The 96,572-nt window shown below is 59.9% G+C and carries 87 protein-coding genes, 2 tRNA genes and 1 riboswitch (1 of these 90 cut by a window edge); of the genes, 32 read left to right on the top strand and 57 right to left on the bottom strand.

What is annotated here, in order from left to right:
* Nucleotides 1-244: 244 nt before the first annotated feature.
* Both hmpA and DBR44_RS04415 read left to right on the top strand, forming a co-directional pair.
* A complete protein-coding gene (gene hmpA / locus DBR44_RS04420; protein ID WP_124642421.1) occupies nucleotides 245-1,468 on the top strand; it encodes an NO-inducible flavohemoprotein in 1,224 nt (407 codons plus the stop codon).
* An 89-nt stretch (nucleotides 1,469-1,557) separates the two neighbouring features.
* On the top strand, nucleotides 1,558-2,028 hold the full coding sequence (locus tag DBR44_RS04415; RefSeq protein WP_124642419.1) for an Rrf2 family transcriptional regulator: 471 nt from the start codon (nucleotides 1,558-1,560) through the stop codon (nucleotides 2,026-2,028).
* Between the two features lie 121 nt (nucleotides 2,029-2,149).
* On the opposite strand, the gene hemN is transcribed toward DBR44_RS04415, so the two are convergent.
* Nucleotides 2,150-3,556, bottom strand: a complete 1,407-nt coding sequence (gene hemN / locus DBR44_RS04410) for an oxygen-independent coproporphyrinogen III oxidase (RefSeq protein WP_124642417.1) — start codon at nucleotides 3,554-3,556, stop codon at nucleotides 2,150-2,152.
* A 112-nt stretch (nucleotides 3,557-3,668) separates the two neighbouring features.
* On the opposite strand from hemN, the gene fnr reads away from it, so the two are divergent.
* Nucleotides 3,669-4,415: a fumarate/nitrate reduction transcriptional regulator Fnr gene (gene fnr / locus DBR44_RS04405; RefSeq protein WP_059285224.1), complete on the top strand. Its 747-nt coding sequence runs from the start codon at nucleotides 3,669-3,671 to the stop codon at nucleotides 4,413-4,415.
* Nucleotides 4,416-4,548: 133 nt separating this feature from the next.
* On the opposite strand, the gene DBR44_RS04400 is transcribed toward fnr, so the two are convergent.
* Genes DBR44_RS04400 through DBR44_RS04390 form a run of 3 tightly spaced genes read right to left on the bottom strand, consistent with a single transcriptional unit; the run spans nucleotide 4,549 to nucleotide 6,681 of the window.
* Nucleotides 4,549-5,007, bottom strand: coding sequence for a flavodoxin family protein (locus tag DBR44_RS04400; RefSeq protein WP_124642415.1), 459 nt, complete (start codon nucleotides 5,005-5,007; stop codon nucleotides 4,549-4,551).
* Nucleotides 5,004-5,939, bottom strand: coding sequence for a DUF1853 family protein (locus DBR44_RS04395; RefSeq protein WP_124642413.1), 936 nt, complete (start codon nucleotides 5,937-5,939; stop codon nucleotides 5,004-5,006). Before DBR44_RS04395 ends, DBR44_RS04400 begins: the two co-directional genes overlap by 4 nt.
* Complete coding sequence (locus tag DBR44_RS04390) at nucleotides 5,917-6,681, bottom strand: RNA methyltransferase (RefSeq protein ID WP_124642411.1); 765 nt, start codon at nucleotides 6,679-6,681, stop codon at nucleotides 5,917-5,919. Before DBR44_RS04390 ends, DBR44_RS04395 begins: the two co-directional genes overlap by 23 nt.
* A gap of 141 nt (nucleotides 6,682-6,822) precedes the next feature.
* Between DBR44_RS04390 and DBR44_RS04385 the strand changes: the two genes are divergently transcribed.
* Entirely contained in the window at nucleotides 6,823-7,614 is a 792-nt protein-coding gene (locus DBR44_RS04385; RefSeq protein ID WP_124642410.1) for an inositol monophosphatase family protein, read from the top strand.
* Nucleotides 7,615-7,683: 69 nt separating this feature from the next.
* Here DBR44_RS04385 and DBR44_RS04380 read toward each other — a convergent pair whose 3' ends face one another.
* The gene (locus tag DBR44_RS04380) at nucleotides 7,684-9,198 is read right to left on the bottom strand and encodes a DHA2 family efflux MFS transporter permease subunit (protein WP_199730969.1); all 1,515 of its coding nucleotides are present in this window, start codon (nucleotides 9,196-9,198) and stop codon (nucleotides 7,684-7,686) included.
* Nucleotides 9,195-9,641, bottom strand: a complete 447-nt coding sequence (locus DBR44_RS04375; protein ID WP_124642408.1) for a MarR family winged helix-turn-helix transcriptional regulator — start codon at nucleotides 9,639-9,641, stop codon at nucleotides 9,195-9,197. Before DBR44_RS04375 ends, DBR44_RS04380 begins: the two co-directional genes overlap by 4 nt.
* Before the next feature lie 174 nt (nucleotides 9,642-9,815).
* Here DBR44_RS04375 and DBR44_RS04370 point away from each other — a divergent pair, with 174 nt between their 5' ends.
* Nucleotides 9,816-10,601: an ABC transporter substrate-binding protein gene (locus tag DBR44_RS04370; protein WP_199730968.1), complete on the top strand. Its 786-nt coding sequence runs from the start codon at nucleotides 9,816-9,818 to the stop codon at nucleotides 10,599-10,601.
* Between the two features lie 14 nt (nucleotides 10,602-10,615).
* Here the strand turns inward: DBR44_RS04370 and ugpQ are convergent, their stop codons facing one another.
* From ugpQ to DBR44_RS04350, 4 genes are all read right to left on the bottom strand, one after another.
* A complete protein-coding gene (gene ugpQ / locus DBR44_RS04365; protein ID WP_199730967.1) occupies nucleotides 10,616-11,371 on the bottom strand; it encodes a glycerophosphodiester phosphodiesterase in 756 nt (251 codons plus the stop codon).
* Between the two features lie 233 nt (nucleotides 11,372-11,604).
* Nucleotides 11,605-12,615, bottom strand: a complete 1,011-nt coding sequence (locus DBR44_RS04360) for a cytochrome d ubiquinol oxidase subunit II (protein ID WP_124642406.1) — start codon at nucleotides 12,613-12,615, stop codon at nucleotides 11,605-11,607.
* A complete protein-coding gene (locus tag DBR44_RS04355; RefSeq protein WP_124642404.1) occupies nucleotides 12,612-13,952 on the bottom strand; it encodes a cytochrome ubiquinol oxidase subunit I in 1,341 nt (446 codons plus the stop codon). Before DBR44_RS04355 ends, DBR44_RS04360 begins: the two co-directional genes overlap by 4 nt.
* A gap of 2 nt (nucleotides 13,953-13,954) precedes the next feature.
* Entirely contained in the window at nucleotides 13,955-14,521 is a 567-nt protein-coding gene (locus DBR44_RS04350; RefSeq protein WP_124642402.1) for a GbsR/MarR family transcriptional regulator, read from the bottom strand.
* Between the two features lie 265 nt (nucleotides 14,522-14,786).
* On the opposite strand from DBR44_RS04350, the gene mutS reads away from it, so the two are divergent.
* The 3 genes from mutS to DBR44_RS04335 all read left to right on the top strand — a co-directional run bounded on the left by mutS (nucleotide 14,787) and on the right by DBR44_RS04335 (nucleotide 18,454).
* Entirely contained in the window at nucleotides 14,787-17,336 is a 2,550-nt protein-coding gene (mutS, locus tag DBR44_RS04345) for a DNA mismatch repair protein MutS (protein ID WP_233578354.1), read from the top strand.
* Between the two features lie 68 nt (nucleotides 17,337-17,404).
* Nucleotides 17,405-17,842, top strand: coding sequence for a hypothetical protein (locus DBR44_RS04340; RefSeq protein ID WP_124642398.1), 438 nt, complete (start codon nucleotides 17,405-17,407; stop codon nucleotides 17,840-17,842).
* Between the two features lie 189 nt (nucleotides 17,843-18,031).
* Nucleotides 18,032-18,454: a hypothetical protein gene (locus DBR44_RS04335; RefSeq protein ID WP_124642396.1), complete on the top strand. Its 423-nt coding sequence runs from the start codon at nucleotides 18,032-18,034 to the stop codon at nucleotides 18,452-18,454.
* A gap of 44 nt (nucleotides 18,455-18,498) precedes the next feature.
* Here the strand turns inward: DBR44_RS04335 and aceK are convergent, their stop codons facing one another.
* Together aceK and DBR44_RS04325 are read right to left on the bottom strand one after the other, a co-directional pair.
* Nucleotides 18,499-20,289 (bottom strand): bifunctional isocitrate dehydrogenase kinase/phosphatase, encoded by a 1,791-nt coding sequence (gene aceK, locus DBR44_RS04330; RefSeq protein ID WP_124642394.1) that lies wholly within the window; start codon nucleotides 20,287-20,289, stop codon nucleotides 18,499-18,501.
* A 50-nt stretch (nucleotides 20,290-20,339) separates the two neighbouring features.
* A complete protein-coding gene (locus DBR44_RS04325; RefSeq protein ID WP_124642392.1) occupies nucleotides 20,340-21,017 on the bottom strand; it encodes a pseudouridine synthase in 678 nt (225 codons plus the stop codon).
* Between the two features lie 432 nt (nucleotides 21,018-21,449).
* Between DBR44_RS04325 and DBR44_RS04320 the strand changes: the two genes are divergently transcribed.
* Both DBR44_RS04320 and icd read left to right on the top strand, forming a co-directional pair.
* Nucleotides 21,450-23,687, top strand: a complete 2,238-nt coding sequence (locus DBR44_RS04320) for an NADP-dependent isocitrate dehydrogenase (protein WP_124642390.1) — start codon at nucleotides 21,450-21,452, stop codon at nucleotides 23,685-23,687.
* A gap of 211 nt (nucleotides 23,688-23,898) precedes the next feature.
* Entirely contained in the window at nucleotides 23,899-25,143 is a 1,245-nt protein-coding gene (icd, locus tag DBR44_RS04315; protein WP_124642388.1) for an NADP-dependent isocitrate dehydrogenase, read from the top strand.
* A 55-nt stretch (nucleotides 25,144-25,198) separates the two neighbouring features.
* On the opposite strand, the gene DBR44_RS04310 is transcribed toward icd, so the two are convergent.
* Nucleotides 25,199-26,083 (bottom strand): LysR family transcriptional regulator, encoded by an 885-nt coding sequence (locus DBR44_RS04310; protein WP_124642387.1) that lies wholly within the window; start codon nucleotides 26,081-26,083, stop codon nucleotides 25,199-25,201.
* 88 nt (nucleotides 26,084-26,171) lie between these two features.
* On the opposite strand from DBR44_RS04310, the gene mdtH reads away from it, so the two are divergent.
* Nucleotides 26,172-27,380 carry a multidrug efflux MFS transporter MdtH gene (mdtH, locus tag DBR44_RS04305; protein ID WP_124642385.1) on the top strand — a complete coding sequence of 403 codons (1,209 nt, stop codon included), beginning with the start codon at nucleotides 26,172-26,174 and terminating at the stop codon, nucleotides 27,378-27,380.
* A 104-nt stretch (nucleotides 27,381-27,484) separates the two neighbouring features.
* On the opposite strand, the gene DBR44_RS04300 is transcribed toward mdtH, so the two are convergent.
* Nucleotides 27,485-27,688, bottom strand: a complete 204-nt coding sequence (locus tag DBR44_RS04300) for a cold-shock protein (protein ID WP_045846595.1) — start codon at nucleotides 27,686-27,688, stop codon at nucleotides 27,485-27,487.
* Between the two features lie 224 nt (nucleotides 27,689-27,912).
* Here DBR44_RS04300 and clpS point away from each other — a divergent pair, with 224 nt between their 5' ends.
* On the top strand, nucleotides 27,913-28,221 hold the full coding sequence (gene clpS, locus DBR44_RS04295; RefSeq protein ID WP_059284672.1) for an ATP-dependent Clp protease adapter ClpS: 309 nt from the start codon (nucleotides 27,913-27,915) through the stop codon (nucleotides 28,219-28,221).
* Entirely contained in the window at nucleotides 28,221-30,500 is a 2,280-nt protein-coding gene (clpA, locus tag DBR44_RS04290; RefSeq protein ID WP_124642383.1) for an ATP-dependent Clp protease ATP-binding subunit ClpA, read from the top strand. The genes clpS and clpA overlap by 1 nt, the downstream gene beginning before the upstream one ends.
* A gap of 67 nt (nucleotides 30,501-30,567) precedes the next feature.
* Here clpA and xerD read toward each other — a convergent pair whose 3' ends face one another.
* From xerD to DBR44_RS04260, 6 genes are all read right to left on the bottom strand, one after another.
* Nucleotides 30,568-31,449, bottom strand: a complete 882-nt coding sequence (xerD, locus tag DBR44_RS04285) for a site-specific tyrosine recombinase XerD (RefSeq protein ID WP_124642381.1) — start codon at nucleotides 31,447-31,449, stop codon at nucleotides 30,568-30,570.
* Nucleotides 31,450-31,536: 87 nt separating this feature from the next.
* On the bottom strand, nucleotides 31,537-31,905 hold the full coding sequence (rplS, locus tag DBR44_RS04280) for a 50S ribosomal protein L19 (RefSeq protein ID WP_059284675.1): 369 nt from the start codon (nucleotides 31,903-31,905) through the stop codon (nucleotides 31,537-31,539).
* A gap of 3 nt (nucleotides 31,906-31,908) precedes the next feature.
* On the bottom strand, nucleotides 31,909-32,676 hold the full coding sequence (trmD, locus tag DBR44_RS04275) for a tRNA (guanosine(37)-N1)-methyltransferase TrmD (RefSeq protein WP_124642379.1): 768 nt from the start codon (nucleotides 32,674-32,676) through the stop codon (nucleotides 31,909-31,911).
* The gene (gene rimM / locus DBR44_RS04270; protein WP_233578364.1) at nucleotides 32,676-33,158 is read right to left on the bottom strand and encodes a ribosome maturation factor RimM; all 483 of its coding nucleotides are present in this window, start codon (nucleotides 33,156-33,158) and stop codon (nucleotides 32,676-32,678) included. The genes trmD and rimM overlap by 1 nt, the downstream gene beginning before the upstream one ends.
* Before the next feature lie 57 nt (nucleotides 33,159-33,215).
* A complete protein-coding gene (gene rpsP, locus DBR44_RS04265; protein WP_045846601.1) occupies nucleotides 33,216-33,464 on the bottom strand; it encodes a 30S ribosomal protein S16 in 249 nt (82 codons plus the stop codon).
* A 192-nt stretch (nucleotides 33,465-33,656) separates the two neighbouring features.
* Nucleotides 33,657-36,332 carry a bifunctional acetate--CoA ligase family protein/GNAT family N-acetyltransferase gene (locus DBR44_RS04260; protein WP_124642375.1) on the bottom strand — a complete coding sequence of 892 codons (2,676 nt, stop codon included), beginning with the start codon at nucleotides 36,330-36,332 and terminating at the stop codon, nucleotides 33,657-33,659.
* Nucleotides 36,333-36,815: 483 nt separating this feature from the next.
* Between DBR44_RS04260 and nadA the strand changes: the two genes are divergently transcribed.
* The 6 genes from nadA to DBR44_RS19920 all read left to right on the top strand — a co-directional run bounded on the left by nadA (nucleotide 36,816) and on the right by DBR44_RS19920 (nucleotide 41,392).
* Nucleotides 36,816-37,733 carry a quinolinate synthase NadA gene (nadA, locus tag DBR44_RS04255; RefSeq protein WP_124642373.1) on the top strand — a complete coding sequence of 306 codons (918 nt, stop codon included), beginning with the start codon at nucleotides 36,816-36,818 and terminating at the stop codon, nucleotides 37,731-37,733.
* Between the two features lie 106 nt (nucleotides 37,734-37,839).
* Nucleotides 37,840-38,583, top strand: a complete 744-nt coding sequence (gene surE, locus DBR44_RS04250; RefSeq protein WP_124642371.1) for a 5'/3'-nucleotidase SurE — start codon at nucleotides 37,840-37,842, stop codon at nucleotides 38,581-38,583.
* The gene (locus DBR44_RS04245) at nucleotides 38,568-39,236 is read left to right on the top strand and encodes a protein-L-isoaspartate(D-aspartate) O-methyltransferase (protein ID WP_124642369.1); all 669 of its coding nucleotides are present in this window, start codon (nucleotides 38,568-38,570) and stop codon (nucleotides 39,234-39,236) included. Before surE ends, DBR44_RS04245 begins: the two co-directional genes overlap by 16 nt.
* 76 nt (nucleotides 39,237-39,312) lie before the next feature.
* Nucleotides 39,313-40,398, top strand: a complete 1,086-nt coding sequence (locus tag DBR44_RS04240) for a peptidoglycan DD-metalloendopeptidase family protein (protein ID WP_233578353.1) — start codon at nucleotides 39,313-39,315, stop codon at nucleotides 40,396-40,398.
* A gap of 43 nt (nucleotides 40,399-40,441) precedes the next feature.
* Complete coding sequence (locus DBR44_RS04235; protein WP_255424573.1) at nucleotides 40,442-41,200, top strand: sigma-70 family RNA polymerase sigma factor; 759 nt, start codon at nucleotides 40,442-40,444, stop codon at nucleotides 41,198-41,200.
* Entirely contained in the window at nucleotides 41,201-41,392 is a 192-nt protein-coding gene (locus tag DBR44_RS19920) for a sigma factor-like helix-turn-helix DNA-binding protein (RefSeq protein ID WP_255424572.1), read from the top strand.
* Nucleotides 41,393-41,446: 54 nt separating this feature from the next.
* On the opposite strand, the gene DBR44_RS04230 is transcribed toward DBR44_RS19920, so the two are convergent.
* From DBR44_RS04230 to DBR44_RS04220, 3 genes are read right to left on the bottom strand one after another with little or no spacing between them, the layout of a single operon-like run.
* Complete coding sequence (locus DBR44_RS04230; protein ID WP_124642367.1) at nucleotides 41,447-43,387, bottom strand: DUF3488 and transglutaminase-like domain-containing protein; 1,941 nt, start codon at nucleotides 43,385-43,387, stop codon at nucleotides 41,447-41,449.
* Nucleotides 43,384-44,334: a DUF58 domain-containing protein gene (locus DBR44_RS04225; protein WP_124642365.1), complete on the bottom strand. Its 951-nt coding sequence runs from the start codon at nucleotides 44,332-44,334 to the stop codon at nucleotides 43,384-43,386. Before DBR44_RS04225 ends, DBR44_RS04230 begins: the two co-directional genes overlap by 4 nt.
* Nucleotides 44,318-45,217: a MoxR family ATPase gene (locus DBR44_RS04220; RefSeq protein ID WP_124642363.1), complete on the bottom strand. Its 900-nt coding sequence runs from the start codon at nucleotides 45,215-45,217 to the stop codon at nucleotides 44,318-44,320. Before DBR44_RS04220 ends, DBR44_RS04225 begins: the two co-directional genes overlap by 17 nt.
* A gap of 95 nt (nucleotides 45,218-45,312) precedes the next feature.
* On the opposite strand from DBR44_RS04220, the gene DBR44_RS04215 reads away from it, so the two are divergent.
* Entirely contained in the window at nucleotides 45,313-46,272 is a 960-nt protein-coding gene (locus tag DBR44_RS04215) for a histone deacetylase family protein (protein ID WP_124642361.1), read from the top strand.
* A 66-nt stretch (nucleotides 46,273-46,338) separates the two neighbouring features.
* Here DBR44_RS04215 and plsY read toward each other — a convergent pair whose 3' ends face one another.
* Nucleotides 46,339-46,974, bottom strand: a complete 636-nt coding sequence (gene plsY / locus DBR44_RS04210) for a glycerol-3-phosphate 1-O-acyltransferase PlsY (RefSeq protein WP_124642359.1) — start codon at nucleotides 46,972-46,974, stop codon at nucleotides 46,339-46,341.
* A 72-nt stretch (nucleotides 46,975-47,046) separates the two neighbouring features.
* Between plsY and DBR44_RS04205 the strand changes: the two genes are divergently transcribed.
* Nucleotides 47,047-47,406 (top strand): dihydroneopterin aldolase, encoded by a 360-nt coding sequence (locus tag DBR44_RS04205; protein WP_089085860.1) that lies wholly within the window; start codon nucleotides 47,047-47,049, stop codon nucleotides 47,404-47,406.
* Between the two features lie 91 nt (nucleotides 47,407-47,497).
* On the top strand, nucleotides 47,498-47,926 hold the full coding sequence (locus tag DBR44_RS04200; RefSeq protein ID WP_124642357.1) for a PaaI family thioesterase: 429 nt from the start codon (nucleotides 47,498-47,500) through the stop codon (nucleotides 47,924-47,926).
* Between the two features lie 64 nt (nucleotides 47,927-47,990).
* Here DBR44_RS04200 and DBR44_RS04195 read toward each other — a convergent pair whose 3' ends face one another.
* The 16 genes from DBR44_RS04195 to mutY all read right to left on the bottom strand — a co-directional run bounded on the left by DBR44_RS04195 (nucleotide 47,991) and on the right by mutY (nucleotide 65,245).
* The gene (locus DBR44_RS04195) at nucleotides 47,991-48,377 is read right to left on the bottom strand and encodes a group II truncated hemoglobin (RefSeq protein ID WP_124642355.1); all 387 of its coding nucleotides are present in this window, start codon (nucleotides 48,375-48,377) and stop codon (nucleotides 47,991-47,993) included.
* 2 nt (nucleotides 48,378-48,379) lie between these two features.
* Nucleotides 48,380-49,579: a formate-dependent phosphoribosylglycinamide formyltransferase gene (gene purT, locus DBR44_RS04190; protein ID WP_124642353.1), complete on the bottom strand. Its 1,200-nt coding sequence runs from the start codon at nucleotides 49,577-49,579 to the stop codon at nucleotides 48,380-48,382.
* 70 nt (nucleotides 49,580-49,649) lie between these two features.
* Nucleotides 49,650-50,906: a D-amino acid dehydrogenase gene (locus tag DBR44_RS04185; protein ID WP_124642351.1), complete on the bottom strand. Its 1,257-nt coding sequence runs from the start codon at nucleotides 50,904-50,906 to the stop codon at nucleotides 49,650-49,652.
* A 110-nt stretch (nucleotides 50,907-51,016) separates the two neighbouring features.
* A complete protein-coding gene (locus tag DBR44_RS04180) occupies nucleotides 51,017-51,880 on the bottom strand; it encodes a CheR family methyltransferase (protein WP_124642349.1) in 864 nt (287 codons plus the stop codon).
* Between the two features lie 77 nt (nucleotides 51,881-51,957).
* Nucleotides 51,958-52,308: an iron-sulfur cluster insertion protein ErpA gene (erpA, locus tag DBR44_RS04175; RefSeq protein WP_103525493.1), complete on the bottom strand. Its 351-nt coding sequence runs from the start codon at nucleotides 52,306-52,308 to the stop codon at nucleotides 51,958-51,960.
* Nucleotides 52,309-52,404: 96 nt separating this feature from the next.
* Complete coding sequence (argC, locus tag DBR44_RS04170; RefSeq protein ID WP_124642348.1) at nucleotides 52,405-53,448, bottom strand: N-acetyl-gamma-glutamyl-phosphate reductase; 1,044 nt, start codon at nucleotides 53,446-53,448, stop codon at nucleotides 52,405-52,407.
* A gap of 101 nt (nucleotides 53,449-53,549) precedes the next feature.
* Nucleotides 53,550-55,430: a methyl-accepting chemotaxis protein gene (locus DBR44_RS04165; RefSeq protein WP_199730966.1), complete on the bottom strand. Its 1,881-nt coding sequence runs from the start codon at nucleotides 55,428-55,430 to the stop codon at nucleotides 53,550-53,552.
* A gap of 351 nt (nucleotides 55,431-55,781) precedes the next feature.
* Nucleotides 55,782-56,174 (bottom strand): 30S ribosomal protein S9, encoded by a 393-nt coding sequence (rpsI, locus tag DBR44_RS04160; protein ID WP_103526466.1) that lies wholly within the window; start codon nucleotides 56,172-56,174, stop codon nucleotides 55,782-55,784.
* A 10-nt stretch (nucleotides 56,175-56,184) separates the two neighbouring features.
* On the bottom strand, nucleotides 56,185-56,619 hold the full coding sequence (gene rplM, locus DBR44_RS04155; RefSeq protein ID WP_059284599.1) for a 50S ribosomal protein L13: 435 nt from the start codon (nucleotides 56,617-56,619) through the stop codon (nucleotides 56,185-56,187).
* Nucleotides 56,620-57,164: 545 nt separating this feature from the next.
* Nucleotides 57,165-57,875, bottom strand: a complete 711-nt coding sequence (deoD, locus tag DBR44_RS04150; protein WP_124642346.1) for a purine-nucleoside phosphorylase — start codon at nucleotides 57,873-57,875, stop codon at nucleotides 57,165-57,167.
* 24 nt (nucleotides 57,876-57,899) lie between these two features.
* Nucleotides 57,900-59,114, bottom strand: coding sequence for a phosphopentomutase (locus DBR44_RS04145; RefSeq protein ID WP_124642344.1), 1,215 nt, complete (start codon nucleotides 59,112-59,114; stop codon nucleotides 57,900-57,902).
* 17 nt (nucleotides 59,115-59,131) lie between these two features.
* Nucleotides 59,132-60,457, bottom strand: coding sequence for a thymidine phosphorylase (gene deoA / locus DBR44_RS04140; RefSeq protein ID WP_124642342.1), 1,326 nt, complete (start codon nucleotides 60,455-60,457; stop codon nucleotides 59,132-59,134).
* Nucleotides 60,458-60,574: 117 nt separating this feature from the next.
* Nucleotides 60,575-61,342 (bottom strand): deoxyribose-phosphate aldolase, encoded by a 768-nt coding sequence (gene deoC / locus DBR44_RS04135; protein WP_124642340.1) that lies wholly within the window; start codon nucleotides 61,340-61,342, stop codon nucleotides 60,575-60,577.
* Nucleotides 61,343-61,516: 174 nt separating this feature from the next.
* On the bottom strand, nucleotides 61,517-61,939 hold the full coding sequence (locus DBR44_RS04130; protein WP_124642338.1) for an NUDIX hydrolase: 423 nt from the start codon (nucleotides 61,937-61,939) through the stop codon (nucleotides 61,517-61,519).
* A gap of 9 nt (nucleotides 61,940-61,948) precedes the next feature.
* Complete coding sequence (locus DBR44_RS04125; protein ID WP_124642336.1) at nucleotides 61,949-64,153, bottom strand: bifunctional (p)ppGpp synthetase/guanosine-3',5'-bis(diphosphate) 3'-pyrophosphohydrolase; 2,205 nt, start codon at nucleotides 64,151-64,153, stop codon at nucleotides 61,949-61,951.
* A gap of 54 nt (nucleotides 64,154-64,207) precedes the next feature.
* A complete protein-coding gene (gene mutY, locus DBR44_RS04120) occupies nucleotides 64,208-65,245 on the bottom strand; it encodes an A/G-specific adenine glycosylase (RefSeq protein ID WP_124642556.1) in 1,038 nt (345 codons plus the stop codon).
* 119 nt (nucleotides 65,246-65,364) lie between these two features.
* Between mutY and DBR44_RS20065 the strand changes: the two genes are divergently transcribed.
* Entirely contained in the window at nucleotides 65,365-68,316 is a 2,952-nt protein-coding gene (locus DBR44_RS20065; protein ID WP_370449623.1) for a THUMP domain-containing protein, read from the top strand.
* Between the two features lie 93 nt (nucleotides 68,317-68,409).
* On the opposite strand, the gene DBR44_RS04110 is transcribed toward DBR44_RS20065, so the two are convergent.
* Nucleotides 68,410-69,366, bottom strand: a complete 957-nt coding sequence (locus tag DBR44_RS04110; RefSeq protein WP_124642334.1) for a DMT family transporter — start codon at nucleotides 69,364-69,366, stop codon at nucleotides 68,410-68,412.
* A 203-nt stretch (nucleotides 69,367-69,569) separates the two neighbouring features.
* Between DBR44_RS04110 and DBR44_RS04105 the strand changes: the two genes are divergently transcribed.
* Nucleotides 69,570-70,175 (top strand): MarC family protein, encoded by a 606-nt coding sequence (locus DBR44_RS04105; protein WP_103526307.1) that lies wholly within the window; start codon nucleotides 69,570-69,572, stop codon nucleotides 70,173-70,175.
* A 10-nt stretch (nucleotides 70,176-70,185) separates the two neighbouring features.
* Here the strand turns inward: DBR44_RS04105 and DBR44_RS04100 are convergent, their stop codons facing one another.
* Nucleotides 70,186-71,181: a DNA-binding protein gene (locus tag DBR44_RS04100; protein ID WP_124642332.1), complete on the bottom strand. Its 996-nt coding sequence runs from the start codon at nucleotides 71,179-71,181 to the stop codon at nucleotides 70,186-70,188.
* A 491-nt stretch (nucleotides 71,182-71,672) separates the two neighbouring features.
* Here DBR44_RS04100 and DBR44_RS04095 point away from each other — a divergent pair, with 491 nt between their 5' ends.
* Nucleotides 71,673-72,971: a dicarboxylate/amino acid:cation symporter gene (locus tag DBR44_RS04095; protein ID WP_124642330.1), complete on the top strand. Its 1,299-nt coding sequence runs from the start codon at nucleotides 71,673-71,675 to the stop codon at nucleotides 72,969-72,971.
* 33 nt (nucleotides 72,972-73,004) lie between these two features.
* On the opposite strand, the gene DBR44_RS04090 is transcribed toward DBR44_RS04095, so the two are convergent.
* Nucleotides 73,005-73,922, bottom strand: coding sequence for a LysR family transcriptional regulator (locus DBR44_RS04090; protein WP_124642328.1), 918 nt, complete (start codon nucleotides 73,920-73,922; stop codon nucleotides 73,005-73,007).
* Nucleotides 73,923-74,053: 131 nt separating this feature from the next.
* Here DBR44_RS04090 and DBR44_RS04085 point away from each other — a divergent pair, with 131 nt between their 5' ends.
* From DBR44_RS04085 to ptsG, 3 genes are all read left to right on the top strand, one after another.
* The gene (locus tag DBR44_RS04085; protein WP_124642326.1) at nucleotides 74,054-74,446 is read left to right on the top strand and encodes a DoxX family protein; all 393 of its coding nucleotides are present in this window, start codon (nucleotides 74,054-74,056) and stop codon (nucleotides 74,444-74,446) included.
* Nucleotides 74,447-74,886: 440 nt separating this feature from the next.
* Complete coding sequence (gene ptsP / locus DBR44_RS04080) at nucleotides 74,887-77,400, top strand: phosphoenolpyruvate--protein phosphotransferase (RefSeq protein ID WP_124642324.1); 2,514 nt, start codon at nucleotides 74,887-74,889, stop codon at nucleotides 77,398-77,400.
* Between the two features lie 87 nt (nucleotides 77,401-77,487).
* Nucleotides 77,488-79,269, top strand: coding sequence for a PTS glucose transporter subunit IIBC (gene ptsG, locus DBR44_RS04075; protein ID WP_124642323.1), 1,782 nt, complete (start codon nucleotides 77,488-77,490; stop codon nucleotides 79,267-79,269).
* Nucleotides 79,270-79,347: 78 nt separating this feature from the next.
* Here ptsG and DBR44_RS04070 read toward each other — a convergent pair whose 3' ends face one another.
* From DBR44_RS04070 to hppD, 7 genes are all read right to left on the bottom strand, one after another.
* Nucleotides 79,348-80,175, bottom strand: a complete 828-nt coding sequence (locus DBR44_RS04070) for a Cof-type HAD-IIB family hydrolase (protein WP_199730965.1) — start codon at nucleotides 80,173-80,175, stop codon at nucleotides 79,348-79,350.
* 93 nt (nucleotides 80,176-80,268) lie between these two features.
* A tRNA-Phe gene (locus DBR44_RS04065) sits at nucleotides 80,269-80,344 on the bottom strand.
* A 21-nt stretch (nucleotides 80,345-80,365) separates the two neighbouring features.
* Nucleotides 80,366-80,441 (bottom strand) — tRNA-Phe (locus DBR44_RS04060).
* Nucleotides 80,442-80,598: 157 nt separating this feature from the next.
* Nucleotides 80,599-81,243 (bottom strand): maleylacetoacetate isomerase, encoded by a 645-nt coding sequence (gene maiA, locus DBR44_RS04055; RefSeq protein ID WP_124642319.1) that lies wholly within the window; start codon nucleotides 81,241-81,243, stop codon nucleotides 80,599-80,601.
* Entirely contained in the window at nucleotides 81,236-82,219 is a 984-nt protein-coding gene (locus DBR44_RS04050) for a fumarylacetoacetate hydrolase family protein (RefSeq protein ID WP_124642317.1), read from the bottom strand. Before DBR44_RS04050 ends, maiA begins: the two co-directional genes overlap by 8 nt.
* A gap of 66 nt (nucleotides 82,220-82,285) precedes the next feature.
* Entirely contained in the window at nucleotides 82,286-83,416 is a 1,131-nt protein-coding gene (locus tag DBR44_RS04045) for a homogentisate 1,2-dioxygenase (RefSeq protein WP_124642315.1), read from the bottom strand.
* A 100-nt stretch (nucleotides 83,417-83,516) separates the two neighbouring features.
* The gene (gene hppD / locus DBR44_RS04040; RefSeq protein ID WP_124642552.1) at nucleotides 83,517-84,599 is read right to left on the bottom strand and encodes a 4-hydroxyphenylpyruvate dioxygenase; all 1,083 of its coding nucleotides are present in this window, start codon (nucleotides 84,597-84,599) and stop codon (nucleotides 83,517-83,519) included.
* 485 nt (nucleotides 84,600-85,084) lie between these two features.
* Here hppD and DBR44_RS04035 point away from each other — a divergent pair, with 485 nt between their 5' ends.
* The 3 genes from DBR44_RS04035 (at nucleotide 85,085) to DBR44_RS04025 (ending at nucleotide 88,763) form a co-directional block, all read left to right on the top strand.
* The gene (locus DBR44_RS04035; protein ID WP_089085887.1) at nucleotides 85,085-85,570 is read left to right on the top strand and encodes an Lrp/AsnC family transcriptional regulator; all 486 of its coding nucleotides are present in this window, start codon (nucleotides 85,085-85,087) and stop codon (nucleotides 85,568-85,570) included.
* A 67-nt stretch (nucleotides 85,571-85,637) separates the two neighbouring features.
* The gene (locus tag DBR44_RS04030; RefSeq protein WP_124642313.1) at nucleotides 85,638-86,732 is read left to right on the top strand and encodes an ABC transporter substrate-binding protein; all 1,095 of its coding nucleotides are present in this window, start codon (nucleotides 85,638-85,640) and stop codon (nucleotides 86,730-86,732) included.
* A 189-nt stretch (nucleotides 86,733-86,921) separates the two neighbouring features.
* The gene (locus DBR44_RS04025; protein ID WP_124642311.1) at nucleotides 86,922-88,763 is read left to right on the top strand and encodes a GGDEF domain-containing protein; all 1,842 of its coding nucleotides are present in this window, start codon (nucleotides 86,922-86,924) and stop codon (nucleotides 88,761-88,763) included.
* 87 nt (nucleotides 88,764-88,850) lie between these two features.
* On the opposite strand, the gene metF is transcribed toward DBR44_RS04025, so the two are convergent.
* Together metF and ahcY are read right to left on the bottom strand one after the other, a co-directional pair.
* Nucleotides 88,851-89,687, bottom strand: coding sequence for a methylenetetrahydrofolate reductase [NAD(P)H] (metF, locus tag DBR44_RS04020; protein WP_124642309.1), 837 nt, complete (start codon nucleotides 89,685-89,687; stop codon nucleotides 88,851-88,853).
* A gap of 130 nt (nucleotides 89,688-89,817) precedes the next feature.
* Nucleotides 89,818-91,233 carry an adenosylhomocysteinase gene (gene ahcY, locus DBR44_RS04015; RefSeq protein ID WP_124642307.1) on the bottom strand — a complete coding sequence of 472 codons (1,416 nt, stop codon included), beginning with the start codon at nucleotides 91,231-91,233 and terminating at the stop codon, nucleotides 89,818-89,820.
* 70 nt (nucleotides 91,234-91,303) lie between these two features.
* A riboswitch (S-adenosyl-L-homocysteine riboswitch) is annotated at nucleotides 91,304-91,368 on the bottom strand.
* 104 nt (nucleotides 91,369-91,472) lie between these two features.
* Here ahcY and DBR44_RS04010 point away from each other — a divergent pair.
* On the top strand, nucleotides 91,473-93,122 hold the full coding sequence (locus tag DBR44_RS04010) for a histidine kinase N-terminal 7TM domain-containing protein (RefSeq protein ID WP_124642305.1): 1,650 nt from the start codon (nucleotides 91,473-91,475) through the stop codon (nucleotides 93,120-93,122).
* 51 nt (nucleotides 93,123-93,173) lie between these two features.
* On the opposite strand, the gene DBR44_RS04005 is transcribed toward DBR44_RS04010, so the two are convergent.
* From DBR44_RS04005 to petA, 5 genes are all read right to left on the bottom strand, one after another.
* Nucleotides 93,174-93,611 carry a ClpXP protease specificity-enhancing factor gene (locus tag DBR44_RS04005; RefSeq protein WP_124642303.1) on the bottom strand — a complete coding sequence of 146 codons (438 nt, stop codon included), beginning with the start codon at nucleotides 93,609-93,611 and terminating at the stop codon, nucleotides 93,174-93,176.
* A 9-nt stretch (nucleotides 93,612-93,620) separates the two neighbouring features.
* Nucleotides 93,621-94,223: a glutathione S-transferase N-terminal domain-containing protein gene (locus tag DBR44_RS04000; protein ID WP_082693274.1), complete on the bottom strand. Its 603-nt coding sequence runs from the start codon at nucleotides 94,221-94,223 to the stop codon at nucleotides 93,621-93,623.
* A gap of 156 nt (nucleotides 94,224-94,379) precedes the next feature.
* Nucleotides 94,380-95,141 (bottom strand): cytochrome c1, encoded by a 762-nt coding sequence (locus tag DBR44_RS03995; protein WP_124642301.1) that lies wholly within the window; start codon nucleotides 95,139-95,141, stop codon nucleotides 94,380-94,382.
* 17 nt (nucleotides 95,142-95,158) lie between these two features.
* On the bottom strand, nucleotides 95,159-96,496 hold the full coding sequence (locus DBR44_RS03990; RefSeq protein ID WP_124642299.1) for a cytochrome bc complex cytochrome b subunit: 1,338 nt from the start codon (nucleotides 96,494-96,496) through the stop codon (nucleotides 95,159-95,161).
* 14 nt (nucleotides 96,497-96,510) lie between these two features.
* A protein-coding gene (petA, locus tag DBR44_RS03985; protein WP_124642297.1) for a ubiquinol-cytochrome c reductase iron-sulfur subunit crosses the window boundary here: on the bottom strand, nucleotides 96,511-96,572 show its end. 523 nt of this gene lie beyond the right edge of the window; 62 of the gene's 585 nt are visible here — the last part of the coding sequence; its start codon lies off the right edge, out of view — the gene reads right to left on this strand; it ends in the stop codon at nucleotides 96,511-96,513.

The raw sequence follows: 96,572 nt of genomic DNA, 5'->3' as shown, positions 1-96,572 counted from the left end.
GCGGCGCGCGGTTTTTCGCGCATTGCATCCCCTCAACATCCGCCGCCGTGAAAAAAATAGCGTTAACAGGCCCTAGCCCATGGTTTCGCCGAGATTCTTCACAGAGTGATGCTCTTGATGTCGATGATGACAATCCTTGATTAAAGATGTATTATTTTTACATCTTTAATGAGTTGCAATATTTGCCCGGCAAATCACTGTGCGCCAATAAAGATGTATTTTAAAAACATCATAAGGAACTGCCATGCTCGACGCATCCACCCGCCAGCAAGTCAAAGCCACTGCCCCCATCCTGAAACAACACGGCGTGCTGCTGACCAGCCACTTTTACCAACGCATGTTCCAGCACAACCCGGAACTGAAGAACATCTTCAACCAGGGCCATCAACATGCTGGCCAGCAGCAACAGGCCCTCGCCATGGCCGTGGCGGCCTATGCCGAGCACATCGATGCCCCCGAAGTACTGCTACCGGTACTGGAGCGCGTGGCACACAAGCACACCAGCCTGGGGATACGCGCCGAGCACTACCCGATTGTCGGCAAGCATCTGCTGGCGTCCATCCGCGAGGTACTGGGCGAGGAGGCCGCCCCGGACAGCCTGCTGGACGCCTGGGGAGCGGCCTACCAGCAACTGGCCGAGCTGTTGATCAATCTGGAAAACAGCCTGTACCAGCGTGCCGCCACCCAAGCCGGTGGCTGGAGCGGCTGGCGGCCATTCCGGGTGGTGAACAAGCAGGTGGAAAGTGCGGAAATCACCTCTTTCTATCTGCAGCCCGCCGATGGCGGTGCCTTGCCGGACTTCCAGCCCGGTCAGTATGTATCGGTCCAGCGCTATATCCCGGAATGGGGGCTGTGCCAGCCACGCCAGTACAGCCTGTCGGATGCCCCGGGCAAAGACTGGCTGCGCATTTCGGTCAAGCGTGAAGAAGCACAGGGTGATGCACCTGCAGGCAAGGTGTCCGGCCAGTTGCATGCAGAGCTGGCGGAAGGAGACATCCTGCAGGTTTCACCGCCGTTCGGTGACTTCGTGCTGCATCAGGATCGCGCAACGCCGGTGGTGCTGATCAGTGCCGGTGTCGGCCAGACCCCGCTGCTGTCCATGCTCAGGCATCTGCTGGAAAGCGGCAGCCAGCGCCCCATTCGCTACCTGCACGCCGCACGGCACGGCCAGGTCCATGCCATGAAACAGGAAGTGGGCCAACTGGCGGCTCAACATCCGGTGCTGGCCAGCACGGTGTTTTATGAATGCCCGCAAGACACAGACCGGCTGGGCCAGGACTACCAGCGCGCCGGCCGCATCGATGCCGAGGCCATCCGTGAGCATGCCCTGCTGGCGGATGCCGACTACTACTTGTGCGGCCCGCAGGCCTTCATGCAACAGCAGCGCTCACAGCTGCGCGCCAGCGGTGTGGCAGCAACCCGCATCCACATGGAAGTATTCGGCTCCAACGCCATGGCCAGCGACTGATTGCCTGCTGCACGTGGTTTGCCGCAGCGCATTGTGAGGGTGGGCCGTGCGGAGTATCCTGCGCGGCACCGCCTTTACCCTTCCAGCCCATGCAACTGAACCGTTTTACCGATCTGGCATTGCGCGTGTTGATGTACCTGACACATCGCGATCGCGAACAGGCCGTTACCATCAGCGAAATCGCCGAGCGCTTTGCCATATCGCGCAACCATCTGGTCAAGGTGGTGCATTTCATGGGACAGCAAGGCTGGCTGCTGACCAGTCGTGGCAAGGGTGGTGGCCTGGCACTGGCCCAGCCACCGGAGCATTACCAGCTGGGTAGCATCATCCGCATTCTGGAGGGCAATACCGCCCTGATCGACTGTGCCACGCCCCCTTGCGCATTGCGCCAGGATTGCCGTCTCAAGTCGGCGCTGGATGTCGGCCTGCAAGCCTTTTTCTCCGTGCTGGATGGTTATACCCTGCGCGATATCGTCGCCAGCCCCACCGGCGAGGCGATTATCCGGCTGCATCGGCAGCAAAAACCCTCCCCCTTGCCGGACGACGCCACGGAAGGCTGATCCAAGCACGGCAAACTGTTGTAAAAAACCATCACTTTTCAAACAAAAAGCCCGCAGCAAGCGGGCTTTTTTTCGCGGTTTTTTTCAGGGTTTTCCCTTGGAAAAAACAGCATTGCGGGTGTCAAATCGTCTTGGAATAACGCGCCTTGGTTTCACGCTCGCGCAAGTGGCGGTCGAACAGCATGGCGATATTGCGGATCAGGAAGCGGCCTTTCGGCTCCACCATCAGGAAATCACCGTCAAAAGTCAGCAAGCCCAGCTTGTGATATTCGCGGATGGCCGGCAGTTCCTCTGCAAAATATTCAGCGAAATTGATGCCATGCACCTGCTCGATGGCCTCCACCGACAGCGAGAAGCGGCACATCAGCGCCTGGATAATGCCACGGCGCAGGATGTCGTCCTGATCCAGCACCATGCCGCGCATCACCGGCAAACGGCCCTCATCCAGCGCGGCGTAATAGCTGTCCAGGTCCTTCTCATTCTGGCTGTAACAGGGGCCGACCTTGCCGATGGACGAGACACCAAGACCGATCATGTCGCAGTCGGCATGGGTGGAATAGCCCTGGAAATTGCGCTGCAGGCGGGCCTGGCGCAAGGCGATGGCCAGGTCGTCTTCCGGCTTGGCAAAGTGGTCCATACCGATAAATACATAGCCGGCATCCGCCAGGCTTTTTACCGCATCCTGCAGGATATCCAGCTTGGTGCTGGCCGTCGGCAGATCCGCTTCGTTGATGCGCCGCTGCGGCATGAACACCGTGGGCAAATGAGCATAGTTGTACAGCGCCAGCCGGTCTGGACTGATGGCAATCACCTTGTCCAGCGTGGCTTTCAGCGATGCGCGCGTCTGCAGCGGCAGGCCGTAGATCAGGTCCACACTGACCGACTTGAAACCCGCCTCGCGGGCGGCATCGATCACTTCCAGCGTCTCGGCTTCGCTCTGCACGCGATTGACCGCCTGCTGCACCTGCGGGTCGAAATCCTGGATGCCCACGCTCATGCGGTTAAAGCCCAGACGTGCCAGATGGTGCACGGTCTCGCGGCCCACCTTGCGCGGATCGATCTCGATGGAATATTCTCCCTCCGGCAAAAATTCGAAGTGAGTGCGCAGCATGCCCATCAGCCGGTCCAGCTGTTCATCGGACAGGAAGGTGGGTGTACCACCACCAAAATGCAGCTGGATCAGCTTTTCGCGACAGCCCAGTGAGGCGGCCACCAGCTTGATCTCTTTTTCCAGATAGTCGAGGTAGCGATCAGCGCGGCTTTTGTCTTTGGTGATGATCTTGTTGCAGCCGCAGTAGTAACATACCGTGTTGCAGAACGGTATATGAACGTACAATGATATTGCGTTCTGATGCATGCCAAGGTGGCGTTGCTTCAGCCAGTGTTTATAGTCCTTCTCGCCAAACGCCGGCGTAAAGCGGTCGGCCGTCGGGTAAGAAGTGTATCTTGGGCCAGAGCCATCAAGACGTTCGATCAACGCTCGGTCGAACTCACAGTGGGTGGGCGAAAACGGATGGGTGGTGTGCATGTCGTCGGGTATTGATAGTCAAACGTCAGGTGGACTGGTAAATTTGCGGAAAACGTGTGAATTCCGCTTTGACAAGGGTCAAGCTTCTTTACAGGGTTGTACAAAACACTCGATGTCTGACCAAAACCAACACACTATTCACGCACTGAAGGTGTCCTGCTCCAACTGCAGCCTGCGCGAACTCTGCCTGCCCATCGGGTTGAACCGCGACGAAATGACGCAGCTGGACGCCGTGATCCGTCAGAGCCGCCGCCTCAAGCGCGGCGAGTACCTGTTCCGCAGCGGCGAGGGCTTCAAGTCCCTGTTCGCAGTGCGTACTGGTTTCTTCAAAACCAGCGTCGCCAGCCAGGACGGTCGCGAACAGGTCACCGGCTTTTTGATGTCCGGCGAACTGATGGGCCTCGATGGCATTTCTTCCAATGTGCATGGCTGCGACGCCATCGCCCTGGAAGACAGCGAAGTCTGCGAGCTGCCCTTCAATCGCATGGAAAGCCTGGGGCGCGATATTCCCAGCCTGCAGCACCACTTTTTCCGGCTGATGAGCCGCGAAATCGTGCGCGATCAGAACGTCATGCTGCTCCTGGGCAATATGAAAGCGGAAGAACGCCTGGCGGCCTTCCTGCTCAACCTGTCGCAGCGTCTGTCCACACGCGGCTTTGCTGCCAATGACTTCATCCTACGCATGAGCCGTGAGGAAATCGGCAGCTTCCTCGGCCTGAAACTGGAAACGGTCAGCCGTACGCTGTCCAAGTTCCAGCAGCAGGGCTGGCTGAGTGTCGATCACAAGCACATCCAGCTGATCAAGGCCGACGCACTGAAAGACCTGATTGCCGGCTGCACCCACGCCAACGGCGTCTGAAGCAGCAGCCAACCAGAAACACCGCAGCCCTGCTTGCCGGCAGCCTGCGGTGTTTTTGCATCTTGCGCATTACTGGCACGGCCGACCATTCGTCTGAAGACCTAGTCCGGTCGGCTAAGCCGCCCGCCCTGCCCTACCAGCGCCCCACCAGCATGCCTGCGGCCAGCATCTCGCCCCGCTCCATGGCCTGCTCCCGATGCTGCGGCAATATCTCGCCCTGCGCCAGCAAGGGCGGCAAGACTTCCTTCCAGCCATAACCGCAGGCAATGCGGCGCATGGCCTGGATCGCTCCCAGACCATCCGTACCTGCCGACACCAGCATCAGATAGGGCAGACCCTCGGTCTTCCCCTGTGCCGGGTAATAGGTGCGATCAAAAAAATCCTTCACTTTACCCGCCATATAGCCAAAGTTCTCCGGCGTTGCCAGCACGATGGCATCAGCAGCCAGCAAATCATCCAGTCCTGCCTCCGCGGCTGGCAGGCGGCTGATGTGGAGTTCTGCGCACAGCGGCAACAGCGGCTGACAGAAGGCATCGATCAATTGCAAGGTGTGGCCAGTCTGGCTGGCGTAGATAATCAACAACCGTTTCATGGAGCGGGCCTGCCATCAATAGTGGCCAGCAAGGCCTGTAATCGGTCCTGCTGCGGCCAGCCCGGCGGCACCACAAAGCCGCGAGCCACTTCCTCCCAGTAACCATCCCCCACCGGCAGCAATTCGGCCACCAGCTGTGGTACCGCCGCCTGCAACAGCTCTTGGCGCAGGCTATCCTGCTCACGCACCATGCCCTGCTCTACCCGCGCCGGGGCCAGCCAGCCCAGCCGCGATAGCCATATCCAGCGCCCTCCGCTGGAAAAGCTTGGCCAGGGCTGCTGCAAAGGACTGATCCAGCCTTGCAGTTGCTCCGGCGCCAATGGCGCAGCCGGGACAGCTGGCGTACCGGCATAGAAGAACCAGCCGGCCAGCCGCGCGGCACTGGCACAGCCGGCAAAACCGGGCGGCAAGACACGGGCCGCCGCAGGATGACGGGCCAGTTGCAGTTGTTCCTGTAATTTGGCGGCCTTGAGCGGCCAGGCGTCGCGCAGGCTGGGACCGACCAGAGTGTCCGCGCCATGTCCCAGCTGCAGATAGAATTTGCTGGCGGTTTCCACGTGCAGTGGCACACCATCCAGCCGGATCAGGAAATCGAATTCGCCGATGGTGCGGCCACCGGCCTCACGCACCGGCACATTGGCCGCCACCAGTTCGATATGCGGAGCCAGCTGGAACCAGAAAGCCAGCAGGCGTTCGGCATAGTGGCCAAGCCGCTGGCAAGGCTGTTGCGCCAGCCAGTGTGAGAGCGGTGCCGGATTTTCCTCCAGCTCCGCCAGCAAGGCATGGCCCTGTGGGCCCAGCAACTGCGCGGGCGACAGATTGCGGCCACTATCCCAGGGCGCAGGAGAGGTCAGCAGAAAAGCCAGATCACGCAGCGCCGGCTGCGTGTAAGGGAGATGAAAGCCGCGCTCAGGCCTCGCCGTCGTGCTCATGGCCATCTGCCACGCGCTGGATCTGTTTCATCAGGCCACGCAGGATATCGACCTCGTCACGCAACATGCCGGAGCGATTGAATAGCGCACGCATGCGGCGCATCAGGCGTTCGCTGTTGCGGCGACGGTAATAGCCGATGGCACCCATGGTCTGGTCCAGATGCTGGCAGAAGCCTTCCACCTCGCCGAGGCTGGCGGTTTCGCTCTCCGGCCGCAGGTACTCCACATCGACCTCGGTATGGCTGAACAGCTCGTAGGTCATCACCTGCACTGCCATCGCCAGATTGAGCGAGAAGTAATCCGGATTACCCGGAATGGTCACCAGGCGGTTGCACTGTTCAACTTCCTCGATAGACAGACCGAAGGTTTCATTACCGAACACCAGCGCCACCTGTTCGCCGTCACGCGCCCGTGCCACCAGCTCCGGCGTGGTTTCACGCGGGGTGGACAGCGGGGTGGTCAGCTCGCGGCGGCGGCTGGTCAGTGCACAGGCCACGGTGACATCGCTCAGGGCCTCGGCCAGGCTGGACACCACGGTTGCACTCTCCAGCACATCCACCGCACCGGAAGCCAGGGCATTGGCTTCATCACTGGGAAACACCTTGGGCTCCACCAGATACAGCCGGGTCAGGCCCATGGTTTTCATGGCCCGGGCAGCCGAGCCGATATTGCCCGGATGGTTGGGCCGGGCCAACACCACACGAATGTTTTTCAGAAAATCAGGTACTTGGGGTTTATTCATCAGCGGTTTCACATTAAAATAGCGGGCATATCAAAAAGCCCGCGCACTCGCGTCGGCTTTTTTTGTTCCTTAACCCAGATTGTTACCGTCAGATGTCGAGCCGTGTTGGCTGACATCTGCTATCCGTTCTAGAGGCCGTCAATGCATCCGATGCTCAATATCGCGGTTAAAGCCGCTCGCCGTGCTGGCAGTGTTGTCCAGCGCGCGTCGCTTAACCTCGATACCATTCGCGTAGAAAAGAAAAAGCACAATGACTTTGTGACCGATGTGGACCGCGCTGCCGAGCAGGCCATCGTCGACATGATTCTTGAGGCGTACCCCAAGCACGCCATTCTAGCAGAAGAGTCCGGCGCGAAAGGCGTGGGCTCCTCCGAATTCGAGTGGATCATCGACCCCATCGACGGCACCACCAACTTCCTGCACGGCCATCAGCAATACGCCATTTCCATCGCCCTGGCACACAAGGGTCAGATACAGCAGGCCGTGGTGTACGACCCCAGCCGTAACGACCTGTTCACCGCCAGCCGTGGCGTGGGTGCCTTCCTGAATGACCGCCGTATCCGTGTGTCCAAGCGCTTCATGATGAATGAATGCGTGATCGCCACCGGCTTCCCGGTTTCCGACCAAAGCTATATCGACCAGTACCTGGGCATGCTCAAGGATGTGCTGGGCAAGACTGCCGGCGTCCGTCGCGAAGGCGCAGCCTCGCTCGACCTGTGTAATGTAGCCTGCGGCCGTGTTGATGGTTTCTGGGAACTGAACCTGAAGCCGTGGGACATCGCTGCCGGCAGCCTGATCGTGCAAGAGGCAGGTGGCATTGTGACCGACCTGACCGGCGAACAGGAATGGCTGGAATCCGGCGACATCGTGGCCGCCAACCCCAAGGTGCTGGCCCAGTTGCTGGCCACCATTGCGCCGCACCTGAACAAGTAATCAGGCAGTTGCACAGCATGACAACGGCAGCCCGCGGGCTGCCGTTTTTTATTGTCCGCTCGCCGGTCGCTATTCGTGCATCACCACCTCGACGGCTGGAGCAGCGGCAGCAGCCTGGCGCGGCTTGAGCAGCAGCAACAAGGGCAGCATGGCCAGAAAGCTGTAAGTAATCAGCCAGTACACATCGACAATCGACACCATCAGCGCCTGACGCTGCAACTCGGCCGCCAACTGCACGGCGGCAGTGCTGTCCAAGCTGGTTTTGCCCATGCGCGCCAGATAGTCGCTCAGCCACGGGTTATACAGATTGAACTGCCCCACCATGGCATTCCAGGCCGACTGCTCACCGCGCGAATAGGCCGTGCTGACAATGGCAATGCCCACCGAGGAACCCATGGTGCGCAACAGGCTGAACAGCCCCGCAGCCTCGGCCGACAAGCGTGCCGGCAAGGTGGACATGGCCATGGCCGATAGCGGCACATAGATCATGCCCAGGCCAAAGCCTTGCAGCAGCACCGGCCAGGCAAACCAGAATGGGCTGGTATCCAGATTGTAGTGAGTACAGACCCAGGTGCCGCAGGCACCGATCAGCAAACCGCTGCCAATCAGATAGCGTGAATCCACCCTGCCGATCAGCCGGCCCACGATCATCATGCTGACCAGACTGGCGATGCCGCGCGGCGCCATGATCAGGCCGGTATCCATGGTGGGATAGTGAAACAGCCCTTCCAGCATGATGGGCTGGATCACCATGGCCCCGTACATGGACAGGCCCAGCGCGGCGATGACGATGCTGGCCGCGACAAAGTTGCGGTCCTTGAACATGTGCAGGTCGAATAGCGGGTGCGCCTCGCTGGACAGCCCACGCCAGATGAAGCCCACCGCGCCCACTATCGCCAGCAAGGCTGCGGTGACAATACCGCCACTGGAGAACCAGTCATCGCCGTTACCCCGGTCCAGCACATACTGGATGCCGCCAATGGCCAGCGAAATCATCATCAGGCCCAGCCAGTCTATGCCACGCTCACGCCGTGGCGTATCCGGCACCTGCCGCGCCAGCAACAAGGACAGCAGCCCCACCGGCAGATTGATGAAGAAGGTCCAGCGCCAGTCGAACATATCGGTCAGCCAGCCGCCCAGCGTTGGCCCGGCAATCGGCCCCACCATCACCCCCATACCCCAGATCGCCATGGCCTTGCCGCGCTGTTCGCGCGGGTAATTGTCTACCATGATCGCTTGCGACAAGGGCACCAGTGCTGCACCAAACACCCCTTGCAGCAGGCGAAAGGCCACCAGTTGCCCCAGGTTCAGCGCCACGCCACACAGCATGGAGGCCAGCACAAAACCGCTGATCGACAATAGCAAATAGCGCCGCCGGCCCAGCCGGTCGGTCAGAAAGCCGGTAAGCGGCATGCAGATGGCGGAAGCCACCAGATAGCTGGTCAGCACCCAGCTGATCTGGTCCGATGTCGCCCCCAGCTCGCCCTGCATCTGCGGCAGGGCGACGTTGACGATGGTGGTATCCAGCACCTGCATCACCGTGGCGGCCATCACCGCCACCGTCACCAAGAGCCGCTTGCTCACGCAGCCGTTTCCTGTGCCTGTTCGGCAGCATGGCGGATTTGTGCCAGCACCTTGATGCAGGTTTGCAATTCCTGCGGGTCCAGCCCATCCAGCAATTCGGCCTTGAGCGCATCAGCCACCTGCAGCAGCTCACCGGACAGCTGCTGCGCCTTGGGCGTCAGGCAAATCCGCTTGGCGCGACGGTCCTGCTCATCCTGCTGGCGGACAATCCAGCCATCGGCCTGCAACACGTCAAGCAATCGCACCAGCGAGGCCGGTTCGATGCCAACACGGGCCGCCAGCTCGTTCTGCAGCAAGGGCTCGCCCGCCCGCCCCAGCTTGAGCAGTACCTGCCAGGTGGCCTGGGAAAAACCATAAGGCCGCAGCCGCTGGTCCAGCAGCGCCCGCCAGGCCTTGGGTACCGCACCCAGCAACTCGGCCACTTCCTGATGCGACTGACTCATGCTCTGCTCCATCAAATAATTAGTCAGCTAATTATATTGACGCAAATAATAAGCAGCAATCGACTTTCCCAGGCCAACCCGCAGGCGGACAAAGCGGCATGCGGCCTTGGCAAGATGACAGGCATCATTGTCCATCTGCTATCCTGACAGTTGAATCAGCTCGCGGAGCCCTGCATGTCCTCTCATTTCCTGCGCATGGCCCTTGGCCTCCTGCTCTGCCTGCCGCCACTGGTGCAGGCCGCAGGCCCGGATTGCAGCCGCAGTTACACCCTGGCACTGCACGAGCACGGCTTGCTGTATAACGCCAGCAGCCGCAGCGGCATCGACAAGGACGTGGCCGACGAACTGATACGCCGCAGCGGCTGCCACGTGGAGATCAGCCTGCTGCCACGCTCACGCATCTGGAAACTGCTGGAAACCGGCAACCTGGACTTCAGCCTGTCCGGCATCACCAACGATGAACGAGAAAAGTTTGCAGCTTTTGCCTGGTATTTCGCCGACAAATACAGCCTGATCGTGCGCAAGGATGCCGCCGTGCAGAATCTGGCCGATTTTCAAACCCGCAACGACCTCAAACTGGGGGGGATTCTCAGCTTTCGCTACAGTGACACCATCAACCAGCTGGTAGACTCGCTCGATCATGAGGGGCGGCTGATCGGCAGCTACGACTACGATGCCCTGTACCAGAACCTGCGGCAGGGACGCACGCAGGCCATCATCATCGAGCCGTTTGATTATTCTGATCTGGACAAATACCAGGTGAGCAAGCTGGTGCGCATCATGGAAACCAACGACCAGCCCACCCCGCACGGGCTGATCATGTCGCGCAAGACCATTTCGCCGGAACAACAGGAACGCTGGCGCGAAATCATCAACAGCATGCGCCGCGATGGCAGCATGCTGAAGATATTCCGCAAGTATTTCAGCCGCGACGAAGCGCAGCAGATGATGAATTTCTGATCAGCCAGCGGGCTTCACTTGGTGGCCGCCAGCAGGTCCAGCCGGTCGGTACAGACGCTGTCCACGCCCCAGGCCATGATTTCACGCGCACGGGCCACCTCGTTCACCGTGTAGCACAGCAACTGGTAACCGGCAGCCTTGATGGCGATGGCCTGCTCCCGTGTCAGGGTGCTGTGATCGCAATGCAGGGCGATGCAGTCCATCTCCTGCAACATGGCCTGCCAGTTGGCCGGCACCTCCTCCACCAGCCAGGCGCGTGGCAGAGCCGGTACCGCATGCTGCGCAGCGCGCAAGGCATCAGCGCTGAACGATGACAATAGCGGCGGCACCGCTGCACCAGCCCACAAGCGTGCGGCCTCCTGCGCAACCAGCCGGCCGGTTTCTTCCTCGCGCCCGGGGCAGGGTTTGATTTCCACGTTCAGCAACATGCCCTGCGCCTGACAATACGCTGCCACATTGGCGAACGTGGGCAGTGCCTCTCCGGCAAAAGCCGCACCTTTCCATGCACCGGCATCAAGCTGCGCCAGGCTGGCCATGTCCAGCTCGGCAGCCAGGCCATGACCATTGCTGGTGCGGTCGACCGTATCGTCATGCAACAGGAAGCAGACATTGTCCGCCGACAGCTTCACATCGCATTCGGCAGCACGGTAGCCATAGGCAATGCCAGCACGAAAACCGGCCAGGGTATTTTCCGGGGCCATGGCCCCACCTCCCCGGTGTGCCACCACGGCAGGATAAGGCCAGGGGCTTGGCAGCTGCAGCTGGGACATCGATTCTCTCCATCAAGACGCTTGTAATAGTTGGACAGGCAGCGTTGGCCCGCGCCGATATGGCCTGACATAAACACGGCAGGCAGCAGATCACACCACCGCAGCATGCGCCATCTTGCATTAAAGCGGCAAAAAGCGCGCATTATCCGTCGCCGATGTGACGCATGCATGACAAAATCCGACCTGCACGGCAAGTCGGGTCTTAACACATGAGTCGGTGCCCGTACAGGCGCTTACTGGTAGCTCAGGCTATCAGCCTTGCCCCAGAACACCCGGTAGGCAAAGGCGGTATAAGCGATGATGCAAGGCAGCACCAGCAAGGCACCCCACAGGATGATCCACAAGGCCTCCGGATCGCTGGCGGCCTGCCAGATATCCATGCGCCCGATCACCACCTGCGGAAACACACTATAGGCCAGCCCCCAGAACGCCAGCAGCACAATGCCCACCGTGGCCGCAAAGGGCAGCCAGCAGTAGCGATCATTGCCAACAGCCTGGCGGCGCGCCAGCCGTGGCAGGATGATCAGCTGCAGGGCAAACAAGGCGACGGTTCCCAGCGGCAAGGGCAGCAGCAGGAATAACTGCGGCAGGGCAAACCATTTGGCGGCAATCGCCGGATTCACCAGCGGCGTCACCCCCGACACCAGCAACACCGCCAGGGCAGCGCCCGCCACACTATGGCGCGCCCAGCCTATGGCCTGAGCCTGCAAGCGGCCATCGGTTTTCATGATCAGCCAGCATGCCCCCAGCAAGGCGTAGGCCGCGGTCAGCCCGGCACCCACCAGCAAGGCAAACAGCCAGGGCAGCACGCCCTCGGCAAAACCGGTCAGGTAACGCCCCAGCATTACCCCCTGCGCCAGCGCCGCCAGCAGCGAGCCCAAGGCAAAGATGGCATTCCACCATGGGCGGTGCGGGTCACGCGCCTTGACGCGAAAGTCGAAAGCCACCCCACGCAGGATCAAGCCCACCAGCATCAGCAGTACCGGCACATACAGCGCACCAAACACCACGCCATGCGCCATGGGGAAGGCCACCAGCAACAGGCCCGCTCCCAGCACCAGCCAGGTTTCGTTGGCATCCCAGAACGGTCCGATGCTAGCCACCATACGGTCCTTGCCGGCATCGTCCGCCAGCGGCAGCAGCAGCCCCACGCCCAGGTCAAAGCCATCCAGCACCACATAAACCAGCATGGCCAAGCCCATCAGTCCGGCGAAGATCACCGGCAGCCAGTACGCAGCGTTCATGCCTGCACCTCCTTCAGCGTCACCGCCACATGGCCGGCCGCTTTCTTTGCCAGATGGAACAGCACCGAGACATAAGCCAGCAGCAGGCCGGCATACAGTGCGAGATAAGTCAGCAGCGAGCCGGCCACCATGCCGGTAGTGGCCTGCCCCGCCGCCTGCGCCGTGGTCAGCACACCGGTCACCAACCAGGGCTGGCGGCCAATCTCGGTGACATACCAGCCTGCCAGCGTGGCCACCCAGCCGGCAAAGGTCATGCCCACCAGCCAGCATAGCAGGCGCCGGTCCAGCTGCGCCGTGGCCTTGTTCCGCCGCAGCTGCCAGGCGCTAAACCAGGCAGTCAGCAGCATCAGCCCACCCACGCCCACCATCACGCGAAAACTCCAGAACACCTTGGCCACCGGCGGGTGCTGGGCAAATTCGTTCAGCCCGCGGATTTCGCCGTCCGGATCATGCTTGATGATCAGGCTGGCCAAACGCGGAATACCCAGCGCGTAGTCATTGCTCTGCGTTGCGGCATTGGGCAGGGCAAACAGCAGCAAGGGCGCGCCGCGCTCGGTATGCCACACCCCTTCGATGGCAGCCAGCTTGGCCGGCTGGTGCTCCATGGTATTCAGGCCGTGCGCGTCCCCCGCCAGGATTTGCAGCGGAATCAATAGCGCCGCCAGCCAGACACCGGTCTTCAGTGCCACAGCATTACCCGCGCTGCGGTCGGCCTTCAGTTGGCGATACGCCGACAGCCCGGCCACCAGAAAGGCCACGGTCAGGCCGGAGGCCAGCAGCATGTGGCTCAGCCGGTAAGGCATGGACGGATTGAAGATCACCTGCAGCCAGTCGGTCACATGAGCGCGGCCATCCTTCATCACGAAACCGGCCGGGGTTTGCATCCAGGAATTGAGCGCGATGATCCAGAAGGCCGACAGGCTGTTACCAAACGCCACCAGCAGCGTGGCAAAGGTATGCACCCGTTCCGACACCCGTGGCCGGCCAAACAGCATGATGCCGAGAAAGCCCGCCTCCAGGAAAAACGCGGTCAGGATTTCATAAGCCAGCAGCGGGCCGGCGATATTGCCCACCGTCTGCATATAGCCCGGCCAGTTGGTGCCGAACTGAAAGCTCATGGTGACGCCGCTGACCACGCCCAGCGCGAAGGACAGCGCGAAGATCTTCACCCAGAAGCCGTAGGCATCCATCCACGCCTGACGCCCCGTGCGCAGATAGCGCAGCTTGAAGAACAACAACACCCAGGCCAGCGCGATATTGATGCTGGGAAACAGAATGTGAAAGCTGATATTGGCGGCAAACTGGCTACGCGCCAGCGCCAGGGCATCCAGTTCCATGATTACTCCCGCTCCGTGTCGCGGCTGGTCAGCTTGCTCAGCGACTGGGTAAACTGCAGCACTTTCTGTACCTGCGAGCCCAGTTTCATCAGCCGCTGCAGGGTTTCCACATCCATGTGCTGGATGTCGGAAAACCAGGTGGTGACCAGCTCGATCAACTGGTACATCTCGCCCATGCGCGCCTGGGCATGGCGGTCGGCCTCGCTGCCGGCAGTCTCCATCATTGCCCCGCGCAACATGGTGAGGGTGGGTTCCACTTCGCGCTTCTTGCGCTCCTCGGCCAGGGTTTTGAAGATGGCCCACACATCATCCGGCGTGGAGAAGTATTCGCGCCGGTCACCCGGATAGTGCTGCAGCTTCACCAGCCGCCACGACTCCAACTCTTTCAGACCCATGCTGACATTGGAACGGGAAAAACTCAGGCGCTCGGCGATCTCGTCGGCATTGAGCGGCTTTTCGGAAACAAACAACAGGGCATAAATCTGACCGACGGTGCGATTGATGCCCCAGCGGCTGCCCATCTCGCCGAAATGCGAGACAAAGGACTGGACTAAAGGGGTGGCATTCATGGCTTCCTTAATTTTCAGTAATTTCTGAAACTTTGATAAAGATCATACTTTCGCCACTTGATACGCGTCAATGCACAGTTTGCTTGATTAAAAGACTTGCCAATCAGCACAGACCAAAGCAGCAACAGCACACTACCAGCACCACTGCCGACGACTGCCGCCTGACACCCGGCCCCTGCTACGGTAAAATCGCCCTTTCATGTCAGCGCCCCGCCATCGCGGGGCGTTGTCATCTGCACCCGATACCGACAAGAGCACCACGCCCATGAGCACGCCCCAGCACACTCCGATGATGGTCCAGTATTTTTCCCTGAAAAGTCAGCATGCCGACAAGCTGCTGTTCTACCGCATGGGCGATTTTTACGAGCTGTTCTACGAGGATGCAGAAAAGGCGGCGCGCCTGCTGGACATCACGCTGACCACACGCGGGGCCAGCGGCGGCAACCCGATCAAGATGGCCGGAGTGCCTTACCATGCGGCCGAAGGCTACCTGGCGCGGCTGGTGAAAATGGGCGAGTCGGTGGCCATTGCCGAGCAGATCGGCGACCCGGCGCTGGCCAAGGGTCCGGTGGAACGCAAGGTGGTACGCATCGTCACCCCCGGCACCCTCACCGACGCTGCCCTGCTGGACGACAAGCGCGACAATCTGGTGCTGGCGGTAAACATGTACAAGGGCACGCTGGGCCTGGCCTGGCTGTCGATGGCCAGTGGTGAATTCAAGATCATGCAAACCAGCGTGGAAGAATTCGCCAGCGAACTGGAACGGTTGAAACCAGCCGAGCTGGTGCTGCCGGACGACAGCGGCCTCAATATCTTCGAGCAGGTCAATTGCCCACGCAAAAAGCTGCCGCCCTGGCAGTTCGACACCGAATCCGCCCAACTGGCGCTGACCCGCCACTTTGGCACGCACGATCTGGCCGGTTTCGGCGCGGACACCCTGCCAGTGGCGGTGGGTGCAGCCGGTGCGCTGCTGGAATACGTCAAATCCACCCAGAGCGTGAATCCGGCACATATTTCCCAGTTGGCGGTGGAAGATGCCGGCGAGCTGATCCGCATGGATGCCGCCACCCGCCGCAATCTGGAACTCACCGAAACCATACGCGGCGAACCCTCGCCCACGCTGGCCTCCTTGCTCGACACCTGCGCCACCAGCATGGGTAGCCGTCTGCTGCGTCACTGGCTGCACCACCCCATCCGCCAGCATGCCAAGCTGCAACGGCGGTTGGAATCGGTGCGCGCCCTGCTGCCGCTGCATCAGGATGTGCACGGCCAGCTGCGCGAAGTAGCCGACATCGAACGCATCACCGCCCGCATCGCCCTGCGCAGCGCCCGCCCGCGCGATCTGGCGGCGCTGCGCGATTCGCTCAAGGCCCTGGTGGGTGCCAAGCAGCTGGCTAGCAGCCTGGATGCCCCGCTACTGGGCGAACTGGCGCGGCTGCTGCCGGATAATTCGCCGGTGGAAAGCCTGCTGGCAACCAGCATCCTGCCAGAACCGGCCACCTTTCTGCGCGATGGCGGGGTCATCAATCATGGCCTGAATGCGGATCTGGACGAACTGCGTGCCATCCAGACCGACTGCGGCGATTTCCTGCTGGCACTGGAAGCCCGCGAAAAGGAACGCACCGGCATCACCACCCTCAAGGTGGAATTCAACCGCGTGCACGGCTTCTATATCGAAGTCTCGCGAGCACAAGGCGACAAGGTGCCGGACGACTACCGCCGCCGCCAGACCCTGAAAAATGCCGAACGCTACATCACGCCGGAACTGAAAGAATTCGAAGACAAGGCCCTGTCGGCACAGGACCGCTCGCTGGCACTGGAAAAACAGCTGTACGAACAATTGCTGGACCAGCTGGCACCGCATATTCCCGACCTCAAGCTGATCGCCCAGGCCGTTGCCGGGCTGGACGTGCTGGCCGCCTTTGCCGAGCGCGCCAGCAGCAATAACTATGTCGAGCCGCAATTTGTCAGCGACACCCGACTGGAAATCATCGCGGGACGTCACCCTGTGGTGGAAGCCGAAGTGGAACGCTTCATCGCCAACGACACCCGCCTCAGCGACGAGCGCAAGCTGTTGCTGATCACCGGCCCGAACATGGGTGGTAAATCCACCTATATGCGCCAGAACGCGCTGATCACCCTGCTGGCCCACATCGGCAGCTTCGTGCCGGCAGAGCGCGCCATCATCGGCCAGATCGACCGCATCTTCACCCGCATCGGCGCCTCGGATGACCTGGCTGGCGGCCGCTCCACCTTCATGGTGGAGATGACCGAAACGGCGAATATCTTAAACAATGCCAGCGCGCAGTCGCTGGTGCTGATGGATGAAGTCGGCCGGGGTACTTCCACCTTCGACGGCCTGGCCCTGGCCTGGGCCATCGCCAAGGCACTGATCGAGAAAAGCCGCGCCTACACCCTGTTCGCCACCCACTATTTCGAGCTCACCACCCTGGCTGATCAATACCCGGCCGTCGCCAATGTGCACCTGTCTGCCGTCGAGCACAAAGACCGCATCGTCTTCATGCATCATGTGGACGAAGGCCCGGCCAGCCAGAGTTACGGCCTGGCGGTGGCCCAGTTGGCCGGGGTGCCGCCCAAGGTCATCCGCGAGGCCAGACGCTATCTGGTCGAGCTGGAAAACCAGTCGGCAGCCCGGGTCCAGCCCGACCTGTTCAGCGCACCACCGGCCCTGGCAGACACCGTGGAAAGCGAGCCGAATCCGGCGCTGGACATGCTGCAAGACATCAACCCGGACGAGCTGACCCCGCGCCAGGCACTCGACTTTCTCTATCAAGTGAAAAAAGTGCTGAATTGATACAGCAAAATGACAAGCATCATCTATGATGAAAAAATCATGACACGCAGAGAACAGGAGTAAGCACTATGTCGTCGCAGAGCACTGCCAGCAACCCGGGGTTTGTTCGCCTGTTTGGACACACTGGAGATGATGGCAGCATCACCCTTCAAGCCATCCGCGAGCGCGCCAGCAAGCAACTGGCCAGATTTGCCAGCCTGGCGGAAGAACAACTGGTGGAACGTCAGATCAGCATGCCACCAGCCATCAGTCTGGTAAGTTGCCCGGCGTGCAGCCTTACCCTGGAAAACAACCATCCCCAATCCGATGAAATCCTTAGCTGGCTGACTGACAACGCCAAGCTGTCCAGTCAGTTCAAAGAAGTAGAAGTGCTGTTCGAACTTGTACGTGCCGCTGAAGCCGCAGGTGAAATCTTCCCCGAGACATCCTGCTTTCATATTGGCCTGACCAGTGCCGGTCCCATTGCGTACTTCGAGGACCATTCGTGCAGTCCTTACCAGCAATAGTTTTGGCTTTCCGCCTTAGCCGTTCAGGGGAGACATCCGTCTCCCCTGGCTGCTTTTCAGCTCCACACCGGCCCTAGCCGGCCACAGAATTTACAGCGCATCAAAGAGAAAATTCGCTAGTAATCATCAGACTCTCCATCCGGCCTGCCCTTCTACCATCAAGGTATCTCACACCTTTGGAGCAAGAACATGCCGCTGACCGAATCCCCCCTCCAGCCTGCACAGGCCCTGCCGGCCCCCACCCTGAGCGACAATTTGCGCCTGCAAGCCAAAACCCTGCTGGGCAGCCTGGGACGGCAAGCCCGCCTCGAACTACTCACCCGCGGCATACACATCCCGCCCGCCATCTGCCTGGGCAGTGACTCGCACGGACAAGTGCAGCTACTCAGCCCACATCCGCAGGCTCGACAAATTCGCCTGTGGCTGAAAAACAGCCATTACCTGGGCGAACTGTTCCTGGAGCTAAGCAGCCTGTTCGAACTGTTGCAGGCCTGTAGCACAGAGCGTCCTGCCGCCGCACAGCGCCGCTTCTGCCTCGGTCTGACTTCGGCCGGCCCGCTGGCCTACTTCGAGGACTACCCTCAGCCGGCCACCGCCTCACACCCTCATTGAGCCCGGCCACACACATGCACAAGGGAAGCATCGGCTTCCCTTGTTCAGTTTTGCCCGGCAGCCCGCCGGGGAGGTCGCGCCTGCCGCCGCGCCAGCGCGTGGACAAAGCGCATTTCTTCCGGGTAGGGATAGAAATCCTCCATATGGCCATCCCGGATGCGCTGCTGGCGCTGCTGCCAGAATGCCGGCGTCAGCAAGTCGCGGTGATAATGCAGAAAGGTCTTGCGCACCAGCGGGTCGCCCAGCAGAAAGGTGGCGAACTCCTCGGGGAACACATCGTTGCACGCTACCGGATACCAGACCTCGCCGGACATCTCCATTTCCGGGTTGGGCGCTTCCGGTATCTGGCGAAAATGGCAATCGGTCAGGTATTCGATTTCATCGTAGTCATAGAAGATTACCCGGCCGTAACGGGTGACGCCGAAGTTCTTGAACAACATGTCTCCGGGGAAGATATTGGCAGCGGCCAACTCCTTGATGGCCAGGCCGTAATCACGGATCACCCGCTCTTTTTCCTGCTCATCACAGTTCATCAGATAGATGTTCAGCGGCTTCATGCGCCGCTCGATATACAGGTGACGGATGACAATGCTGTCTTCGCCCTCTTCCATCATCGACGGCGCCAGGCTGCGCAGCTCCTCGAGCAGTTCGGCGGTAAAGCGCTGGCGTGGAAAGGCGACATTGGAGAACTCCAGCGTGTCCGACATGCGCCCCACCCGGTCGTGCCGCTTCACCAGCCGGTATTTCTGCTTCACCGTGTCGCGGTCTATTTCCTTGGGGCCGCCAAACACATCCTTGATCAGCTTGAACACATAGGGGTAAGACGGCAGCGTGAACACCAGCATCACCAGCCCGCGAATGCCGGGGGCAATGATGAACTGGTCATTGGAATGCTGCAGATGCTGCATGAAATCGCGGTAGAAGGTGTTCTTGCCCTGCTTCTGCAAACCCAGCATGGTGTAAAGCTCAGCCTTGGTCTTGCCCGGCAGCATGCCGCGCAGAAACTGCACATAGCCGGAGGGGACTTCCATATCCACCAGAAAGTAGGCGCGGCTGAAGGAAAACAGCACGCCGATACGCCATGGCTCCAGCAATACGGTATCCAGATACAGGCCGCCGCCCGCGTCGTGCAATATCGGGATAGCAAAGGGATAGCTCAGCCCGCCATTGATCACCTTGCCAAAAATATAGGCGGTCTTGTTGCGATAAAAGGGTGAGGACAACACCTGTATCTGCAGATTGGCCTCGGCATGCGGCCAGGCTCCGGCAAAGAAGTCATTGGCATACTGCAAGACCAGCGCCAGATCGCGGCGCAAGCGAACAAAGGGGCGGTTCCAGCCCATGTCGGCAATGATCTGCCGCATCACCCGGCGCAAGCTGCTGCTGGCCGGATAGTAACTGCGATAGGACGGCGGGTCGGACTCGATATATTCAGTGGAAATGGCCGGGCGGATGAAGATGAAATCGTTGTTGAAATAATCCCGGTGCAGCATGCGGGTGAACACCGAGTTGAAAAAGGTCTCCGCCAGTTCCGGCTGCTTGTGATTGGTCAGCAGGCCGATGAAATACAGCTTGGCCTGCTGCCATATTTCATCGTCCAGCAGATCGGCATGAAACTCCCCGTGCAGGCGCGCGACTGTTTCCACCACCCGCTCATCGTAAAACTGGATGCGATCACGAATAGCCTGCTGCACACCCTGCCAGTCGCCGCGCTCGAACAAGGCCTTGGCCTGGCGGTTGCAGTCGCGAAACAGGCGGTAGTGCTTGTCAAAACCATCGATCAGAGCCTGAGCGATATCACGCGCTACCGGATTGTAATACTCGGGAATCTGCATGCTCTGGCCTCGGTGTTGCCACGCCACCCATCACGGCAAACGACAGGCAGTCATGGCTTGTTTCTGCGGGCAAAGCGGAATGAGGGCTGCGGCCCCGCCTTGCTGCCTGCGGCTGTGCTCTTGCGGGCGGGGGCGTCGCTGCCCCGCCCCAGACGCTCAGCATGCGACAGCGCCGGCAAATCTTCAAGATTCACACTGATGCTGCGCAGCTCCCCCGGTTGCAGCCCATCCAGCTGCCAGGGGCCAATCGCCGCCCGCACCAGGCGCAACGTGGGCAGCCCCACCTTGGCCGTCATGCGGCGCACCTGGCGATTCTTGCCTTCACTGATGATGATTTCCAGCCAGCAGTCCGGCACCGTCTTGCGAAAACGTACCGGCGGCTTGCGTTCCCACAGCGCCGGCGGCTCGATCTGCCGCGCCTGTGCCGGTCGGGTGACAAAATCGCCCAGATCAACCCCCGCGCGCAATGCCTCCAGCTGCGCCTCGCTCACCTGTCCCTCCACCTGCACCCAGTAGGTCTTGGGCAGTTTCCAGCGCGGGTCGCTGATACGGTGCTGCAAGGCACCTTCGCCGGTCAGCAGCAGCAAACCTTCGCTATCGGTATCCAGCCGGCCAGCCGGGTAGACACCAGGAAGCGCGATATGGTCTTTCAGCGTGGGATGCCGCTCATGCTGGGAAAACTGGCAGATAACACCATAAGGCTTGTTGAACAGGATGAGCTGGGACATTTTCTGGCAAACCGTAGAACGAGTGATGCGCCGGATGATAGCAAGGACTGTGTACTGCGGTCATGCCAGAACAAGTCGGGCAGGCCACTGCAACAAACTATTCGCATCGCTGTCTGTTGCAGTGGCTATGCTGTGGAGTGCAGCTCACAGCACCGGTGCGGAAAATTCACATTCGAACAGTTGTTTATCTTGTCGAAATGACAAAGTTCGGATACTTACAAACAGTGCGCAGATTTGAGGGGTATAATTCACTTCCGAAAAGTCACCCGCAAGTCCAGGGGCCACGCTGCCACGCACAGGCTGCCTGGCGCAGTCCGGCAAAACGCCCGCCTGATGCAGTGCCTTTCCACGCGCCTAGCGGAACATCCCCCAGTATGCGAAAGCCGCCTTGCGTAGTTGTTCTGACGTCAAAATAATCATTGGAGATAGAGTATGCCCACAAAGCAGCCGACCATCATCTACACCCTGACCGACGAAGCACCGGCGCTGGCCACCAGCGCCTTCCTGCCGGTCGTTCGTACCTTTACCGGCGCTGCCGGCATCAACATCGAAACGGCAGATATCTCGGTTGCTGCCCGCGTACTGGCCGAATTCCCCGAATACCTGACTGAAGAACAAAAAGTACCGGATACGCTGAGTACCCTGGGCAAGCTGACCCAGGACCCGGACACCAACATTATCAAGTTGCCGAACATCAGTGCTTCGGTTTCGCAGCTGATCTCCTGCATCAAGGAACTGCAATCCAAGGGCTATGCCCTGCCCGACTACCCGGAACTGCCCAGCAGCGATGCCGACCATGCCCTCAAGACCCGCTACGCCAAGTGTCTGGGCTCGGCCGTCAACCCGGTACTGCGCGAAGGCAACTCCGACCGCCGCGCCCCGCTGGCCGTGAAAAACTACGCCAAGAAACACCCGCACTCCATGGGCGAATGGAAGCAATGGTCGCAAACCCATGTTTCCCACATGCACCATGGCGACTTCTACCATGGCGAAAAGTCCATGACGCTGGACAAGGCGCGTGACGTGAAGATGGAGCTGACCACCAACAGTGGCAAGACCATCGCCCTCAAGCCCAAGCTGGCCCTGCAAGCTGGCGAAATCATCGACTCCATGTTCATGAGCAAGAAGGCGCTGTGCGACTTCTACGAACAGGAAATGGAAGACTGCCGCGAATCCGGCATCCTGTTCTCGCTGCACGTGAAAGCCACCATGATGAAGGTGTCCCACCCCATCGTGTTTGGCCACTGCGTCAAGATCTACTACAAGGATGCTTTCGAAAAACACGGCAAGCTGTTCGAAGAGCTGGGCGTCAACGTCAATAACGGCATGGCCAACCTCTACGAAAAGATCGAGACCCTGCCGGCCACCAAGCGCGAAGAAATCATCCGCGACCTGCACGCCTGCCAGGAACACCGTCCGCGTCTGGCCATGGTGGACTCCGCCAAGGGCATTACCAACTTCCACTCGCCCAACGACGTGATTGTCGATGCTTCCATGCCGGCCATGATCCGTGGCGGTGGCAAGATGTGGGGTGCCGATGGCAAGCCGGCAGACTGCAAGGCCGTGATGCCGGAATCCACCTTTGCCCGTATCTATCAGGAGATGATCAACTTCTGCAAATGGCACGGCAACTTCGACCCGCGCACCATGGGCACCGTGCCTAACGTTGGCCTGATGGCGCAGAAGGCCGAAGAGTACGGCTCGCACGACAAGACCTTCGAAATCGCCGAAGATGGCGTGGCCAACATCGTTGACCTGGCGACCGGCGAAATCCTGCTGAGCCAGAACGTGGAAGCTGGCGACATCTGGCGCATGTGCCAGGTGAAGGATGCCCCGATCCGCGACTGGGTGAAGCTGGCCGTTACCCGCGCCCGCAACTCCGGCATGCCGGCAGTGTTCTGGCTCGACCCGTACCGCCCGCACGAAAACGAGCTGATCAAGAAAGTGGAAACCTATCTGCAGGACTACGACACCAGCGGCCTGGAAATCCACATCATGTCCCAGGTCCGCGCCATGCGCTTCACCCTGGAACGTGTCGCCCGCGGCCTGGACACCATCTCGGTGACCGGCAACATCCTGCGCGACTACCTGACCGACCTGTTCCCCATCATGGAACTGGGCACCTCGGCCAAGATGCTGTCCATCGTGCCGCTGATGGCCGGTGGCGGCATGTACGAAACCGGTGCCGGCGGTTCGGCACCGAAGCATGTACAACAGCTGCTGGAAGAAAACCACCTGCGCTGGGACTCGCTGGGCGAATTCCTGGCGCTGGCGGTATCGCTGGAAGAACTGGGCATCAAGACCGGCAACAACAAGGCCAAGATCCTGGCCAAGACCCTGGACGCCGCCACTGGCAAGCTGCTGGACAACGACAAGTCGCCGTCGCGCCGCACCGGTGAGCTGGACAACCGTGGCAGCCAGTTCTACTTGGCCAGCTACTGGGCCGAAGCACTGGCCGAGCAAACCGAAGATGCCGAACTGCAAGCCCAGTTCGCCCCGCTGGCCAAGCAGCTGGCAGGCAGCGAGCAGCAAATCATCGACGAGCTGAAAGCCGTACAGGGCCAGCCGGCCGACATCGGCGGCTACTACCTGCCGGATACTGCCAAGTGCCAGGCCGTGATGTGCCCGAGCGCCACTTTCAATAGCGCACTGCAAGCCGTACAGGCCTAAGCCTTGCCCGGCCCATGCCGGCCGGCAGCAAACCACCAAGCGCCAGGATCCGCCCTGGCGCTTTTTTTATCCGCCCTTCCCCCGCCAACGATTTTCCAAAAAATTTGTCTGAATAATCCTCTGCAACAGCCCCGCCACAGTCTAGGCTGAGTGAGTGGAGAAACACTGCTTCAGTCGCAGCCCGTTACCCAGTTACCAGGAGAGAACAACAATGAGTGAATCCCATATCAAGGTTCCCGCAGCAGGACAGAAAATCATCCCGGGGCAAGCCATCCCCGACCACCCCATCATTCCCTTCATCGAAGGCGATGGTATCGGCATCGACATCACCCCGGTCATGATCAAGGTGATCGATGCTGCGGTGGCAAAAGCCTATGGCGGAGCCAAGAAAATCCACTGGATGGAAGTGTATGCCGGCGAGAAATCGACTCGCCTGTATGGGCCGGATGAATGGCTGCCCAAAGAAACCTTCGACGCGCTGAAAGAATACGCGGTGTCGATCAAGGGCCCGATGACCACCCCGGTAGGTGGTGGCATCCGCTCGCTCAATGTAGCCCTGCGCCAGGAGCTTGACCTCTACCAGTGCGTACGCCCGGTGCAGTACTTCCAGGGCGTGCCCTCACCGCTCAAGCAACCCGAGCTGGTCAATATGGTGATCTTCCGCGAGAACACCGAAGACATCTATGCCGGCATCGAATGGCAAGCCGGCTCCGATGCCGTCAAGAAAGTGATCGCCTTCCTGCAAAACGAAATGGGCGTGAAGAAAATCCGCTTCCCGGACAGCTCCGGCATCGGCATCAAGCCGATCTCGGTCGAGGGAACGGAGCGCCTGGTGCGCGCGGCCCTCAAATACACCATAGACAATGACCGCAGCAGCCTGACCATCGTCCACAAGGGCAATATCATGAAGTTCACCGAAGGCAACTTCCGTGATACCGCCTATGCGCTGGCTCGCCGCGAATTCGGAGCCGAACTGATCGCCGGCGGCCCGTGGTGCAAGTTCAACAATCCCCAGACCGGCCGCGAGATCATCGTCAAGGACGCCATTGCCGATGCCTTCCTGCAGCAAATCCTGCTGCGCCCGGCAGAATACGACGTAATCGCCACTACCAATCTCAACGGCGACTACATCTCCGATGCACTGGCCGCGCAGGTCGGCGGCATCGGCATCGCACCGGGCGCCAATATCTCGGACAAGTACGCCTGCTTCGAGGCCACCCACGGCACGGCGCCCAAATACGCCGGTCTGGACAAGGTCAACCCTGGCTCGCTCATCCTGTCGGCCGAAATGATGCTGCGCCACCTAGGCTGGACCGCCGCCGCCGACTTGGTGATCAAATCCATGGAAGCCGCCATTGCCGACAAACAGGTTACTTACGACTTCGCCCGGCTAATGGAAGGTGCCACCGAGGTCTCCTGCTCCGGCTTTGGCGACGCCATGATCGCCCGCATGTAAGCCATCGACAGGTTTAGCCCGCCACCAGGCCCGCTCATCGCGGGCCTTGCGTGTTTCAGCCATCCACCAGGGCGCGCGCCGCGTCCAGAACCAGCGTTTTTGCCGCATCCACCCGCTTGCCTGCACGCCAGGCCATCATCACCTCCCAATGCCACGCGGGCAGCTCCGGCAGACACAGCCTGACCAGGGTGCCGTCCTGCAGATCAGCCTTGATCGACAGTTCCGGCATGAAAGAGACAAAACGATGGCGCAATACCAGCTCACGCGCCGCCGATGCCGGCTGTACCGCATGAATCGGGCTGGGCAGCTGCCGCACCATGCGGATTTGCTGGATCAGGCTCTCGCACTCATCCCCCCAGAACTGCGGGGCAATGCGATGGCGGGCAATATCAGCCAGCGCCAAGGGCGTGCGGCAGTCCGCCAGCGGGTGATGGGCAGCCACAACCGCGACAATCGGCGAACGCCACAGCAGCTCCATCTGAATGCCGGCCATCGCCGGACATTTCAGTACAAAGCCCACCTCCACCTGCCCGGTCAGCAGGTCTTGCATGATCTGCTGCGAGTGGTCGGTACCGCAGCGTATCTCCATCGGCGCATCCGCCAGCTTCATCAGCAAAGGTCCGAAAACCGGTGAGGTCAGCGATGGCAGGCAGGATAGCCGGATACGCGGCACGCTCGGTGTGCCCTGCATGGTTTCCAGCCCTTGCCGGTAGGCCGCAACCGACTGGCGTGCAGCAACAAGGAAAGCCTGGCAGGCATTGGTGGCCACCGCACCACGCCGATGCCGGGTAAACAGGCGGACATCCCACTGCTGCTCCAGCAGGCTGATACGCTGGCTGACCTGTGGCTGCGACCAGCCACGCTTGGCTGCTGCCTGGCTGAAACTGCCCAGCTCAGCCACATCCAGCAATAACTCCAGATCAGACAAAGCGACAGACATAAAAAGATTGCATATGAAATATTAGTAGAAGTCGACTTACATAATAGCAGGCCGCCTCCCTAAAATGCTGTACGGATGAGGAGAACACATGGCTTCGGCACAACGGGCACGCAAACTGGGCAAGGCATTTATCCTGCTGGACAACCTGCTGGTGATATTCGGTTTCTTCATGGTTTTCCCGCTGATCAGCCTGCATTTTGTTGACCAGTTAGGCTGGAGCGCCACGATCGTCGGCCTGGCACTGGCACTGCGCCAGTTCATGCAGCAGGGGCTGGGCCTGTTTGGTGGCTCGCTGGCCGACCGCTACGGTGCCAAGCCCTTGATTGTCTGCGGCATGCTGATGCGCGCCGCCGGCTTTGCCTGCATGGCACTGGCGCATGCTCCGTGGCTGCTGTTTGTCTCCTGCCTGCTCTCCGGGCTGGGTGGGACCCTGTTCGATCCACCGCGCACGGCGCTGGTGGCCAAACTGGTACGTCCCAGAGAGCGGCCACATTTTTATGCCATCCTGATGATGCAGGACAGCGCTGGTGCGGTGGCTGCGGCCCTGCTGGGCTCCTGGCTGCTGCAATTCGACTTCCGCTGGGTTGGCCTGGCAGGAACCGGCATGTTCGTGCTGGCCGCCGTGGTCAACGCCCTGCTGCTGCCGCCGTACCGGGTCGCTACGGGCAAGACGTCCCCCTGGCACTCCATGCGTATCGTCTTGCACGATCGCAGCTATATGCGCTTTGTACTGACCTTGAGCGGCTATTACATGCTCGCGGTACAAGTCATGCTGCTGGTCCCGGTGACCATCAAACAGCTGACCGGCAATTATCAGGCCGTAGGCTGGATGTATATGCTGGAAACCTGCTTGTCACTCAGCCTGCTTTATCCGCTGGCACGCTGGGGAGAACGCTATCTGCGCCGCGAACAGCGCATGCTGATCGGCCTGGGACTGATGAGCCTTAGTCTGGCCATCATGAGCAGCGTGCAACATCCGCTGGCAGCCTTTGTCATTCTGGCCGTGTTTTTTCTGGGGTCCATCATCATGGAGCCGGCACGGGAAACCTATATCGCCGGGCTGGCCAAGGCACAGGCTCGAGCCAGCTATCTGGGCTGCAGCCGACTCGGGCTGGCTTTGGGTGGGGCAGTGGGCTATGTTGGAGGAGGGTGGCTGCTGGACATGTCTCGCCAATGGCAGCTGCCGGCGCTGCCTTGGCTGTGCCTGGCGATGATTGGTGCCATCACCTTGCTGGCACTATGGGGGCAGTTGCTGCGCACCCCTGCCAGCACGCGCTATGCCAGCAATACCATTTGATCAAAAAACAAAACCCGCCGGTTGGCGGGGTTTTGTTTGAAGCTGTCGGGACGTTGACCGGTTAGATCAGCGTACCTGGCAATCCTGGCGCATCCTCTGCCTGATCAGGCAGCCTGGATGTTCGACGCTTGCTTGCCTTTCGGGCCGCTAACGATGTCAAAGCTTACACGTTGACCCTCTTTCAGAGTCTTGAAGCCTTGCATATTGATGGCGGAGAAATGGGCAAACAGGTCTTCACCACCCTCATCCGGGGTAATAAAGCCAAAGCCTTTAGCGTCGTTGAACCACTTAACGGTACCAATTGACATGTTACTTCCTTGATTGACTATGGCTGGTGAGGCCGACCAACTTAAAGCCTGCTGCCCATTCCGGCTTATCCGGGAATGCCAAACAGCTAAGCCAAGCACCTGAACAGCATTTCTACGCAACCATCGTGATAGCGTCAAGTCCAAAAGGAATTCGCACTCGCCCCTTGAAAAAAAGTCAGGGGGAACCAAAATTGAAGTAAACCGCGGTTTAACTGAAAGTCGACATGTCCACGCAGTTCAGCAACGACGCCGTCAAAGAGGTGTCACGGGTGAGGACCACCCCTCCCCCAATGTATAAGGTATTGTTATTGAACGATGATTTCACCCCAATGGAATTTGTGGTGGAAGTGTTGCAGCAGTTGTTCCACATGAACAGGGAAAAGGCTACCCAGGTCATGTTGCAAGTCCATACGCAAGGTCACGGCGTGTGTGGCGTTTATACCAAAGACGTGGCTGCCACCAAGGTTGAACAGGTGTCGCAATTTGCCAAAGCACACCAGCATCCGCTTCAGTGCGTAATGGAGGAAAACTGATGATTGCCCAGGAGCTTGAAGTAAGCCTGCATATGGCGTTCATGGACGCCAGGCGCAAGCGCCACGAGTTCATCAGCGTGGAGCATTTGCTGCTTGCCATGATCGACAATCCCTCCGCCGCCGATGTTTTGCGCGCCTGCGGGGCCAATCTCGACCAGCTGAAAAAACAGCTGGGCGACTTCATCGACGAACACACCCCCACCGTTCCCGGGGAAACCGAGGTCGAAACCCAACCCACGCTGGGCTTCCAGCGGGTGATTCAACGCGCCATCCTGCATGTGCAATCTTCCGGCAAGAAGGAAGTGACTGGCGCCAACATTCTGGTGGCCATCTTCGGCGAAAAAGACTCGCATGCCGTTTATTACCTGCATCAGCAGGGAATTTCGCGCCTAGATGTGGTCAATTTCATCTCGCACGGCATTACCAAACAGCGCTCGCCGCAACACCCGCCCGAGCCACGTGAGCAGCACAACGAATCCGAGGGCGAAGAGCAATCTACCGGCCCGGGCGGCGCGCTGGAAAACTACACGCTCAACCTTAACCAGCAGGCACGCGATGGCAAGATCGATCCACTGATCGGCCGTGAGCTGGAACTGGAACGTACCGTGCAAATCCTCTGCCGCCGCCGCAAGAACAACCCCTTGCTGGTGGGTGAAGCTGGCGTGGGCAAGACGGCGATTGCCGAAGGGCTGGCACGGCGCATCGTCAACAACGAAGTGCCGGATGTACTGTCCAAGGCCACCGTGTATGCGCTGGACATGGGTGCGCTGCTGGCTGGCACCAAATACCGTGGCGATTTCGAGCAACGCCTCAAGGCCGTCATCAAGCAGCTGACCGAAGACGAACACGCCATTCTGTTCATCGACGAGATTCACACCCTGATCGGTGCCGGCGCAGCTTCCGGCGGGACTCTGGATGCCTCCAACCTGCTGAAGCCGGCGCTATCCAATGGCAGCCTGCGCTGCATTGGTGCCACGACCTATAACGAATACCGTGGCATTTTCGAAAAGGACAACGCCCTGTCGCGACGCTTCCAGAAGATTGACGTGGCTGAACCGACAGTGGAACAGACCGTGGAAATCCTCAAGGGGCTGAAATCGCGCTTCGAGGCCCATCATGGCGTGAAGTACACCCAGGCAGCGCTGTCCACCGCGGCCGAACTGTCCGCGCGCTATATCAACGACCGTCACCTGCCGGACAAGGCCATTGACGTGATCGACGAAGCAGGTGCTGCACAAAAAATCCTGCCCAAGTCGCGGCAGAAAAAGGTGATCAACAAGTCCGAGATCGAAGAGATCGTGGCCAAGATCGCCCGTATTCCGCCCAAGACCGTCTCTAGCGATGACCGGAATGTGCTGAAAAACCTGGAGCGCGATTTGCGCAACGTGGTGTTCGGCCAGGACAAGGCCATTGAAAGCCTGGCTACCGCCATCAAGATGACCCGCTCTGGCCTGGGTAATCCGCAAAAGCCCATCGGTTCCTTCCTGTTCTCCGGCCCGACCGGGGTGGGCAAGACCGAGGTCGCCAAGCAGCTGGCCTATGTGCTGGGCGTAGAGCTGATCCGCTTCGACATGTCCGAGTATATGGAGCGACATGCGGTCAGCCGCCTGATTGGCGCACCTCCCGGCTATGTCGGCTTCGAACAGGGCGGTCAGTTGACCGAAGCCATCAGCAAACACCCGTATGCCGTACTGCTGCTGGATGAGATCGAAAAAGCGCATCCCGACATCTACAACGTGCTGTTGCAGGTGATGGACCATGGCACCCTGACCGATAACAACGGTCGCAAGGCAGACTTCCGCAATGTGGTGATCATCATGACCACCAATGCCGGTGCCGAAGCCATGTCCAAGCCGACACTGGGCTTTACCCAGTCCAAGGAAGCCGGTGATGAAATGGCCGACATCAAGCGCCTGTTCAGCCCGGAATTCCGCAACCGGCTGGACGCCACGATCTCCTTCAAGACGCTGGATGAGCAGATCATCATGCAGGTGGTGGACAAGTTCCTGATGCAGCTGGAGCACCAGCTCAGCGACAAGAAGGTGGAAATCCACTTTACCGACGCGCTGCGCGCCTTCCTGGCCAAACGTGGCTTTGACCCGCTGATGGGCGCTCGCCCGATGGCACGGCTGATTCAGGACACCATCCGCAAGGCACTGGCCGACGAGCTGCTGTTTGGCCGCCTGGCCAATGGCGGAGAAGTGACAGTGACGGTCAATGAGCAGGATGTGGTTGAGCTGCAATTCGACCCAGAAACACTGGCCGCCGAACCAGCCTGAGCCATCCCGCCATCACCACAACGCCCGCATCGTCTGCGGGCGTTTTTTTTGCTGACGACCTCCCGGCTCAGCCACGCGGATGGTGCTGGGCATGCAGCTGCTTTAGCCGTTCGCGCGCCACATGGGTATAAATCTGCGTGGTGGAAATATCAGAATGACCCAGCAGCAGCTGCACCACACGCAGATCGGCACCATGATTGACCAGATGGGTGGCGAAGGCATGCCGCAACATATGCGGACCGATGGGTGGCAAGCCCTGCTGTCGGGCATAGCCGGCAATCAGATGCCAGGCCATCTGCCGCGTCATGCCGGCCTTGCGCTGGGTGACAAACACCGCATCGCACTGCGCGCCCGCCAGTAACAATGGCCGCGCCTCGCGAAAATAACGCTCCAGCCACTCCAGCGCCACCTCACCCAAGGGCACCATGCGCTCCTTGTTACCCTTGCCACGGGTAATGATCAGCCCGGTAATCATGTCCAGCTGCTGCAGGGTCAGCCCAACCAGCTCGGATACCCGCAGACCGGTGGCATACAGCACCTCCAGCATGGCCCGATCACGCAAACCCAGTGGCACATCCACATCAGCAGCTTGTAGCAGCTGCTCCACCTGCCCCTCGGACAAGGCCTTGGGCAAGCGCTGCCCCAGCTTGGGACTGCCCAGATGCGTGGTCGGATCGTCAGCACGATGGCCACTGGCCAGCAGAAACTGGTAGTAGCGCCGCAGACAGGACAGCTGGCGGGCACGGGTGGCCGGCTTTTCGGTATCAACAGCCATCAGCAAGGCACGCTGGATGAGCGCCTGGTCCGCCATGTCCAGCTCCGCACCCAGCGCCTGCAACTGCCTCTGCAGCTTGAGCAGGTCGCGGCGGTAAGCCGCCAGCGTATTGGCTGACAGTCCGTCGGTCAGCCACAGGTGATCCAGAAACCGGTCTATGCTTTCGCTACTCATGCCCTTCCCTCACCTTGTCCTGGCGGCAGACGCAAAAAAGCGCAAGGCAGCTGCCTTGCGCTTTTATCATACCTGACGGTATCAGGATCAGCCTTGCTTGCGAGCCGGCAGTTTTTCCTTGATACGTGCAGACTTGCCGGTACGGCCGCGCAGGTAGTACAGCTTGGCGCGACGTACATCACCACGGCGCTTCACTTCTACGGAAGCCACCAGCGGGGAGTAGGACTGGAAAGTACGCTCAACACCTTCACCGGCGGACATCTTGCGCACGATGAAAGAGCTGTTCAGACCACGGTTACGCTTGGCGATAACAACACCTTCGTAAGCCTGCAGACGTTCGCGGTTACCTTCCTTTACCTTGACATGAACCACAACGGTATCGCCAGGAGCGAATTCCGGGATGGTTTTGCCCAGGCGGGCGATTTCTTCTTGCTCGAGTTTCTGGATCAGATCCATGTTTTACTCCGGTTTTTTGAGGATATCTTGTTCCTGCTGGTACTCTGCCAGCAGCCGAGATTCCTGTTTTGTCAAAGAGCGGCCTTGCAACAGATCCGGGCGACGTTTCCACGTCCTTCCCAGCGCCTGCTTCAACCGCCATTTAGCAATCAGTGCATGATTTCCGGACATAAGCACATCCGGCACCCGCATGCCCTGATAGTCTTCGGGTCGGGTATAGTGCGGACAATCAAGGAGTCCGTTCACAAATGAATCTTCATAAGCAGACTGGGCATCGTTGAGCACGCCAGGAAGCAGTCGAATGACCGCATCCATCAGCACCATGGCTGGCAGTTCACCACCGGACAACACGTAGTCGCCAATGGAAACCTCCTCATCCACCTGGCGCTCGATCAAGCGCTCATCCACCCCTTCGTAACGGCCACACAATACAATGAGACCAGGACGCTGGGATAGCTCCACCGCCTTCTCGTGCGATAAGGCACGACCCTGCGGTGACAGGTAAATGACATGACTCTCTTCGACACCTGCTGCCTGCTGCCGCGCCTTGGCTGCCGTAATGGCAGCTTCCAGCGGTTCGATCAGCATCAGCATGCCAGGCCCACCACCATAGGGACGGTCGTCCACACGGCGATAGTTGTCATGGGTGAAATCGCGTGGATTCCATTTCTGGAAATCCCAAATGCCCAAATCAAGCGCCCGCTGGCTTACGCCAAAGCGGGCGATGGCATCGAACATTTCCGGAAACAGCGTGATGGCATCGATATGCATCAGTAGTCGAGGCCCCAGTCCACTGAAATACTGGCCTCAGCCAGATTTACATTCAGCACAAACTGGCCGACAAAGGGAATCAGCCGCTGGCCGTGTTCACCTTCAACTACCAATACATCGTTGGCACCGGTTTCCATCAATTCGGTTACCTTGCCAAGCACCACGCCTTGCCGGTTGACGACAGACAGGCCGATCAGATCGGACCAGTAATATTCGCCTTCACCGGCTTCCGGCAATTCACTACGGGGAACAGCAACTTGCAGGCCGCGTAGGGCTTCCGCCCCGTCACGATCGTCAACGCCTTGCAGCTTGGCGGATAAACCCTTGGGTTGCACTGCCCCGTTTTCAAATGTGTACGGCTTCCAGCTGTCATCCTTGCCCAGCCACCAGACCGGGTAGTCAAACAGACCGTCAGCGTATTCGGTATCGGCCTGGACTTTCACCCAGCCCTTGATACCGAAGGCGCCACGCACAAACCCCATCAAGACGAGATCTTCTTTGCGCATGCGCCTTAGTCCGTTAGTTGAGTCAACGAACGATTAGGCAGCAACCTTCTGCTCTTTCAGCAGCTTGGCTACGGCGTCGGTAACCTGAGCGCCAACGCCGATCCAGTAGTTCAGACGATCGGAAGTCAGGCGCACGCGCTCTTCCTTCTCGTTAGCTACCGGGTTGTAGAAGCCAACGCGCTCGATGAAGCGACCGTCACGACGGTTACGGGAATCGGTCACCACGATGTTGTAGAACGGACGGTTCTTGGCGCCGCCACGTGCCAGACGAATCACTACCATTGTCGATTGTCCTTAGATAAAAACGGTATCGTAGAAAAGCCCACGATTCTATGGCACTTTTCCCTTATCTTGCAAGCGCTTAATACGCTTGCGGCCCGGCGTGGCCCATATCAGCAGGCAGGACGCCCCTGTTTGACGGATAAAAACCACACACCAGGGCGGTATGGGCGACCATCGGCCGCCCAAGCTGGGTTACAGGATTTTGGTGACGATGGTCAGCGCCCGGTCTTCCGGGTGGGTTTCCACGGTAAAGCCCAGCTTGTGCATCAGCTTGAGCATGCCCTTGTTGCCGGCCAGCACTTCGCCGCGCATGACCTTCAGCCCCTGCTCGCGGGCAGCATCAAACAAGGCATTCATCAGAATGTAGCCAATACCCTTGCCCTGCCACTTGTCGGCCACTTCCAGTGCGAACTCGCAGCCTTCGTTGTCCGGGTCGGTAATGAAACGCGCCACCGCCTGCTGCTCCTCGCCCTTTTCCGTCTCGCAAGTCATGGCCAGTGCCATCTCACGGTCGTAATCCAGCTGAGTGAAGCGCACCAGCATGGTCTGCGACAGCTGCTTGATACTGGACATATAGCGGTTGTAACGGCTTTCGTCGGACAGGGTCCGCACGAACTCCTGCTGCATTTCGGCATCTTCCGGCCGTACCGGGCGGATGGTGACCGGCATGCCATCGTTCAGCGTGGCACTGCGTACCATGTGCATGGGGTAAGGCATGATGGCCATGTGGCCGTAGCGCTTCACATCAGGCTTGAGCGGCTCGACGATAATGCGGGCATCCAGGGCAATGACGCCCTTCTCATCGGCCACCAGCGGATTGATATCCATCTCGCGCAGCTCGGGTAGCTCGCACACCATTTCTGACACATGCAGCAGTACGTCCACCAGTTCGTCCATGTCCACGGCCGGCAGGTTCTTGAAGGTGCCCAGCAACTGGCCGATGCGGGTCTTGCGTATCATGCTGCCCACCAGATACTGGTTGAGCGGCGGCAGCGACAAGGCGCGGTCATGCATGACTTCTACCGCGATACCGCCGGCACCAAAAGTAATCACCGGGCCAAACGAACTGTCATGCGTCACCCCGACCATCACCTCGCGGGCAAAGCGCCGCTTGCGCATGGGCTGTACCGAGATCCCATCGATACGTGCCTGCGGCATGGCCTGACGCGCGCGCTCCAGAATGCCCTGAAACGCTGCGCGCAAGGTGGCTTCGTTGCTGATGTTCAGCTCCACGCCGCCCACATCGGACTTGTAGATGATGTCCGGCGAGTCGATCTTCAGCACCACCGGATAGTGGATCTGTTCGGCCAATGCCACCGCTTCATCTTCGGTACGCGCCAGCAAGGTCGGGTTAACCGGGATGCGGAAGGCCACCAGCACTTCCTTGGATTCCCGCTCGGAGAGCACGGTGCGCCCTTCTGCCATGGCACCGGCGATGGCGGCGCGGGCGCGACTGAGATCCGGAGCCTCGCGTTTGCCCTCCAGCGGGCTGGGGGTCTGCAGCAGCAACTGTTGGTTGTGATGGTAGGAGGCGAGGTTGCGGAACACCTCGATACCATATTCCGGCGCGCGGAAATGGGCACATTTGGCTTTGGAGAACAGGTCGCGGCTTTCTGACACCTTGGCATCGCCCAGCCAGGACAGGAACATCGGCTTGCTGGATTCGCGCTGCAGGCCAATCATCAGCTGCGCCGTGGTCAGGTGGTCCGTACCTGCCTGCGGGGTGAAGATCACCAGCACCCCGTCGACATTGGGGTCATCGATACAGGCTTTCACCGCCGTGCGAAAACGCACCGGGCTGGCATCGCCGATCAAATCAATAGGGTTGCCATGCGACCAGTTGCGCGGCAAGGCATTGTTGAGCAGCTCCATGGTGGTGTCGCTCAGCTTGGCCAGCTCCACCCCGTTGGTATAAGCACTGTCGGCTGCCAGCACACCGGGGCCAATGCCGTTGGTCACGATGGCCAAGCGCTTGCCGCCAACACGGAAATTGGCCGCCAGCACCTTGGCAGCGGTAAACAATTGGGCAATGGACGACACCCGCAGCACACCGGCACGCGACAGCGCCGCGTCGAATACATCGCCACTCTCGATCAGATTGCTCGAATGTGTCACCCCGGTGACATCATCCTGATAGCGGCCAGACTTGATCACCACCACCGGCTTGGTACGGGCGGCCGCACGCAGCGCGCTCATGAAGCGGCGTGCATGATGAATGTGGTGAACATGCAACAGAATGCCCTGGGTGAAGTTATCCGCCACCAGGTAATCCAGAATCTCACCAAAATCGACATCCAGCGCCTCGCCCACCGAAATCACGCTGGAAAAACCGATGCCTTTGCTATCAGCCCAGTCCAGCATGGCGGTACACAAGGCAGACGACTGCGACACCAGCGCCATATTGCCCGGGCGCACCTTGCTGGTGTAGTTGGTGGCATTGAAACCAGCCACCGGTCGCATCAAGCCCAGCACATTCGGCCCCAGCACCCGGATGCCGTAATGGCGGGCAATGGAGACCGATTCATTGAGAATCTCCCGCTCCAGCTGTTCGCTGTCGGAAAACTCCTTGGCCAGCAACACCGCCTTGATGCCCTTCTTGCCACAATCCTTGATGATGGCCGGCAGGGTGCGGATAGCCGTACATATCACGGCCATGTCGATGGCCGGTTCGATCAGTCGCACCGAAGGAACGGCCGGAATGCCACCGACTACTTTGTGATTGAGGTTGACCGGAAACAGCTTGCCTTGAAAATTGCCTGCCAACAGGTTGGCAAACACGGCCTGACCGATGGACCCCGGGGTATCGCTGGCACCGACAACCGCGACATTACGCGGCGAAAAGAGCGAAGTAAGGTAGTGAGGCCTCATGGCAGCGGTTCCAGTTCTGTTGAATCAAGCAATAAAGCATCGTCAAGCGGCCTTGCCGGGTAGGGTGGCAGCCAGCGGGCGAAATACCGTTGTGGCACAGCAGCTTGCGTTAACAAGGCAGCCATTATTTTCCAATCATGTTGCGACAGTATTGTGCAATGCACAATAAGGAGTAACGATAATACAAACCCCCGTCGCAAACTGCTGCACAGGGCAGCCCCTATTCAGGAACTGGCTAGCCACGCTCAGCAGCCACTCATCCTGCCGCAAACATCACTATGTCATGTTGACTTCAGGCAAGCAGGCTACAAATGAATTTTATAGCAAAGACCAACAGCAACTGACGGACACAAGGCGGCTTTACTGGTGGTAATCGCACTGCAATATTGCTAACCTTGCCTGCTTGGCAACCCACAGGCGTTGCATCGCAACATATTCATTCAGCCCACCTGCTGCACGCTGGCGGGCAGGAGTCAGCTCATCATGACGAAGCGCGTCGTCACCCTTGCCCACTACTACACTCAGCCAGAAATCCAGCAGATGGCTGACAAGGTGGGAGACAGCCTGGAGCTGTCCTTGTATGCCAAAGAAGCCAATGCCGACATTATCGTATTTGCCGGCGTCCGCTTCATGGCTGAAACCGCCAAAATCCTCAATCCGCAGGCCGAAGTCATCCTGCCCGATGCCGGCTCGACCTGTTCGCTGGTGACCCAGACCGATGTCACGGCACTCAAGGCCTGGCGCGAAAGCCATCCCGATCACGTCCATGTGTCGTACATCAACTCCAGTGCCGAACACAAAGCCTTGTCGGACTGGATTGTTACCAGCCGCAATGTGGACGACATCATTGCCCACCTGTATGCCGAAGGCAAAAAGGTTATCTTTTCGCCGGATCGCAATATGGGCGGTTATCTGAACGACCAGTACGGCTACGACATGCCGCTGTGGTCTGCCGTGTGCGAAGTGCACGACAAGTTCAACGAAGCCGCACTGGACGAAGCCTTTGCCGCCGCCAGCGGTGAAAAATACCTGATCGCCCACCCGGAAAGCCCGCTGCCTGTACTGAAGAAGGCCGATTATGTCGGCTCCACCTCGGGCATGCTGAACTGGGTGAAAGCCTTCAAGGGTGATAGCAAGGCCGTCATTTTCGTCGCCACCGAAGACGGCATTCTGTACAACATGGGGCTGGCGCGTCCCGATCTCGATCTGCGCCAGGCGCCGATCTACGCTGGCTGCCAGTGCAACTCCTGTCCCTACATGAAGATGAATACCATTGAGGCAGTCAAACGCGCCCAACAAGGCGAGGGCCTGCGCATCGACTATCTGACAAGCGCACAGATGGATGCCGCCCGCATCCCCATCGAGCGCATGCTGGATTTCAGCCAGCGCTACTACGCCTGATCATGCAAACCCGCTACGGCGGGTTTTTCTTTGTCTGTCATGCCGCTACGGTTTTCCACAGCGCCACGGCAGCGATACAATCAGGCGTCCAACCTGGAAGCACAGCATGAAGTTCCTGATCAGCAATGATGACGGCTATTTTTCCCCAGGGATCCGTACCCTGGCTGAAACCCTGTCCCGTCATGGAGAGGTTGTCGTCGTGGCCCCCGAGCGAGACCGCAGCGGGGCCAGCAATTCGCTGACACTGGACAGACCGCTCACCGTACGCCAGGCCGCCAACGGCTTTCACTATGTCAATGGCACACCCACCGACTGTGTGCATCTGGCGGTAACCGGCCTGCTGGACTTCCGCCCCGACATGATTTTCAGTGGCATCAACCACGGCCCCAATATGGGCGACGACACTATCTATTCCGGCACAGTCGCCGCAGCCACCGAAGGCTTCCTGCTCGGCATTCCCTCGGTTGCCATCTCCTTGGCCGGCTACAGCGGCCAGCACTTTGCCAGCGCCGCCCTGGTGGTCGACCAACTGGTAAGGCGCTGTAAAGAGCAAGCTTTTGCCCAGCCGGTGCTACTCAATGTCAATGTCCCGGATGTACCACCAGAGGAGCTGCAAACCATGCAGGTCACCCGGCTGGGACGCCGCCATCATGCCGAACCGGTAATCAAAGCAAAGAATCCGCGCGGAGAGACGATATACTGGGTGGGACCTGTCGGCAGCGCACAAGATGCCGGCCCAGGCACCGACTTCGCCGCCATCGCGGGCAAACACGTGTCTCTTACCCCGCTGATGCTCGACCTAACCGCTTTCGGCCAACTGGACGGAATCAACACATGGCTTCATCCGTGACACAAGACAGTCAGGCTTATGGCATGCTGTCCGATCGAACCCGCAAGCGCATGGTAGAACGCTTGCGCCAGGCTGGCGTACAGGACGAGCGCGTGCTCAATGCCATGTCCGAAGTCCCACGCCACCTGTTCGTCGATCAGGCTCTGGCCACCCGCGCCTATGACGATGTGTCCCTCCCCATCGGCCACGGCCAGACCATCTCGCAGCCACATACCGTGGCCCGGATGACCGAAATCCTGCTGGCCGGGCGCAAGCCGGGGAAAATACTGGAAATCGGTACCGGCTGCGGCTATCAGACCGCAGTACTGTTGAAGACCGGAGCCGAGGTCTATTCCATTGAACGACTTGGCGTCCTGCTGGACAAAGCAAGACGCAATCTGCGGGCAGCCAAGCTGGTGCACGCCCGGCTGGTGCACGGTGATGGCCATTTCGGACTGGCAGAAGCGGCTCCGTTCGAAGGCATCATCATGACCGCCGCTGCACGCAACATTCCGGAAGCACTGGTAGAACAAATGGCGGAAGGCGGGCGTCTGATCATGCCCGTTGGCGAAACTGAACAGCATTTGTGGTTGCTGGAGAAGACTGCGCAAGGCTTGCAAAAGACCCGGCTAGACCCGGTGAAGTTTGTCCCATTATTGCCCGGCCGTAACTAACTCTTGCAAAAACGACACATATAACCCATCAAATGGTTTACAAAACCCAACTAACTGACATATAAAATCTCCAGGCATGCATAAACAGCATTCAAAGCGTTGGCTTGCGGCGTCATTGACAGCCGCCGTTCTTACCGGTTGCAGCAGCATGGCGCAACAAGCAGCGCCGGTAGAATCCGCCCGCCCGACCCAGGTCGCCGCAGGTACAACCATCAGCAAATCTGCTCCCGCGCCGGTCGCGGAAGTAGCGGTAGCCAGCCCCTATCAGAGCAGTGGCAGCCTGGCTGCCAAACCGATGCTGTCTGGCGCTGGCGAAAAGACCCACGTGGTACAACCAGGTGAAAACCTGTTCCGTATCTCGCTGAACAACGGACTGAAATTCAAGGATGTCGCTGCATGGAATAATCTGCAGGACACCAATATCAAGGTCGGTCAGGTTTTGCGGCTGACGCCACCGGACTCAGCCGGCAGTGTGGCACCGCAAACTGCGGTCAAAACACCGGAAACTGTAGTGCAGCAAAGTTCGCGTAATACAGCTGTAGTAGAAAATGGCAATCCGGCAGCAGGTGGCAAGAACTATCCCAAAGCACTCAAACTGCCCTACTCGGAAGACGCAGCGCGTAGCCTGGCACAACAGAGCGAAGGCAGTTCCGGCAAAAAAAATGCCATCAGCAAGAACAACAGCACTTCAGCTCCGGTAGCACAAGCCGATAAAAAGGACAGTAGCTCCCCAGCGGCAGTATCGGAAAATAAGAACAAAATAGAAGAAAAATCCCAGGCCGCAGTAGGCGAAGACGCAGTCGCCTGGATCTGGCCGACTGAAGGCAAGGTCATCCGCACCTACTCGGACAGCAATAAAGGGCTGGATATCAGTGGCCGCACAGGTCAGGCCGTCATCGCAGCCGGCGATGGCAAAGTGGTATACAGCGGAAATGGCTTGAGGGGCTACGGCAAGCTCATCATCATCAAACACAACAAAACATTCTTGTCGGCTTACGCACATAACAGCCAGTTACTGGTGAAGGAGGGGCAAAGTGTCAAGAAAGGGCAGAAGATTGCCGAAATGGGCAATACCGATGCCGACCAGGTAAAACTGCATTTCGAGATCCGCCGTTTCGGGAAACCGGTAGATCCGATGCAGTACCTAGACAACAAATCCTGAGCAGGGGTATTTCCCCCTGCAAGGAACCACCGTAGCGGGGGGAATGATGAGTCAAGACAGCGATATCCTTGAAGAAGAGGAAGTTCTTGAAGAAGAGGCCGCAGAAGAAGCAGCTGCCGAAGCAGATGCCGAAGAAGCGGCTGAGCGTCAAAGTGTTACCGAAGAGGTAGCAGATGTCACCCAGATCTATCTGAACGACATCGGCAACAATGCCTTGCTGACACCGGCCCAGGAGCTGGCGCTGGCTCGACGTGTAGTGGCTGGCGAGTTTGAAGCCCGGCAGAAGATGATCGAGCACAATCTGCGCCTGGTGGTAAACATCGCCAAGCACTACATCAACCGCGGCCTTGCCCTGCTCGATCTGATCGAAGAAGGCAATATCGGTCTGATGCACGCACTGGAAAAGTTCGACCCGGAACGCGGTTTCCGCTTCTCCACCTACGCAACCTGGTGGATCCGGCAGAGCATCGAGCGCGCCATCATGAACCAGTCGCGCACCATCCGCCTGCCGGTGCATGTCATCAAGGAGCTCAACGTCTATCTGCGCGCTTCGCGCCATCTGGAAAGCCAGATCGGCCGGGAACCGACGCTGGACGAAATCGCCCACTTGGTCGGCAAACCGGTTGAAGATGTGCGCAAGGTGATGAACCTGAATGAGCGCATGGCCTCGCTGGATGCACCGCTGGATATCGATCCCATGCTGTCGATTGGCGAATCGATCCCGGACGAGCAGCATGAAGAGCCGGAAATCCAGTTGCATAACAGCCAGCTGGAAATGTTTGTCAAAGACTGGCTGTCTTAGTTGAACGAGAAACAGTGCATGGTGATTGAACGCCGCTATGGCCTGAATGGCCATGAGATCTGCACGCTGGAAGAACTGGCCGCCGCCTTGAACCTGACCCGTGAGCGTGTGCGGCAGATTCAGATCGAAGGGCTGGAGCAATTGCGCCGCATCCTGCGCCGCAAGGGCATTTCCCGCGACTTCCTGCTGTAAGTCCGCCACGCGGCACATCAGCATGCTTCAGCCCCGCCCCCAGGCGGGGCTGTTTCATTGGCGCCCCGGCCGGAAGGCTTTGACCCGTCGTAGCCACTGCTTGGCCTGTTGCTGCCGCGCGGGCTGCCGATAACGCATGGCAGCATATTCTTTCAGCAAGGCCTTGAGCTGGCGGTAATCAGGCTCAGACAAGCGGCGAGCCTTGTTCAATATATCCAGCGGACCATCACTGTCCACCACCACGATCTTCATGCTGGCAAGAGCCTGTACCAACCGCTGCCGTCCCTGCTGCAAGGGTGAACCCGAGCGCTGCCGACGCCACAGTAGCAACAAGGGCAGACAGGCCAGTCCGCCGCCTATCAGCACCGCCCGCAATACTGCGCCACTGTCGACCTGCTCACCCAGCCCTAGCCAGCGATACAGATTAAGCTGCTTGCCGGCATCATAGCCCACTACCCATTGCTGCCAGGCAAAGCCGGCAGCCTGCCAGTTTTGCTGCACGCGCAGCAACCAGGAGGGCATGCTGCGCCCCAGCCCGGGCAGCTGCGGCTGCATGGCGGGGATGCTCTGGCTGACGCCCTGTACCACCCGGTCAGGCGCTACCGCCGCCGTTGGGTCTACCCGCAGCCATTCGCCAGTCTCTGCCAGCCAGACTTCCACCCAGGCATGCGCATCGGATGACTTGACCTGCCAGAACTGCCCCACCGGATTGAACTGTCCCCCTTGGTAGCCCGTGACAATGCGTGCGGGCATCCCGGCTGAGCGCGCCATGAAAGCCAGTGCCGAAGCATAGTGCTCACAGAACCCCTTTCGACTGGAGAACATGAATTGATCAATCCCGTCCTCGCTGTTGAGCAACGGCGGCTGCAAAGTGTAGGAAAAGCCGCCCAAGCGGAAATATTGCAAGGCGGCGCGGACAAAGCCGGCTCCGTCTCCGCCCTGTGCACGCCACTGCAAGGCCAGTTGGCGGCTGGCTGGATTACCCGGTGGCAGATGGCGGTAGAAATCCTGATCAGCCGGGCTGAGCACGGTACGGTAATGGGCGGCCAGCAGGCTTTGTGCCTGAAAGCGGAATAGCTCGTCGCCATCACGCGCCAGCTTGAAGAGATTACCCGGCTCCAGCGTACCGCCAGCAGGAGCCGCCACCGTGTACTCCAGCAGCGGCAGGCGCGATTTGGCGGGCTTGCCCGTCAGGCTGTAAGACACGTAGTGGCCACCCTGCCACTGCACGGTCTCACTGCCCAGGCCACGGACATTCTGCCAGCGCCGCCCATCAAAATCATCAAAGATCATGATGCGCCAATACATTTCGCTGACAGCGGGAGCCGGCCCGGCAAACACCACTGAAAATGCCGGCTCCTGCTGCTGCACCAACTGGCTGATACTACCCGGCTCCATGCTGTCGGACAGTCCGGTGCTGGCGACATGCTGGTCGTGTGGCATGCTCCACAACGGCCCGGGCAAACGCGGCATCACCACAAACAGAACCAGCATCAATGGCAGTGCTAATGCCAGCGCCTGCATGGCACTGCGCAGGCTGCCTTTCACCATTTCCCCGGACAGGATCAGCATGGCCCAGGTCAGCGCCAGCAGGCTGATGGCCAGCCATACCGCAGCAAGCGGCGACTGATCAAACAACAAGGGCATGGCAGCCAGGAAGAAGCCCAGTGCCAGCAGCACCTGCCAGTCGCGCTGCTGACGCGACTCGAAACTCTTGAAGCCCAGCAGCAAGATCAGCAAGGCGGCACCACCTTCGCGTCCCACCAGCGTGTTCAGGCTCAGCCATAGCCCGCCCACCGCCAGCAGCAGCAAAGGTAGCAGCAGATAGAGCGAGGGCATGGCCGCCTGCCGGCGCAGCAATACAGCCCGCAAAGCCAGCATGCACAGCACCAGCAGGGGCAACCACACAGGCAAGAACAGCAGCAGTGGCAAGATGACCAGTGCTAGGGCCAGCAATACGGCCATTTCACCTTGTCGCAAGAGTGATTTGATCATGAGGGCCGCTTGAACTCCGCCAATGCTGCCAGCGCCAGCTCACGCTGCTGTGGCTGCGGTTCGATCACCACTCCCGGCAAATGCAGACGGTAATGCTGGCCGGCTTTTTCACATTGCTGCACCCGCCAGCACAAACGGGACAGCCGGCTCTCCATATCAACGGCTGCCGGATAATCCTGCCAGGCCAGCTGGCGTATCGACTGGCCTCTGGGTTGGCTGGCAAAGCGTTTGCTCACCAGCACATCACGCCGTGCCAGCACGCTCCAGGCAATCTGCCGCGGCGTATCTCCCTGCCGGTATTCGGCCAGGTGCGAAAAATCTTCTTCATCATCCCCGCTCTGCCGGCCACTGCCTTGCTCACTATGCAGATCATTACGCTCCCGATCCGGCATAGGTAGAGGATAGGCCAGTACATGGCCATCCGGTCGCAGCCAGGCAAACGCCCGCATCAGACCGAATGGTGCAGTGCTCCACAACTGCAAAGCCGGGTAGCCATGACGCCCACGGCGAGCCAGCAACAAGGGCAGCGCCAGCGACTGGCTGCTGCTGGCAGCCAGCAGACAGGACAAGGGTTCGCCGCCCTGCCCGGCGCGCAATTGCAAGCGGCGAGCCAGCGCAGAATCATTGTCCAGCTGTATCCGGCAATCAGCACTCTGCCCGACAAATACCCCCTCGCCGGGCAGCACTGTCCAATTCAGCCCGGACAACTGCCGGTAAGCCATCAGCACGGCAACCAGCATCAGGCCGATGATCCAGAACGCCAGGGCATAGGCCAGACTGACCGCATAATTGAGCGCCCCCACCCATACCGCCAGCGCCACCACCAACAGCAGCAAGCCAAAGCGCGTAGGCAGCAGATAGATACGCCTCTGCCCCAGCCGTCCACCATGCTCCAATGGCAGGCGGCTCAGCAGCCAGCGCTGCAGCGCCTTACGGAATGGCAACATGATCCAGCAGCTTGTTCAGGCTACCCAGCGCATCACCGCTCAAACCCAGCCGGTGGCCGGCCACATGGGGAAAGATTGCCTTCACATCTTCCGGCAATACATGATCGCGCCCTTCCAGCAAAGCCCAGGCCCTGGCCGCAGCCAGCAGCGCCAGACCAGCGCGCGGGCTAAGCCCGGTCAGATAGCTGCGCTCCTGCCGGGTCGCCTGCAACAAGGCCAGCACGTAATCGGCCAGATCGGGAGTCACGGTCAGCGCGGCCGCCTTTTTTTGCAACAACAGCAAGTCTGTTGCCGTCAGGCCGGCACTGATATCGGCCAGCAAGCTACGCCGGTCCTGCCCCAGCAACAGGGCACGTTCGGCCTCTGGCGGTGGATAACCCAGCGAAATGCGCATCAGAAAGCGGTCCAGTTGCGACTCGGGCAGGGGGAAAGTGCCCAGCTGTTCGGACGGGTTCTGCGTGGCGATGACGAAAAACGGCGTGGGCAGCGGATGGCTTTCGCCATCGATGGAAACCTGGTGTTCCTCCATGGCTTCCAGCAAGGCGGACTGCACCTTGGGCGAGGCACGGTTGATTTCATCCGCCAGCAGCAACTGACTGAACACCGGCCCCTGATGGAAGCGGAAGCTGCCGGTTTCACGCTGATAGATGTTGACGCCGAGGATGTCGGCCGGCAGCAGGTCACTGGTGAACTGCACCCGCTGGTAATGCAGGCCCAGCACGGCGGCCAGCCCATGCGCCAGCGTGGTTTTACCCACCCCGGGCAAATCTTCGATAAGCAGGTGACCACGGGCGATCAGGCAGGCCAGCGCCAGCCGGATGGCACGTGGCTTGCCCAGAATTAGTGTGTTCAGTTGACGATAGGCAAGGCTGAGTGATTGCATTTGGACCCGGTTGCGCGCAGTATTTATCGAAAAGACATAAAGATAAAACTCGCGTCCATTGTACGCAAACAATCGTACGCAACAAGGAAACGCTCGTGTTCACTTGGCTAAAAAACCGTCTACAGAGAAATGGACTCACTGCCTACATCACCCATCCCGTCTGCCTGCAGCACAATATGGGGGTAGGCCACCCGGAATGCCCGGAGCGGCTGATTGCCATCAGGGATCAACTGATGGCCGCGCAAATCTACGACAGCCTGCATGAAGTCGAAGCACCGGCAGTGACCGAGCAGCAACTGGCCCGTGTCCATCCGCCACGCTACGTGGAATATATCGAAGCTTGTTCACCAAGCGTCGGCACCTTCCGCATGGACCCGGACACCGCCATGGCACCCGGCACCCTATCGGCAGCGCGCCACGCTGCCGGCGCGGTGATCAAGGCAGTGGAACTGGTGTGCGAAGACAAGGCACCCAATGCCTTCTGCGCCATTCGTCCGCCGGGCCACCATGCCGAGCACGACAAGGCCATGGGCTTCTGCTTTTTCAACAATATTGCCGTCGGCATCGCCCATGCGCTGTCCACCTACAAGTTTGAACGGGTGGCGGTGATCGACTTCGACGTGCATCACGGCAATGGCACCGAAGACATCTTCCGCGACGACCCGCGGGTGATGATGGTGTCCATCTTCCAGCACCCCTTCTACCCCTACTGTGGCGACAATCCGGTGGGAGCGAACATGGTGAACGTGCCGCTCAAGGCCGGCAGTACCGGTCGCGAGTTCCGCGAAGTGGTGGAAAACGTCTGGCTGCCCAGTCTGCACGACTTCAAGCCGCAGATGATCTTCATCTCTGCCGGTTTTGATGCCCACCGCGAGGACGACATGGGCTCGCTTGGTCTGGTGGAAGCCGACTACGAGTGGGTAACCCGCCATCTGATGCAGATTGCCGACCAGTACGCCGATGGCCGCATCGTATCGGTGCTGGAAGGCGGCTACGACCTGTCCTCGCTGGCGCGCAGCGTGACAGCCCACGTCAAGGTGCTGTCGGACGGTTAACCCCCATCTGGCAGAAAAAAGAAAAAGCCACCAATACGGTGGCTTTTTGTTTGGCTGGATAACACATTAACTGCCGTTCTTCTCCGTCTTGCCTGCTTTCTCGCCGATCCTGCCTTCCTGACCGGTCAGCAGCTTGATCAGATTGGACTTGTGACGATGAATCACCAGGATGGCAATGATGATGCAAGTACCGAAATACGGCGAAGCCGGGCCGGTGATGAAATAGGCATACACCGGCACCATCACGCAGGCGACAATGGCGGATAGCGAAGAAATCTTCACCACAAAGGCCATGAACAGCCAGGTGGCGATGGCCGCCAGCGCCAGCCAGACATTGAAACCGAACAAGACCCCCACGGCAGTGGCGACGCCCTTGCCGCCCTTGAAGCCGAAGAATACCGGCCACATATGGCCGATCAGCACGGCCAGCGCCGACATGGCAATGGCTTGCTCGCCCAGGCCGTAGCGTGGACCAAACCAGGCCGTCAGTGCCACGGCCACCCAGCCCTTGGCCCCGTCACCCAGCAGGGTGAGTACGGCGGCAATCTTCTTGCCGGAACGCAGGACATTGGTGGCGCCGGGGTTGCCGGAACCATAGCTGCGCGGGTCTGCCATGCCCATGGCTTTGCTTACGATGACGGCAAAGGACAGGGAGCCCAGCAGGTAGGCCGCAACAACGAAGGCAAAAGCTGTCGTGGTCATGGTGTATCCATTAGAATAGAAGGCTTCGGATTTTACGGTATCGGGCGACAAAGCCCAACTCCCGGCATACAGATGGATATCATTTTCCTGCGCGAAGTGCGCGCTGACACCATTATCGGTGTTTATGAGTGGGAGCGGAAAAATCCGCAGACCATCGAAATCGACCTGGAAATCGGCATTCCCAGCGAGGTGCCCTGTCACAGCGACAATATCGGCGACACCATCCACTACGGCGTGGTGGTGGAGCGCTTGCGCAAAGCCCTGTCCGAGCAGCACTTCCTGCTGCTGGAAGCGCTGGCCGAATACATCGCCAAGGTGATCCGCGAAGACTTTGGTGCACCCTGGGTACAGGTGTCGGTGACCAAGCTGGGCATTCTGCCCGGCGTGCGCCGCGTAGGCGTATTGATCGAGCGCGGCCACCGCCCGCGCTGAGGCTGGCTCGCCCCGGTATGGGGTGTTGCAACAGATTGACGTTAACGTAACTGTCATGCACCATGCAAGGACCATTTCCGAGGTCCGTCGCATGAGCCAGATCAGCGTTGCAGAATTCCAGTCCTTGATCGACAGCGAGCTGCCGCTGGTCAAGCTGTTCGGCATGCGTACTGAAGCCATCGGCCATGGCCGCGCCCGCCTGCGCATGCACTTCAACCCCGACTTGATCCGCCCCGGCGGCACAATTGCCGGCCCGGCGCTGATGGCTCTTGCCGATGCCACCCTCTACGCCGTGGTGCTGGGCATGATAGGCAAGGTGGAGCTGGCAGTCACCACCAGCCTGAATATCAACTTCCTGCGCAAACCACCGCAGGCAGATGTGATTGCCGAAGGCCGCATCCTCAAGCTGGGCAAACGGCTGGCAGTAGGCGAAGTACTGTTGTACTCGGAGGGCAATGACGAGCCAGTTGCCCATGTCACCGGCACCTACTCCATCCCGCCCCACCCTGCGATCAAATAAAACAGCCCCCTGCCGACGACTGTCATGCAGGGGGCTGATACAACTGGCCACCAAGGCCTGTTGGCTATTCTTCCTGATTGCGCATGAAATCCGCCGTGTTGTAGAAGGCTTCCAGCAGCTTGGCCTTGAGCCAGTCTTCCACCAGCAGTTCATTCACTGCCTGAGTCATGCACTGCATCCACTGGTCACGCATGGGACCATCCACCGCAAACGGCATGTGGCGCATACGCAGGCGCGGATGGCCAAATTTTTCCATGTACAGCCCCGGGCCACCCAGCCAGCCGGACAGGAACATGAACAGCTTCTCGCGTGAGCCGGCCAGATCAGCCGGATGCATATCGCGCAATACCTTGACCGAAGGGTCGCTATCCATGATGTCGTAGAAGCGATTGGTGAGCCAGCGCACCACACCTTCGCCCCCCATCAGCTGATAAGGCGTCATATCCTGCATGCTCACCCCTTCACCGGCAGTACCAGCGACGCGGCCAGACGGGCGCGTTCGCGGGCGGTTTCCACATGATCGGCCTGAGCCACGGCCACACCCATGCGGCGGCGGATAAAGCTTTCCGGCTTGCCAAACAGGCGCAGATCCGCCCCCGGCACGGCCAGCGCATCGGCCACGCCCTCGAAGGCAATACCCTGCTCTTCCATGCCACCATAGATCACGGCCGAAGCACCGGTGCTGCGCAGCGTGGCATCCACCGGCAGGCCCAGAATGGCACGGGCATGCAGTTCGAACTCGGAGAAACGTTGGGTCGCCAGCGTTACCAGCCCGGTATCGTGCGGGCGCGGGCTGACTTCGGAGAACCACACCTGATCGCCCTTGACGAACAATTCCACACCAAACAGGCCACGGCCACCCAGCGCATCGGTCACGGCCTTGGCCATTTCACGGGCGCGCAGCAAGGCCAGCTCATTCATCGGCTGCGGCTGCCAGCTTTCCACATAATCACCGTTTCTTTGCAGATGGCCGATGGGCTCACAGAAATGGGTCGCGATGCCACCAGCTCCATCGCTGGCACGTACCGTCAGCAAGGTGATTTCGTAATCGAAATCGATGAAGCCTTCCACAATGACCCGCCCCTTGTCGACGCGACCGGCACTGACGGCATATTCCCATGCCTTGGCCACATCATCCGGGCCACGCAGCAGCGATTGGCCCTTGCCACTGGACGACATCACCGGCTTCACCAGGCAGGGGTAGCCGATACCGGCATCAATGGCCTGTTGCAACTCATCCAGCGAGGAGGCAAAGGCAAACGGCGAAGTGGGCAGGCCCAGCTCGTCTGCCGCCAGGCAGCGGATACCCTCACGGTTCATGGTGAGGTTGGTGGCACGGGCGGTGGGGATCACCTCGGCCAGACCATCCGCCTCGATGCGCAGCAGCTCTTCGGTGGCGATGGCTTCGATTTCCGGCACGATCAGATGCGGGCGCCGCTGCTCCACCAGGGCACGCAGCGCGGCGGCATCCGCCATGTCGATCACATGACTGCTGTGCGCCACCTGCATGGCCGGCGCGTCCGCATAGCGGTCCACCGCGATGGTTTCCACGCCCAGGCGCTGCAGCGCGATGACAACTTCCTTGCCCAGTTCGCCACTGCCCAGCAGCATGACACGCAGCGCGCTGGCGCTGAGCGGGGTTCCGATACGCATGGTCCGGCTCCAGAATGTATAGTCCAGGCGCGCATTTTATCATCTGTCGCCCGGCTACCGCTGTTCTGGATCAATCCCCCTGAAAACGGAAGGCAATGGCCGGCGTACGACCGCTGATGATTTCCGCCAGCGCCCGGCCGCTACCCGCGCCTTCCGTCCAGCCCAGCGTGCCATGCCCGGTATTGAGATAGAGATTGGCATAGCGGCTGCGGCCAATCAGCGGCACATTGCCCGGCGTGGCCGGCCGCAGGCCGCTCCAGAACTCAGCCGCGTCCCAGTCGGCCACATCCGGCATCAGCGCCTGTCCACGCTTGAGCAGGGCCTGACAGCGCACCGCATTCAGGCTGCTGGAATAACCCGCCAGCTCGGCCGTGCCGGCAATGCGCAGACGCGAGCCCAGCCGGGAGATCACCACCTTGTAGGCTTCGTCGGTAATGCTGGTGGTTGGCGCGCTGGCCGGGTCGCGCAGCGGCAAGGTGGCGGAATAGCCTTTCCATGGGTAGATCGGCAGGCGGATGCCCAGAGGTGCCGCCAGCAGCGGTGAATAGCTGCCCAGCGCCAGCACGTAGGCATCGGCAGTCACCCGGCTGTAGTTGCCTGCCGGCAGGTTGACGGAGACGCCGCTGATGCGCCCGCCGGCGGTTTCCAGCGCGTTGATGCGGGTATTGAAGCGAAACTCCACCCCGGCACGCGCGGCATGTTCGGCCATGGCACAGCTATACAGATGCACATCGCCCGATTCGTCCGATGGGCAGTAGCTGGCCCCGGCCAGCGCTGGGGCGATGCCAGCCAGCGCCGGTTCGATGCGCGCCAGTTGTTCGCGACTGATGATGTGCTTGTCCATGCCCAGCGCCTGCATCTGGCTGGCGACATGGGCCGCTTCATCCAGCTGCTGCTGGGTATGAAACAAGGACACGATGCCACGGGTCTGCTGCTGGTAGTCCAGCCCCAGTTCGGCGCGCAGCAGCTGCAGAGTCTCGCGACTATAGCGCCCCAGGGCCAGCATCTGCCGCATATTGTGCTCGGCCCGGCTGCCACGGCACTCCAGCAGAAATTGCCAGCACCAGCGCCATTGCGTCGGGTCCAGCCGCATGCGAAACAACAGCGGCGCATCATCCCGCAACAGCCACTTGATGATTTGCCACGGTGCCGACGGATTGGCCCAGGGTTCGGACTGGCTGACCGAAATCTGCCCGCCATTGGCAAAGCTGGTTTCCCGCGCCGGCCCGCACGCGCGATCCAGCACCACCACCTCATGCCCTGCCCGGGCCAGAAACCAGGCGGTGGACACCCCCACCACGCCAGACCCCAGCACTGCTACCTTCATGTCGACTCCAGCAGACGTGACAACGGGCAAGACGCGCCTGCCCGTTTGGCTAACTCGATTGAGACCCCGGATACTACGCCGCAGCGTAGGCCGGCTCAATGGGATGGCTGCTACTTTTTTGCCGCGTGCTGGTAAACGGTTTTGCCCTTGAGGTGAAAATAATCCGAGGCAAAATAGAAATTTTCCGAATGGCCGACAAACAGCAGGCCGTCCGGCTTCAGCAATGGGGCAAATTTTTTCAGCACCGCAAACTGGGTGTCGCGATCAAAGTAGATCATCACATTGCGGCAGAAAATGGCGTCGAACTGCTTGCGCAGCGCCCAGTTGTTCTCGATCAGGTTCAGCCGCTGGAAAGTGATCATATTGCGTAATACTGGCTTGGCCTGATAGTTGCCATCCGGCAGTTTGTCGAAATACTTCTGCGCATGGCCGGGCGGCAGACGGGCGATCTTGTCGTCGGAATAAATGCCCTTGCGACCGGTTTCCAGCACGCTGGTGTCCAGGTCGGTCGCCACAATGCTGATGCTGGGCTTGTTGGCCAGCGGAAAGGCTTCCAGCGCGGTGATGGCCAGCGAATAAGGCTCCTCGCCGGTAGACGAGGCGGCACACCAGATGGACAGCTCGCTGGCGCCTGCTGCGCCCCGCTGTTTCAGATGCTCGGCCAGAATGGGGAAATGATGTTCTTCGCGGAAGAAGAAGGTCAGATTGGTGGTAAGCGCGTTGACGAACTGCTCAAACTCGCGCTTGCCGGACACCGACTCCAGAAAATCCACATAGGCAGCAAAACTGGCCAGCTTCAACTCGCGAATACGCCGCACCAGCCGCCCGTACACCATGTCTTTCTTGGACGGATTGAGCGAAATGCCGGCTTCCTTGTAGATCAGTTTGCGGATGCGTTCGAAATCGGCATCGCTGAAACTGAACTCGCGATTGAATTCCACCTTGGGCAATACCAGCGGCGGCAATTTATTCATCTTGATTTTCCCCGATACAAAAAAACCCGGAACAGAGTCCGGGTTTTCATTCTACTCCTGTTTGCATTCGCTCCGGTTTACACCGAGAAGGACGAACCGCAACCACAAGTCGTGGTGGCGTTCGGATTGCGAATGACAAACTGGGAGCCTTCCAGGCTTTCCTGATAATCGATCTCGGCACCCACCAGATACTGGTAGCTCATCGGGTCGACCAGGAAAGTGACACCGTCTCTCTCTATAGCGGTATCGTCCTCATTGGCGATTTCGTCAAATGTAAAACCGTACTGAAAACCGGAGCAGCCACCACCGGTCACGAATACGCGCAGTTTCAGATCAGGATTGCCCTCTTCCGCGATCAGGTCCAGCACCTTGTTGCAAGCGCTGTCGGTAAAGTTGATCGGGCACGGCATTTCGGTAGTAGCAGACATGGTTCACCTCGCAAATCGATTTCGGCCTTGCGGCCATTCACCTACTATTTTAGTCGGATATCGGGGCGAATGGCCAACATTCAATGGCCGAGTGCATCAAGGCAGCAACGGCACGATGTCCAGACCGGCATTTTCCGGCTGGCCGAACATCAGGTTCATGGTCTGCACCGCCTGGCCGGATGCGCCTTTCACCAGATTGTCCTCCACCACCAGGATGATCAGCAGATCACCATTACCCGGCCGATGTACCGCGAGGCGCGCGGTATTGGAGCCCCGTACGCTGCGCGTTTCCGGGTGGCTGCCGGCCGGCAGCACATCGACAAAGGGTTCGCCGGCATAGCGCTGCTCGAACAGCGCCTGGAAATCAGTCGCCATGGCTTCCGGCTTGATGCGGGCATAGATGGTGGAATGGATGCCACGAATCATCGGCGTCAGGTGCGGCACGAAAGTCAGCTTGACCGGCGCACCATGAATGGCAGACAGACCCTGCTCGATTTCCGGCGAATGACGATGGCCCTTCACCGCATAGGCCTTGAAATTGTCACCGGCTTCAGCCAGCAGCGCGCCAACTTCGGCCTTGCGCCCGGCACCGGACACGCCGGACTTGCAGTCGGCAATCAGGGTCTGGGTATCGATCAGTTGCTTGCCGCCCTCCAGCAGCGGCAGCAGGCCGAGCTGGACCGAGGTGGGATAGCAGCCGGCCATGCCCACCAGACGTGCCTGGCGGATGGCTTCGCGGTTGACTTCCGGCAGGCCGTAAACGGCTTCGGCCAGCAGGTCGGTACAGCTGTGCTCCATGGCATACCATTGCTGGAATACCGCCGGGTCTTTCAGGCGGAAATCAGCCGCCAGGTCGATGACCTTGACGCCGGCCGCCAGCAACTCGCGCGCCTGAGCCATGGCCACACCGTGCGGGGTGGCGAAAAACACCACATCGCACTGTGCCAGCGGGGTGTCGTCCGGAGTGGAAAACGCCACGTCCACGCGACCACGCAGGCTGGGGAACATCTCGGCCACTTTCATGCCCGCTTCCTTGCGCGAGGTAACGGCCACGACTTCGGCACCGGGATGACCGGCCAGAAGACGCAACAGTTCGACACCGGTATACCCCGTGCCGCCGACGATGCCCACCTTGATCATGCTGTACTTCCTTGTATAAATAAACGTCGCAAAAGCGACAGTCTAAGGACTAGCCTTGCGCGATGCAACATCGTTCTGGCGCATACATCAGCCGGGCGCACTCACAAGCGGAACTGCGCCACCATGGCTTGCAGATCGGATGACAACCGGTGCAGCTGGGCGACGGTCTGCATCGCGCCCTGTACCGCCTGATCGGTTTCCATGGTGGCACGGTTGGCCTGCTCCGCTGCCCGTGCCATTTCGGTGGTGGCCACCGACTGTTCGCGGGTGGAATCGGCAATATCGTGAATCGAACCCACTACCTGGGCAATCTGGCCCTGAATGCCCGACATATCCTGTGCCACGCTGCGCGAAGCCTCGACGCCGCTAGCAACAGAGCGCTGCGTCTCGCTCATGTCGTTCAGTGCGGTACGGATGTCACCATGGGTGGCGTCGATCAACTGGCCGATTTCCACCGTCGCCTTGGCCGTGCGCTCGGCCAGCTTGCGCACCTCATCCGCCACCACGGCAAAGCCACGACCAGCCTCACCGGCACGTGCCGCTTCGATGGCGGCATTCAGTGCCAGCAGATTGGTCTGATCGGCAATATCGCGAATCACGCCGATGATGGTATTCATCTGGCCGGAGCGATCACCCAGCGCATTCAGTGCACCGCCCAGACGGCCCACTTCCTGGGCGATATGGGCAATATCATCCGCCAGTTGGCCAACGGCCTGGGCCGAGTGCTGCGAGGTGGCACCAGTCTGGCTCGCCACTTGCTCGGCCATGCTGGCATTGTCGGCAATGTGATTGATGCTGACGGTAATCTGTTCGATGGTGGCGGCGGCGGCGCTGGACACCTCGGACTGCCGCTCCGACTGCTGGCCTACGGTGTGCGTCACCTGTTTCAGGCTGTCCAGCTCGCTATTGAGCGACAAGGCATGTTCGCGCACATCGATGAACATGCGCCGCAAGCTGGCGACAAAACGGTTGAAGGCTTCGGCAGTCTGGCCAATCTCATCCTGCTGTTCAACATGCAGCTGATGCGTCAGATCGGCATGACCACTGGAAATCTCCAGCAAGGCATCACGCAAACGCACCAGACCACGCAGCAGCCGGGTCAGTACCAGTTGGGCCAGCACAATGGCAAGCACGCTGCACAACAAGCCCGCCACGACCAGCGTGATCAGCAAGCCCTGTAAAGGTGCCAGGATGGCAGCCTTGTCGACCACGCTGCCCAGCACCCAGTCCGAGCCGGGCACCGGTGTCAGCTGCAGGAATACCGCACGGCCACCGATCTCGATTTCTTCGCTCTTGCTGCTATCCGTCGCCTGCTGCAGCAAGGCAGCATCCAGCCTTGGCATCACCTCGGCCACCGGTTTGAGCGTGCTGTCCGCAGCCGGGTGCGCCACAATCCTGCCGCCCCTGGTCGCCAGGAAAGCATAGCCGTCACCACGCAGCCTGATGCCCTGCACCAGGCTGATGATCCCTTCCAGCGAAATATCCCCGCCCACCACGCCCTGTAGCTGCTGATTGCGCAGCAAGGGATAAGCCACGGTCACACCGAGCTTCTTGGTGCTGGCAAAGACATACGGCTCGGTGACGATACCACCACCGGCGGCGGCGGCCTGCTTATACCAGGGGCGCGCTGTCGGGTCATAACCGTCCGGCGCTTTCTTGTCCGCCTGCTGGTAAACCATGCGCTTGTCGGCATAGCCGGCAAACAGCTGGTCGAACCGCCCTGCCGTCTTGCCCTGCTGCAATTGCGGCAGCACATCGCCCGTGCTCACCAGCAAGCTGGCCGTTGCCTCCACCGCATCCTTGCGCTGGGCCAGCCAGTTGCCCAGTGCACTGCGATTACCGAGCATGGCCGCGTCCAGTTCGTGACGCACCCCTTCAATGATTTCCGTGCGCATGCGCTGATAGGACAGCACCGACAATACCGTTACCACGACCACCAGCAAGCTGGCGACAAAGGTCAGCAAGCGTTGTTTCAAAGACATCTGGTTTTCCTGTTGATCAACTTGTTGGCAGGTAACATGGGGCCCCTGCCAACTTGGCCGGCAGCAACAGCCAGGCCATGAAAAGGCGGCCACCTTACACCGAGACACGGTAAGGGTAAACCTGTTAAACCCTGCGGCATTTTCTTTGTAAACTAATTAATTTAAATGACACTTTAAAGACATTAATATGAATATGGTCTTATCTGTCAGGAAAAACAGTGGGAAACAGGAGTAGAGCAACAGGAGAACAGCCGACGGGAGAGGCCACTAGCCCCAAGCGGGAAGATGGGGACGGTGAAAATAGAAAAAGCCGCCCGAGGGCGGCTTTTCTGAAAACAGTAAACCTTGCGATTAACGCTTGGAGAACTGCTTGGCACGGCGAGCTTTACGCAGGCCGACCTTCTTACGTTCAACTTCACGAGCATCGCGGGTAACATAACCTGCAGCGGACAGAGCCGGTTTCAGGATAGTGTCGAAGTCGATCAGAGCGCGGGTGATACCGTGACGGATCGCACCTGCCTGGCCGGTTTCACCACCACCAACAACATTAACTTTAATGTCGAAGGATTCGAGGTTTTCGGTCAGAACCAGCGGCTGGCGGATAACCATGCGACCGGTTTCGCGGGCAAAGTATTCGTCAACCGGCTTGCCGTTAACGATGATCTGACCGCTACCCTTTTGCATGAACACGCGAGCAACGGAGCTCTTGCGACGGCCGGTGCCGTAGTAGTATTTACCGTTCATTCTCTATGCCTTAAAAACGAAATTCCAGCACTTTGGGCTGCTGGGCAGTGTGCGGATGTTCGGTACCAGCGTACACCTTGAGCTTCTTGATCATGGCGTAACCCAGCGGACCCTTCGGCAGCATGCCTTTTACGGCTTTTTCCAGAACGCGCTCCGGGAACTGGTTTTGCAGTTCGGTGAAGTTGCGTTCGTAGATACCACCAGGATAGCCGGAGTGACGGTAGTACTTCTTGTCCAGCGCTTTGTTACCAGTAACACGCAGTTTGTCAACGTTGACTACGACAATGTAGTCACCAGTATCAACGTGCGGAGTGTATTCCGGCTTGTGCTTGCCACGCAGGCGGTGAGCGATTTCGGCGGCGAGGCGACCCAGCACCTTGTCTTCGGCGTCGACCACGAACCACTCGCGCTTAACCTCATGCGGCTTGGCAGAAAAGGTCTTCATGGAACTCTTCCATCGTAATTCTTGAAAGTTACGGATTCTAATGCAGCGCCCTTCCCACTGTCAAACCATTGTGCGACAAAGAAAATGACGAGGACTAAACCAGGGCAAAAACCGCTCGTTTTTGCCACAGTTGTTGCGAAAACAGGCAAACGGGCGATTTTCCACTATCCAGGGCTGGACAGCGATCATAAAGCAAAAAAAAAGGCGCAATCCATTCTGATTGCGCCAAGTTCCACCTAAAAGAAGGAGGATGGAGGAGACAACACCAAAACGCACACATTGCATGCCACGTCCTGATGCAGCTTTCATTATCTGCACCGTCTCCCGGTTTGGCAAGACTTTTTTGTGCACCGCACTAAAATATGCTGCGCATTGTGCAACAGCAAGGCAATCCATTGTTATCAAAAGGAAAAAGCCCACTGCAAGCGGGCTTTACACTTGTGAAGCACAACAGAAAAGCTGCTTTTCAGTGCATATTTCTCTGAAAATGAACTGCAAAACCAGTGCTGATGCTGCATTGCAATATGCAGCATGTCCCAGCCGTTTTACAGCCGGATCGCCGTTGCCAGCGCCAGCTCCATCATCTCGCGGAAGGTGGTTTGCCGCTCTTCGGCGCTGGCTGCTTCACCCGTGGGGATGATGTCGGAAACGGTGAGAATACCCAGCGCACGGGCACCATACTGGGCCGCCACACTATAAATGCCAGCCAGCTCCATCTCGATGACCTGCACATTCATTTTTTCCAGCACCTCCAGCATATTGGGCTCGACGCCGTAGAACAGATCGGCCGAAAACACATTGCCCACGGTGACCTTGCGCCCCTGCTCGGCAGCCACGTCCATGGCGGTGCGCAGCAGTTCGTAGTCGGCGATGGCGGCAAAGTCGTGCTGGTTGAAGCGCATGCGGTTGACCTTGCTGTCGGTACTGGCCCCCATGGCGATGTACAGCTCGCGCAGCTGGGTACGGGCGGTAACGGCACCGCAGGAGCCAATACGGATGATGTTTTTCACCCCGTAGTGCTGGATCAGCTCGGTGGTGTAGATGCTGGCGGAGGGAATGCCCATGCCATGCGCCATGACCGACAGCCGCTTGCCCTGGTAGCTGCCGGTATAGCCCAGCATATTGCGCACGCTGGTGACCTCGCGGACGTCCTGCAGAAAGGTTTCGGCAATCATCTTGGCGCGCAGCGGGTCGCCCGGCATCAGCACGGTTTCGGCGAAATCACCCGGCTGGGCGTTGATATGCGGTGTGGTCATGATGGTTTTCCTTATGGGATAGGTTCAGTTCAGAAATGAGGTGCCGTAGTCCATGGCGGGCAGGCCCAGATGCGCAGCCACGCTCTGACCGATATCGGCAAAGCTGCCACGCTCGCCGATGGAGCCGGGCTTGACGCCATGGCCGTAGCACAACACCGGGATATGCTCGCGGGTGTGATCCGAGCCGGGCCAGGTAGGGTCGCAGCCGTGGTCGGCCGACAGGATCAGGATATCGCCCGGTTGCAAGGCGGCCATGACCTCCGGCAGACGGTGGTCGAACTGCTCCAGTGCAGCGGCGTAGCCGGCCACATCGCGACGATGGCCGTAGCTGGAATCAAAATCGACGAAGTTGGCCATGATGATGGCGCGCTCCTGCGTGTCACGCATGGCGGCCAGCGTGGCATCCCAGATCTGGTCGAAGCCGGTAGCCTTGTGCTGTTCGGTGATGCCTACATGGGCGTAGATGTCAGCAATCTTGCCGATGGACACCACCTGGCCGCCAGCATCGGCCAGCTTTTGCAGCACGGTGGCGGCTGGCGGCGGCACAGCCAGGTCCTTGCGGTTGCCGGTGCGGGCAAACTGGCCGCGCCCTTCCCCCAGAAACGGCCGCGCAATCACCCGGCCGATATTGTAGGGCTCCAGTGCTTCCCGCGTAATCCGGCACAGCTGATAGAGCCGCTCCAGGCCAAAGCTTTCTTCGTGGCAGGCGATCTGGAATACCGAATCGGCCGAGGTATAGAAGATAGGCTTGCCGCTGCGCATGTGTTCTTCACCCAGACGATCGAGAATTTCCGTGCCGGAGGCGTGGCAATTGCCCAGATAGCCCGGCAGGCCGGCCTTGGCCACGATGTCGTCCAGCAGGGCCTGCGGGAAGCTGTTGTCCTTGTCGTGGAAATAGCCCCAGTCGAACAGCACCGGCACCCCGGCGATCTCCCAGTGACCGGACGGCGTATCCTTGCCGCTGGACAGTTCGCGGGCATAGCCATAAGCGGCAACAGGTGCGGCCTGCTCCATGCCGGCAGGGAAATAGCCAGAGGACAGCTGACAGGCATGGCCCAGCCCCATTTTCGACAGGTTGGGCAGGCACAGCGGGCCGCTGCGGCCCTTGTCGGCACGGCCAGCAGCAGCTTCCATGGCGATATGGCCCAGGGTATTGCTGCCGGCATCGCCGAATTGCGGTGCATCGGCAGCAGCACCGATGCCGAGTGAATCAAGTATCAGGATGATGGCGCGTTGCATGATGTGGTCTCCTGCGCTCAGCGGCGGTGGATGGTCTGATAGACCAGCGGCAAGGCCGCTGGTGCTGCCTCGCTCAGGCTAATGGCACTGCTGATGCGGCGGGCGGCTTCGTCGGCTCCGCGCTCATCAGCAGCATGAATCAACAACAAGGGCTGATCGGCGGCCACCCACTGCCCCAGTTCGACAAACTGCGTCAGGCCGACCCGGTAGTCCAACTGGTCGCTGGCCAGGCGGCGGCCGCCACCCAGCGCACACACCGCCATGCCCAGGGCCCGGGTGTCCATGGCGGCGACAAAGCCGCTGCGCTCAGCATAGACCGGGCGCAGCACCGGTGCTGCCGGCAGATAACGCTGATGGTGCTCGACAAAATCTGCCGGCCCACCCAACTCGGCCACCATGCGCGCAAAGATCTCTGCAGCGCGGCCAGAGTCCAGCGCCTGCTCCAGTCGCTGGCGCGCATCATCTTCGCTGGTGGCCAGCCCACCGGCCAACAGCATTTCACTGCACAAGGCCATGGTGATGGCGTGCAGCCGCGGATTACGCTGCTCGCCCTTCAGATAGCCTACCGCCTCGGCGGTTTCCAGACTGTTACCTGCCGCTGAGGCCAGCGGCTGACTCATGTCGGTAATCAGTGCACTGGTGCGCACTCCCGCGCCATTGCCCACCTGCACGATGCGTTCGGCCAGCGCGATGGAGGCTTCCATGCTGGGCATGAAAGCGCCGCTACCGGCCTTGACGTCCATCACCAGCACATCCAGCCCGGCGGCCAGCTTTTTCGACAGGATGGAGGCGGTAATCAGCGCGATGGATTCCACCGTGGCGGTGATGTCGCGCGTGGCATAGAAACGGCGGTCGGCCGGGGCCAGATCGCCGGTCTGGCCGATGATGGCCACGCCGACCTCACGCACCACCTGACGCAGACGCTCTGGTGTGGGAAAGGGGTTGTAGCCTGGAATGGCCGACAGCTTGTCCAGCGTGCCGCCGGTATGGCCCAGGCCGCGGCCGGAAATCATCGGCACAAAACCGCCACAGGCGGCAATCAGCGGGCCCAGCATCAACGACACCACGTCGCCGACACCGCCGGTGGAATGCTTGTCCAGCACCGGGCCGGGCAAGTTCAGGTCGGCCCAGTGCAGGCAGCGGCCCGAGTCGCGCATGGCCAGTGCCAGCGCGACGTTTTCTTCCAGCTCCATGCCGCGGAAATACACGGCCATGGCCAAGGCGGCTATTTGGCTGTCGGCCACGCTGTCATCGGTAATGCCAGCCACAAACTGCTGAATTTCCTCGGCCGACAGCGTCTGGCCATCGCGTTTCCTGCGAATGACTTCTTGTGGCAAAAACATGCTGTTCTCCTGCGGCGACGCTGCTGCATCTGCGGCAGCGGCCGCAAAAAATGATGGCCGAAGACAGGCTTCGGCCCTGGTATGGCAAGCGATATGCCGCTAGCCCTGCCGCTTGCTTCAATAGCCGCTGGCAGGCGCGCTGCGCATACCGGCGATTTCCGCCTGCAAGCTGGCCAGCAGGCTGGACGCACCAAAACGGAAGTGCTCTGCCGTCACCCACGACTCGCCCAGCAGGTGTTCGGCCAGGTCGATGTATTCAGCTGCATCGGCGGCACTGCGCACGCCACCCGCCGCCTTGAAGCCACAATGGCCGCCAGTGGCGCGGATGGCTGCCAGCATGATGCCGGCGGCTTCCAGTGTGGCATTGACGGCCACTTTGCCGGTGGAGGTCTTGATGAAGTCGGCCCCGGCTTCGATGGCGATCAGGCTGGCCTGACGGATCAGTGCCGATTCGTGCAGCACGCCGCTTTCGATGATGACTTTCAGCACTTTGTCACCACAGGCGTCCTTGCAGGCTGCCACCAGCTCGGCCCCGACTGCGGCATTGCCGGCCATCAGGGCACGGTAGGGAAACACCACGTCCACTTCATCGGCCCCGGCAGCAATGGCGGCTTCAGTTTCGGCAACGGCGGCCGCGATATCAGCGCCGCCGGCGGGAAAGTTGGTCACCGTGGCCACTTTGACCTGCGACAGGCCCAGCTCATCCAGCGTGCGACGCGTCAGCGCGACAAAGCGCGGAAACACGCACAGCGCCGCCACAGTACCGGCACTGCTGCGAGCCTGCTGGCACAGGGCGATCACCTTGGCATCGGTATCGTCATCGTTCAGGGTGGTAAGGTCCATCATGGACAGGGCGCGACGCGCGGCAGTAATGAGTTCTGACATGGGATTCCTGCTGGGTTGTCATCTGCATGCCAGGCAATGGCCAGCGGCCATGCCCGCAGATTCAAGGGACAGATTATGGAAATATCTTTAGCTGAAAGCAATCAGGAATAACAGGAAGTGCCCAGCCCGGACAATGGGCTCAATGATCAGTCACGCAGCAGAGAACAACCACGCCTAGTCGCCCATGTGCTGCAGATAGTGTTGCAGACGTTGCTGCAGATAGGGGACGGCGGCGCGGTGGCCAAGGTACTCGGCAGGCGTCATCCAGCGCCAACACTGGCCTTCGTCACCAAAGCGGATGGCCGCGACCTGCTCCGCACGGAGCTGGCCCACCATGAAAAAGCTGACGACACCGGACTGGTGCCAGCTGGGGTAGCTACGCTGCCAGAGCAGTTGCTCCGGCTGTAGCAGGATGCCGAATTCTTCTGCGGTTTCACGCTGCAGACAGGCAAACGGACTTTCCTGCCCTTCGCGGCCGCCACCGGGGAAATCCCAACAGGCGGCAAACGGCAGGCCGGGTTTGTCGTCACGCAGATACACCAGCAGGCTGTCCTGATAAAACAGCGCCGCCTTGGCTCCGCAAAACGGCTCACTCATGGCCAGCCCTTACACGCGCCGCGCGTCGGTGACGCCGGGCAGCTCCATCATGCGCGCCAGTACCCGGCTGATGTCCTGTACCTGGCGTACTTCCACGGTAAAGCGCATTTTGGCGCGCATATCGCGCGACAGGGTGTGCACGGCAATCAGGTTGAGCTTTTCCCGTGACAGCACATCGGAAATGTCGCGCAGCAGACCACCGCGATCCAGCGATACCACTTCGATATCAATCGGGAACACGCTGCTTTTCTGCTCGCCCCACCCCGCTGAAATCAGCCGTTCCGGCACATCGGCCGACAGGCGCTTGAGCGTGAGGCAGTTGGTGCGGTGAATGGAGATGCCCCGGCCCTTGGTGACAAAGCCAACCACGGCATCCGGCGGTGCCGGCTTGCAGCACTTGGCCAGCACCGTCATCAGGTTGTCCACCCCTTCGATCAGGATGCCGCCTGCGTCATGGCCGCCCCGACTGGCGCGGATGATGCTTTCCGGCTCCACATCGGCCGGCGGCGGCGGGGCAAAGCTGAGAATGGCATTGGCCACGGAGCGCACGGTAAGCTCGCCATGCCCCATGGCACCGTACAGCTCGTCCATCTTGGCATAGCCCAGTTTCTCCGCCAGCGCGCCCAGATTGGGCTGGAGATGCGGATGGCGCGCCAGTTCGCGCTCGAACAATTGCTTGCCGGTTTCGCGCACGGTATCGGCATTCTGCATGCGGATGTACTGGCGGATCTTGGAAATGGCACGGTGGCTCTTGACCCAGCCGTCGTGCAGCCAGTTGACCGACGGCCCGCCTTCCTTGGCCGTGAGGACTTCCACTCGCTGGCCGTTTTGCAAGGGTGTGGACAGGGGCACGATCTGCCCTTCCACCTTGGCACCACGGCAGCGGTTGCCCAGGCCGGAGTGAATGGCATAGGCGAAATCGATGGGAGTGGCACCGTGCGGCAGCGCCAGCACCCGGCCTTGCGGGGTCAGCACATAAATGGTGTCGGAGAACAGCTCGGTCTTGAAGGCTTCGGCCAGCCCTTCGCGGTCCGACATTTCCTCGCGCCAGTCCAGCAGTTGGCGCAGCCAGGAGATTTTTTCCTCGTACTGCGCATCGCCCTTGCCGCCTTCCTTGTAGCGCCAGTGCGCGGCCACGCCGAACTCGGCATGTTCGTGCATTTCGAAGGTGCGGATCTGCACTTCCAGCGCCTTGTCTTCCGGGCCGATCACCGCGGTGTGCAGGCTGCGGTAATTATTGGCCTTGGGGTGGGAGATGTAGTCGTCGAACTCGCCGGGAATGGGCTGCCACATGCCGTGGATGATGCCCAGCGCGGTATAGCAGTCCGGCAGCTTGTCCACCAGGATGCGCACGGCACGGATGTCGTACAGCTCGGAAAAGTCGAGCTTTTTCTTCTTCATCTTTTTCCAGATAGAGAAGATATGCTTGGGCCGCCCCGCCACCTCGGCCTTGACTCCAGCCGCTTTCAGCTCGCCACGCAGGGTATCCAGCACGCGGCCGATATAGTCGATACGCTCCAGCCGGCGCTCGTCCAGCAGCTTGGCGATTTTCTTGTAGCTGTCGGGCTCGGTATGGCGAAAGCCCAGGTCTTCCAGTTCCCACTTGATCTGCCACACCCCCAGGCGGTTGGCCAGTGGGGCAAACAGGTCGAGTGTTTCGGTAGCGATGGCGCGCCGTACTGCCTCGTCATGCACATGGGGCAGGTAGTGCATGGTCTGGGTGCGCCAGGCCAGCTTGATCAGCACTACGCGAATATCCGCCACCATGGCCAGCAGCATCTTGCGCATGGTTTCCGCCTGGCGGGCGCGCTCTTCCGGGGTTTCCAGCTTGTCGATGCGCGCCAGTTCGGTAATGCGACGCACGCCGCCCACGCCATCCACCAGCACGGTCACGGTCTGGCCGAAGTTTTCCGTCATCCATTCCTGCCATTCAGCGCGCTGGTCCGGCACGGCAAACAGCAGGGTGGCGACGATGGCATCGGTCAGCAGATTGAGGTCCGCCACAATGGCTGCGGCGGATACGGCATGGCTGAACAGGTCTTCACCGGTACTGGCCAGCGCCTTGCCACGGTAGAGCTCGCGGGCGGCCGCGAAGGCGCGGCTCAACAGGGCGGACTCAGCCTCGGGCAGGCTGGCGGACAACAGTTCCAGCCACCGCGTCGGGTCGGCAGCATCGGCCAGGGTATCGGCCATCGAACGTACTACGGAAACCATATTTCACACCTGGGCAGCAATGCTGCACAAAAAATGGATGCCAACTTCCGTCGGTCAGGCCAGCAGACGTTGCAACAGTCGCTTCACCGGTGCGGGCAAGCCCGCCTCCAGCGCCTGCTGCAAGGGTATCCACTGTCCGGCGGATTCCTGCACTCCGGTGGCAGCCAGCGTATCCAGCCGCGCCGGCACCGGGGTAATGATCAAGCGGTAATGGGTAAATACATGCTCCAGCTCGGGCCAGGAGGGCAGCACATCACCACTGCCCTGCTGGGCAAACCAGGCCTCCAGCGCCATGCTGTCGGCAAACTCCGGCAGCGACAACAGCCCGCCCCAGATGCCGGAAGGCGGCCGCCGCTCCAGCCAGATACGGTCTCCATGCTGCGCCAGCAACATGACGGTGTGGCGGGTGGGCACCGCCTTTTTCGGGCGCGGCGTCGGCAGCTCGTGGGTGCGGCCCTGGCGGGCAGCCACACAGCCATCCACCATCGGGCAAACCGTACAGGCCGGCTTGCGGCCGCATACGGTGGCGCCCAGGTCCATCAGGCCCTGGGTATAGGCTGTCATCTGGTCGCTGTCGGCAGGCAGCAGGGATTCGGCCAAGGCCCACAGCTGCTTTTCAACCGCTTTTTCGCCGGGGAAACCGGCAATGCCGAAGCAGCGCGCAAGCACTCTTTTGACATTGCCGTCCAGAATGGTTTCGCGCTGACCGAAAGCGAAGGACGCAATGGCTGCGGCGGTGGAGCGCCCCACACCTGGCAGGTGCTGCAAGGCCTCGCGCTGCGCCGGAAAATGGCCGCCAAATTCATCCATCACCATCACGGCCGCCTTATGCAAATTGCGCGCCCGGCTGTAATAGCCAAGCCCGCTCCACAAGGCCAGCACCTCGTCCACCGAAGCGGCCGCCAGCGACGCCACATCGGGGAAGCGCTGCAGAAAGCGAGCGTAGTACTCCAGCACCGCCGTGACCTGCGTCTGCTGCAACATGATTTCCGACAGCCACACCCGATAGGGGTCGCTCACCTGCCAGGGCAGATCGTGACGGCCATGCTGTTTCTGCCAGGCCACCAGGCGGGTGGCAAATGAATCCTGCAACATGCGGACCCGCGTTTATGCAAAAGGGAACCGGACATGCTACCTCAAAGGCGAGGAGGCACCAAGCAGTGTCGCGGCAAATAAGGTAAAATGAAAGATTGCTTATTAAGGATGTACCCATGGCCACTTTCCGTTCACGCCAGCGCGCCAGTCTGCGCCGCGATATCAGCAGCAGCGAAACCAACTCCGCTCAGCCTGCCGCTGGCAACGCCGCAGCATCAGCCGACGGCGCGGCCAAGGGGCCCATCATCCAGAAAAAAGCGCCATCTGCCGACGGCCCGCGCGATCCTTATTCTGCGCGCCGTCCGGCCGGCGGCCAGCCGCCACGCCAGGGCGAACGCCAGTTCCAGCAACGCGATGGTGACCGCAAGCCATACAACCGCGACGACCGCGAGCGCAAGCCCTACCCGCCGCGTGACGGCGAAAAGCGTTTCGAACCGCGTGATGGCGAACGCAAGCCGTACAGCCGCGACGACCGTGAGCGCAAACCCTACCCGCCGCGTGACGGCGAAAAGCGTTTCGAACCGCGTGATGGCGAACGCAAGCCGTTCAACCGCGATGACCGTGAGCGCAAGCCCTACCCGCCGCGTGACGGCGAAAAGCGTTTTGAACCGCGCGATGGCGAACGCAAGCCGTACAACCGTGACGACCGTGAGCGCAAGCCCTACCCGCCGCGTGACGGCGAAAAGCGCTTCGAACCGCGCGATGGCGAACGCAAGCCGTACAACCGCGATGACCGCGAGCGCAAGCCCTATCCGCCGCGTGATGGAGAAAAGCGTTTTGAACCGCGCGATGGTGAACGCAAGCCGTTCAACCGTGATGACCGTGAGCGCAAGCCCTACCCGCCGCGTGACGGTGAAAAGCGCTTCGAACCGCGTGATGGCGAACGCAAGCCGTACAACCGTGACGACCGAGAGCGCAAGCCCTATCCACCGCGTGAACGCGATGCTTCGGCACCGCGCAGCCTGCACCCGACCGACAGCCGTGGCGATCTGCACGAATCGCGCCGCCCGGAAGGCGAGCGCAGCTATCAGCGTGATCGCGGCCCGTCCGGCCGCAAACCGCTGAACAGCCAGCCGGATCGCCAGATCGAACACAAGCCCCATGCACCGCGTCATGTGGAACGCGATGTGCCTGCAGCGACCACGCCGACTATTCCGGCAGCGGTAGAGCAAGGCCCACGCAAGCTGTTTTCCAAACCGGCCGAGCGCAATCCGCAGCCAGCCGCACGTGATGACAGCTTCCGCCGTGAAGAAGCCCCGCGCCGTTTTGAACGCGCAGAGCAACACAGTCCGCGCAGCTACGACAAGGCACCCGTCGAGCGGGAAAACCGTTTCCGCAGCGACGATGCGGCCCCGCAGGAACAGGCACCGCGCAAGCTGTTCTCCAAACCGGCCGCACAGCACCAGGACAGCCCGCTCGAACAGGCCGCGCGCCCGAGCGAGCGCAATGATGCCGCCAGCTACTACGACCCGGAAATCCTGCCGGCACCGAGCGCCGAGCGGGAAAACCGCTTCCGTCGTGATGACACCGCACCAGCCGCCGCACCGCGCCGCTTCGAACGCGAAGACAAGCCGCGTGCCGAAGGCAGCCAGCGCAAACTGTTCAGCAAGCCATCCGACAGCCCGCGTGACAACAGCTTCCGCCGTGAAGACAGCCGCGAGCAGGCCCCGCGCCGTGATGCACGCGACGAACGTGGCAGCTGGAGTGATCGACCGAGCAGCCTGAAGCCATTCGACAATAATCGCCGCATGGAGCGCGACCCGCGCGCACCGCGCCAGCACGACAGCCGCCAGCATGGCGACAGCGCCAAACCGGCCTGGAGCGGCAAGCCCGCAGAGCAGTCGGTCTACGCTCTGTCCGGCCTGCGTCACAATCAGCTGGCCTTGTTCTCGCCCTGCCCGCGCGGCCTGGAAATGACCCTGGTCGCCGAGCTCAATGCGCTGGGCGCCAGCAATGTCAGCAAGGTAGACGGCGGCGTAGCATTCAATGGCGACGCCGACATCATGATGAAGGCCAACCTGCACAGCCGTACCGCCAGCCGCGTACTGCTGAAACTGGCCGAAGGCGGCTACCAGCAGGAAAGCGACATCTACCAGCTGGCCATGCAGATCGACTGGCCGCGCTGGTTCGACGTATCGCGCAGCATCAAGGTGAAAACCGACGCCATCGGCGCACAATTGCGCAGCCTGGATTTTGTTTCGCTCAAGGTGAAAGATGCCGTGTGCGACCGCTTCCGTCAGGCCAATGCCGGCCGTCCCAATGTGGACACCCGCGAACCTGACATGCGCATCCACACCTTCCTTACCCGCGACCATGCCACCATCTATCTGGACACCAGCGGCGAGCCGCTGTTCAAGCGCGGCTGGCGCGAGGAAACCGGCGAAGCACCGCTGCGGGAAAACCTGGCCGCCGGCATCTTGCTGATTGCCGGTTACGATGGCAGCCAGCCCTTGCTGGACCCGATGTGTGGCAGCGGCACCTTCCTGGTGGAAGCCGCCGACATCGCCCTCAAGCGTGCGCCGGGCCGCAAACGCCGCTTCGGCTTCCAGCGCCTGCGCGAATTCGATGCCCTGTCCTGGGAAGCCCTGCTGAGCGAAGCCCGCGCGGCCGAGCTGCCGGTGCGCGATCTGGCCATCAAGGGCAGCGACCGCGCCCGCAACATGCTACCCATTGCCCGTGCCAACCTGCAACGCGCCGGCCTGGTCGATGCCATCGAACTGCAGGCACAGGACATTCTGGAAGCACGCCCGTTTGCCGACAGCGGCTTTATCGTCACCAACCCGCCCTATGGCGTGCGCATGGATGAGCAGGACGCGCTGGCCGAGCTATACCCGCAGCTGGGCGACTGGCTGAAAGCGTATTTTGCCGGCTGGACCGCCCACTTCTTCAGCGGCGACCTGCGCCTGTCCGACATGATTCACCTGTCGGTCAAACGCCGCACTCCGCTGTTCAACGGCTCGCTGCCCTGCCGCCTGTTTGCCATTCCCATGGTGGCCGGCAGCGCCCGCCGCGAAAAACCGGCGGCAGATGCAGATAACGCTGCCGATGAAGGGAACGCTGCCGAGTAATCCCCTGCGGCATGCGTGATAAACAAGGCCCGGCATTGCCGGGCCTTGTTTATCTTCCTGTATTTACCGTGTAACCGGTTTTACAGCGCCAGATCACGCATCCTGGCGTGCTGCTTCGGCATGCCACTGGACAAGATACCCGCCAAACACAATAAGACAGATACCTAGCAGCTCGAATGCGCGAGGCATGTGCGCATCAAGCGCATAACCGTAGGCCAGAGCAAAAATGGTCTCCAGACAAAGCACTCTCCCGGCCACGATGCTGGAAATATGGCGTGACGACACATTCCACAGCCACATTGCCAGATAAGACACAAAGACACCCAAAAACACGACACCAAGCGTGAAGGCGATTAATCTGTCGGCAGAATAGGCTTTGAACACCGATATATCATACCCAGCAAATACCAGAGCACATAGCGAAAACAGAATGCTTTGCCATAATGCGCAAATACCCAACAACCCAGCCCAGCGCAATGAAGAAATACCAATATTCGACTTAAGAAAGCTGGCATTGGCAATGCAATATATTGTAAGCAACGACAAAGCAATCAACGAAAAACCGATACCGCGAACATGGTCGCCATCAAGCGACAGGCCTGATGAATTATTCACATTCAAATAATTAATCAATATAATTCCAAAAACAATCAATCCCATACCAGGCAGCAAACCGAGCAGCGACTGTCTCTTGTCTTGAAACGCAGCAAGCAGGATAACAGATACGGGTAACAATCCAATAATCAGCGCAGGATAGACGAAGCCACTATATTTGATACCCAAGGTCAAAAAAAGATAATAGCCCACATTGCCACAGAATGAGATTGCATTTCCCGCCATGAAAATGGGCAAGGAGATTTTTACATTACCCAAACCCAATAGCAGTAAAATAACAATCGAAGTAATGCCATATATTGCATAACGAAAAACGGTGATCAACTCCGAGGGAAAATCATGCAGGGCATACGGAACAATAAAAGCCGCTCCCCACAAGGCATTTGCGCCAACACCTAGCGCCACATAAAAATTCGCATTCATATCACGGGCCATGGCACAAACTCCAAAAATAGAATGGCAGAATACCCATCTCAAAATTAATAAAAACGCAACTTTGAAATATTACGATCACCACCCCATTCCAATTATCCCAACGACCACTTAATTGCAATAGCATTTTTCCCAAAAACAAACTATCAAGAAAATAGCTGTCACTACAGACAGAACACCACTACCACCAACACCTCGACACCACCATGCAAACATCTTTCATTTCCGCCACGGTCTTGCTGATTCTGATTACCGATCCGCTGGGGAATATCCCGCTGTTCATCAGCGCGCTCAAACAAGTCAAACCGGAACGGCGTAAAAAGGTGGTCTATCGCGAATGCCTGATCGCTTTTCTGGTCTTGCTGACCTTCATGTTCTTTGGCCGCAATTTTCTGGACGTGATGCACCTGACTGATCAGTCGATGCAGGTAGCTGGCGGGGTGATCCTGTTTCTGATTGCGCTGAAGATGATTTTCCCCAGCGAGGGCGGTAGCGTGTTCGGCAGCGACAAGATGCATGGCGAGCCCTTCATCGTGCCGATTGCCATTCCGCTGATTGCCGGCCCCTCGGCCATGGCCACGGTGTTGCTGATGTCCACCCGCGAGCCGGCGCGCATGCTGGAGTGGATAGGCGCACTCACCATCTGCATGCTGGTTACTACCGTGGTGTTCCTGTTTTCCGGGCGGCTGCAAAAACTGCTGGGCGAGCAAGCGATTACCGCGCTGGAACGGTTGATGGGCCTGGTGCTGACGGCCATTTCCATTGAGATGCTGCTCAGCGGCGTCGCTTCCTATATCCGCCAGTTCCACTGAGCCTGAGCGGCTAGCGGGCCTTCCATATTTGATCCGCCTGCTCCGCATCGGCAGACGACAGCTGGCCGGGCAGGCTGGGACTGAAGGCCACCGTTTTCAGGCGCTCCAGACGCTCCGCCTGCTCTTCCGGTGTCGCCAGCTGTATCTGCTTGAGTTGCTGCAGTTGCTGGCGCAAATTAGCCACCGCACGATAGGCGCTTTCCTTGTCCGAACGCAGCGTGCGCAGCTCTTCCTGCATTTGCTCCAGCTTGTGCTGCAGCTCGTCCACTTCCTCTTGTGCTTGCAGCTGCTGCTGTTTTGCCAGGTCCGCCTCCTGCTCCGACTGCGTCAGTTGGCTGCGCAAGGCATCCACTTCCTGTTGTAATGCCGGCACCCGCTCATCCTGCAACACTAGCGGCGGGAGCGGCGTTGCAGCGCTCTGCGCTTGCTCGCGCATCTGGTGCAAAGCCTGCTCAGCCTCCGCCCAACCTTGGCGCGCGTCATCCAGTTGTTGCTGCAGCTGTAGTACCCGCTCATCCTGCAGCACGTCGCGCACCGCGGCCGTAAGCGGACTCGCGTTGGGCTGCTGTTGCTGTGCATTGAGCCCCAGCACCTTGCTCAAATGCTGCCGCAGCGCATCCAGCTCCTGTGCCTGTTGCTCACATAACAAGGCCAGATCGCGTTGCTCGGCCAGCCATTCTTGCCGGTCATCCTCCCAGGCAACCTGTGCCGACTGCAGATACTGATTGGCCAACTGTCGCGCCTGCTGCCAGGTACGGTCGAGGACAAGCCCGGCAATCTCCTTGAATTCGGCAGGCAGATCCTGCGGCAGCGGGGCCATATGGGCGCGCTGGCTCATCCGCCATTCCATGAACACCTGGCTGGTAACATTCATATCCACCCCTGCCAGCCTGCTGACTTCATCCAGTAGCGGAAAGCATTGCTGGTCGTTTTGCTGGTACAGCAGAGAAGCAAGGCTCTGGATACGTTCACGTACATCCGCAGGAATGCATGCTGCCTGACTCATGAAATTTTCCTTTTTTTTGACAACACATCTGGCTCACCTGCAGTGGCGCACGCTGCGGCATGTAAAGCACACTCGTCGGCCACGGCCCGGTGAACATCGCCAGTTCATCGCCTGGATGAATACTGGACGCTGGGGTGTTCATCTTGCCATTTGAATAAACAATTGAGAATAACAGCAATAAATATCCGTAGCGAACAACCGCAACTGCCAAGTAGTGCTGCACCCGGCCGGAATCTGCCGCTCACTTAGAACAGCCAGCAAAAACCCTGCTGCTGCGTTGCAACCTCCTGGCCCTACCCTTGTGCTGTCTGCGTCGGCGGGCCTTGCATCAGGGACGCGATGCTTGTTGTTAGCCGCTCCTGGCACACCAGCTTAGGGATATCAGCAATTAGCCTATAACCAATCGCTTGCTAGGATTCGACCTATAACAGGACCCCATAGAGTCCGACACAATGCTCGATATCCGACTATCTGCGAACAAGAGACCAGACATGCAAGCCAGAACACCGCTTTACTCACGCCTGTACTTTCAGGTGTTGGTTGCCATTACCATCGGCGTCTTGATGGGTGCCTTCTATCCGGAGGCCGCCGCCAAGATGAAACCGCTGGGCGACGCCTTCATCAAGCTGATCAAGATGATGATTGCGCCCATCATTTTCTCTACCGTGGTGGTGGGGATTGCCAAGATGGGCGACATGAAGGAAGTGGGCCGTGTCGGCATCAAGGCACTGCTGTACTTTGAAGTGGTCACCACACTGGCGCTGGTGATCGGCCTGGTGGTGGTGAACCTGCTGCAGCCGGGTGCCGGCCTGAACGTGGATCCGCACACGCTGGATGCCAAGTCGGTAGCCAAGTTTGCCGCTGGTGCCAAGGACATGAACACCGTGGACTTCATGCTGCACATCATCCCGGATACCGTGGTGGACGCATTTGCGACTGGTGAAATCCTGCAGGTGCTGCTGTTCTCGGTATTGCTGGGCCTAGCGCTGACCCGCATGGGCAGCAGCGGCAAAACCGTGATTGCCATGCTGGACGAGTTTTCCCACGCCCTGTTCGGCGTGATCAACATGCTGATGAAGCTGGCCCCTATCGGTGCTTTTGGTGCCATGGCCTTTACCATCGGCAAGTATGGCGTGGGCTCGCTCAAGCAGCTGGGCTTTTTGATGGCCTGTGTCTACCTGACCTGCTTTGCCTTCGTCTTCATCGTGCTGGGTGCCATTGCCCGCTTCAACGGCTTCAGCATTTTCAAATTCCTCGCCTTCATCAAGGAAGAAATCGTGCTGGTGCTGGGTACTTCGTCTTCCGAATCCGCCCTGCCGGGCATGATGAAGAAGATGGAACACCTGGGCTGCGCCAAACCGGTAGTGGGCATGGTGATTCCCACCGGCTATTCCTTCAATCTGGACGGCACCTCGATTTACCTGACCATGGCCGCCATCTTCATTGCCCAGGCCACCAATGTGCAGCTGAGCCTGGGTGAAGAGCTGGGCATCATCGGCGTATTGCTGCTCACCTCCAAGGGCGCGGCGGCAGTAACCGGCGGCGGCTTCATCACCCTGGCCGCCACCCTGGCCACCCTGGGCGGCAAGCTGCCGGTGGAAGGCCTGGCACTGCTGATCGGCGTGGACCGCTTCATGTCAGAAGCGCGTGCCATCACCAACCTGATCGGCAACGGCGTGGCCACCGTGGTAGTGGCCAAGTGGGAAAAAGCACTGGATACCGAGCGCATGCAGCGCGTGCTGAACGGTGAAGTGCTGCCCGAGGTGGAAGCCGTACCGGCCAAGCACTAAGACCCGCTAAGCCTGCCCCCCTTTCAGTCAGTCTTACAGCCCGTCACCTGACGGGCTATTTTTTTGCTCGGCAAAAAATTCCACCAGATAATCGACGAATACCCGTACCTTGCCCGGCACATGCCGGCGCACCGGATACACCGCCGACACATCCAGACACACCCATTGGTAGTCCGGCAGGATGACTTGCAGCCGCCCATCGGCCAGCGCCTGCTGCAACAGGAATTCCGGCTGGCGGATGATGCCCATGCCCTGGATGGCGGCATTGGTGAGGATGTCGCCATTATTGGCGCGCAAACCGCCCTTCACCTTGACCCGACCGCTGCTGCCATCCGGCGCTTGGTAATCCCACAGCGTGGGCTGGCTGGTCAGGGTGTACAGCAGGCAATCGTGCCCGGCCAGTTCGTCCGGATGCTGCGGCACCCCGCGCCGCAATAGATAGTCCGGCGCTGCGCACAGCCGGTCGCGCACTTTGGCCAGCGGCCGCGCGATCAGCGAGGAATCCGCCAGATTGGACACACGAATGGCCAGGTCAAAGCCCTCTTCCACCAGGTCGACCTTGCGGTCATTCAGCGACAGCTCCACTTCCACCTGCGGATGCTGACGCTGGAAGCCGGCAATGGCACTACCCAGAAAGCGCATGCCAAACGACACCGGCGCGGTTACCCGCAACCGGCCGCTGGCCTTGCTGGCCCCTTGCGACAGCAGTGCATCCAGATCCTCCAGCTCGGCCAGCAGCGCCCCGCCCTGCGCCAGATAGGTTTCGCCCGCTTCGGTCAGTGACAGCCGGCGCGTGGTGCGATGCATCAGCCGCACGCCCAACCGTGTTTCCAGTGCCGACACCAGCTTGGTCACCATGGCGCGCGACAGGTCGAGCCGGTCTGCCGCGGCGGCAAAGCTGCCTTGTTCGGCGACGGTGACAAAGGCGCGGATTTCAGAAAACCTGTCCATATAATTTCTCACCAGTAAACAATATCTTCATTTATAGCATATTTATTCAGTCGAACACCCATGGTCAAATACTCCCACAGCACACGCCCAGCCAATGATGGCCAGCGGCGCACCCTTACAGGAGCCTTACCATGCATACCACCTCTCCCGCTTTGTCCGCCCTCATCCTGCGCGTTTCGCTGGGCCTGATGTATCTGGCACATGGTGCCACCAAGCTATTCGTGTTCGGCCCGGCCGGCACCGCCCAGTTTTTCTCCAGCCTGGGCCTGCCCGGCTTCGTTGGCTACCTGTCGATGGCGGCTGAACTGGCAGGCGGCCTGCTGCTGATCGTCGGCTTCAAGGCTCGCTGGATCGCACTGGCGCTGGTGCCACTGCTGGCCGGCACCATCATCCTGGTACACGGTGCCAATGGCTGGATGTTCACCAACCAGGGCGGCGGCTGGGAATACTCTGCTTTCCTGATCACCAGCTCGCTGGCCCTGTTCCTGCTGGGCGACAAACCGGCCGGCCAGCAACAAGCCTGATCCATCCGCCAACACGCAAGGGGCGATGCGCCAGACACGGCGCATCGCCCCTTTTTACTTGTCCTTACCCCAGACCATCAGGCCTTGCCGCCACCCCGCATCCGGCTATGCTGGAGTGGCGGTGCTCTGGGCGAACAGCACTCCCCCGCCTGCCCGCCACACTGTGGCAAAGCTGCAGCAACAGCAGATGATTTTGTTGACGGCCATCAAGCCACTTTCACATTAAGACTGTAGCTAAATTACAATATTGGCATGATAACAACGTTGCAATCTACCTACACAACACTGCAAAAAAACAGGTTTATTCCTGCAATAACAATATTCTTGCGTACTACGGGCTGAATAGGCACTTGCCTTTGACGCTAAGTTGCGGCTTAATCCTGCCCCAACAATCGCTCGTAATAAAATAACTGTTGCAATCAACTCCTGAGGAGTTTCACATGGGCTCTCCCGCGCCACGACTGGACATTCTGGCCCCCCTTTCCGGGTGGCTGGTTGCCCTGGACACCGTCCCCGATCCGGTATTCGCCGGAAAAATGGTGGGTGACGGCATTTCCCTGGACCCGACTTCCTGCTCGCTGCTGGCCCCGGTCAGCGGCACTGTCAGCAATATCCACTCCGCTCACCACGCCCTGACCATTACCTCGGACAACGGCGTCGAGGTGCTGGTACATATCGGCATCGATACGGTCATGCTCAAGGGAGAAGGCTTTGTACCGCTGGTGGAACAAGGCCAGCAGGTCAAGGCGGGACAGCCGCTGATCGATTTCGACCTGGACCTGGTGGCGCGCCGCGCGCAAAGCCTGCTCACCCAGATCATCATCACCAATGGCGAAGTGGTCGAAAAACTCACCTGTGCCAGCGGCCTGGTCGAAGCCGGCAAAAGCATCATCATGACGCTGGAGCGGCAAGGCGCAGCCGAAGCAGCCCAGCAGGCCGAAGGTGAAACCCTCGTTTCGGACAGCATTACCATCAGCAATCCGGCCGGCCTGCATGCCCGGCCGGCTGCGGTATTCGCCAGCGCAGCCAAGCGCTTTGCGGCGGACATCCAGCTGCAACTTGGCGACAAGCGGGCCAATGCCAAATCGGTAGTCGGCATCATGGGCCTGGCTACGGTAAACGGTGATCAGGTACAGGTCGTGGCCACCGGCAGCGATGCCGCCGCCGCCATTGCCGAACTGTCGCAGCTGCTGCTGGACCGTTGCGGCGAAAGCCTGGACGAAGCCCCCGCAGCCAGCGCCACGGTAGCCGCCCAGCCGGTGCAGCAGGACAGCGCCGGCGTGCTGGCTGGCGTGGGTGCCTCGCCCGGCATCGCCATTGGCCGCATCTTCCACCATCGCCTGCAGGAATTCGACGTGGCCGAAGCCGGTGCCGCCGGCGTGGTGGAACAGCAAAACTTCACCCGCGCTACCGAAGAGGCCGCCGAGCAGATCGAGGCCATCAAGTCGCAGCTGCAAGACCAGGCCAAGCGCGCCATCCTGTCCATGCATCAGGAACTGCTGCAAGACCCGGACCTGCTGGCCCTGACCTACACCAGCCTGGCCGATGGCAAGTCCGCCGCCTGGGCCTGGCGTGCTGCCTTCAGCGCCTATTCCGCCCGTCTGGAAGCACAGGACAATGCCCTGCTGCGTGAACGCGCCAACGACATCCGCGACGTGGGCCGCCGCGTGCTGGCCTTGCTGGCCGGCGTGAAACAGAGCGAGCTGGATGTTCCTGCTGGCTCCATCCTGATTGCCGAAGACCTGGCCCCGTCCGACACCGCCGCGCTGGACCCAAGCAAAGTACTGGGCTTCTGCACCCGTACTGGTGGGGCGACCAGCCATGTGGCCATTCTGGCCCGTTCGCTGGGCATTCCCGCCATCTGCGGCATTTCACAGGCCGCGCTGGCACTGCAAGATGGCCGTGAGGTGATTCTGGACGGCAGCGCCGGTACCCTGAATATTGCCCCTACGACAGCCGAAAAGGTGGAAGCAGAAGCCGCCATCGCCCGTCTGGCCGAGCGTCGCGCCGCCGAACAGGCCATGTCGCAGCAACCGGGTCAAACCAGCGATGGCAGCCGTATCGAAGTCGTCGCCAATATCCGCAACGCCGCTGATGCGCGCGAAGCCGTCAAGGCCGGTGCCGAAGGCGTGGGCCTGCTGCGCTCGGAATTCCTGTTCGACAACCGCGACACCGCACCGTCCGAAGCCGAGCAGGCTGCCGAATACTGCGCTGTGGCGCGCGAACTGGGCAGTGAGCGCCCGCTGGTCGTGCGCACGCTGGATGTGGGTGGCGACAAGCCGCTGTCCTATCTGCCGCTGCCCAAGGAAGACAACCCCTTCCTCGGCCTGCGCGGCATCCGTGTCAGCCTGGATCGCCCCGATCTGCTGCGCACCCAGCTGCGCGCCATTCTGCAAGCCGCGCCGCTGACCCGCCTGCACATCATGTTCCCCATGGTGGCGTCGCTGGACGAGCTGCGCGCCGCCAAGGCGATTCTGGCGGAAGAACAAGCCGCCAGCGGTCACACCGACGTCAAGGTGGGCATCATGGTGGAAGTACCGTCCGCCGCCATTCTGGCTGGGCGCTTTGCCCCAGAAGTGGACTTCTTCTCCATCGGCACCAACGACCTCACCCAGTACGTACTGGCGATGGACCGTGGCCACCCGCAACTGGCCAAACAGGCCGACGCGCTGCATCCGGGCGTGCTGGCCATGATTGCCATGACCTGCGACGGCGCGCGCGCCCACGGCAAGTGGGTGGGCGTCTGCGGTGGCCTGGCCTCGGACGAACGTGCCGCACCGGTACTGGTTGGCCTGGGCGTGTCCGAGCTGTCGGTCAGCACGCCGTCAGTGGCGACGGTCAAGGCCACGCTGGCGCGCTGGAGCATGGACGAATGCCGCGCACTGGCACAACAGGTGCTGGCACTCTCCACCGTGGCAGAAGTGCGCAGCCATCTGGCGCAACAGGCGCGTTAAGCGCAATGAAACCTGCCGTCCGGCTTGTCCGGACGGTGCTGGCTCCCGCCGCCCGGCGGCTGGGAGCATTACGCAGGAATCACTATCATGTTTGATCAATCCTTCGCTTTTCTGCAGAAAATCGGCAAAGCGCTGATGCTGCCGGTAGCCGTATTGCCGGTGGCAGGCCTGCTGCTGGGTATTGGCGCCACCGATTTCCACACCCAGAGCACCGTGCTGCTGGCCATCCTGTCGCTGATGAAAAACGCCGGCGACGTCATCTTCGGCAACCTGCCGCTGATCTTTGCCGTGGGTGTGGCACTGGGCTTTACCGAAAACGACGGCGTGGCCGCCATTGCCGCCACCATCGGCTTCCTGGTAATGACCACCACGCTGGGGGTAATGGCCGGGCTGATGGGCGTGAAACCCGACACCATCATGGGCATGCCCTCCATCCAGACCGGCGTGTTCGGCGGCATTCTGGCCGGTGGTCTGGCTGCCTATATGTTCAACAAGTACTACCGGATCAATCTGCCACAGTATCTGGGCTTTTTTGCCGGCAAGCGCTTTGTACCCATCGTCACTGCCGTGGCGGCCATCGTGCTGGGCGCGGCGCTGTCCTTTGTGTGGCCTCCCATTGGCGGCGCGATCAAGAGCTTCTCGCAGTGGGCCGCCGTCAGCGACCCGCGCACGGCTGCCACCGTCTATGGTTTCGTCGAGCGTCTGCTGATTCCGTTTGGCCTGCACCACATCTGGAACGTGCCCTTCTTCTTTGAAATGGGCGACTTCGTCGATGCCAGCGGCAAGCACATCCACGGCGACATCAACCGCTTCTTTGCCGGTGACCCGACCGCAGGCGTGCTGTCTGGCGCCTTCCTGTTCAAGATGTTCGGCCTGCCGGCTGCTGCCATTGCCATCTGGCACACGGCCAAGCCGGAAAACCGGGTAAAAGTAGGCGGCATCATGGTTTCCGCCGCCCTCACCTCTTTCCTGACCGGTATTACCGAACCCATCGAATTTGCCTTCCTGTTCGTGGCTCCGGTGCTGTATTTCATCCATGCCTGCCTGGCGGCATCGGCGCAGTTCGTCGCCAATACGCTGGACATGCACATGGGCTTTACCTTCTCGCAAGGTGGCATCGACTTCCTGATGTTCAACCTGATCGGCAACAAGTCGCATCACGCCTGGTATGTGTTCATCCTCGGCCCGATCTACGCCGTCATCTATTACAGCGTGTTCCGCTTCGTCATCCTCAAGTTCAACCTGAAAACCCCGGGTCGCGAAGATGAAAGCGGCGAAGCACAGGCCGCAGTCAGCGAAGACCAGCGTGCACGCGCACTGGTGCTGGCCTTTGGGGGGCGCAGCAACATCAGCAATCTGGACGCCTGCATCACCCGTCTGCGCATTGCAGTGAAGAACCCGGCGCAGGTTGACCAGGCCAAGCTCAAGGCCATGGGCGCATCCGGTGTGGTGCAGGTGGGTAGCGGCATTCAGGCCATTTTCGGACCGCAATCGGAAAACCTGAAAACCGATATGGAGATTTACCTGAAAACCGCTGGTGACGATGCCGAACTGCCGGCCGCCGCAGCCAGTGCCAGCCCTGCCGCTGCTGTCAGCGCAGCTGCTGCGCCGGCCAGCGTGGCCGCCGATCCGCAAGTGGCCGCCACTGCCGCAACCGTGCTGGCTGCACTGGGTGGCCGTGGCAATGTGCAAAAGGTGGAAGCCATCGCCCACACCCGCCTGCGTGTCGAGCTGAAACAGGCTGCGGTATTTGATCAGGCAGCGGCACAGCAAGCCGGCGTGGTGGCCTGCGTGCAGACCCAGCCGGGCGTATGGCATCTGGTGGTTGGCGACCAGGCCACCGTACTGGCACAGGCGCTGCAAGGCTGATTCGCTTATCTGCAACACAAAAGGGCTGCCACTGGCAGCCCTTTTTCATGCTGCGCCGATGGCGCAGAAGGTGAACGCTTACAAGGCGAACAGCTGGCGCAGATGCAGCGCAACGCCGGATTCGACATTGCTGGCCACCGTGGCCGCCTGCGGCAGCTGCGAGGCCAGCCGCGGGTGGGCATTGGCCATCACCCGTGGATGACCAGCCGTCTGCAGCAGTTCGATATCGTTTTGCCCATCGCCAAACGCCAGACAGTCAGCCGGGCTGATGCCCAGTTCGTCCAGCACCAACCGCAAGGCGTGGCCTTTGGAGACACCCGGCGCCATCACTTCCAGACAGTTGTCGGCCGAGAAGGTGATATAGGCCGAATCCCCCAGCGCAGCATGCAGCTTGGCCTCCACCGTCAGCAAGTGGCCATGATCGGCGATATACAGCACCTTGCCGACACCAGCCCCATCATGCTGATGCAGCGCCTCGATCTGGTAATGCAGGCCGGAATCGGCATGCAGGTCGAGCAGATACTGGTAGGGCTGATCAATCAGCCAGGCATCGTCCAGATAGAAATTGAGTATGGTGCCGGCGGCAAATTCCGGCTGAGCAATGCGACGGACGATGGCGGGGTCGAGGTTGGCGCTATGGATCAGCCGGTTTTGCGCATCATGCACGCGGGCACCGTTGGAGCTGATCAGATAGGCGGAAATCCCCAGCGCATCGCGTATGCCCTTCACATCCAGATAATGGCGGCCAGTGGCCAGGGCAAAACGCAGGCCTTGTGCCTCCAGCTGTTGCAGGGTTTGCGCGGTGAGCGCGTTGACGGCGTGGTGTTCATCCAGCAGGGTGCCGTCCAGGTCGGAGGCGATGAAACGGTACACGGCAAAACTCCGCTTGTAGTGGGAGCTCGCCATTTTACACCTGCCACCATGTAGCCGCAGGACTACACCAAGCGCGCTGTACCAATGCAAAAAAGCCAAGCTGTAAGCTTGGCTTTTTTTGTATTCTGGTGGCCAGTCGCGGAATCGAACCACGGACACGCGGATTTTCAATCCGCTGCTCTACCAACTGAGCTAACTGGCCGTCTGACAGCTGCGGTGATGTTGGTGGCCAGTCGCGGAATCGAACCACGGACACGCGGATTTTCAATCCGCTGCTCTACCAACTGAGCTAACTGGCCATCACTGCTACGCTTTCGCGTCATCAGAGCCACGCATTTAATCAGAGCCGGCTGGTCGCGTCAAGATTTTTTTCAAAAACAGCACAAATAGCGCCGATTTTACCTTGCCTGCCCTATACGCAAAAAAGCCGGCTCAGGGCCGGCCGGATCACAACCACTACACCGCATCCGCCTGCTGCGCCGGGTGCGCCGCCAGTACCGCTGGCAGCGCATTCAAGGCGGCATCCACCCGCACGATATGCGGGAAAGCTGCCAGATCCACACCGAAACGCCGTGCGGCAAACACCTGCGGCACCAGGCAGACATCCAGCAGGCCGGGCTGCTCAGCGCAGGCATAGCTGGCCGGCTGTGCGGCTAGTTGCTGCTCCAGCGCAGTAAAACCAGTGGCGATCCAGTGGCGTATCCATTGGTTTTTCTGCGCCTCGTCCTGGCCCAGTTCGGCCTCCAGATACTTGAGGACGCGGGCGTTGTGCAGCGGGTGGATATCGGCGCAGATGCTGAGCACCAGTGCACGCACGCGGGCACGCTCCGTCAGCCCGGCAGGTAGCAGCGCCAGAGTATCCGGATAGGCTTCGTCCAGATATTCGCAGATGGCCAGCGACTGGGTCAGCAGCTGGCCATTATCCAGCAGCGCCGGCACCAGGCCTTGCGGGTTAAGCGCCAGATAGGCCGGATCGCGCTGCTCGCCCTTGAGCAGATTGACCGGCTGCTGGCGGTATTGCAGGCCTTTGAGATTGAGCGCGATACGCACCCGGTAGGCCGCGCTGGAGCGGTAGTAGCCATACAGCACACGCTCAGTCATGCGCGATCACTTTCTGATCGATACGGCCGAAAATGGACTGGCCGCTGGCATCCAGCATTTCGATAAGCACATGGTCCCCCACTTGCATGAAGGGCGTGCTCGCTTCGCCCGCTTCGATGATCTCGATCATGCGCTGCTCGGCCAGGCAGCAGGAGCCAGTGGCGCGGTCGTGATTGGAAATGGTACCGGAACCGATAATGGAGCCTGCCACCAGCTCACGCGTCTTAGCGACGTGCGCCACCAGCTGGGCAAAGCTGAACTGCATTTCCACGCCACACTGCGGCTGGCCGTACAACGCGCCGTTGTATTCCACCCGTAGTGGCAGATGCACCTTGCTGTCCTGCCAGGCCGCGCCCAGCTCGTCCGGTGTCACCGCCACCGGCGAAAAGGCGGTGGCCGGCTTGCTCTGGAAGAAGCCAAAGCCCTTGGCCAGTTCAGCCGGAATCAGGTTGCGCAGGGTGACATCGTTCACCAGCATCAGCAGGCGGATATGGCTGGCGCACTGTGCGGCAGTCGCGCCCAGCGGCACGTCATCGGTAATCACCGCCACTTCGCCCTCGAAATCCAGCCCCCAGCTGACATCGGCCAGTGGAATAGCCGCCTGCGGCGGCAAGAAGGCATCCGAGCCGCCCTGATACATCAGCGGGTCATGGTAAAAACTGGCCGGCACTTCGGCGCCGCGCGCCTTGCGCACCAGCTCCACATGATTGAGATAGGCGCTGCCATCGGCCCACTGGTAGGCACGGGGCAAGGGACTGTGGCAGGCGGCCTGGTCGAAATCGACAGCGCCGTTGACCGGCCCCTGGTTCAGTGCAGCATAGACTTCCTGCAAGGCCGGCTCACAGCGGTTCCAGTCATCCAGCGCGGCTTGCAGGCTGGCGGCGATATGCGGTACGGCGATGGCGCGGGCGAGGTCGCGGCTGACGACCATCAGCTGGCCATCGCGGGTGTGATTGCGGTAGGTGGCAAGTTTCATCGGTGTGTTCTTTCAGTTGTCAGGCCGCTCGGTAGCGGCCTGTCGTCGCGCAAACGTGGTGCAGGCTCAGGCCTTGGGCTTCCAGCTATCAACATAGCCGGCCCACTCTACCGCTGGCAGGCCAGGGCCCTGCTCCAGTGCGCTGCGGGTGTCTATCATCACCGCCACTTCGTCGGTGAATTTCTTGGGCTCGCTCATGGCCTTGGCAAAGGCCTTGGGATGCGGGCCATGGGTAAAGCCGGCCGGGTGGAAGGTGAGCATGCCGGGCTTAATATTGTCGCGGCTGAAAAAGTCGCCAGCGTGATAGAAGATGACTTCGTCGTAGTCGTCGTTGTTGTGATAGAACGGCACTTTCAACGCGCCAGGGTCGGACTCGATGGGACGCGGCACAAAGGTGCAGACCACAAAACCATCTGCCACAAAAGTGCTGTGTGCCGACGGCGGCAGATGATAGCGATGGCTCATCAGCGGCCGGATGTCGCGCCAGTTGATGCGGGCCACCGCGATATTGCCGTGCCAGCCGATGGCATCCAGCGGGTTGAATGGGTAGGTCACCGTAGATAGCGCATTCAGGCGCTTGATCACCACCTGCCATTCATCCTCGGTCTGCTGCGCCTTGAAGGCATCGTCGATGGCCGGCACATCCAGCATGGCCTCGTCGAAAATGGCATGCGGCCCCACCAGCCCCTTGTCCGGCAGCTGGTAGGCACCGTTGCTGGCTTCGATCAGCAGCATGGTGGTGGTGTCGGCCGGCTCGATGCGCCAGCTGGTGGAACGCGGAATCAGGATGTAATCGCCATCGCGATAGCTCAGATGGCCGTAGTCGCAAAACAGCTCGCCGCTGCCGGCATGGATAAACAGCAGGTCGTCACCATCGCCATTGCGAAACAACTGGGTCATCGCCTGGCTGCAAGTCCAGATACGCAACTGGCACTGGCTGTTATGCAAGACCAGCGGCGCGCTCCACGGGGCGGCCGTTTCTTTGGGTAGTTCGTTCAGATCAAAGGCGCGTGGCTTGAGCGGCCCTTCCCAGGCCGACCAGCCGGTGGGCGGGTGCTTGTGATGCAGATGGGTAGCCGGGCCGAAAAAACCGCTGCGCCCGACTTCGCGTTCATAAATGCCCTCGGCCGGCAGATCGGCATGGGCCTGACGGGAAATTGTCCCTTCCCGGTGCGGGAAACTTATCCATTTGCGCATGGGCCATTCCTTGCCCTATGGCGCAACAAGCGCCGCAGGCTATCGATTTAGCGGGGCGGCGCGCAGTACAAGGCTGTGCGCCGCGCAGTCACTGTCCGGTTCAGTCGGCCTTCAACACGCCACGACGGATCTGGTCTTCTTCGATGGATTCGAATAGGGCACGGAAGTTGCCCTCGCCAAAACCTTCATTGCCCTTGCGCTGGATGATTTCGAAGAAAATCGGCCCGATGACGGTTTCGGTAAATATCTGCAGCAGAATGCCTGCGCCCTCTACCGGTGCGCCATCGATCAGGATGCTGTTGCGGCGCAGGCGGGCCAGGTCTTCACCATGGCCGGCGACACGGCTATCCACCTTGTCGTAATAGGTGTCCGGCGTATCCAGGAAGCGGGTACCGGCGGCTTTCAGCGTTTCCACCGTCTGGTAGATGTCGCGAGTGGTCAGGGCGATATGCTGGATGCCTTCGCCGTGGTATTCGCGCAGGAATTCCTCGATCTGGCTCTTGTCGTCGGACGATTCATTGATGGGAATGCGGATCTTGCCGCAGGGGCTGGTCATGGCCTTGGACACCAGGCCGGTCAGCTTGCCTTCGATATCGAAGTAGCGGATTTCGCGGAAATTAGCGATGCCTTCGTAGAAACCAGCCCATTTCGCCATATTGCCGCGGAAAACATTGTGGGTGAGATGGTCGATTTCATACAGGCCGACACCAGCCGGGTGCTGGTCCACACCGTCCAGCGGCAGGAAATCGACATCATAAATATTGTGCGACGAGCCATAGCGGTCGACAAAGTACAGCGCCGAACCACCGATTCCCTCCACCGCCGGGATATTCAGTTCCATCATGCCGATGGGCCGCACATAGGGCTTGGCACCATGGGCCAGCGCATATTCATAGGCTTTGGCAGCGTCCTTGACGCGCCAGGCCATGGCACAGGCCGACGGGCCGTGCACCTTGCCAAACTCATTGGCCGGCTGGGACGGTTCGCCATTCAGGATGAAATTGATGTCGCCCTGACGGTACAGGCTGACATTCTTGCTGCGATGGCGGGCGACTTCGATAAAACCCAGCGACAGGAACAGCTGGCGCAACTCGGCAATACCTTGCGCAGTGGGGGCGGTGTACTCGACAAACTCGAAGCCGTCGGTCGCCAGCGGGTTTTGCAGCAGTGCTTCCATTTTCATCATTTCTCCTCTTTATCCATTGGCAGCGCAGACCTGGATCGCAAGCCGGGCGCCATGGCTGATGTGCAATACGGCAAGGGTCACAACCGGCCAGTCACGGCAGCAGGAGTCAATGCGGGGGACAATGGACAAAGCGGAGAGGTGGACAGCGTATTGGCAGGTCAGCAGGCAGCCACCGCAGGGCGGCGACGCACGCAACAGACCAGCCGCAACAGGCCAGATGTGGCAGAGGGTACCGGTGGGATGGACCATGCCGTGCGACAGCCAGCGCGGTCGCCTTTCCCCGGCGGCACGATTGTGTGTGTCTCACCGAGGCTCTCCTCTATCTTTGCCGACATTATCCAGTGATCTCGCGCCACCGTGTAAAATGTCCGGGTTAGGCTATTTATTCTAGGGAAAATGCCTGGCAATTTTCTTGCAAACATTCCCCAGACAAACAATAACTAGAAATATAATTTCAAAAAATTCAAATCAGAGGAGTTTACATGCCAAGTCTTACGCTAGATAAGACAGACTTGCGCATCCTGTCGGAGCTGCAGCTCAATGGCAGGTTGACCAATGTGGAGCTTGCGGAAAGAGTCGCCCTCTCTCCCTCACCTTGCCTGAGACGTCTCAAGCAACTGGAGGAGTCCGGCGTCATCCGCCAATATGTCGCCTTGCTCGATCCGGCCAAAATCGGCCTGGGTTTGCAAGCCTACGTCCGTGTCGTGCTGGAGAAGCGTGGCAATACGCATGTGCAAAGTTTCATTGATGCTGTCCAGCGTTGGCCGGAAGTCATCAATTGCTTTGCAATGACCGGGGAAATGGACTATCTGCTGCAAGTTTATTTTGAAGATCTGGAACATTTCTCGCGCTTTGTCATGGATGAGCTGCTACAACAGCAAGGCGTGGAAGATGTGAAATCCAGCTTTGTCCTGAAAGAGATCAAGCGCACGACTTCGCTACCGCTCAGCCAGCTCAGAAGTCTGTGAGCCGGAATGCCTGCCTGAGTCGCTGCGCCATCCGATATATCCTGGAGGAATAAGCAAAGGCCCCGGTATGACCGTGATCAAACGACTGCACCGCCTGCTCCTTGCTGTTGCAATAATGTTGCACAGCACGGCATGGGCGTTTTCAGTCACTTTCATTTCGCCGGGGCACCATGACGAAGCGTATTGGCTCAGTGCAACGCGCGCCATGCAGGCGGCTGCACAGCAACTGGATATTCAGCTGGAGGTGCTGTACGCCGAACGCGATCCATTGCAGATGGTCAACTTGACCCGCGCTGTCACCCAGCGCCGGCACAAACCGGACTACCTGCTGCTGGTCAACGAAAAACTGACCGGCCCGGCCATGCTCTCGCTGGCTGATCAGGCCGGCATCCCCTGCTTTCTCAGCTTCAACCAACTCACGCCGACCCAGTTACAAAACAGCGGTCAGCCACGGCAAAGACTGAAGCACTGGCTGGGCTCGCTGGCTCCGGACAATGCCAAGGCCGGTGCGCTCACCATGCAAGAGCTGCTGGCACAGGGCCGCCGGCACTTTCCCGCCGGGACACCACTGCATGTGCTGATGATGGCCGGCGATCACGCTACCCCGGCCTCGACCGAGCGCGTCGCCGCTGCCCAGCGCGTACTGGCGGCACATCCGGAAGCCAGGCTGACGCAGCTGGTCTATGGCGAATGGGAGCGCCAGCGTGCCATGCAGCAGGGACTATGGCTGCTGCAGCGCTATCCGCAGATCAATCTGGTGTGGGCCGCCAATGACGAAATGGCCTTTGGCCTGGAAGAAGCCATCCGTCGCGGCGGCAAGCAGGCCGGCCGCGAAGTGCTGCTCAGCGCCATCAACAACTCGCAGCAAGCCATGCACGAACGCCAGCAAGGCCGGCTCAGCGCGCTGGCAGCCGGCCACTTCATGACCGGAGCCTGGAGTCTGGTGCTACTGTACGACTATCAGCACGGCCACGACTTTGCCGACGAAGGCCTGCTGCTACAAGCTGCCGTGTTCAGCGCCATTTCCGCCACACAGGCCCTGCGCTTTCAGCAGCGCTTTGCCGATAATGATTTCAGCAGCATCCGTTTCAAGCAGTTCAGCAAAGTGGCCAACCCGGCCCTGCGGCACTACAACTTTCGCTTCAGCACGGTGCTGGACTAGGGTCTGTTCATGTTCGGTATTCGGTGATGCAGACCCAGGAAGCTGGGCAATGCCAGCTTGCGCTGCACACGGCTTTGCCAAACCCTGCTGGCAGGGATTACCCTGCGGCCTGCGGTGTTCCGCGCATCACCTCCCCTCAACCACCGCCGCCGTGAAAAAATAGCGTTAACAGGCCTTAGGAGCTGGCACATGCCGACCCGCAGACTCACCCGCCAGCTGATCTGGCAGCTGCTGCTGTATACCTTGCTGTTCGGAGCGGTGGTGACCGGCCTGAAAGCTGCGCTGGTATGGCACAACGGCCAGCAGCAGATGGATGCCATACCGGCCACGGTATCGCGCCTCTACCTGCCGCTGTTGAGCCAGAGCGCCTGGGATGTGGACATCCCGGCCATCCAGCTGCAGTTACGGCTGATCGCCCAGATCCCCGGCGTACAGAGCGTGGCGCTGCGCACCGAGCTGGGCCAGTCCTTGCGCTATGACAACCCAGAACAGCAGGGGCAGGACAATAGCGGCCAGTACCAGTTGCCCCTGCGCTCGCCACACAGCACGGAGGCGATTGGCAACCTGCAGCTGACGGTATCCCGCCAGCACATCTACAGCGCCATGCGCCAGGAAGTGGCCAGCGCGACCCTGGCTTTCCTGCTGGGCTCCTTCGGCCTGGCCCTGCTGCTGTGGCTGCTGTTCAACCGCCGCCTGGTACGCCCGCTACAAGGCATGGCAGAAATCGTGCGCAACTATCAACCAGGCATGCAGCTGCCACCGCTACTTCCCGGCCAGCAGCATGGCCAGATCGACAATGAACTGAGCGAACTGGCCCAGGCTTTCCGCAGCATGAGCAACAATATCAGCCACCACCTGCAGGCACGCCAGCGCATCGAAAACGAACTGGCCAGCCATCGCGATCAGTTGGCCGGCCTGGTGACAGAGCGCACAGGCGAACTGAATCAGCTGCTCAATTTTCAGCAGCTGATTGCCGGCATTTCCACCCGCTTCATCAATATCCCGCTGCATGACATCGATCAGGCTACCCGGATGGCGCTGGGCGAGATCGGTCACTTCATGCAGGTGGAGCGCTGTTATCTGATCAGCTTTGCCGATGACTGGCTGGTCAATACCGTGCACGAATGGTGTGCCTCCGGCATCCAGCCCACCACCCACTTGCTGCAAGGCCAGAGCATGCTGCGCCGCCGCTGGGCCTGCCAGCAATTGCAAGACCATGGCCTGCTGTCGCTGGACACCCTGGACGCACTGCCGGACAACGCCATGCTGGAACGCCAGGAACTGGAAGAACACCGGATACAAAGCCTGTTCATGCTGCGCATCGATCACATGGGCCGCCCGGTAGGCCTGTTCGGCTGCGACATGGTCAGCAGCCCGCGTCACTGGCAGGGCAAGGAGCAGCAACAGGCCCGCCTGCTGGGCGAAACACTGGCCAATACCATCATCCGCCGCCAGCAGTTGCAAGCACTCAGCCAGACCCAACAGCAGCTGCGCGCCGCCAATGCCGATCTGGCCCGCATGGCCTTTAGCGACGGGCTGACCGGCATCGCCAACCGACGCTATTTCGACGAACAGCTCGGCCTGTGCTTCAATGCGGCCCGCAGCGAAGGCCAGGCGCTGAGCGTATTACAGATCGATATCGATTATTTCAAGCAATTCAATGACAGCTACGGGCATCTGGCGGGCGATCAGTGTCTGCGCCAGGTGGCGCAATGCATACAGCTACACCTGCCCGCAGCGGCCAATCTGGCAGCCCGGGTCGGGGGAGAGGAATTCGCGGTCCTGCTGCCGGGCTACCTGGCCACGGCAGCTGTCGCACTGGCAGAAGCCATTCGCCTGGCGGTCTGGCAACTGGCCATTGCCCATCGTCAGAGCAGTGCCGGCGACCGGGTCACCATCAGTATCGGCGTGGCCAGTCTGGAGGTGCCGCCACAGTCGGAACACCAGCTGATGCGCAACGCTGACCAAGCGCTCTACCTGGCCAAACACCGTGGTCGCAACCGGGTGGAAATGGCCAATACCAAAAACTGAGCGCAGCACCCAAGCGCACCTACCACGACTTGCAACCATGAAAAAAGCCCGGCGATGCCGGGCTTGTTCATGACAGGGCTGCGCGCTTTACAAACCCAGCCGTTGCCATACGGTGGACACCAGGCCAGCCTGGTTCAAGGTATAGAAATGCAGGCCGGGCGCGCCATTGGCCAGCAGGCGGTCGCACAATTCGGTCACCACATCCAGGCCCAGGGCGCGGATGGAGGCCGTGTCGTCATAGTAGGACTGCATGCGCTGACGCAGCCAGCGCGGCACTTCGGCCCCGCACATATCGGAAAAACGGCACAGCTGGCCAAAATTGGCGATCGGCATGATGCCCGGCACGATGGGAATATCCACCCCGCGTGCCTGCGCTTCGTCGACGAAGCGGAAGTAGGCATCGGCATTGAAGAAGTACTGGGTCATGGCCGAATTGGCACCGGCCTTGACCTTGCGCACGAAATTGTTCAGGTCATCCTCGGCCGACTTAGACTGGGGATGGAATTCCGGGTAGGCCGCCACTTCGATATGGAAATGGTCGCCGTGCTCGCTGCGAATGAACTCCACCAGCTCGTTGGCATAGCGGAATTCGCCAGCAGCTACCATGCCGGAAGGCATGTCACCGCGCAGCGCCACAATGTGGCGGATACCGTGGTTACGGTATTCGTTGAGAATCGCGCTGATGTTTTCCCGGGTCGAACCAATACACGACAGGTGTGGCGCGGCAGCATGGCCTTCGCTGCGGATTTCCAGCACGGTGGACAGGGTGCCATCGCGGGTGGTGCCGCCAGCACCAAAGGTCACCGAGAAGAATTGCGGCTTGAACTGCGCCAGTTGCTGGCGGGTGGTACGCAGCTTGGCCACGCCTTCTGGGGTCTTGGGCGGGAAAAACTCAAAGCTGAAGGTTTTTTTCTGTTCACTCATGATCGTCTCTGTCCCTGCTCGTGGCGGCAGGCTTGTCTGCTGCGGCTACACCGGCGCACTGACGCCAGCGGATAAAAAAACGGACAGGTGCATTCTACCCTGCCCTGTCCGTTCGCCTTACTTGCCCGTATCAATAACGATAGTGCGCCGGCTTATAAGGGCCCTGCTTGGGCACGCTGATGTAGGCGGCCTGCTCATCCGACAGCTCGGTCAGATTGGCACCGATGCGTTTCAGATGCAGGCGGGCCACTTTTTCGTCCAGATGCTTGGGCAGCACATACACTTCCTTGCCGTACTTTTCACCGTGCTGGAAGATTTCCATCTGCGCCAGCACCTGGTTGGTGAAGGAGTTGGACATCACGAAGCTGGGGTGACCGGTGGCGCAGCCCAGGTTCACCAGACGGCCTTCGGCCAGCAGGATGATGCGCTTGGCCGGTTCATTGCCTTGGGCCGGGAAGATGATGTGGTCTACCTGCGGCTTGATATTGTCCCACTGGTATTGGCGCAGGCTGGCGACTTCGATTTCGCTGTCGAAGTGGCCGATATTGCACACGATGGCGTTGTTGCGCATGCGAACCATGTGCTCGTGGGTAATGACCGACACATTACCGGTGGTGGTGACAAAGATGTCGCCCTGGTCGGCCACATCATCCATGCGTACCACGCGGTAGCCTTCCATGGCAGCTTGCAGCGCGCAGATCGGGTCCACTTCGGTTACCCATACCGTGGCACCCAGGCCACGCAGGCTCTGGGCGCAGCCCTTGCCCACATCGCCATAACCCAGCACCACGGCGACCTTGCCGGCGATCATCACGTCGGTGGCACGCTTGATGCCATCCACCAGCGATTCGCGGCAGCCATACAGATTGTCGAACTTGGACTTGGTGACCGAGTCGTTCACATTGAATGCCGGGAAAGGCAGACGGCCTTCCTTTTGCATCTGGTACAGGCGATGCACACCGGTGGTGGTTTCTTCGGTCACGCCCTGGATGTGCGGCAGACGCTTGGAGTACCAGTGCGGATCCACTTCCAGATAACGGGCAATGGCGGCAAACAACGCGGTTTCTTCTTCATTGGCCGGGTGGCTGATCACGCTGCGATCCTGTTCGGCCTTGCTGCCCAGCATCAGCAACAAGGTGGCGTCGCCGCCATCGTCCAGAATCATGTTGGCTTCCTGACCGGCCGGCCATTCGAAGATCTTGTGCGAGAACTCCCAGTACTCGTCCAGGCTCTCGCCCTTGAAGGCAAACACCGGGATATTGGCAGCGGCAATGGCGGCGGCGGCGTGGTCCTGGGTGGAGAAGATATTGCAGGAAGCCCAGCGTACATCGGCACCCAGTTCAACCAGGGTTTCGATCAGCACGCCAGTCTGGATGGTCATGTGCAGCGAACCGGCAATGCGCGCGCCACGCAGCGGCTTCTGGTGCGCGAACTCTTCGCGCAGCGCCATCAGTCCGGGCATTTCGGTTTCGGCAATCGCCAGTTCCTTGCGCCCCCAGGCGGCAAGGTTGATGTCGGCTACATGGAAATCGGTGAATTCAGCCATCGTGCAAAGTCCTTTTACACGCCGGCCAGAACGCGGCTCACCCGCTATTCCGGCTTCGGCACGGAGTTTAGTCAGGTGAGCGCCGTTTGCAAGAAGCCCGAGCCTGGGGATTGACCTCGCAGCGCTCCTCGGGAGTGCCGTAATTATACCTAGAGACGTAAAAATGTGAATGAAACTTCTCTGACAAGGGTTACACTGGAATATTGCCGACGGCATAGTCACATTGCATAGAGAAGCACATGTCTTTTGTTTTCACTACCATTTCAGCGACTGCCGGCCTGGCTGCACTGAGTGCGGCCACCATCGGCATCCTGGCTTGGGAACGACGCCAGGTCACAGGGGCCAGCTGGCTGGCCTGGCTGATGCTGGCGGTGACGGTATGGGCTGGCGGTGCCATGCTGGAATTGTCATCATCCTTGCTGCGCGAGAAAATTTTCTGGTCCAAGGTGGAATACCTGGGCACGCTCACGGCGCCAGCGCTGTTTTTCCTGCTGGCGGCAGATTACAACCAGCTGGACAAGGCACTCCGCCTGCGCAGCATCGCCATGCTATTCGTCATCCCCTTGCTCAGTTTTGGCCTGGCAATCAGCAATGAGCAGCACGGCTTGATCTGGAGCAGTTTTCAGGTCTCACCATCGGGTCACAACCTGCTTATCTTCAATCATGGCCCGCTGTTCTGGCTGCTGGTTGCCGGCTTTTCCTACCTGATGATGCTACTGGGCTCCTTGCTATTACTGCGGACCCTGCACTTTTACCCACCCCACTACCGCGGCCAGTCGCTGATCCTGATGCTGGGGGCCATCATCCCCTGGGTCGGCAATCTGCTCTATCTGTCGGGCAACATCCCGCTACGTGGGCTGGACCCTACACCCTTGTGCTTTGCCATCACCGGTATGGTGTTTGCCTTTGACCTGCTCTATCTGCGCATGCTGTATGTCGTACCCATTGCTCGCGGCAATGCCTTCAACGCCATGGGTGACGGCATCCTGGTGATTGACCCCAACAAGACGATTCTCGACATCAACCCGGCGGCCGCCAATCTGTTTGGCAAGCCGGCGGCGGTGCTATGTGGTCAGCCGCTGCAGCTTGCCGCACTGGTCGCGGTCGCCGATCAGGATGGTGCCCATCAAGTGGAACTGAACGGCCCCGGTTCACGCTCCATTCTGGAAGTCCGGGCATTTCCCATCAGAGAGTCGGGTGTCACCCTCGGTGGCCGCCTGCTGGTACTGCGCGATATCTCACGCCAGCGTCTGGCCGAGGAGGCCTTGCATCAGGCCTATATGCAGCTGAAAACGCGTATCGACGAAATCGAGACCCTGCAAGACACCCTGCGCGAACAGGCCCTGCACGACCCGCTGACCGGCCTCTACAACAGACGCTATCTTGAGGAAACGCTAGGCCGGGAAATCAGCCGGGCCGAGCGGGAACAACAGCCACTGACTTTTGCCCTGATTGACCTGGACAATTTCAAAGGCGTCAACGACCGCTTCGGCCACATGGCCGGCGACCAGGTACTGTGCGCACTAGCCGACCTGCTGCGCCGCCATTGCCGTCAGGCTGATATCGTTTGCCGGCTGGGCGGCGAGGAATTTATCGTGGTATTGCCCGCGGCCGACCAGCGTAATGGCTGGATGCGCCTTGAACTGCTGCGCCGCCGTTTTTCCGATTTACGCTACAAGGTGGAAGGAGTGGAATTTTCTTCTACCTTCTCTTGTGGCATTGCCTGCTACCCCAGTGATGGCAATAGTTTTTCCAAGCTTTACCAGCTGGCCGACATGGCCTTGTACGATGCCAAGGCACAGGGCAAGAACCAAGTCAGGCTGCATGGCAATCCCCTGCAGGAAACCACGGGCATTCCGCTGCTACAGGCACAGATGGTGAGCAAGTAGCAATAAAAAAACCGGGAACGCGTCCCGGTTTTTCATGGTACATCTGCGGCCTTACTTGACGATACGCAAGCTGGGCCTGCCGCTGGGGCGGGGCACTGCCGGCTCATCCGTCTTGCCGTCTTCCGGCTCGGACTCACTGGCCACCACAGGAGCCAGCGCCGGCGCCTCGGGCGTACTACCCAACTCAACCTCGAAGCCCATGCCTTCGCCGGTTTCCCGGGCAAAAATCGACATCACATTGCCGACAGGCACCCAGATATCCCGTGATACTCCGGCAAAACGTGCGGAAAAAGACACCCATTCATTGTCGATGCGCAGATTCTGGGTGGCCCCAGCTGCAATATTCAACACGATTTCGTTGTTCTTCACGTACTCGCGCGGGACATCGGCGTGCTCGTCCACCCACACCACCAGAAACGGCGTATGGCCATTATCCGTACACCATTCATACAGGGCACGGATCATGTAAGGCTTGGTGCTGGCGCTCATGGTCATCCCTTACTTGCGCATGGCCTTTTCGGACGGGGTCAGCGAGTCAATGAAAGACTGGCGCTGGAAAATGCGTTCCGCGTACTTGAGGATGGGCGCAGCATGTTTGCCCAGGTCGATGTTGTAATGCTCCAGACGCCACATCAGCGGGGCAATGGCCACATCGATCATGGAGAAGTCATCACCCAGCATGAACTTTTGCTTGGCAAAAACCGGGGCGATGGTGGTCAGGCCGTCACGGATGGCTTCACGCGCCTTGGTCGCTTCCTTGCCGGTAGCGCCGGCTTCCAGCACTTTCACATTGCAGAACAGCTCGTTCTCGAAACGGTGCAGGAACAGACGGGCACGAGCGCGCATGACCGGATCAGCCGGCATCAGCTGCGGATGCGGGAAACGCTCGTCGATGTATTCGTTGATGATATTGGATTCGTGCAGGATCAGGTCGCGCTCTACCAGTACCGGCACTTCGTTGTAGGGATTCATCACAGCCAGGTCTTCCGGCTTGTTGTGAATGTCCACATCGATGATCTCGAAATCCATTCCCTTTTCATACAACACGATACGGCAACGTTGGCTGAAGGGGCAGGTAATTCCAGAATAAAGAGTCATCATGGCTAGCGGATATCCTTGACAGAGGCAATCATTTTCGATCGAAGCCGTGATTTTACCATTTTCAGGCAGGCAATTTCCACAACTACATCGCAAAGCCATGATTACAAAAGAAAAAAGGCGGAAAATTCCGCCTTTTTCATCATGCTACAGCAGTGCTTAATGCACGTCTTTCCAGTATTCCTTCTTCAGGAAGTAGGTCAGCGGCAATAGCAGCAGGCCGAGGAACATCAGCACGACATAACCAATCTGGTGACGCTTGACTTGTGTCGGCTCGCCGATGAAGACCAGGTAGTTGGTCAGGTCAGCCATACGCTTGTCAAACTCCACGGTATTGGCCTTGCCGTTTTCCAGCTTGGTCAGGCTACCTGCCTTGACCAGTTCGAGCTTGCGCTCTTCATGGCCAGCGGCGTTCTTCTCGGTCTTCAGCACCTGCTCGCCCTGCATTTCCCATAGCACGTGCGGCATGCCCACCTTGTCAAACATCAGGTTGTTCCAACCAGTAGGACGAGTCGGATCGCGATAGAAGCCGCGCAGATAGGCGTACAGGTAGTCGGCACCACGCGAACGCGCAATCAGCGACAGGTCCGGCGGAGCAGCACCCAGCCATACCTTGGCATCTTTCTTGTCCATGTTGACATTCATCTGGTCGCCGATCTTGGCACCATCCGGCAGCAAGTTGGCCTTGATCTGCTCTTCGGACAGGCCGATATCTTCCAGACGGTTGTAACGCATGGCACTGGCCGAGTGGCAGGACAGGCAGTAGTTGCTGAACAACTGTGCACCGCGCTGCAGACTTTCGGTGTCCTGAATGTCGATCGGGGCCTTTTCCAGCGTCGGGCCTTCATTGGCCAGAACGGTGCCGCTTACCGGCAACACCAGCGCCATGGCAGCGATCAGGTGGCGGATTTTGCTTTTCATATGTCCTTTCCCCTTGCTTACACGTTGGTGCCGAACAGATAGGCCGCGATGATCGTCACAGCCACCAGCACCAGGAACTGCAACTGGCGCTTGCCATTGGTCTCCGTCACGCGGGTCGGTACCGGTACCGAGCCGACATCGTTCTTGGTATAGAACGGCATACCCAGGAAGAAGGCAAAGTAGACGAAGGACAGAATTTGCGAAATCAGGGTACGACCAGCCGTCGGCGGCATGGCGCCCAGCATGCCCAGACCGATAAAGGCGATGATGAACAAGACCAGCATGAACTTGAACTTCGGACCGCGATAACGGATGGACTTGATCGGCGAACGATCCAGCCACGGCAGGAAGGCAATCACCACCACCGCAGCGCCCATGCCGATCACACCCCAAACCTGGGTACCCAGGAAGGACGGAATGGCACGCAGAATGGCGTAGAACGGGGTGAAGTACCATACCGGGGCGATATGCGGCGGGGTCTTCAGCGGGTCAGCCTGATCGAAGTTCGGATGCTCAAGGAAGTAGCCACCCATTTCCGGCAGGAAGAACACGATGGCGGAGAACACAATCAGGAACACAGCCACACCGAATACATCTTTCACGGTGTAGTAGGGATGGAAAGGAATGCCATCCAGCGGGATGCCCTTTTCGTCCTTCAGTTTCTTGATTTCAACGCCGTCAGGGTTGTTGGAACCCACTTCGTGCAGGGCAATCAGGTGAGCCACGACCAGTGCCAGCAGGACCAGCGGCACAGCGATCACGTGCAGGGCGAAGAAGCGGTTCAGCGTGGCATCAGATACCACGAAGTCACCACGAATCCACACCGACAGATCCGGGCCGATGACCGGAATGGAGCCGAACAGGTTCACAATCACCTGCGCACCCCAGAAGGACATCTGGCCCCAAGGCAGCAGATAACCCATGAAGGCCTCAGCCATCAGGCACAGGAAGATCAGGCAACCAAACACCCACACCAGTTCGCGCGGCTGCTTGTAGGAGCCGTAGATCAGGCCACGGAACATGTGCAGGTAAACCACCACGAAGAACATGGAGGCACCGGTGGAGTGCATGTAGCGGATGATCCAGCCACCTGCCACATCACGCATGATGTATTCCACCGAAGCGAACGCCACCGGAATGCCAGCACCGTTGAGGGTGCCATCCGGCTTGTAGTTCATGGTGAGGAAGATACCGGTCACGATCTGGATAACCAGCACCAGCATGGCCAGCGAGCCGAAGAAATACCAGAAATTGAAGTTCTTCGGTGCGTAGTACTCAGTAACGTGCTCTTTCAGCATCGACGACAGCGGGAAGCGGTCGTCAATCCAGTTCAGCAGCTTTTGTCCTTTGCTCATTTTTCCCCCTAAGCTTATTTGTCGTCGCCAATCAGCAGGCGGGTATCGGACAGATACTTATGCGGCGGGATTTCCA

The sequence above is a fragment of the Aquitalea sp. FJL05 genome (assembly GCF_003852595.1).
Taxonomy (GTDB): Bacteria; Pseudomonadota; Gammaproteobacteria; order Burkholderiales; family Chromobacteriaceae; genus Aquitalea; species Aquitalea aquatilis.
This window is presented reverse-complemented; position numbering and strand designations above follow the sequence as displayed.

Coding starts and splice junctions, on each gene's coding strand:
- hmpA (WP_124642421.1), top strand. CDS start 245: ATGCTCGACGCATCCACCCGCCAGCAAGTCAAAGCCACTGCCCCCATC.
- DBR44_RS04415 (WP_124642419.1), top strand. CDS start 1,558: ATGCAACTGAACCGTTTTACCGATCTGGCATTGCGCGTGTTGATGTAC.
- hemN (WP_124642417.1), bottom strand. CDS start 3,556: ATGCACACCACCCATCCGTTTTCGCCCACCCACTGTGAGTTCGACCGA.
- fnr (WP_059285224.1), top strand. CDS start 3,669: ATGTCTGACCAAAACCAACACACTATTCACGCACTGAAGGTGTCCTGC.
- DBR44_RS04400 (WP_124642415.1), bottom strand. CDS start 5,007: ATGAAACGGTTGTTGATTATCTACGCCAGCCAGACTGGCCACACCTTG.
- DBR44_RS04395 (WP_124642413.1), bottom strand. CDS start 5,939: ATGAGCACGACGGCGAGGCCTGAGCGCGGCTTTCATCTCCCTTACACG.
- DBR44_RS04390 (WP_124642411.1), bottom strand. CDS start 6,681: ATGAATAAACCCCAAGTACCTGATTTTCTGAAAAACATTCGTGTGGTG.
- DBR44_RS04385 (WP_124642410.1), top strand. CDS start 6,823: ATGCATCCGATGCTCAATATCGCGGTTAAAGCCGCTCGCCGTGCTGGC.
- DBR44_RS04375 (WP_124642408.1), bottom strand. CDS start 9,641: ATGAGTCAGTCGCATCAGGAAGTGGCCGAGTTGCTGGGTGCGGTACCC.
- DBR44_RS04370 (WP_199730968.1), top strand. CDS start 9,816: ATGTCCTCTCATTTCCTGCGCATGGCCCTTGGCCTCCTGCTCTGCCTG.
- ugpQ (WP_199730967.1), bottom strand. CDS start 11,371: ATGTCCCAGCTGCAGCTGCCAAGCCCCTGGCCTTATCCTGCCGTGGTG.
- DBR44_RS04360 (WP_124642406.1), bottom strand. CDS start 12,615: ATGAACGCTGCGTACTGGCTGCCGGTGATCTTCGCCGGACTGATGGGC.
- DBR44_RS04355 (WP_124642404.1), bottom strand. CDS start 13,952: ATGGAACTGGATGCCCTGGCGCTGGCGCGTAGCCAGTTTGCCGCCAAT.
- DBR44_RS04350 (WP_124642402.1), bottom strand. CDS start 14,521: ATGAATGCCACCCCTTTAGTCCAGTCCTTTGTCTCGCATTTCGGCGAG.
- mutS (WP_233578354.1), top strand. CDS start 14,787: ATGAGCACGCCCCAGCACACTCCGATGATGGTCCAGTATTTTTCCCTG.
- DBR44_RS04340 (WP_124642398.1), top strand. CDS start 17,405: ATGTCGTCGCAGAGCACTGCCAGCAACCCGGGGTTTGTTCGCCTGTTT.
- DBR44_RS04335 (WP_124642396.1), top strand. CDS start 18,032: ATGCCGCTGACCGAATCCCCCCTCCAGCCTGCACAGGCCCTGCCGGCC.
- aceK (WP_124642394.1), bottom strand. CDS start 20,289: ATGCAGATTCCCGAGTATTACAATCCGGTAGCGCGTGATATCGCTCAG.
- DBR44_RS04325 (WP_124642392.1), bottom strand. CDS start 21,017: ATGTCCCAGCTCATCCTGTTCAACAAGCCTTATGGTGTTATCTGCCAG.
- DBR44_RS04320 (WP_124642390.1), top strand. CDS start 21,450: ATGCCCACAAAGCAGCCGACCATCATCTACACCCTGACCGACGAAGCA.
- icd (WP_124642388.1), top strand. CDS start 23,899: ATGAGTGAATCCCATATCAAGGTTCCCGCAGCAGGACAGAAAATCATC.
- DBR44_RS04310 (WP_124642387.1), bottom strand. CDS start 26,083: ATGTCTGTCGCTTTGTCTGATCTGGAGTTATTGCTGGATGTGGCTGAG.
- mdtH (WP_124642385.1), top strand. CDS start 26,172: ATGGCTTCGGCACAACGGGCACGCAAACTGGGCAAGGCATTTATCCTG.
- DBR44_RS04300 (WP_045846595.1), bottom strand. CDS start 27,688: ATGTCAATTGGTACCGTTAAGTGGTTCAACGACGCTAAAGGCTTTGGC.
- clpS (WP_059284672.1), top strand. CDS start 27,913: ATGTCCACGCAGTTCAGCAACGACGCCGTCAAAGAGGTGTCACGGGTG.
- clpA (WP_124642383.1), top strand. CDS start 28,221: ATGATTGCCCAGGAGCTTGAAGTAAGCCTGCATATGGCGTTCATGGAC.
- xerD (WP_124642381.1), bottom strand. CDS start 31,449: ATGAGTAGCGAAAGCATAGACCGGTTTCTGGATCACCTGTGGCTGACC.
- rplS (WP_059284675.1), bottom strand. CDS start 31,905: ATGGATCTGATCCAGAAACTCGAGCAAGAAGAAATCGCCCGCCTGGGC.
- trmD (WP_124642379.1), bottom strand. CDS start 32,676: ATGCATATCGATGCCATCACGCTGTTTCCGGAAATGTTCGATGCCATC.
- rimM (WP_233578364.1), bottom strand. CDS start 33,158: ATGGGGTTTGTGCGTGGCGCCTTCGGTATCAAGGGCTGGGTGAAAGTC.
- rpsP (WP_045846601.1), bottom strand. CDS start 33,464: ATGGTAGTGATTCGTCTGGCACGTGGCGGCGCCAAGAACCGTCCGTTC.
- DBR44_RS04260 (WP_124642375.1), bottom strand. CDS start 36,332: ATGAGGCCTCACTACCTTACTTCGCTCTTTTCGCCGCGTAATGTCGCG.
- nadA (WP_124642373.1), top strand. CDS start 36,816: ATGACGAAGCGCGTCGTCACCCTTGCCCACTACTACACTCAGCCAGAA.
- surE (WP_124642371.1), top strand. CDS start 37,840: ATGAAGTTCCTGATCAGCAATGATGACGGCTATTTTTCCCCAGGGATC.
- DBR44_RS04245 (WP_124642369.1), top strand. CDS start 38,568: ATGGCTTCATCCGTGACACAAGACAGTCAGGCTTATGGCATGCTGTCC.
- DBR44_RS04240 (WP_233578353.1), top strand. CDS start 39,313: ATGCATAAACAGCATTCAAAGCGTTGGCTTGCGGCGTCATTGACAGCC.
- DBR44_RS04235 (WP_255424573.1), top strand. CDS start 40,442: ATGATGAGTCAAGACAGCGATATCCTTGAAGAAGAGGAAGTTCTTGAA.
- DBR44_RS04230 (WP_124642367.1), bottom strand. CDS start 43,387: ATGATCAAATCACTCTTGCGACAAGGTGAAATGGCCGTATTGCTGGCC.
- DBR44_RS04225 (WP_124642365.1), bottom strand. CDS start 44,334: ATGTTGCCATTCCGTAAGGCGCTGCAGCGCTGGCTGCTGAGCCGCCTG.
- DBR44_RS04220 (WP_124642363.1), bottom strand. CDS start 45,217: ATGCAATCACTCAGCCTTGCCTATCGTCAACTGAACACACTAATTCTG.
- plsY (WP_124642359.1), bottom strand. CDS start 46,974: ATGACCACGACAGCTTTTGCCTTCGTTGTTGCGGCCTACCTGCTGGGC.
- DBR44_RS04205 (WP_089085860.1), top strand. CDS start 47,047: ATGGATATCATTTTCCTGCGCGAAGTGCGCGCTGACACCATTATCGGT.
- DBR44_RS04200 (WP_124642357.1), top strand. CDS start 47,498: ATGAGCCAGATCAGCGTTGCAGAATTCCAGTCCTTGATCGACAGCGAG.
- DBR44_RS04195 (WP_124642355.1), bottom strand. CDS start 48,377: ATGCAGGATATGACGCCTTATCAGCTGATGGGGGGCGAAGGTGTGGTG.
- purT (WP_124642353.1), bottom strand. CDS start 49,579: ATGCGTATCGGAACCCCGCTCAGCGCCAGCGCGCTGCGTGTCATGCTG.
- DBR44_RS04185 (WP_124642351.1), bottom strand. CDS start 50,906: ATGAAGGTAGCAGTGCTGGGGTCTGGCGTGGTGGGGGTGTCCACCGCC.
- DBR44_RS04180 (WP_124642349.1), bottom strand. CDS start 51,880: ATGAATAAATTGCCGCCGCTGGTATTGCCCAAGGTGGAATTCAATCGC.
- erpA (WP_103525493.1), bottom strand. CDS start 52,308: ATGTCTGCTACTACCGAAATGCCGTGCCCGATCAACTTTACCGACAGC.
- argC (WP_124642348.1), bottom strand. CDS start 53,448: ATGATCAAGGTGGGCATCGTCGGCGGCACGGGGTATACCGGTGTCGAA.
- DBR44_RS04165 (WP_199730966.1), bottom strand. CDS start 55,430: ATGTCTTTGAAACAACGCTTGCTGACCTTTGTCGCCAGCTTGCTGGTG.
- rpsI (WP_103526466.1), bottom strand. CDS start 56,174: ATGAACGGTAAATACTACTACGGCACCGGCCGTCGCAAGAGCTCCGTT.
- rplM (WP_059284599.1), bottom strand. CDS start 56,619: ATGAAGACCTTTTCTGCCAAGCCGCATGAGGTTAAGCGCGAGTGGTTC.
- deoD (WP_124642346.1), bottom strand. CDS start 57,875: ATGACCACACCGCATATCAACGCCCAGCCGGGTGATTTCGCCGAAACC.
- DBR44_RS04145 (WP_124642344.1), bottom strand. CDS start 59,114: ATGCAACGCGCCATCATCCTGATACTTGATTCACTCGGCATCGGTGCT.
- deoA (WP_124642342.1), bottom strand. CDS start 60,457: ATGTTTTTGCCACAAGAAGTCATTCGCAGGAAACGCGATGGCCAGACG.
- deoC (WP_124642340.1), bottom strand. CDS start 61,342: ATGTCAGAACTCATTACTGCCGCGCGTCGCGCCCTGTCCATGATGGAC.
- DBR44_RS04130 (WP_124642338.1), bottom strand. CDS start 61,939: ATGAGTGAGCCGTTTTGCGGAGCCAAGGCGGCGCTGTTTTATCAGGAC.
- DBR44_RS04125 (WP_124642336.1), bottom strand. CDS start 64,153: ATGGTTTCCGTAGTACGTTCGATGGCCGATACCCTGGCCGATGCTGCC.
- DBR44_RS20065 (WP_370449623.1), top strand. CDS start 65,365: ATGGCCACTTTCCGTTCACGCCAGCGCGCCAGTCTGCGCCGCGATATC.
- DBR44_RS04110 (WP_124642334.1), bottom strand. CDS start 69,366: ATGGCCCGTGATATGAATGCGAATTTTTATGTGGCGCTAGGTGTTGGC.
- DBR44_RS04105 (WP_103526307.1), top strand. CDS start 69,570: ATGCAAACATCTTTCATTTCCGCCACGGTCTTGCTGATTCTGATTACC.
- DBR44_RS04100 (WP_124642332.1), bottom strand. CDS start 71,181: ATGAGTCAGGCAGCATGCATTCCTGCGGATGTACGTGAACGTATCCAG.
- DBR44_RS04095 (WP_124642330.1), top strand. CDS start 71,673: ATGCAAGCCAGAACACCGCTTTACTCACGCCTGTACTTTCAGGTGTTG.
- DBR44_RS04090 (WP_124642328.1), bottom strand. CDS start 73,922: ATGGACAGGTTTTCTGAAATCCGCGCCTTTGTCACCGTCGCCGAACAA.
- DBR44_RS04085 (WP_124642326.1), top strand. CDS start 74,054: ATGCATACCACCTCTCCCGCTTTGTCCGCCCTCATCCTGCGCGTTTCG.
- ptsP (WP_124642324.1), top strand. CDS start 74,887: ATGGGCTCTCCCGCGCCACGACTGGACATTCTGGCCCCCCTTTCCGGG.
- ptsG (WP_124642323.1), top strand. CDS start 77,488: ATGTTTGATCAATCCTTCGCTTTTCTGCAGAAAATCGGCAAAGCGCTG.
- DBR44_RS04070 (WP_199730965.1), bottom strand. CDS start 80,175: ATGGCGAGCTCCCACTACAAGCGGAGTTTTGCCGTGTACCGTTTCATC.
- maiA (WP_124642319.1), bottom strand. CDS start 81,243: ATGACTGAGCGTGTGCTGTATGGCTACTACCGCTCCAGCGCGGCCTAC.
- DBR44_RS04050 (WP_124642317.1), bottom strand. CDS start 82,219: ATGAAACTTGCCACCTACCGCAATCACACCCGCGATGGCCAGCTGATG.
- DBR44_RS04045 (WP_124642315.1), bottom strand. CDS start 83,416: ATGCGCAAATGGATAAGTTTCCCGCACCGGGAAGGGACAATTTCCCGT.
- hppD (WP_124642552.1), bottom strand. CDS start 84,599: ATGAAAATGGAAGCACTGCTGCAAAACCCGCTGGCGACCGACGGCTTC.
- DBR44_RS04035 (WP_089085887.1), top strand. CDS start 85,085: ATGCCAAGTCTTACGCTAGATAAGACAGACTTGCGCATCCTGTCGGAG.
- DBR44_RS04030 (WP_124642313.1), top strand. CDS start 85,638: ATGACCGTGATCAAACGACTGCACCGCCTGCTCCTTGCTGTTGCAATA.
- DBR44_RS04025 (WP_124642311.1), top strand. CDS start 86,922: ATGCCGACCCGCAGACTCACCCGCCAGCTGATCTGGCAGCTGCTGCTG.
- metF (WP_124642309.1), bottom strand. CDS start 89,687: ATGAGTGAACAGAAAAAAACCTTCAGCTTTGAGTTTTTCCCGCCCAAG.
- ahcY (WP_124642307.1), bottom strand. CDS start 91,233: ATGGCTGAATTCACCGATTTCCATGTAGCCGACATCAACCTTGCCGCC.
- DBR44_RS04010 (WP_124642305.1), top strand. CDS start 91,473: ATGTCTTTTGTTTTCACTACCATTTCAGCGACTGCCGGCCTGGCTGCA.
- DBR44_RS04005 (WP_124642303.1), bottom strand. CDS start 93,611: ATGAGCGCCAGCACCAAGCCTTACATGATCCGTGCCCTGTATGAATGG.
- DBR44_RS04000 (WP_082693274.1), bottom strand. CDS start 94,223: ATGATGACTCTTTATTCTGGAATTACCTGCCCCTTCAGCCAACGTTGC.
- DBR44_RS03995 (WP_124642301.1), bottom strand. CDS start 95,141: ATGAAAAGCAAAATCCGCCACCTGATCGCTGCCATGGCGCTGGTGTTG.
- DBR44_RS03990 (WP_124642299.1), bottom strand. CDS start 96,496: ATGAGCAAAGGACAAAAGCTGCTGAACTGGATTGACGACCGCTTCCCG.